General features: G+C 37.6%; 89 protein-coding genes and 1 tRNA gene (1 of these 90 running past the window's edge). 51 read left to right on the plus strand and 39 right to left on the minus strand.

What is annotated here, in order from left to right; all coding sequences use genetic code 11:
* From ABIL69_00780 to nuoE, 6 genes are all read right to left on the minus strand, one after another.
* The coding region (locus ABIL69_00780) for a TolC family protein (protein ID MEO0122525.1) at positions 1-503 on the minus strand (503 nt) is incomplete at its 3' end.
* 176 nt (positions 504-679) lie between these two features.
* On the minus strand, positions 680-2,080 hold the full coding sequence (gene gltA, locus ABIL69_00785) for an NADPH-dependent glutamate synthase (GenBank protein ID MEO0122526.1): 1,401 nt from the start codon (positions 2,078-2,080) through the stop codon (positions 680-682).
* Positions 2,081-2,157: 77 nt separating this feature from the next.
* On the minus strand, positions 2,158-2,982 hold the full coding sequence (locus ABIL69_00790) for a sulfide/dihydroorotate dehydrogenase-like FAD/NAD-binding protein (GenBank protein ID MEO0122527.1): 825 nt from the start codon (positions 2,980-2,982) through the stop codon (positions 2,158-2,160).
* A gap of 131 nt (positions 2,983-3,113) precedes the next feature.
* Complete coding sequence (locus tag ABIL69_00795) at positions 3,114-5,303, minus strand: molybdopterin-dependent oxidoreductase (protein MEO0122528.1); 2,190 nt, start codon at positions 5,301-5,303, stop codon at positions 3,114-3,116.
* Between the two features lie 79 nt (positions 5,304-5,382).
* A complete protein-coding gene (nuoF, locus tag ABIL69_00800; GenBank protein MEO0122529.1) occupies positions 5,383-7,212 on the minus strand; it encodes an NADH-quinone oxidoreductase subunit NuoF in 1,830 nt (609 codons plus the stop codon).
* Entirely contained in the window at positions 7,190-7,651 is a 462-nt protein-coding gene (gene nuoE / locus ABIL69_00805; protein ID MEO0122530.1) for an NADH-quinone oxidoreductase subunit NuoE, read from the minus strand. Before nuoE ends, nuoF begins: the two co-directional genes overlap by 23 nt.
* A 95-nt stretch (positions 7,652-7,746) precedes the next feature.
* Between nuoE and ABIL69_00810 the strand changes: the two genes are divergently transcribed.
* The 3 genes from ABIL69_00810 to ABIL69_00820 are packed head-to-tail and all read left to right on the plus strand — an operon-like array spanning position 7,747 to position 11,590.
* The gene (locus tag ABIL69_00810) at positions 7,747-9,213 is read left to right on the plus strand and encodes a transglutaminase family protein (protein MEO0122531.1); all 1,467 of its coding nucleotides are present in this window, start codon (positions 7,747-7,749) and stop codon (positions 9,211-9,213) included.
* Positions 9,213-9,938, plus strand: coding sequence for an ABC transporter ATP-binding protein (locus ABIL69_00815; protein MEO0122532.1), 726 nt, complete (start codon positions 9,213-9,215; stop codon positions 9,936-9,938). The genes ABIL69_00810 and ABIL69_00815 overlap by 1 nt, the downstream gene beginning before the upstream one ends.
* Positions 9,935-11,590, plus strand: coding sequence for a hypothetical protein (locus tag ABIL69_00820; GenBank protein ID MEO0122533.1), 1,656 nt, complete (start codon positions 9,935-9,937; stop codon positions 11,588-11,590). Before ABIL69_00815 ends, ABIL69_00820 begins: the two co-directional genes overlap by 4 nt.
* A gap of 3 nt (positions 11,591-11,593) precedes the next feature.
* Here ABIL69_00820 and ispH read toward each other — a convergent pair whose 3' ends face one another.
* Positions 11,594-12,415: a 4-hydroxy-3-methylbut-2-enyl diphosphate reductase gene (ispH, locus tag ABIL69_00825; protein ID MEO0122534.1), complete on the minus strand. Its 822-nt coding sequence runs from the start codon at positions 12,413-12,415 to the stop codon at positions 11,594-11,596.
* A complete protein-coding gene (locus ABIL69_00830) occupies positions 12,412-12,990 on the minus strand; it encodes a lysophospholipid acyltransferase family protein (protein ID MEO0122535.1) in 579 nt (192 codons plus the stop codon). Before ABIL69_00830 ends, ispH begins: the two co-directional genes overlap by 4 nt.
* A gap of 92 nt (positions 12,991-13,082) precedes the next feature.
* Between ABIL69_00830 and ABIL69_00835 the strand changes: the two genes are divergently transcribed.
* A complete protein-coding gene (locus ABIL69_00835) occupies positions 13,083-13,931 on the plus strand; it encodes a patatin-like phospholipase family protein (GenBank protein ID MEO0122536.1) in 849 nt (282 codons plus the stop codon).
* Between the two features lie 45 nt (positions 13,932-13,976).
* Here ABIL69_00835 and ABIL69_00840 read toward each other — a convergent pair whose 3' ends face one another.
* On the minus strand, positions 13,977-15,221 hold the full coding sequence (locus tag ABIL69_00840; GenBank protein MEO0122537.1) for a T9SS type A sorting domain-containing protein: 1,245 nt from the start codon (positions 15,219-15,221) through the stop codon (positions 13,977-13,979).
* 1 nt (position 15,222) lies between these two features.
* Here ABIL69_00840 and ABIL69_00845 point away from each other — a divergent pair, with 1 nt between their 5' ends.
* Positions 15,223-15,357 carry a hypothetical protein gene (locus ABIL69_00845; GenBank protein MEO0122538.1) on the plus strand — a complete coding sequence of 45 codons (135 nt, stop codon included), beginning with the start codon at positions 15,223-15,225 and terminating at the stop codon, positions 15,355-15,357.
* Here the strand turns inward: ABIL69_00845 and ABIL69_00850 are convergent.
* The 4 genes from ABIL69_00850 to ABIL69_00865 form a co-directional block, all read right to left on the minus strand.
* Positions 15,345-15,899: a hypothetical protein gene (locus ABIL69_00850; protein MEO0122539.1), complete on the minus strand. Its 555-nt coding sequence runs from the start codon at positions 15,897-15,899 to the stop codon at positions 15,345-15,347. The two genes, ABIL69_00845 and ABIL69_00850, sit on opposite strands and share 13 nt — an antisense overlap.
* A 10-nt stretch (positions 15,900-15,909) precedes the next feature.
* Positions 15,910-17,418, minus strand: coding sequence for a DASS family sodium-coupled anion symporter (locus ABIL69_00855; GenBank protein MEO0122540.1), 1,509 nt, complete (start codon positions 17,416-17,418; stop codon positions 15,910-15,912).
* Positions 17,419-17,828: 410 nt separating this feature from the next.
* On the minus strand, positions 17,829-19,310 hold the full coding sequence (locus ABIL69_00860) for a T9SS type A sorting domain-containing protein (protein ID MEO0122541.1): 1,482 nt from the start codon (positions 19,308-19,310) through the stop codon (positions 17,829-17,831).
* The gene (locus ABIL69_00865) at positions 19,300-22,059 is read right to left on the minus strand and encodes a TonB-dependent receptor (GenBank protein ID MEO0122542.1); all 2,760 of its coding nucleotides are present in this window, start codon (positions 22,057-22,059) and stop codon (positions 19,300-19,302) included. The genes ABIL69_00860 and ABIL69_00865 overlap by 11 nt, the downstream gene beginning before the upstream one ends.
* Positions 22,060-22,615: 556 nt before the next feature.
* Here ABIL69_00865 and ABIL69_00870 point away from each other — a divergent pair.
* Positions 22,616-23,836 carry a hypothetical protein gene (locus ABIL69_00870; GenBank protein MEO0122543.1) on the plus strand — a complete coding sequence of 407 codons (1,221 nt, stop codon included), beginning with the start codon at positions 22,616-22,618 and terminating at the stop codon, positions 23,834-23,836.
* Between the two features lie 368 nt (positions 23,837-24,204).
* Here ABIL69_00870 and ABIL69_00875 read toward each other — a convergent pair whose 3' ends face one another.
* The 5 genes from ABIL69_00875 to ABIL69_00895 all read right to left on the minus strand — a co-directional run bounded on the left by ABIL69_00875 (position 24,205) and on the right by ABIL69_00895 (position 32,399).
* Positions 24,205-26,883 (minus strand): M1 family metallopeptidase, encoded by a 2,679-nt coding sequence (locus ABIL69_00875; protein MEO0122544.1) that lies wholly within the window; start codon positions 26,881-26,883, stop codon positions 24,205-24,207.
* 290 nt (positions 26,884-27,173) lie between these two features.
* Positions 27,174-28,187 carry a tRNA preQ1(34) S-adenosylmethionine ribosyltransferase-isomerase QueA gene (gene queA / locus ABIL69_00880; protein ID MEO0122545.1) on the minus strand — a complete coding sequence of 338 codons (1,014 nt, stop codon included), beginning with the start codon at positions 28,185-28,187 and terminating at the stop codon, positions 27,174-27,176.
* Positions 28,188-28,190: 3 nt separating this feature from the next.
* Complete coding sequence (locus ABIL69_00885; protein MEO0122546.1) at positions 28,191-29,012, minus strand: class I SAM-dependent methyltransferase; 822 nt, start codon at positions 29,010-29,012, stop codon at positions 28,191-28,193.
* Positions 29,012-31,720 carry a hypothetical protein gene (locus ABIL69_00890; protein MEO0122547.1) on the minus strand — a complete coding sequence of 903 codons (2,709 nt, stop codon included), beginning with the start codon at positions 31,718-31,720 and terminating at the stop codon, positions 29,012-29,014. The genes ABIL69_00885 and ABIL69_00890 overlap by 1 nt, the downstream gene beginning before the upstream one ends.
* Positions 31,680-32,399 (minus strand): hypothetical protein, encoded by a 720-nt coding sequence (locus tag ABIL69_00895; GenBank protein ID MEO0122548.1) that lies wholly within the window; start codon positions 32,397-32,399, stop codon positions 31,680-31,682. Before ABIL69_00895 ends, ABIL69_00890 begins: the two co-directional genes overlap by 41 nt.
* 140 nt (positions 32,400-32,539) lie before the next feature.
* On the opposite strand from ABIL69_00895, the gene ABIL69_00900 reads away from it, so the two are divergent.
* The 5 genes from ABIL69_00900 (at position 32,540) to ABIL69_00920 (ending at position 40,634) form a co-directional block, all read left to right on the plus strand.
* A complete protein-coding gene (locus tag ABIL69_00900) occupies positions 32,540-33,994 on the plus strand; it encodes an RtcB family protein (GenBank protein ID MEO0122549.1) in 1,455 nt (484 codons plus the stop codon).
* A 4-nt stretch (positions 33,995-33,998) separates the two neighbouring features.
* Positions 33,999-35,363: a TldD/PmbA family protein gene (locus ABIL69_00905; GenBank protein MEO0122550.1), complete on the plus strand. Its 1,365-nt coding sequence runs from the start codon at positions 33,999-34,001 to the stop codon at positions 35,361-35,363.
* Positions 35,363-36,676: a TldD/PmbA family protein gene (locus ABIL69_00910; GenBank protein ID MEO0122551.1), complete on the plus strand. Its 1,314-nt coding sequence runs from the start codon at positions 35,363-35,365 to the stop codon at positions 36,674-36,676. The genes ABIL69_00905 and ABIL69_00910 overlap by 1 nt, the downstream gene beginning before the upstream one ends.
* 74 nt (positions 36,677-36,750) lie before the next feature.
* Positions 36,751-38,523 (plus strand): excinuclease ABC subunit UvrC, encoded by a 1,773-nt coding sequence (gene uvrC, locus ABIL69_00915; protein MEO0122552.1) that lies wholly within the window; start codon positions 36,751-36,753, stop codon positions 38,521-38,523.
* A 230-nt stretch (positions 38,524-38,753) separates the two neighbouring features.
* On the plus strand, positions 38,754-40,634 hold the full coding sequence (locus tag ABIL69_00920) for a phosphoenolpyruvate carboxykinase (GTP) (GenBank protein MEO0122553.1): 1,881 nt from the start codon (positions 38,754-38,756) through the stop codon (positions 40,632-40,634).
* Between the two features lie 83 nt (positions 40,635-40,717).
* Here ABIL69_00920 and purH read toward each other — a convergent pair whose 3' ends face one another.
* On the minus strand, positions 40,718-42,160 hold the full coding sequence (gene purH / locus ABIL69_00925) for a bifunctional phosphoribosylaminoimidazolecarboxamide formyltransferase/IMP cyclohydrolase (GenBank protein ID MEO0122554.1): 1,443 nt from the start codon (positions 42,158-42,160) through the stop codon (positions 40,718-40,720).
* A gap of 1 nt (position 42,161) precedes the next feature.
* Positions 42,162-43,358 (minus strand): 2,3-bisphosphoglycerate-independent phosphoglycerate mutase, encoded by a 1,197-nt coding sequence (locus tag ABIL69_00930; GenBank protein MEO0122555.1) that lies wholly within the window; start codon positions 43,356-43,358, stop codon positions 42,162-42,164.
* Positions 43,359-43,464: 106 nt separating this feature from the next.
* Here ABIL69_00930 and ABIL69_00935 point away from each other — a divergent pair, with 106 nt between their 5' ends.
* On the plus strand, positions 43,465-44,010 hold the full coding sequence (locus ABIL69_00935) for an SEC-C metal-binding domain-containing protein (protein MEO0122556.1): 546 nt from the start codon (positions 43,465-43,467) through the stop codon (positions 44,008-44,010).
* A 506-nt stretch (positions 44,011-44,516) separates the two neighbouring features.
* Complete coding sequence (locus ABIL69_00940; GenBank protein ID MEO0122557.1) at positions 44,517-45,932, plus strand: T9SS type A sorting domain-containing protein; 1,416 nt, start codon at positions 44,517-44,519, stop codon at positions 45,930-45,932.
* A 12-nt stretch (positions 45,933-45,944) separates the two neighbouring features.
* Here ABIL69_00940 and ABIL69_00945 read toward each other — a convergent pair whose 3' ends face one another.
* The 3 genes from ABIL69_00945 to ABIL69_00955 all read right to left on the minus strand — a co-directional run bounded on the left by ABIL69_00945 (position 45,945) and on the right by ABIL69_00955 (position 51,245).
* A complete protein-coding gene (locus ABIL69_00945; GenBank protein MEO0122558.1) occupies positions 45,945-47,864 on the minus strand; it encodes a CocE/NonD family hydrolase in 1,920 nt (639 codons plus the stop codon).
* A 208-nt stretch (positions 47,865-48,072) separates the two neighbouring features.
* Positions 48,073-49,800 (minus strand): S8 family serine peptidase, encoded by a 1,728-nt coding sequence (locus tag ABIL69_00950; GenBank protein ID MEO0122559.1) that lies wholly within the window; start codon positions 49,798-49,800, stop codon positions 48,073-48,075.
* 98 nt (positions 49,801-49,898) lie between these two features.
* A complete protein-coding gene (locus tag ABIL69_00955; GenBank protein MEO0122560.1) occupies positions 49,899-51,245 on the minus strand; it encodes a YCF48-related protein in 1,347 nt (448 codons plus the stop codon).
* Between the two features lie 211 nt (positions 51,246-51,456).
* On the opposite strand from ABIL69_00955, the gene ABIL69_00960 reads away from it, so the two are divergent.
* The 18 genes from ABIL69_00960 (at position 51,457) to ABIL69_01045 (ending at position 73,257) form a co-directional block, all read left to right on the plus strand.
* Entirely contained in the window at positions 51,457-53,694 is a 2,238-nt protein-coding gene (locus tag ABIL69_00960; protein ID MEO0122561.1) for a helix-turn-helix domain-containing protein, read from the plus strand.
* A gap of 46 nt (positions 53,695-53,740) precedes the next feature.
* The gene (locus ABIL69_00965) at positions 53,741-54,610 is read left to right on the plus strand and encodes a polyprenyl synthetase family protein (protein MEO0122562.1); all 870 of its coding nucleotides are present in this window, start codon (positions 53,741-53,743) and stop codon (positions 54,608-54,610) included.
* A gap of 63 nt (positions 54,611-54,673) precedes the next feature.
* Entirely contained in the window at positions 54,674-56,533 is a 1,860-nt protein-coding gene (gene dxs / locus ABIL69_00970) for a 1-deoxy-D-xylulose-5-phosphate synthase (protein MEO0122563.1), read from the plus strand.
* The gene (locus tag ABIL69_00975) at positions 56,530-61,959 is read left to right on the plus strand and encodes a hypothetical protein (protein MEO0122564.1); all 5,430 of its coding nucleotides are present in this window, start codon (positions 56,530-56,532) and stop codon (positions 61,957-61,959) included. Before dxs ends, ABIL69_00975 begins: the two co-directional genes overlap by 4 nt.
* Complete coding sequence (locus ABIL69_00980) at positions 61,938-62,729, plus strand: M28 family peptidase (GenBank protein ID MEO0122565.1); 792 nt, start codon at positions 61,938-61,940, stop codon at positions 62,727-62,729. The genes ABIL69_00975 and ABIL69_00980 overlap by 22 nt, the downstream gene beginning before the upstream one ends.
* Positions 62,729-63,046, plus strand: coding sequence for a helix-hairpin-helix domain-containing protein (locus tag ABIL69_00985; protein MEO0122566.1), 318 nt, complete (start codon positions 62,729-62,731; stop codon positions 63,044-63,046). Before ABIL69_00980 ends, ABIL69_00985 begins: the two co-directional genes overlap by 1 nt.
* A 51-nt stretch (positions 63,047-63,097) precedes the next feature.
* A complete protein-coding gene (locus ABIL69_00990) occupies positions 63,098-64,030 on the plus strand; it encodes a sugar ABC transporter permease (GenBank protein MEO0122567.1) in 933 nt (310 codons plus the stop codon).
* Positions 64,023-64,832 (plus strand): carbohydrate ABC transporter permease, encoded by an 810-nt coding sequence (locus ABIL69_00995; protein ID MEO0122568.1) that lies wholly within the window; start codon positions 64,023-64,025, stop codon positions 64,830-64,832. Before ABIL69_00990 ends, ABIL69_00995 begins: the two co-directional genes overlap by 8 nt.
* 3 nt (positions 64,833-64,835) lie before the next feature.
* Positions 64,836-65,048 carry a hypothetical protein gene (locus ABIL69_01000; protein ID MEO0122569.1) on the plus strand — a complete coding sequence of 71 codons (213 nt, stop codon included), beginning with the start codon at positions 64,836-64,838 and terminating at the stop codon, positions 65,046-65,048.
* A gap of 43 nt (positions 65,049-65,091) precedes the next feature.
* Positions 65,092-65,167 (plus strand) — tRNA-Val (locus tag ABIL69_01005).
* Between the two features lie 100 nt (positions 65,168-65,267).
* On the plus strand, positions 65,268-65,972 hold the full coding sequence (locus ABIL69_01010) for a C4-type zinc ribbon domain-containing protein (GenBank protein ID MEO0122570.1): 705 nt from the start codon (positions 65,268-65,270) through the stop codon (positions 65,970-65,972).
* Positions 65,962-66,399 carry a ribonuclease HI family protein gene (locus tag ABIL69_01015; GenBank protein MEO0122571.1) on the plus strand — a complete coding sequence of 146 codons (438 nt, stop codon included), beginning with the start codon at positions 65,962-65,964 and terminating at the stop codon, positions 66,397-66,399. The genes ABIL69_01010 and ABIL69_01015 overlap by 11 nt, the downstream gene beginning before the upstream one ends.
* A gap of 2 nt (positions 66,400-66,401) precedes the next feature.
* Positions 66,402-67,751 (plus strand): TrkH family potassium uptake protein, encoded by a 1,350-nt coding sequence (locus ABIL69_01020; GenBank protein MEO0122572.1) that lies wholly within the window; start codon positions 66,402-66,404, stop codon positions 67,749-67,751.
* A gap of 151 nt (positions 67,752-67,902) precedes the next feature.
* Positions 67,903-68,589, plus strand: coding sequence for a TrkA family potassium uptake protein (locus tag ABIL69_01025; protein ID MEO0122573.1), 687 nt, complete (start codon positions 67,903-67,905; stop codon positions 68,587-68,589).
* Positions 68,586-68,843 (plus strand): tetratricopeptide repeat protein, encoded by a 258-nt coding sequence (locus tag ABIL69_01030; GenBank protein MEO0122574.1) that lies wholly within the window; start codon positions 68,586-68,588, stop codon positions 68,841-68,843. Before ABIL69_01025 ends, ABIL69_01030 begins: the two co-directional genes overlap by 4 nt.
* Entirely contained in the window at positions 68,844-70,349 is a 1,506-nt protein-coding gene (locus ABIL69_01035) for an amidohydrolase (protein MEO0122575.1), read from the plus strand.
* A gap of 24 nt (positions 70,350-70,373) precedes the next feature.
* Positions 70,374-71,192 (plus strand): YihY/virulence factor BrkB family protein, encoded by an 819-nt coding sequence (locus ABIL69_01040; protein ID MEO0122576.1) that lies wholly within the window; start codon positions 70,374-70,376, stop codon positions 71,190-71,192.
* Positions 71,193-71,211: 19 nt separating this feature from the next.
* Complete coding sequence (locus ABIL69_01045; GenBank protein ID MEO0122577.1) at positions 71,212-73,257, plus strand: glycosyltransferase; 2,046 nt, start codon at positions 71,212-71,214, stop codon at positions 73,255-73,257.
* A gap of 9 nt (positions 73,258-73,266) precedes the next feature.
* Here the strand turns inward: ABIL69_01045 and ABIL69_01050 are convergent, their stop codons facing one another.
* From ABIL69_01050 to ABIL69_01070, 5 genes are all read right to left on the minus strand, one after another.
* A complete protein-coding gene (locus ABIL69_01050; protein ID MEO0122578.1) occupies positions 73,267-73,734 on the minus strand; it encodes a Spy/CpxP family protein refolding chaperone in 468 nt (155 codons plus the stop codon).
* Positions 73,735-73,758: 24 nt separating this feature from the next.
* Positions 73,759-74,301, minus strand: coding sequence for a zf-HC2 domain-containing protein (locus ABIL69_01055; protein MEO0122579.1), 543 nt, complete (start codon positions 74,299-74,301; stop codon positions 73,759-73,761).
* The gene (locus ABIL69_01060) at positions 74,298-74,810 is read right to left on the minus strand and encodes a sigma-70 family RNA polymerase sigma factor (protein MEO0122580.1); all 513 of its coding nucleotides are present in this window, start codon (positions 74,808-74,810) and stop codon (positions 74,298-74,300) included. The genes ABIL69_01055 and ABIL69_01060 overlap by 4 nt, the downstream gene beginning before the upstream one ends.
* Positions 74,811-74,911: 101 nt before the next feature.
* Positions 74,912-75,085 (minus strand): rubredoxin, encoded by a 174-nt coding sequence (gene rd / locus ABIL69_01065; protein MEO0122581.1) that lies wholly within the window; start codon positions 75,083-75,085, stop codon positions 74,912-74,914.
* Between the two features lie 70 nt (positions 75,086-75,155).
* Positions 75,156-75,485 carry a type II secretion system protein GspG gene (locus ABIL69_01070; protein MEO0122582.1) on the minus strand — a complete coding sequence of 110 codons (330 nt, stop codon included), beginning with the start codon at positions 75,483-75,485 and terminating at the stop codon, positions 75,156-75,158.
* 186 nt (positions 75,486-75,671) lie between these two features.
* Here ABIL69_01070 and ABIL69_01075 point away from each other — a divergent pair, with 186 nt between their 5' ends.
* From ABIL69_01075 to ABIL69_01090, 4 genes are all read left to right on the plus strand, one after another.
* Positions 75,672-76,442, plus strand: coding sequence for a hypothetical protein (locus tag ABIL69_01075; protein MEO0122583.1), 771 nt, complete (start codon positions 75,672-75,674; stop codon positions 76,440-76,442).
* Between the two features lie 77 nt (positions 76,443-76,519).
* Positions 76,520-77,458 (plus strand): hypothetical protein, encoded by a 939-nt coding sequence (locus ABIL69_01080; protein ID MEO0122584.1) that lies wholly within the window; start codon positions 76,520-76,522, stop codon positions 77,456-77,458.
* A gap of 10 nt (positions 77,459-77,468) precedes the next feature.
* Entirely contained in the window at positions 77,469-78,104 is a 636-nt protein-coding gene (locus ABIL69_01085; GenBank protein MEO0122585.1) for a DUF4384 domain-containing protein, read from the plus strand.
* A gap of 45 nt (positions 78,105-78,149) precedes the next feature.
* Positions 78,150-78,485: a hypothetical protein gene (locus ABIL69_01090; GenBank protein MEO0122586.1), complete on the plus strand. Its 336-nt coding sequence runs from the start codon at positions 78,150-78,152 to the stop codon at positions 78,483-78,485.
* A gap of 5 nt (positions 78,486-78,490) precedes the next feature.
* On the opposite strand, the gene ABIL69_01095 is transcribed toward ABIL69_01090, so the two are convergent.
* The 7 genes from ABIL69_01095 to ABIL69_01125 are packed head-to-tail and all read right to left on the minus strand — an operon-like array spanning position 78,491 to position 86,549.
* Positions 78,491-79,132, minus strand: a complete 642-nt coding sequence (locus ABIL69_01095; protein ID MEO0122587.1) for a hypothetical protein — start codon at positions 79,130-79,132, stop codon at positions 78,491-78,493.
* A gap of 25 nt (positions 79,133-79,157) precedes the next feature.
* Complete coding sequence (locus tag ABIL69_01100; protein MEO0122588.1) at positions 79,158-79,853, minus strand: TIGR02253 family HAD-type hydrolase; 696 nt, start codon at positions 79,851-79,853, stop codon at positions 79,158-79,160.
* The gene (locus tag ABIL69_01105; protein ID MEO0122589.1) at positions 79,850-80,860 is read right to left on the minus strand and encodes an HIT domain-containing protein; all 1,011 of its coding nucleotides are present in this window, start codon (positions 80,858-80,860) and stop codon (positions 79,850-79,852) included. Before ABIL69_01105 ends, ABIL69_01100 begins: the two co-directional genes overlap by 4 nt.
* Positions 80,861-80,907: 47 nt before the next feature.
* Positions 80,908-81,564, minus strand: coding sequence for a deoxyribonuclease V (nfi, locus tag ABIL69_01110; protein ID MEO0122590.1), 657 nt, complete (start codon positions 81,562-81,564; stop codon positions 80,908-80,910).
* The gene (glmS, locus tag ABIL69_01115; GenBank protein ID MEO0122591.1) at positions 81,548-83,374 is read right to left on the minus strand and encodes a glutamine--fructose-6-phosphate transaminase (isomerizing); all 1,827 of its coding nucleotides are present in this window, start codon (positions 83,372-83,374) and stop codon (positions 81,548-81,550) included. The genes nfi and glmS overlap by 17 nt, the downstream gene beginning before the upstream one ends.
* Before the next feature lie 42 nt (positions 83,375-83,416).
* Positions 83,417-85,441 carry a DEAD/DEAH box helicase gene (locus ABIL69_01120; GenBank protein MEO0122592.1) on the minus strand — a complete coding sequence of 675 codons (2,025 nt, stop codon included), beginning with the start codon at positions 85,439-85,441 and terminating at the stop codon, positions 83,417-83,419.
* Positions 85,442-85,457: 16 nt separating this feature from the next.
* Positions 85,458-86,549: a T9SS type A sorting domain-containing protein gene (locus ABIL69_01125; GenBank protein ID MEO0122593.1), complete on the minus strand. Its 1,092-nt coding sequence runs from the start codon at positions 86,547-86,549 to the stop codon at positions 85,458-85,460.
* 857 nt (positions 86,550-87,406) lie between these two features.
* On the opposite strand from ABIL69_01125, the gene ABIL69_01130 reads away from it, so the two are divergent.
* The 11 genes from ABIL69_01130 to ABIL69_01180 all read left to right on the plus strand — a co-directional run bounded on the left by ABIL69_01130 (position 87,407) and on the right by ABIL69_01180 (position 104,601).
* On the plus strand, positions 87,407-89,029 hold the full coding sequence (locus tag ABIL69_01130) for a T9SS type A sorting domain-containing protein (protein ID MEO0122594.1): 1,623 nt from the start codon (positions 87,407-87,409) through the stop codon (positions 89,027-89,029).
* A 73-nt stretch (positions 89,030-89,102) separates the two neighbouring features.
* Positions 89,103-91,361, plus strand: a complete 2,259-nt coding sequence (locus tag ABIL69_01135) for a T9SS type A sorting domain-containing protein (GenBank protein MEO0122595.1) — start codon at positions 89,103-89,105, stop codon at positions 91,359-91,361.
* Entirely contained in the window at positions 91,361-93,625 is a 2,265-nt protein-coding gene (locus tag ABIL69_01140; GenBank protein MEO0122596.1) for a T9SS type A sorting domain-containing protein, read from the plus strand. Before ABIL69_01135 ends, ABIL69_01140 begins: the two co-directional genes overlap by 1 nt.
* Before the next feature lie 149 nt (positions 93,626-93,774).
* Positions 93,775-96,198, plus strand: coding sequence for a FlgD immunoglobulin-like domain containing protein (locus tag ABIL69_01145; protein ID MEO0122597.1), 2,424 nt, complete (start codon positions 93,775-93,777; stop codon positions 96,196-96,198).
* A 574-nt stretch (positions 96,199-96,772) separates the two neighbouring features.
* Positions 96,773-97,816: a DNA replication and repair protein RecF gene (gene recF / locus ABIL69_01150; protein MEO0122598.1), complete on the plus strand. Its 1,044-nt coding sequence runs from the start codon at positions 96,773-96,775 to the stop codon at positions 97,814-97,816.
* Positions 97,803-98,108, plus strand: a complete 306-nt coding sequence (locus ABIL69_01155; protein MEO0122599.1) for a DUF721 domain-containing protein — start codon at positions 97,803-97,805, stop codon at positions 98,106-98,108. The genes recF and ABIL69_01155 overlap by 14 nt, the downstream gene beginning before the upstream one ends.
* A gap of 2 nt (positions 98,109-98,110) precedes the next feature.
* The gene (gyrB, locus tag ABIL69_01160) at positions 98,111-100,027 is read left to right on the plus strand and encodes a DNA topoisomerase (ATP-hydrolyzing) subunit B (GenBank protein ID MEO0122600.1); all 1,917 of its coding nucleotides are present in this window, start codon (positions 98,111-98,113) and stop codon (positions 100,025-100,027) included.
* A gap of 9 nt (positions 100,028-100,036) precedes the next feature.
* The gene (locus ABIL69_01165; protein ID MEO0122601.1) at positions 100,037-101,104 is read left to right on the plus strand and encodes a M42 family metallopeptidase; all 1,068 of its coding nucleotides are present in this window, start codon (positions 100,037-100,039) and stop codon (positions 101,102-101,104) included.
* Positions 101,105-101,112: 8 nt separating this feature from the next.
* Positions 101,113-101,604: a transposase gene (locus ABIL69_01170; GenBank protein MEO0122602.1), complete on the plus strand. Its 492-nt coding sequence runs from the start codon at positions 101,113-101,115 to the stop codon at positions 101,602-101,604.
* Between the two features lie 47 nt (positions 101,605-101,651).
* A complete protein-coding gene (locus ABIL69_01175) occupies positions 101,652-103,196 on the plus strand; it encodes a YifB family Mg chelatase-like AAA ATPase (protein ID MEO0122603.1) in 1,545 nt (514 codons plus the stop codon).
* Entirely contained in the window at positions 103,177-104,601 is a 1,425-nt protein-coding gene (locus ABIL69_01180; protein ID MEO0122604.1) for an aminotransferase class V-fold PLP-dependent enzyme, read from the plus strand. The genes ABIL69_01175 and ABIL69_01180 overlap by 20 nt, the downstream gene beginning before the upstream one ends.
* Positions 104,602-104,662: 61 nt before the next feature.
* On the opposite strand, the gene ABIL69_01185 is transcribed toward ABIL69_01180, so the two are convergent.
* From ABIL69_01185 to ABIL69_01200, 4 genes are all read right to left on the minus strand, one after another.
* A complete protein-coding gene (locus ABIL69_01185; GenBank protein ID MEO0122605.1) occupies positions 104,663-106,981 on the minus strand; it encodes a S8 family serine peptidase in 2,319 nt (772 codons plus the stop codon).
* 171 nt (positions 106,982-107,152) lie between these two features.
* On the minus strand, positions 107,153-108,754 hold the full coding sequence (locus ABIL69_01190; protein MEO0122606.1) for an FG-GAP-like repeat-containing protein: 1,602 nt from the start codon (positions 108,752-108,754) through the stop codon (positions 107,153-107,155).
* 230 nt (positions 108,755-108,984) lie between these two features.
* Positions 108,985-110,274 carry an asparagine--tRNA ligase gene (asnS, locus tag ABIL69_01195; GenBank protein ID MEO0122607.1) on the minus strand — a complete coding sequence of 430 codons (1,290 nt, stop codon included), beginning with the start codon at positions 110,272-110,274 and terminating at the stop codon, positions 108,985-108,987.
* 197 nt (positions 110,275-110,471) lie between these two features.
* On the minus strand, positions 110,472-110,678 hold the full coding sequence (locus ABIL69_01200) for a cold shock domain-containing protein (protein ID MEO0122608.1): 207 nt from the start codon (positions 110,676-110,678) through the stop codon (positions 110,472-110,474).
* A gap of 220 nt (positions 110,679-110,898) precedes the next feature.
* On the opposite strand from ABIL69_01200, the gene ABIL69_01205 reads away from it, so the two are divergent.
* The 5 genes from ABIL69_01205 to ABIL69_01225 form a co-directional block, all read left to right on the plus strand.
* Positions 110,899-111,804 carry a glycosyltransferase family 2 protein gene (locus tag ABIL69_01205; protein ID MEO0122609.1) on the plus strand — a complete coding sequence of 302 codons (906 nt, stop codon included), beginning with the start codon at positions 110,899-110,901 and terminating at the stop codon, positions 111,802-111,804.
* Positions 111,804-112,787, plus strand: coding sequence for a lysylphosphatidylglycerol synthase transmembrane domain-containing protein (locus ABIL69_01210; GenBank protein MEO0122610.1), 984 nt, complete (start codon positions 111,804-111,806; stop codon positions 112,785-112,787). Before ABIL69_01205 ends, ABIL69_01210 begins: the two co-directional genes overlap by 1 nt.
* Before the next feature lie 42 nt (positions 112,788-112,829).
* Entirely contained in the window at positions 112,830-114,119 is a 1,290-nt protein-coding gene (locus ABIL69_01215; protein MEO0122611.1) for a UDP-glucose/GDP-mannose dehydrogenase family protein, read from the plus strand.
* Positions 114,116-115,045 (plus strand): UDP-glucuronic acid decarboxylase family protein, encoded by a 930-nt coding sequence (locus ABIL69_01220; protein ID MEO0122612.1) that lies wholly within the window; start codon positions 114,116-114,118, stop codon positions 115,043-115,045. The genes ABIL69_01215 and ABIL69_01220 overlap by 4 nt, the downstream gene beginning before the upstream one ends.
* 106 nt (positions 115,046-115,151) lie before the next feature.
* A protein-coding gene (locus tag ABIL69_01225) for a TonB family protein (protein ID MEO0122613.1) crosses the window boundary here: on the plus strand, positions 115,152-115,343 show its 5' end (the start). The gene runs 1,893 nt beyond the window's last position; only the first 192 of its 2,085 coding nucleotides appear in the window; it begins with the start codon at positions 115,152-115,154; its stop codon lies beyond the right edge, outside the window.

The raw sequence follows: 115,343 nt of genomic DNA on the forward strand, positions 1-115,343 counted from the left end.
ACATCAGCCTGGAGTAACTCAAGTCTTGATGCAGAACCGAGTTCATATTTCGTTTCAACAAGTTTTTTATTCTCCAGTGCACGCTCCAGTGCCTTCTGGGATGAATTCAGTAATTCATTTGCAGTGATAAGATTGTAATATGATTTCTTTATATTTAAGATAAGATTTGCAATATCCTGATTATGCTGTATTGAAGTGCCTTTTTCCTGTCCTTTGGCAACAACTATTGAACTTATCACATCAAGGTCAAATACGGGCATTGAAAGAGTGATTGAGCCTGTGTAACGCTCGGTAGTCATACTCTGATATTCACTCTTTGTCCAGGACCCGGTTGTTGAATTTGTAGGCAGGAGATAAGAGAGTGCCTTGAAAAATTGAACCCTGGACTTTGCCAGATTTTCTCTTGACTCAAGGTAAGTCGGACTTTGTCTCAATGCAATATCAATGGTTTCATTAAGGGATAATGTATCAATTTGTGACATTAAAGAAATTATTATCCACATATACTTTTATATTATACACACATCCAGCACAAAATCAAGTATCAGATTAAACATATGTGTCAATTATTACAGTAATGGTGTTTGTGATGTGATATCCCTTTTAAAAAGTTTCAAAAATGTGTCATTCTATCAGGCAAACTTTTTTAGTAGTAAAAAAATGAAAAAACAAAAATAACTTACCAGATACCGGTTCTTAAAAATTCGTCCATTGACCGTGCAGCAATGCGGGCATCACCCATTGCAAGAATTACGGTTGCCCCACCCCTCACCACATCACCACCTGCCCAGCAGCGGGGCTTTGATGTCTTCATCGTTGCCTTATCAACCTCAATATTCCCCCATTTCCCTGCCTTCAAATCTGGGGTAGTTTGTGGAATCAAAGGATTGGGTCCTTGACCAATGGCACATATCACAGTATCAACTGCGGAGATATAATTGGAACCTTCTATTGGCACGGGTTTTCTTCTTCCTGATGCATCGGGTTCACCAAGCTGCATTTTTATACACTCCATTTCTTTTACCCAGCCATTCTCATCACCAATATATTTTATTGGCAGCGTAAGCCAGTCAAATATAACACCTTCTTCTTCAGCGTGATGTATCTCTTCTGCCCGTGCTGGCATCTCCTGTTTACTTCTGCGATAAACAATATGTACTTCATCTGCACCGAGCCTTAATGCAGTCCTTGCACAATCCATTGCGACATTTCCACCACCAACAACTGCGACCCTCTTTCCTCTAACAATCGGTGTATCATATTCAGGGAATAGATATGCCTTCATTAAATTGGAACGGGTTAAATATTCATTTGCTGAATATACCCCATTCAAATTTTCTCCCGGAATATTCATAAACCAAGGCAATCCAGCGCCCGTACCGATATATACTGCATCAAATTCCTTTAGCAACTGGTCTATTGTTGCAGTCTTACCAACAATAAAATTCAGAACAAGTTTTACTCCACACCTGATTAAATAATCTACTTCACGATAGACAATCGCCTTGGGCAGACGAAATTCGGGAATACCATAGACAAGCACTCCACCAGGTTTATGTAATGCCTCAAATATTGTGACTGAATGCCCAAACCTGTTCAAATCGCCTGCCACGGTCAAACCGCCGGGACCCGAACCGATCACCGCCACTTTCTTTCCCGTTGGTGGGGGTAATTCTGGAATAGGTGCCTCACCCTGTGCAGCCTCGTAATCAGCCGCAAACCTCTCAAGCCTTCCAATCGCCACGGGTTCAAATTTTTTCGCAAGGGTACAAACCTGCTCACATTGTGTCTCCTGGGGACAGACCCTACCACATACTGCAGGCAGAACATTCTTTTCTTTTAGTTTTTTAATCGCTGCCTTAAAATCTCCTTCGGCAATAAACTTTATGAATCCCGGTATATCAATCTCTACTGGACAGCCTGAAATACAGGGTGCCTTTTTACACTGCAAACATCTTTTGGCTTCGGCAATTGCCTCTTCGGGGCTATATCCGTAAGGAACTTCATTGAAATTTTTTATCCGCTCTTTAGGCGGCTGCTCCCTCATTGGGGTTTTTTTAGGAACTATCTTTTCAGGCATAGTGCATCCTTCGGATTTGAGATTTGAGATTCAAATTTAGATATTTAGGCATTTTGGTATTTAGGTATTTTATTGCTTTATCCATATTTCTCACACTCATAAAAACTTAAAGACCTTCTTTCTTCAGTTATATATATGTGCCGGCGGGTAAGAAGATTCTGCCAGTCAACAGTGTGGCCATCAAATTCCGGACCATCAACACAGGCAAACTTTGTCTCGCCATTTATTATCACACGACAGACCCCACACATTCCTGTTGCATCAATCATAATTGGATTTAATCCCACAATCGTCTTTATCCCGAAAGGTTTGGTAGTTTGAGAAACAAGGTATGTAAGATATGTGCAACCCTGGGCGTAGACCATATCCACGCTATACTTTGAAAGATAATCATTCAAAAATTTATCAATATGTCCAGCATAACCCTTTGTCCCATCACGGGTTATCTCAAAAATTTCATCACTATATTCTTTCAACTTTTCCTGCCAGTAAAGCAGAAAACTGCTCCTTGCCTCAATCGCGGTAATGATTTTGTTATTATTATTTTTGAACGCCTTTATTACAGGATAAATAGCACCAATCCCATAACAACCACCAATCACAAGAATTTTTTTATCGCTAACCATTTCGGTTGGTTTACCCAGTGGTCCAGCAAGGTCAGCAATTGTCTCTCCTGTTTTCAAACAACCAAGTTTTCTTGTTGATGTTCCAACTTCCATAAATACAACACTTGCTGAACGTTCATCCCAGTCAACAAGATTCAATGGTATACGCTCACCAAATTCATCCGCACGGACAACAACAAACTCGCCAGCCTTTGCGTTCAAGTGGATAAAATCAGATTCAAGAATCATAAAATGGATATTAGGGACAAGCAATTCTTTTTTTAATATTTTAACCATAAATCACCTTGCAACCAATAATGCAACAGCATTTTGCAGAGTAAACTCTGCCACTACATTGCAATATTTATTCGTTCGACTAAAGATAGACGCCACATTTAGGTATTTAGGCATTTTGGAATTTAGGTATTTTATCTTATGCATTCTATCCTCACCCTCTGGCTCTCAATCAACCCATTTTCCCTGTTATAGTAAGCAAATACATAACCCATTGGGACCTTTTCTGTAACCAATATTTCCATTTCAATCTCCGAATCTTCTGTGACTACTTTTACCCTTTCACCATTTTTTATCCTCAATTTCTTGGTATCCTCAGGATTAATCCATAAAACTCTATCCTGATGCACTCTTCTAAATCCCGTCAGTATATCTGATAACCTTCTGTTTCTGAATCTAAACCCATTTTCCCGAATAATTAAATAAAATGGATAATCTTTAGTAAGACTCTCACCCTTTGTTTTATTCCTATCACTTTTGGATGTATCAGTCTCCGGAGCAACCTCACTTTTTATCCTTTCAAAATCTGTTCTTTCAACAATACTTTTTATTATCCACTCATCAGGTCGTGCATTTCCTCTTGGCTCAACGGCCTTATGCAATCTCTTCTCTTTTCCTTTGATATCAATAAAACTTCCATCAACCTCAATAAATGTTGCTGCAGGTAAAAATAGGTCAAAATCAAACTCAGGCAAAAAGCAATCCTGCACGATGACCTTTTTGTATTTCTTTGTCTTTGGTATTGCAGCACCGATAAGGTAAAGACATTCAATTGAATTATTATTTATGACATCAGTTGCCCTTAATATATTTGCCTTGCTTAAGAATGTGTGATTTAGATTACTCACAAGCGGGAAACATTTGAATTTATTTCCACACTTATATTCCATAATATTATTCGGATTGTATAGAACACAGATTTCTCTATTTTTAATTAAACGTCTCGCATCAATATATTCCTGCTTTTTAATACCGGCAAAATCACTCAATTTATCGGAAGATAATAAATGGTCAAGGGCCTCCCATTCCTTTGCGGGTTCGGGTCTTAACCATATATCAGCCATATCCGCTATTTTTGTCTGAATCGGGTCAATGACAATTATAACTGGCTTCTCATTCAAAAATTTCTTTAAATTTAATAAAAAGACTGAAAAATCATTTATGAGGTCAAGATTGAGCACAAAAAGTGCAATCTTTTTTTCGGGTCTATCAAGGCAGATTTCATCAAAACTGTTAGAAGTATTTATCTCGGCACCCAATTCTTCAACACCCATTATCTCAGAAAATGTATTCAGGGCAGTAATTGTTTCCATAGTCAAGTCTGGAGAGAAAATAACACCGGTCTTTCCTTGATATTCTTTTAAGATATTACCGGCAATTTCAATCGCCTCGTCCCAGGAAATTTCTATTAGTTGGCCATTCCTCTTTACCAGCGGGGTTGTAATTCTCCTTGGATGATTGACAATGGGTGCAATCCCGAAACGACCTCTGATACACAACGGTTCTTTATCGGGTCTTGTTTTGATTAATCCATTTCCATTCACCTCGGCAACTATTTCACAACCCATACTACAGAGCATACAATGAGTCTTGCTCTCTTTTTCACATTTACCAAGATATTTATTATACCTTTCACGCATCGCACCAGTTGGACAGGCATCAACACAGGCACCACAGAATTGACAATTTGCGTCAAGATGGGGAAGATTGAACGGCGTTCCGACAAGTGTCTTGGGACCGCGATGGTGAAAATCAATTACATAGGCATCTCTCAACTCTGCACAGGCGCGCACACATCTGCCACAGAGAACACAGAGATTGTAATCCCTTTCAAAAAATGGGTCATAATCTTCTACCGGGATATTTCTATATTTAAAGGAGAAAGGAATTTCTTTTATTTCAAATTCTTCAACAAGTTTCTGTAGTTCACAGGTTCCATTCGCAGAGCAGTATTTACATCCGAATGTTATTGGTTCCTTTTCAATACATTCCATATAGTTTGCACAATCCTTTGTCTTGTCACAAATCAAACAGGAGTACGGGTGTTCAGAAAGTATCAACTGGAGTATGAATTTGCGAATTTCTTTAAGAAGCGGGGTATCGGTCTTGATAACCATTCCATCCTGAACCGGTAACGTGCAGGCAGTCATAGGTCTATTATTACCTTCAACTTCAACAATACATAGCCTGCAACCACCATAAGGGGTTAAATTATCCTGATAGCAAAGTGTAGGTACGTAAATATTTTCGCGACGACAGACTTCCAATACCGTCTCACCCTTTTTGGCTGTGTATTTTTCACCATTGATTACGATATTCACCATATTAACAATTCACCTCATCGTCCAACTAAGGACGTAACGAGTTTCCAAACCGTATAACTCAAAACGATTGACATTCTTTTCATATTGCCGGTGTCACCTTCTTTACTGCATTGAATTTGGGTGGACATACAGAAAGACATATTCCGCACTTTATACATTTTGATTGATCAATCTTGTGAACCTTCTTTGGTTCACCCGAAATTGCCTTTGTCGGACAGTTCTTTGCACAGGCAACGCAACCAGTGCATAAATCCGGGTCAATCACATAAGAGATGAGTGCCTTGCAAACAAGTGCCGGGCACTTCTTTTCTTTAATATGGGCAATATATTCATTTTTAAAATATTTTATTGTGGTCAAGACTGGATTGGGCGCGGTCTGCCCAAGACCACATAGAGAACCGAGTTTTACATTCTTGCCTATTGCCTCAAGTAATTCAATATCATTCTCCTTACCCTGTCCTTCAACTATACGATTCAGGATCTCAACCATTTGTTTTGTTCCGAGTCGGCATGGAACACACTTTCCACATGATTCCTGCTGGGTAAAATTCAAAAAGTACCTTGCCACATCTACCATACAGGTATCTTCATCCATCACAATCATACCGCCTGAACCCATCATTGAACCGACGGCAGTGAGACTCTCGTAGTCAATAGGTAAGTCAAGATGTTCTTTTGGAATACAACCTCCGGATGGTCCACCGGTCTGAACTGCCTTGAATGCCTTATTATTAGGTATCCCGCCACCGATATCATAAATGATTTCGCGCAGGGTTATTCCCATTGGAACTTCAACCAATCCGGTATTGTTTATCTTGCCCACAAGGGAAAATATCTTCGTTCCCTTGCTATTCTCTGTTCCAATAGAAGCAAACCAATCAGCACCCCTAAGGATTATCACGGGCACATTTGCCCAGGTTTCTACATTATTAATATTCGTGGGTTTTCCCCACAATCCTTTTTCTACCGGATAAGGCGGCCTGGTCCTCGGTCTTCCCACCCTTCCTTCAATCGCCGCCATTAAAGCAGTCTCTTCGCCGCAGACAAATGCACCTGCTCCTTGAACAACATCAATATTAAAATTAAAACCAGTGCCTAAGATATCCTCACCAAGCAATCCATATTCAAGTGCCTGTTTAATAGCAATTTGAACCCTTTTTACCGCAAGGGGATATTCTTTTCGCACATAGATAAATCCTTTTTGGGCGCCAATTGCATAGGCACCAATAAGCATACCTTCAATCACCGAATGGGGGTCTGCCTCAAGAACACTTCTATCCATAAATGCACCGGGGTCACCTTCGTCTCCGTTACAAATGATATACTTTGGATGTCCTTCTGCAGCACGGCATAATTCCCATTTTTTACCAGTAGGAAATCCTGCACCCCCCCTACCCCTTAATCCTGATTTTTTAATTTCCTCAATAACTTGCTCTGGCTTCATTGACGATAAGACCTTCTGGAGTGCCTGATAACCATCAAATGCAATATATTCTTCAATATTTTCCGGGTCAAGCCTGCCCCGATTACGCAAGACAATGAGCCGCTGGTGTTTGAAAAATCCGATATCTGACATTTTTGGAACGGGTAGCGCCTCTTTTTCTGGCACATACATCAATTTCTTTGCCGGTCTGCCTTTTATAAGGTGTTCCTCAACGAGGTATGGCACATCCTTCTCAGTAACCCTTTGATAAAAAATTGAGTCAGGCTGGGCAATTACGATTGGGCCACGCTCACAAAATCCCTGACAGCCAGTCGCAATCACTCTAACCTCTTCCTGAAGCCCTCTTTTGGCAATCTCTTTTTCCAGTGCCTCTTTGACAACAAATGAACGGTTTGAAACGCAACCGGTACCGGCACAGACAAGCAGGTCTAATCTAAAACCTTTAACCTTTATCTTCTTTGGCATACTTCTCTAATAATTTATCAACCTTATTAACGGTTGTCTGTCCATGATATTCACCATCAATAACCACAATCGGAGCCAAGGCACAGGCACCGAGGCAATTGACGGTTTCAAGGGTAAATTGATTATCAGGCGTGGTCTCACCGGATTTTATATTCAATCGTTCTTCAATTCTGCTCAATACCGCGGGAGCACCACGCACATGACAGGCGGTTCCCATACAAACCGTGCAAAGATGTTTTCCCCTTGGAACAAGGCTGAAGGCGGCATAAAATGTTGCGATACTATAAATCTTGCTCAATGGAATATGCAATGCTCTTGAAACATACTCAAGCACTTCCCTGGGAAGATAATTATATTTATTTTGAATATTGTGCAAAACCTGAATAAGGTCAATTTCTTTCTCAATATACTGCTCTATGATACGGTTAATATCTTTCATAAGATAAAAATTATATTCAATTTCAAAAAAAAATCAAGTAGCCATTTAAAAACAGGATTGACTTGGGCTCTCAATTGGGTATAATAACTATATCTATGAAGAAAATTATCACTATTTTAATTATGGTTTTAATAGTAGGTATCACGATTTTTCTGTTTTCAATAATCCCCGACCGTCCACGAAGTAATGAGTTAAAAGAAAATAACCCCGGAACTGTCAAAGAAATATCTGAAGAATGGCTCGGTATTTTTATTCAAGGACAAAGGGTTGGATATACCTTTACAAAGATTAAAAAACTTGATAGAGGTTTAGAAATTGAAACCAACAGTCAAATGACTATAAATATGATGAATGAAATAACGACCCTTAAAACCCAGATATTTGCCACTGCCGATACTGATTATGCCCTTACGGATTTCTCGCTTTTTATAAATGCTAAAGGGCACGAATCAAAGATAGAAGGTAATATAAAAAATAATAAACTCATACTTACTACATATTCTCAAGGCATAAAACAAACCCAGGTCAAAGAAATTAAAGAGAAACCTTATATTCCTGATGTGATCGATTTAATTGTGCAAAAAAAGGATCTAAAGCCCGGCACCGAAATAACCCTTCCGTATTTTGATCCAACAAGTCAATCAACAGGAAAGGCAAAAATAAAGGTCTATCCCGAAGAAAAGGTAATGGTTTTAAATAAAGAAACCCGAGGCAAAAAGATCGAAATAAATTTTATGGGCGTGGTTTCATATGTATGGCTTGATGAAAACAATAAGATAATAAAAAATGAGACCCCTAATCTATTTATGGAAATGATCCCCATGACCAAAGATGAAGCACTTAAAGAAGTTAAACCCCAGGAGGCATTTGACCTGTTGAGTTTCTTCTCAATAAAACTATCCAAACCTTTACCAGAAGACAGGAAAATATCTTTTGTAAAACTCAAACTAACAGGTATTTCGGTTGAAGGGTTAGACCTTAATGATGATTTCCAAAAAGTAGTTTCTGAAGAACCTCTGATTATAGAAATATCACTCGCTGATATTAATTCTTTGAAAGATTTAACAGTGCCAATTGCCGAATATAAGGAATTTCTATCGCCTTCGGCATATATTCAGTGTGAGCATCAAGATATTATCAAAGCAGCAAAAGAAATAGCTGGAAAAGAAAAATCTGCGCTTAATATAATAAAAAAGGTCACCAACGGAGTCTATAGAATGCTGAAAAAAGTCCCTACGCCTTCAATGCCCTCAGCAATTGATGTACTTAAGACAAAAGAAGGCGACTGTAATGAACATTCAATTCTCTTTACTGCATTTTCAAGGGCTCTTGGGATACCAACGAAAGTTTATGTTGGGTTAGTAAATCTTCAGGGAGATGCTTATTTCTATCATGCATGGTGTGCGGTATGGCTTGGACAATGGGTGCCGGTTGACCCCACATTCAACCAATTTCCGGCTGATGTATATCATTTAAAATTAAAAGAAGGCGAGATATCAGACTGGGCTGAAGTAATGAGGGTCGTGGGCAAACTCAAAATTGATGTATTAGAGTATCATTGATGAAAAGTCTTATTATAAAGAATCTGTCTAAAAGTTTTGATGGTATCTGGGCAGTTAGAAACTTAAGTCTTGGATTGAATAAAGGCGAAATCTTTGTCTTACTCGGACCGAATGGCGCGGGGAAGACCACGACCTTGAAACTAATTGCTGGGCTCCTCCATCCTGATTCCGGCGAAATCACATTGAATGGTATTGATCTAAAAAAAGAGCCAATAAAATATAAATCCCTGCTCGGCTATGTTCCGGATGAACCATTTATCTACAATAAGTTAACTGGTAGAGAATTCATAAATTTTGTTGCCGGACTATTTGGTATTAAAAAAGAACTTTATGATGAGAAACTAAACGCGCTAATCAGACGATTTGAAATTGGTGATTGGATTGATGAACCTTCAGAAACCTATTCCCACGGGATGAAACAAAAGATAATAATGTGCCAGTTACTGATGCACGACCCCGAATTGATTTTGATTGACGAACCACTCGTTGGGCTCGACCCCAAAATGAGTAAGATAGTGAGGGAAACATTTATTGAACTTGCCCACATTGGAAAAACACTCCTTGTTTCAACACACACCCTTCCATTTGCCCAACAGATTGCAAATCGTATAGGTATTATAAACAAAGGTGAATTAAAATTTGTAGGAACAACTGAAGAGCTTGCTGAAGTCTCCGGCAGGAAAGATATTGAAGAAATATATTTGAAACTTACTGAAGAAATGTGAAGACCTTTTTCTCTTTATTCTGGGTTCGTCTGCGACTTTTATTCAAATATTTTACACCGCAGGAACATAAACTTCCCCGTATTACATTTTTTATTATTCTAATCGGATTTTTATCTGGTGGTTATTTTTTATTCTTCAGGATTTTCGCATACCTTGCTACAGTAGAAATTATCGGTCCTGCAATTATGGCACGAACAATTGAAATGATTCTATTTGTATTCTTTATAATGCTTCTTTTCAGTAATATTATAAGTTCATTTTCTACATTCTATAATAACCAAGAATTACATTTCCTTTTTTCACTTCCTGTCTTACCCACAACGATATACCTTGCTAAATTATTTGAAAATGCAATCTATGCTTCCTGGGCAACATTTGCAATAGCAATACCTTTGATACTCTCATACGGGGTCTCTAATAATGCTAATTTTATATTTTATCCTGTATCATTTTTTTGTTTTTTTGTTTTTCTAATCATTCCTTCAGCCCTATCTGCTGTAATAATATTCATATTTGTCATACTCTTCCCTAAATTTAAACCCAAGAATATAATATTTATTTCACTATCTTTCATTTTCATATTGATCCTGCTTTATATCAAGATTGGAAATCCGGAGTTGTTGAGAATTTTTGAAACTGAGAATGAGAGAGAATTGCTTATGTTTGCTGCCAATCTTACGACCGTAGGAGGTATTTATGTTCCTTCAACCTGGTTGAGTAATATCTTCAAAAATTTCGTATCACCGAACCCCGCAGGTTATATCTATATATTACTCTTGATATTTGTTGCATTGAGTTGCATTGCACTTTCATATATTATTGCCGAATCAATTTATCATAAATCATTCCTGCTCATTGCCGAACATGGTGGTAAGGAAAATAAGAGAAAATCACTCCTTGCGGGATTTCAGAAAAATCCGATTCACGCTTTTTTATTTAAAGATATAATACTATTTGTGCGTGAACCAACCCAATGGGTTCAACTCGCTATATTTGTAATACTGCTTGTTGTCTATATCTTCTCATTACGCAGAACACCGATCTATTTTGGCTTTTCATTATGGCGTACAATCGTTTCCTTTGCAAACTTTGCCTATGTGAGCTTTGTCATTGCAACATTAGGGGTAAGATTTATCTTTCCGGCGATGAGCCTGGAAAAAAAAGGAATTTGGATTATAAAAACTTCACCTTTCAGTCTGACTAAGGTTATTTTTACAAAATATGTCTTTTATGGTTTGCTCGGGATTATACTGATAGAATCTTTGCTTTTCTTCGCAAATTTTTTTATAAAAACCGAACCCATAATATTTTACTTCTCACTCTTTATAGGATTTTTCGTATCCCTGTCTTTGGTATCAATAAACCTTGGTATGGGTTGTATTTTTCCCCAATTCAACGAAGACAACCCATCAAAAATTGCCTCGGGTAGCGGAGGAATTATTTCTGCATTAACAAGCATTGCGTATATTGCAATAGTAATAATTATTTTCGCTGCTCCAGTGCACAACTATTTAACTAGTCACTATTTCGGAAGAGCACTAAATCTAAAAATAATCATCACTTCTTTTTTAACATTCGCCATTTTGAATTTCGCTACAATTTATCTACCAATAAGGTTGGGCATAACATCAATGAACAAAAGGGATTTTTGATTTTTATATCTTTTTTAAATAATTAATAACCCTTTCAATCTGCTCATCAGGTGTTGAGGCACCTGCGGTAACACCCACGCTCTTTACACCCTTAAACCATTTGGTTTTTATATCATTCACTGATTCTATGTGATATGACGGCTTTATACTCCTACATATCTGGTATAATCTTGTCGTATTAGCACTGTTCTTCCCACCGATCACAAGCATTATATCAACTTTTCTGGCAATTGAAAGTGCCTCCGCAATCCTCAGTATTGTCTCATCACATATTGTATTATAAATCTTCATTTCAATAACCTTTGGTAATAAATTTTTTACGGCATTGTAAAAATGTTCAAAATCAAGCGTGGTTTGTGGGACAACTCCAATCTTCTTATGTTTCAATACAATATTTTCCGAATATATCGCAGAGTTCTTCCCTGCATAACCGAGGAGCCCCCTGACTTCAGGATGGTCTTTTTCACCAACAATGATAACAAAATATCCTGCCTCAACAAGTTTTTGAACATAGTGTTGAGCACGACGCACTTTCGGACAGGTTGCATCAATAATGTCCACGCCCCGCTTTTTTAATTTCTTCAAAAGTGCAGGCCTTATTCCGTGCGAACGGATAATAACCGTGGGATTTTTTGCTTTGATTTCATCAACCTCTTCAGTTATCTTTATCCCCTTCTTCTCAAGTTCAGCAACAAAATCTCTATTGTGTATCAAAGGTCCTAACGAATACACACATTCTTTTTTCTGAACCGCATCCATCGCCATTTTTATTGCCCTCTTTACGCCAAAACAAAATCCGGAGTGTTTCGCACAATATATCTTCATTTTAAATTCTTAACCTCCTCTCTTATTTTATTTGAAAATTTTTCAAAATCCTCTTTTGTATTTTGATAACCATCAGGATAGATAGGCTTGCCATATATTATCTTCACATTATTCCAGCGTATCATCAAACTTATCCAGTTTTTATTTGAATTTATTATTTTAACCGGCACAACAGGGATATTATAATTTATTGCGAGAAAACCAACACCCGGATTAAAAGGTAAGAGCACACCCTTTCTTGAACGCGTTCCTTCAGGAAATATGACAACAGGCTTGCCGGATTTGAGCAATTTTATCGCGGGCCTTATTCCCTGCCCGCCCTCAAGATTTATTGCATTATAGGTTTTAATAAGCCAGGTAAAAAATTTAGACAATACAAACAACCCCGGCTTGGCAAGGAAGAAAACCTCTCTAAATGCGGTATAGCCTATCAATGGTGGGTCTAAGAAAGAAAGGTGATTGCTCGCAAGAATCACCGGACCCTTTTTGGGAATCCTGCCTTTAATTTTAACACCGGTGAGAAGAAGAAATAATGGGAATGTCAAAAGCCATGAGATAAGCCATTTCAATCCCATACAAAATTATATAACAAATCATTCAAAATGCAAGGGTGTTTTTTTTGCACCTGAATCCTTGAATTATAAAATATTTTCGGTATAATAAAACTATGCTTGGATTAGTTCTCGGTGGTGGTGCTGCAAAAGGTTATGCTCATATTGGGGTAATTAAATTTCTCGAAGAACTGAATATCAAACCTGATATTGTTGTTGGCGCAAGTATGGGTTCACTCATTGGTGGATTTTATGCCAAGGGATTTACTGCCCAAAAAATGGAAGAAATTGCGTTACAGATAGACAAAAAGAAAAAGAAAGAATTATTCAGATTCCAACTCTCTAAAAAAGGGTTTATCAATGGGAAAAACATTGTTAAATTTCTGAAACCATATCTTGGTGATACAAAGATTGAAGAACTGCCGATAAAATATGCTGCAGTAGCCACTGATATTGAAGAGAATGCAGAGATTGTGATTGACAGTGGTGATTTAATTCAGGCAATAAGGTCATCAATTGCAATACCGGTCGTCTTTACACCCAATAAATACGAAGGAAGAATTCTCATTGATGGTGGTTTTATCAGTCCTGTGCCGGTGGATGTAGCAATGATTCTTGGTGCGGGAAAAATCATTGCAGTGAATGTTCTTCACAGATTTGAATACCCACAAATTAAAATGTCAGCACATCAGGAATCGGGCAGAAAATATAATATAAAAGATATTTTTATAAAAACATTTGATTTGATAAGTTCAAGACTGATTGAATATGACATTAAACAACTCAAAAATGGCGTATGGATAGATATTGATACAAGGGGAATTGGCCTTAGCCAGTTTGAAAAAGCAAAAGAAGCGATTGAAAGGGGATATATTCAGGCAAGAAAATATAAAGAAAAACTATTACAACTTATTTCTGCTTACGAAGTTAATACAAACAAACAGACAAGGGTTATCACGGAATAAAGGACTCCTTTCGCCCCTCTTCCCCCTTATTCTCCCTTCTTCACCCTATCTTAATAGCACTACCTTCTCTACCTTATTGAAACCGCTCCCATCAAATTTGACAAAATACACACCCGCAGGAAGTTTGCGACCCTCATCATCATCACCAAACCAGATGATACTGGATTCATGATTCATGATACAGGATTCAAGATTAAAAGACTTAACCACCCGACCCGAAACATCATAGATTGACAAACTTACACTCTGATTTCTTAATCCAGTATCATGTATCGTGTATCTTATATCAAGTCTTTTCCTGAATGGATTGGGATAGACTTCTAATTTCGGATTTCGGATTGCGGATTGCGAATTTTTTAAATCTTCGATACCGACGAGATTAATTCCAAAGAAGTGCATAATGGAATCAAGCAAGTCTGCCTTTTTTGAAGAATCATTATCCACAAGTCCGGAAAGTTCAAATGATACACCAACTGATTTATAATTGTTTGTGATATTTGCCACACCACAATAATAATCATCATCTCGGTCATGGAAGATTCTAAAACCCGTCTCTGTTGAATCTATCACATCAAGATAGAAATTCTCACCATTGTATCTGAATTCCATACCCTGAGTAAATGTGTTATTTACCCCTTCAACTGGTCCCATATTTGTATAGCCATCGCTTATTGGTCTGATACCAAAATATGGGTTGAAATCAAAACCGAACATTACAAAAGGGTCAAATGCCCAGCATTCACCACCCTCAAGATATACATTACCAGCCTGATTTATGAAATCTATAACTTTTTTAACCTCATTGCAATCTTTAAATAATACATAATTTTCATAAGCTACACCTGTACAGATAAATAGCGACTTATAGTTTTTTAAGCATTCAAATGAGTAAAATTGTGTATTTATGTAATCGCCAACATAACCGAGATTTTGCAGAATTGAATGTATTATTGGTCCACTTGAATTGTTCCTATCCGGGTCCCAGACAAGATAATCTTTTTTGCCAATTATGACCTTTATCCTTATCGTATCAATATCACCTGAATTTTCACTCAATATCAAATCAATATCAGCAAATGTTCCTTGCGGTGCATTGGATACCGCCTGAATCCGGAAAGAAATTGAATTTCTCACCAACGAATCAATTAAAACACTACCGAAATATGCACTGCCATTTACAATGTTAAGATACGGTGATGAGCTCAAGATAATACCGGTTAAATTTTGGATATCAACCCCGCCGACATTCTTCAGCAGATAATAAAGTTCTACCTCTTCACCCGGGTCCAAAATGCCATTACCGTTTCCTGATGAATCATCAATAAAATATGAAACAAGGGTGCAATGGGCAGAATCGTCTGTGTATGAAAGGATTATGTCATCGGCGAAGACCTTCGCCTCTGCATGGAATGGTCAACATCCATAAGATTGGCCCAAAAGAGTTATTCTCAACTTATAAATTTCTGCAGGATTTACCCCTGGTAGATTTTGTAATTCTTCGGCAATATTGATTGTATCGGCAATCCAGTTTGTATCACTTAATTCTATTAAGTGAAGTTTAGGTGATGGTGTCCAGTAAAGTGTATCACAATAATTTAATAATCTTGTTTCACCAAGAATATTCTCATCAATATCAAGATAAGAGATAATGATTGACGCTACTGCTGGAGCAGGATGGGATGTATCAGCACATCGGGCAACCACTTTTGCTTTAAATGAAAGATTGAGGTTAAAATTCGGGATATAACAGGTCTGGGATATTGCGGTTATGAATCTATCAAGCCTTCCCACATAAACTTCTGAATCCGGGTCTTCTATTTCATACATTTTATCAGTATGAATCGTATAAGTCTCCCCTTGTGCATAACAATTCCAGTAATTTAGCGAATCTTCAAAATTTCCATTAAAAATAAAATTGCCGGCAAACACAAAATTCAATACAAAGACAGAAATAATAATTACTCTCATAAAAAGAACTCTACCCGAGTAATGGTAAGAGTAAAAATACACCCGCAAGAATTATCAGAAATCCTAAGAAATCAAAGATTATTCCAGTCCTGATCATTCTTGTAATTGGCACATAACCAGAGCCATAAATTATCGCATTCGGCGGTGTTGATACAGGAAGCATAAATCCATAACTTGCACCGAGACAGGCACCGAGTGCTGGCATCAGGGGGTTAACCCGGGCTACATTCGCAAGCGAAATCATAATCGGAATCACCATATTCGCTGAGGCTGTATTTGATGAAAGTTCACTGGTAATAATTGCAAGCATGATGGAAATTGCGGTTATTGCAAAAAGGCTCTTTGCACCAGTGAGGCTCAAAATGCCTTTTCCGATATTTTCTGCCAGACCGGTAGAAAACATCAGACTGCCCAAAGATAATCCACCTCCAAACAAAATAATCGTCCCCCAGTCTACATCTACTGCCTCTTTCCAGGTGATTGTTCCTTTTCTTTCTCTCCAGTTAAGTGGCAAAATAAATAAAATAATCGCACCAATGATTGCTGATAGCCCTTCTGGTATATGTGCCTCCCACCACTTACAGATTTGAGCGTCTGAACCAAAAATTATTGCTAATATGCCTGGGAAGACCCATAAAAAGACCGTTATCAAGAATCCAATCAAGACATTCCTCTCCCCGCGTGACATTTTACCCATTGCCTTCTTTTCTTTTTCTACATACTCTTCAATCCCTGAAAGTTTTTTAAACTCTGGTGGGAATAACAATCTTAGTAATAAAAATAGAACTGCATACATTATCGCCACCATCGGTATTGCAAATAGCATCCATCTGAAAAATGTAATATTTTTCCCTAAAAGTTCTTTAATCAATCCTATGCCGATAAGATTTGGTGGTGTTCCTACTGGTGTTCCAATGCCACCGACCGATGCGCCGTATGCAATGATGAGCATAAGACCCGTAGAATATTTCATTTTCTTAAGTTCTTTTGCTTGCAGTTGAGCAATTGTATTAAGAATTCCCAATCCTATTGGATAAAGCATTGCGGTTGTGGCAGTATTACTCACCCACATTGATATAACCACGGCAATAAGTCCGAGTGTAAAGAGAATAAGACTGCTACTCTTGCCAATTCCCGGAATGGATAGAATTTGAAATGCGAATCTGCGGTCAAGTCTGTGCACCATCATCGCCTTTGCAATAATAAAACTACCAATGAATAAAAAGATAATCGGGTCAGCAAAAGGCGCAAATATCTTCTTCATGGTATCAACGCCCATTATTACACAGAGTGTTGTACCCAATAACGCAGTTATCGGTATCGGAACTGGCTCAGTTATCCACCATACTACAACCCAGCCGAGTATTGCTGACAAAAAATGGGCATTTCTTGAAAGACTGGACATAGGGAGGAGCAAGAATACTACAAAAATAGTTGGTCCTAAAAAAAACCCTATTGTTGTTCTAAATCTCTCAAATCTCTCTTCACCCGGCGAAATCTTCTCTTCTACATCTTCCATTATTTTATCATATCTAATTTCTCATAGATGTCAAGTACACCGGTTGTGGTTGCTGAAAAAGTCTTTTATGTCACCCTGAACGTGTTTCAGGGTCTCAAAAGCTATCGATTTTCCAGACGCCGTCCTGATGAAAATCTGGATGCTGAAATAAATTCAGCATGACAATGGACGCTGAATCGCACTTTTTCAGCTACCTCCTGTTGTCCTGGCGTATTTAGTTTACTCTACTCGGATAATATCCTGCTCATACAATATTCATATGCAACTTTTCATCGTCTCTTATTCCAATCATCCATCCCGGGCTTGTGAATTTCCTCCATTCAACTATTGAATTATTCCATTATTTTATTATTATATAATAATGGAATGATAAAATCAAGGGTGATTATACAAAAATTTTATTAGAATATCTATTTTACGAGTATGATTTTTGAAACAAGTCTCCAGTCACTGAAATGTAGTACACAAAAATAGACACCATCATTTAGTTTTTCATTATTTTGATCCATGCCATTCCATTCTATACATTTGGAAAAAGGCAGAACTCGCACCAATCTTCCTGCAACATCATAGATATTTATGGCTTTTATTTCTGTAAGTTCCAGACCGTTGTAATTGAAAAGGCTAATAGCTACTTTATCGTGAAAAGGATTCGGAATAACTTTAAGAACTGGTCTCTGGTTTCCTTCATACACAATATCCTTCTCTTCTATTGCCAGTGTATCCTGTACTGTTTTTATAAGATAGATATCTCTGTTTTCAGTGGTGCCAAGTGTATCAATGTACCCACAAATCACATATCCATTATCGCTTGTCTTTTGAATTGCGTATGCTTCTTCGTCACCGCCGCCACCATAGGTCGTCTGCCACACGAGATTACCATTGGGATCTACTTTTATGAGATAGACATCAGTAGAACCAGCCCCATATGAATTTGTCCCGCCAGCAATCACAATATTCCCATTACGCGTTTCCATAACTGCACTCCCTACTTCATCGTTTTCGCCCCCATAAGTCTTAAACCATATTAAGTCTCCATCAGGAGTTACTCTTAAGAGACAGACATCCCAATTCCCCAAAGAATCTGTAAACCCCGTAGCAACATAATCACCGTTACTCGAGACCGTGACCGAGTAACCACTATCAAAACCGTTTCTCCCATAATTTCTTATCCAGATTGTATCGCCCTCAGGGTCTGTCTTAATGAGTAAAATATCAGCAGTTTCATTCATAGTGGTTTGCCCAGCAATTATGAATCCATTATCGTTAATTTGTTTAACAGAAAATACCACATCATCACCCGAACAGTCGTATTTTTTAAACCAGACTGAATTGCCCAAAGTGTCAACCTCCATAAGAAAGGCATCCCATGAATTACCGTAGGATGTAGTACTGCCGGCAACTATATAACCATCCGTTATTTCAATAACACACCGGCCTTCATCATAATCAGTGCCTCCATATGTCCTTGACCATTGTAAGTTACCATTTTTATCGACTTTTACTAGAAAAATTTCTGTATGGTTAATGCTGTCAAGCATAGTTATGCCACAGGCAATATATCCACTATCCCGACACTGAACAACACAGAAACCTCCGTCACAATATTGTCCTCCATACGTGCGCATCCAGATTGAGTCACCATTCGCATCAGTTTTTAGAAGAAAAAGGTCATATCCATCTGTAGTAGGTATATATTTCTCACCGGTAATGATATAACCACCATCAAATGTTTCTTTAACAGAATACCCCTCTTCCCAGCCAACATCTCCATAGAATTTTGTCCAGAGCGTATCAGGAGGCTGGCCAGAAAGTATATTTGACCATGAAGATAACATTAATACCAAAAGAGCAAATCTAAGATGAAAATGGAACAAGTTCTTAAAATTCAATTCCTACCCCCAATCTTATACGAAAAGGATTTTTGTAGAATGTCGGATCAGAATATAAGTCATTGAGAGCGGATATATATTCAGATTTCATCTCGGATGGAGTAATTAAGCCATCGTGATTGTAATCTGCCTGCGGCGAATAGTGTGTACCTGTGATTGGTATAAAATCAAATGCACCGAGTGTTGGCTCAGGTAAACCTGGGTCATCAGGGTTGCCGGTCGTAGGATAAACTTCGCTAATTTGCTTTGTGTTAAACAAGTTATTAATCAAACCAGTAAACACTAAAGAAAAATTCTTAACCCTTAATTTTTTACTCAGCTTCCAGTCGACATTCCAGTAACCGGGCATTCGTGAGGAATTAACATTTCCAGCCCTATCTCCCGAGAAATCAAGAGGCGTATATGGGTGTCCCGAGTGATAACAAAAAATTACCGAATTTGTAATATCGCGCAAGAATTTTATAGAAAAACTGCCGGGCACCTGAAAATCAATATTTGCCCTTATGCTATGTCGCTCATCATAATCAAGTGGATAATCTACTGCAGGAGGGATAACATCAGATTCATAATATAATTGATGTGCCCAGGCACCCGTTCCTTCAGCAAGTTGGAGCGTATAATTTAAGTTAAAACCCCACGCGTCTGCAAACGCCCTTATCAAAGCAATCTCAAGCCCTTTTACATAATATCTTCCATCATTGAAATATTGATAATATGGTTCAGGCAAAGCAATTACCTTCCTCAATTCCACAGCATTGAATATGTCTTTGTAGAAAATAGAAAAAGTAAATAGTAAAAATCTGCTTAACATATTCTCAAAACCAAATTCATAGGCAACAGTCTTCTCAGGTTTTAATGAAATATTGCTCAGGTTTGACCTATACCTCAGCATTATCAGTCTTATGACCGCAGTATCACTTGTGTTGTACAAATAATCAAAATTAGGAATGACATTATAATGCGAATAACTGAAACGGAATTTTTGCCATTCTGTTATGGGCAATGAAAAGCCAAGGCGCGGGGAGAGAGTGGTTATCTTATCTGCATAGGTCAAAGTATCATCCCCCAAATTATAAAGGTCTTTGAATGTCCACACTTGAGGGTCAAAATAATCAAATCTGATTCCTAAATTTGTAATCAAGATTGTAATGTCTATCTTATCTTGTAAAAAACCGGAGATTCTATATGGTGTCCGTTCGTAAAAATTAAAGTCGGGATAGTCTTCGGTAAGTGGTGGAAAAGTGCGATTGTAATATCTAATGTCATATTTAATAAAATCAATACCAGCCTTGAAATCGTGGTACTTGCCACATGCACATTCTATTTTTGCATGCATCTGCAGGTCGTTATTATACCAGTATCGCCAGACAGGATAATCGCCAATTGTGTAGAAAATTTCATCCACTCCGTAAGGGGATTTGCGAAGAACATCTGGCCCGGAATTTCTGCATCCAAGACGGATTCCTTCAATCAAGACTTCGCGTGGTGAAGCATAATGTGCTTTATATTCTTTAGTATTCAACAAATCAAGTAATTCTTCAAATTTTAGACGGTAATCATCATACCGTTTGTAGTTGTTTTTCAATTCCCACTCGTAGTCACGGGGACCAAAAACCCGGTCAAAGTGGGTGAAACCAATACCAACAGATGCTATTGTTTGCCAGCTAAGCATATAACTAAAACTACCTGCAAGAATCTGATATTTGCTTCTCATCATTGGTTTATTTTCAAGATATTTAAATGCTACGGCATTTTCTTCATACGGAATATAATATACAAACTGCTCTCTTACTCTGAGTCCTGAAATATCAAATTTTCCCCTCGCATTTGGTAAATAATAAGACAATTTTCCAAATAGCCGATAATCATTACCAGGAGAATAAATCCTGTATTTTGCAGGTTGATAAGCATCTGTGGAAAGCCATTCGCCAGATAAAAGATATCGTAATCTTCTCAACGGCAGCGGACCATTAATTAAAAATTTGTACTCATTATATCCGTAATCAAGTCTCTTGTTCTGTAGTATTCCATCAGAGAGCCAGCTGATATTTCCAGAATGTCGCGAACTATTTCCAGTTTTCGTGGCTATGTTGATAACTGCCGGGGCATCACCATTCTCTGCATATAATCCACCATTAATAATAGAAACTTCGTCTATGATTTCTTTGTTGATTTGAATTGGCAGTCTCCCAGTATTAGGGGCTCCAATTAAAATTCCATCAAGGTAATACTCTGTTTCATATACCTTTCCACCCCTGATATGAAAGCCCGAATTGGTCTCCGCAACACCTTGCTGGATTCTCAAAAAATCATCAAATGATATAATCGGCAATCTACGGACCTCTTTTGCCCTTTTGATAACAGCATTTAAACTTTGATTGACATAAATCATCCGCGGATAACATAATAGAAGAGGATGGATATCCCCAATGGGTGGTGATTTAAGTTTAAAATTTAAAAAGGTTGTTTGATCTGGTACAACCAGAACATTGTAAATAGTCACTGGGTTATAACCAATATGACTCGCTGTTACATTATACTCACCAGGTGGGACATTTAATATTAGGTAATTACCCTGTTCATCCGCAGCTGCACCAATTTCGCCTCCCATTATAAATACCTCGGCACTGATTAGTGGCTCACCAGATTCTGCATCAACCACTTTTCCTGCTATACTGCCATATTCTTCAGCGATAGCAAATCGGAATACAGTAATGGTATAGGTTATAAGTAAACAACAATACTTCATTCCAACCACCTCAACTAAATAAATTGTATTCCAAAAGGTTTCAATGTCAATATAGTATTTATCATCTCTAATTATTATCTGGTTTTAACAGGATTCAAGCATGCCCTGACTTGAATTAGATTCTATCCCAATTAGAAAACAAGACATTTGAACATATAAACAATTAAACAATTGTTTAATTGTTTAAAAGTCTGGTGCAAACCCGAAGATTTACTCTACATTATTTTAGAATTTTGAGGAATTAAAAATCCCTATTTTGTTTTTGATTGGTGTTTTCCGATAAAAGAAAGGACTTCAAGTTTTTCATAGGTAAGCCCCGGTCTTAAAATAGTGGGAACAATTACAATTTGATGATTTGACAATTGTACAATAGTCAAATGGATAAAATACAAATCCACTTCTCACCGGGTCAATGGAGCAATATTAAAGATGTGAATATATTTGAAGTTCAAACCCATATACAGGTTGACAAACCTTAGATTGTGAATACAATGTTTACATATTAAGATTCCAGAAGAGCCAGTATCTTCTGGAAAATTGGCAAAAAGGAGACAAAATGAACTGTAAAAAGGCATTGGCTATTTTATCGTTCGTTTTCTTTTTATTTCTAATTACCTGCAAGAAAAAAGAACCGGAACTGCCTGCTAAGGGTGTAGCATTCACCGATTCACTCTATGGAACAACAATAGTGCGCATTACCGATAAAGATATTGATAATTATTCGGGTAATGGTATAGAAAACGAGTATGCACGGGCAGATGCCTATAATATAGATGAAACCTATTTAATCCTCCGTGGCAATGATGGTGTCTTTTATCTATATAACGCCTCAAATTATCAACTTGTAAGAAGCCTTGACCATCTCAGTGGTGGTCAGGAACTGGAACCAAGATGGCACGCAACCGACCCCAATATCTTTTATTATTTTTCTGGTCCCAATCTCAATTCATATAATATTACAAGCAATGCACAGCAGATAATCCATAATTTTACCCAGGAATTTCCTAATTGCTCTTACATAACCACTGGGTCAGAAGGTGATGCATCTATGGATAGAAATTACTGGTGTCTTATGATTGTAGATTCGACATTTAACACAATTGCGGTCGTTGTCTATGAATTGAGCACAGATAGCATTATCGGTCAAAAGACGAGTTTTCCGGACGCTATAAATTGGGTGAGTATGGATATGTCAGGTAACCATGCAGTCATTGGATATGATAGCCATGTCTGCCAGGTCTTCAACAAGAATCTCACAAGTTATATTGACCTGCCTGCCGGTGCGAATGGGCATATGGATCTGGCACTCGATGCCTCAAATAATGATGTGATGGTCTATCAGAATAACGCCACGGACTGGATTGCAATGGCGGATTTGAATACTGGAACTGAGACCCAACTCGTCCAGATTCCCTTTGATGTCAATCCTGACATCGGGCTTCATTTTTCCGGCAATTGTGGTGCTACACCTGGCTGGGTTCTCGTTTCTACCTATGGAGCAAAAAATCCACCTAAAGGTAAAACTCATTCGTGGATGGATAATTTAATATTTATGGTTGAACTGAAGGCAAACCCAAGGATAATAAAACTGGCGCAGACCCACTCCTACACCGCTGAAGACCCAGAAGATGTAGAAAAAAATTATTTTGCTGAGGCATTTGCGAGTATAAATTATAATGGCACAAAGGTTGTCTTTGGTTCAAACTGGGGGATTCTGTCCCCGCTTGATTACACCGATGCGTATCAGGTTACAATGCCCACTGGCTGGAATCAATGAGCAAATTAGTAATAAATGCTGAGGTTAACGATTAATTAAACTGCGGTCAGAAACTACTCTTTCACTTTTGCGAAAAAGTGAAAAAAGGTAAACAAGTATTCACTCCACTTCGCAAGTAAATAGGAGACAAAAAATGAAGAGCAGTCTTTTCCCCTCACCTTTACCCCGAAACAAGCCTGTCCTGGCGCCAGACCAGGATTCGGGGTAAGCTCTCTCCCACAAGGGGAGAGGGGTTTGATGTATGGAGGGGGTAAATTGAAAATCCCCCTTTATCCCCCTTTAAGAAAGGGGGATATTAAACTTTTGAGATTGCCACGCCCCTCGCTATGCTCAGGGCTCGCAATGACACTATGTGTGAATAACGCTAGTTAAAAACCAATTCCAATAACAGAAAATTCTACTGACCAGTTCTTGGGCCAGAATTTGTCAATGTGATTATACAGGGGCAGGATGAAACCAATTGGTCCAACAATAATCTTTATACCTGTATCATAGGCATATTCCCATTTCAAACTATCTCCATTATAATAATAACCCAAATCACCGAAAATTCTTAATGGAAAACCTTCAGGAAATTGCGAATTTATACAAATAAGCCCATCAGTCTTTATATGATAACCCTGATAACCTGCCATATTCCCATCCTGTTTGATATGGATATGCTCCTGTGGAGACGCATATCCTTTATGACCGAAAAACAAATCAGAAACAAAAGTGTGCCTCAAGGCACCACTTAAAAATATCATTTCCTGATTTGGCGCAGTGCCAAGAATCTTTCCGGCAAAAAGGCGGAAATATAATGGCGATAAATACAACTTTGAATCTTTCTCAAATTCAAAAGTCAATTTTGAAAAACTCCAGTCAGTGTTAAAAAACTCATCAGTGCCGCAGAAATTTATCCCTGCTGACCAGTGATTTGTATGATAAGAAAATTGATTCTGTAGTAAATAATATTCAGTAATCGTCCAATCTATTGAATCAACCGAGATAAATGATTTTAGATTATTATAACTTAAAAAAGTTTTTATATTCATCTTGGGTTCTGGAGCAAATGGAATTCCAAAATCATTAGTAAATCCCATTTGATGTTTTATCTCATCACCACCGTTAGAACTTTTTAAGAATATGCGCGAACGATAACCTTTTTTAAATATTATCGGGGTCTGATAACTAAAATTGTAATAATGTTTTTTACTTTTGACTCCATAGATATAGCCAAGCAACCACTGATTTTTGCCCTTGATAAAATCCACATCAATGAATTGTGCACCGGCAAGATAAAGTCCGGGCGTAAAGCCGTCGTTTGTGTCATACCATAAATAAGGAAGAACAAAGACCTGATAGGTATCAAAAGAGGGCCAGTTTAAGAACGGCTTTAAGGCAAATTTTTTGGGGTGATAATTATTATATCTGTCTGCTTCAGGTGTATATCCGTATGGATCAATAATAACCTTCTTTATCTTTTTTGCCTCAGAAAAATGAAAAGTATCTGAATGTTGCTTTATTTTCAAGATTTGACCACCATTGTCAGTCTGAACCAGCAAATCGGTCGGTAGTAAAAACTTTCCTTTGTTTTCAACCACCAGCGAATTTCCTGATATCCTTTTTATATGCCAATCACAATATTTTGTAGTATGTAGAAAATCATTAAAGAACTCCTGCAAATCTTTACCACTTGTTTCTTCACATATCCTGATAAAATCTTCAGTATGCGGATGTTTGAATTTGAAATCTTCAAAGTATCTCTTGAGGATTATATCAAATGTATTTGCACCCAGATATGCTTCAAGGTAACGAAGAAAAAATGCAGGCTTTGAATAAACTGCATTCTGGTAGGCAATCGGGTTATCAATGAATTCACAGGACTTTGTTAAAACAGGTTTTTCTATCTGATTCGTTAATGTAATATAATATATTAACCGGTTGATATAATTATGAGGCATTTCAGGTAGGAAGGATGATTTAAAAAATGAATTATCAACACCGTATTTATCTATAAAATACCTTGCTTCAGCATACGAAGTAAATCCTTCGTCAAGCCAGGCTTCGTCCATTTCATTAGAACCGAGTATGCCATAAAACCACTGATGGGCAATTTCATGGATAATAACGAGCTCAAATTGCCTTGTAAGTTTATCTTCACTTCCGCCGACAATTACCAGATTTGGATACTCCATTCCACCACCAAAATATCCCTGGACCACACTCAATTTTTTATATGGATACATACCAAACCACTTATTATATCTCATTATCGCATCAACTGCATAATCTCCGGCATTCTCCCATTTTTTGCGGTATTTTTTTATATAATAAACCTCAATCTCTATTCCATCAACTATTCTCTTCTCAATCTCAAAATCTTTATCACAGACCCAGGCAAAGTCATGGACATTCTCGACAAGGAAGCGAACAATTTTTCTATTATTCTCTAATTTAGATGAATCTAAAACCACACCACTACCTGCCACTACATAATCGTTTGGCAATTCTATTGAAACATCAAAATTTCCAAATTCTCCGTAGAATTCACCGATTGCGTGATAACCCTGCTTGTGCCAGCCCTTTTCATCAAAGACACAGGGCTTTGGATACCACTGAACTATCTCATAATGTTTACCCCTGTATCCGAGACGGGAGAAAATCTTTGGAATTCTTAAAATTGCATCAATTTTTAGAACAGCTGAATCTCCGTTCAATAAAGGTTTATCAAGCACAACTGCCATAATCGTTTCATCTATTATAAAATTTAATTCCCTCTCCCCTATTTGCACCGAATTTATATCAATCCAGCCCCTTTCTGACTTCTTTGCCTTCAAGAATTTATAAGAACCCATTTTTTTTAATTCCTTTGCAAAAGTAGTGTTATTGTCACGATAAGCATTGGCATAGAGATGGAAATATAGAGTTTCAAGACTGACTGGTGAGTTGTTATGATAGGTCAAAACTTCAGTAATTTTTAATGTATTATTCTCATCATCAAGAATGCACGAGATTTTGTAATCCACCTTCTGCTGCCAGAAAAATAAAAATAATATAATCGCCATAGTCTCTCATTATATCCATCATTTTAAATAACGCAAGACTCAAATGCGAAAGAAGAAACTTTGCAAAAGTTATTGCAAACCTCAAGGTTTGCCCTACATTATTTATCGCGGCTGGAAGCCCTTCTACAGAATAATTATAGTAAGTTAGAATTAAATTAAAAATTTTTAAACTACGCATTAGCAAGCTAATGCACTCCAAAAAATTAGTTGCTATGATAACAGAAGTTTGGTGAGGAAGTGAGTTTGGAAGTTAGAAGTGAGAAGTTAAGAAAGGAAAAAGAATTAGGTTGTTAGATTATAAACATTGCATCACCATAGGATAAAAATCTATATCTTTTTTCAATCGCCTCTTTGTATGCCTTAAATATCAACTCCTTTCCCGCAAACGCACAGACGAGCAATAAAGGTGTTGAACAGGGAAGGTGAAAATTTGTGATAAGGCAATCAATCACCTTAAATTTATGACCCGGATATATAAATAGATCAGCATATCCAGAAAACGGCATAACCCTTTTTTTACCATCTTTATTTTTTGAGGCAATATATTCCAGGGTGCGCGTCACGGATGTGCCAACACCGATTACTTTTTTACCTATGTTTATCAGTTCCGCAGCCTCTTCAGATACTTCTACATATTCTGGATCCATATAATGCTCTTCAATATTTTCCGAACGAATCGGTTTGAATGTTCCGGGACCAATATGGAGTGTAATATAAGCAATTTTAACACCCTTGCTTTTAATTTCATAAAGAATTTCTTTTGTGAAATGTAATCCTGCGGTTGGTGCAGCAATTGAACCAGTCTTTTGGGCAAATACGGTTTGATATTCCTTTTCATCTAATTTCTCTGGTTCTCTCTTTATGTAATGGGGCAATGGGATTTTTCCTAAGTGCTCTATTATATTTTCAACTTCTTTGTTGAATTCAAGCTGATACCTTCCTTTCTCACGACTCTTTACCTGAGCAAATAGACCATTAGCAAAAAATATCTTTGTATTATCCCTGATACGACTGCCCGGATTGATTAGTGCGGTGCATTCATTATTATGGTAAGAAATTATAAGAATTTCAATTTGGGCACCGGTCTCCTTTCTTCCAAAAATCCGTGCCTTAAAAACCTTCGTATCATTCAAAACAAGAATGTCACCTTCAGAAAAATATTCTACTATTTCGTAAAAGTGGCGATGGATTATCTCGCCGGTATTCCTATTCAGAATTAGCAGCCGTGCCTCTGCCCTATTCTCAATCGGATACTGGGCAATCAATTCTTCGGGTAAATCATAATAAAATTCCTGGAGTTTCATATCCTATGGCTTCTCCGCCAGCACATAAGACCTTCTTCCTTCTTTAAAAAAAAGTTTTATTAATTTACCAAGACCGAGTGTATCAAGGATAAAGAATGTATCAATCTCAAGTCTGTTTAACATTTTAACAAATAAGATATTTAGCGCTGAATCGGGAAAGAATTTATCTGATATTGATTCAAAAATGCCAGTCAATGTAGTAAATGGCTTTACCCAGCCCCTGGATTCAAATTCAAAACTGCCTGATTCAATAATTTTAAAACCTTTTTTCTCAACGAGTATTTTTAACTCTTCTGGCTTATAAGCGGTATGTAGATAACCCGCACCTTCCACACCACTCTTTATACCAAAACTCTTTAGAACACCAAGTTTTGTTATAACTGGACGTTTTTTTGAATAAGAAGGGGTTGTGATCAATACCATACCCCCGGGTTTGAGGATATTGAATAATCCGATAAGAAAATCATCCACACGGTCAAGGTGCTCAATTACTTCAATCGCAATTGCATTATCTATTGAATCTTTCTTAAAGAATCCAATATTTCGCAAATCTCCCTGTATAAAATTTATGTGGGGAAAGAGTTTTCTGCCTTTTATCAGCAAAGAAAATGCAATATCAACACCAATCACGGTTCCTTTTTTCCATCCTGAAGAGAGCCGTCCGATATTACAACCACAATCAAGCAGGATACCTTTGGGTAATTGCTCTAATTTTTCAAGCACCCATTTCTTTCTCATTATGCCACTCAGACTTGAATATGTCAATTTATCTTCAGGATAGCATTTTCCGGCAAGTTCGTAAAATTCACGATATTTATCAGCCATTAGAATTTTATCCTTGTTTGAAATTTTAAATTCTGAATGGGTGCCTCATCAGGCGGGAGCTGGATACGATATATTAAACTGAAAATAGTATTATTACCTATCCCCATTGAACCACTCAAAGTAAATATCTTGGTCAATCCCGGTGGCTCATTTGCAGAGAATAAATATGGAACATTTTCAACATTGTATCTACGATAAATAAATTCGCTATTCAATTCAATCCGACCCTGATTTTTTATCGGTTTTCCTAATAGCAAACCTGCCGAAGGTGTCTGGAGAATCAAGGTCAGGTCTGGAAAGAAATCAGAAAAAATTTTACTGTATTTAAAACCGGTGAAAGGCTTTACCTGAGGATTTTCAACCATTTCCAGGTCCAGCGCAATACCATAATCAATCCTTTCTTCCCTTAAAAATCCACTCCATTTCTCATTATGATAATCTATTGAATGATAATTGTAAAATTTTCTGTATCCAGGATTCACAGATAAAAAATACTGAACATGTGAAACTGGCTCAAGTGCATAACGACCATCTCTTGAAAAACTTTCTTGAAGATTTATTTCAAGATGTTTATCTTCTTTTTCAAGATTTATAAAAACTTCTTCCCTCCGGTTGAGGAAATTTTCTTCATTTAAATAAAAGAGCCTTGCCTTCGCGTCAGATATACCATACGAAAAGGAGGGTTCAAGATTGTATCTCCTGCTTATGACCCTCTGAAAATCCTGCAATAGTATTGTCTGTTTAATATAATCCCCTCTTTCCTTTGGGATATAGGTCTGCGTTACCGGGTCATAAACATAATTTCCTGTTCCATCAGGAACTTTTACATAAATTTCATCTTTCTTCTGGGTATATCTCTGGGATTGTTCAAGTTCCCCGGTTAGTCTGAAATTATTAAAATACAAATTTAAGTTAGTATTTAAAAATATGAATATAGTGTCATTAAAAAGCCGAGCACCTACAGAAGCATTCAATGGTTTTGTTGAAAAATCAATTTTTGTCAGAATTGCCCTACCATTTTTGCTTCTCTCATAATTTCCTGATACACCTATTGACTTATCCTTTTGAAAGAGATAATTTGTCCCGTACTCTGTATAATGTTCTCCTTCTTGATTTAAATACTGCGTATAGAGAGAAACATTGTTTATCTGTTTCCTCAAACCAAGTATGTATTTATTAATCGTGTCGATATCTTCATAACCACAATAGAAAAAAAGTGGCTTCAGATATATAAGCCTTCTTTTATGCTGACGGTTCAAAATACCAAAACCCATATCAATCCCGAAATTTTCAAAAGGCTTTATTCCGGAATTAAATTGGAAAAGTTCATTCAGAAGTTCGGTAGTATTCCACTCATAATTATAGTTCAAATCCTGCCTTCCTTTAGGCTGATAAAGGTCTTTCTCATAATTTACATACTTGCTTGAAATTGAAAAAATACCAAATTTTCTTTCCAAATTCAATTCATAACCCTTCGCCATATTATCGTTATCATCATAAGGAGAAAACTTGTTCTTATCCACATTTGAACCATAAAACCTACCAGACAATCCAGAATTGTGTTTCAAACCAAATCCATAAAATTGATTATCCGCGGGAAGAGGAATATATTTTTCCGGAGTGTAATTACCGAGATTTTTCCCAACATAGACAAATCCCTTAATCGTCGGATCATAAACATAATCTCCCCTATTCTCGCCGGCATAGAAAAATGAAACCCGGTAATGTCCATTCCCTTCACCTACATATACAAATCTTCCGTCTATCAGATCATAATTTCCTGTTGATGAAGTATCAGCATATATGTGTCTGACCCTTAAACTATCACCGCTTGCCTTCAAACTTTCAATCTCTGCCTGATTTAGCTGAAATCCAAGCGGGCTATTATTATCATCATAAATGCGATGAAAAATGGAATTAAACTGGAAATTTTTTACCCGATATTGTGCGTCAAATTCCTGATAGATATTTGTATAATTCTCTATTGCTTCCAGATATTCTATAATTATGCGCGTATTTGCGGTGATTATATTTTTATTGGTAAAATTAATTACACCTTGTTCATAGTCTATGTTATAATCCACATCCACCATTAAAATTCTTGCAGGGTTCATAAGGTCAGAAAGATAAACCTTTTCTGAACCATAAACAATTTTACCTGAAAGAAAATATGGACCCTGCTTCCCCTCTTCTCCATCAAATTCAATCCTGCGGAACTGCCCGCGATTAAGTGCATAGGAAAGATTTAAATTATTTTCCTGCTGCGCAAGCCCCATTCTCACACCACTGATTTCATTGAATATCTCAAAAGGCAATACAAGGCTCAAATCACCGATACCACCATAAAAATTTTTTGACCAGACTTCAAGTTTCATTTTTTCAATGTCTGTAATCCTGCGCGTTGGCGCATCCGTTCCCTGGTCAGAAAGAGCACCTTTTATCTTTACTCCCTCTATCTCACCACCCACATAGAGTTTCAGTCCCTGGTCAAAACCTTCTTCAATGTCAAAAGAAAAATCCTTAATTCCACTTATCTTTAAACGATTTTGCTCATCTTCTTCAATCCTTTCTCTAACAGACATATATGCTGTATCTATTGTCATATCCGTATCAACCTCTATCAACCGGAAATTATAATAAACTGAATCAAGCCTAAAACTATCCGATTCAAAAATCTGATTTGTTGTAAATATAAATAGTATCACCATATTGGCTCAGGGTCACGATATTTTTTTCAGTGGCTTTTAAATCAATAATAGGATGACCGATTTCAATTTTCTTCCAATCCTGTCCTTTCACAAGAACATCTTTTTGTGCAGATGAAAAGAGATAAATTTTTTCATCAACCACAATTTTTTCTTTTTTTTCAGGAATTTCAATTTTTTCAATTATATTTCCATACTCATCAAGAACAAAAATTTCCTTTCTTGTCAAAAGATAAATCCGATTGCTAAAATAATCCATATCAACCACATTAAAATTCTTTTTTATCAGTCGGGTCTTATATCGGGAATCCAAAAATAAAATCTCTTTTTTCAATCGGTCCATCAGAATGATTTCTTCTGCATCGGTTATAACAAAAGAAGCAACATCGCCTTTATAAATATTCTCAATTAATCCAGAGTTGAGAGATAATTTAAAGATTCCACCCATCATATTTAAATAAATAGAGAAGGGTGCCATACGAAACCCATAAATGCGATTATTTATCCCCCCTTCAACAGCTATATTCTGCATATTATTTGAACTGTCAACCTTAAGTATTGCCCTATTATTCTCCTGGATTAAATAAACCCCCTCTTCGTAAAACTCAAGTTTTGTGCATTTCACAGGCAATTCAAGAATAGAGTGTGGATCAAGAAAGAATATTAAGAAGAGCAATGGCACAAATAAAGAATATATAAAAACCACGCTTTGTCAACCAAATTAAGTATATCACTGCTTGCTCGGTCTTATTGACAAACAACGATAATTAAAGTAAAATATAATGCGATTAAATAAATTTCCTTTTAGATAAGGAGGTCACCATGGCGTGGCAAGGCGAACTTATTAAAATTGATGAATATCGTTATAAAATTCCTAAATCCCATAAATCTGGTATGAGAACAGATGGGATTATTTATGCCTCATCAAAGATGCTGGAAAAAATAAAAGATGATGAGGCGCCGGAACAGGTAGCAAATGTCGCAACCCTGCCGGGCATAGTGGGCTATTCACTTGCAATGCCTGACATCCACTGGGGATATGGGTTTGCAATCGGTGGTGTTGCTGCGTTTGATGTAAAAGAAGGAATCATATCGCCCGGCGGTGTCGGCTATGATATTAATTGCGGGGTAAGACTTTTAAGAACCGATTTGAAATATACAGAAATAAAAAACAAACTCAAAGAACTTGTGCGTGCTATTTTTGAAAATGTCCCTTCAGGAGTTGGTTCCACCGGTAAAATTAGAATTGATGACCGGGAAGTAAAAGAAGTTATGCTTTATGGTGCACAGTGGGCATTGAAAAAAGGCTATGGTTGGAAAAGAGATATTGAAAAGATAGAAGAAAATGGAATGCTTAAAGGTGCTAATCCAGATAAAGTCTCAAGAAGGGCAATTGAAAGGGGAAGACCACAATTGGGCACACTCGGCGCTGGTAACCATTTTCTTGAGATACAGATTGTTGAAGATATCTATGACCCTGAAACTGCAAAATTGATGGGAATATTCGAAACAGGACAAATAACGGTTATGATCCACACTGGCTCAAGGGGACTTGGTTATCAAATCTGTGATGATAATGTAAAAACCCTTGGTAATGCAGTGAGAAAATACGGCATCAATATACCGGACCGCCAGCTTGCCTGTGCACCGATTGAATCACCTGAAGGTAAATCTTATTTTGAACAGATGGCTTGCGCGGCAAATTATGCCTGGGCAAATCGTCAGTGTATAATGCACTGGGTAAGAGAGGCATTTGAAAATGTCCTGGGCAAGAAGGCAGAAGACCTTGGGATGGAATTGATTTACGATGTTGCCCATAACATTGCCAAATTTGAAGAGCATAGAATCAATGGAGAAACAAAAAAAGTCTGTGTCCATCGTAAGGGTGCAACAAGGGCATTCTCAGCCGGGCATAAAGATATTCCAGAGGTCTACAAAAAGATTGGGCAGCCTGTCTTGATTCCTGGAGATATGGGTTCACATTCCTATTTATTAATCGGCACTGAGCAGGCAATGAAAGAAACCTTTGGTTCAACCTGTCATGGTGCGGGAAGACTTTTATCAAGAACCAAGGCACTTGATGTGACAAAAGGGAGAAGGATTGACAAAGAACTTGAGGCAAAAGGAATATATGTTCTATGTGCATCAAATGAAGTTTTAAGAGAAGAAGTCCCTGAAGCATATAAGGACATTGATACGGTGGTTGAAGCGGTCGTCGGTGCAGGGATATCAAAAAAGGTCGCCCGTATGAGACCACTGGGTGTTGTGAAAGGATAGAAAAATGATAGAAAAATTAAAATCTTTGCTTTCAAAAATAAATGCTGATTATGCAGATTTGAGATATGAGATTAAGACCGAAACAAAAATAATTTTTTCGGGCAGGGATATCACCGAAGTGAGTACCTGCCCTACCGATGGATTTGTGCTTCGGGTCATCAAAAATAAATCGCTTGCGACAATAACATTTACTAAAGGGGATGATTTTGAAAAGGCAGTAAATACCACCCTATCCAATGCAGAAATTATGTCACAAAATAATTGTATACCGGTTGAATTTAGTAAAGTCCCAATTATAAAAGACAAATTCACCCCCGAACTCAAAGAAGACCCTGAAAAAATTTCTATTGAAGAAAAGATAGAATTAACCCGCCATTATAATGAGATACCTTACAGAATACCGGGGATAATCCATACTGATATCGGTTACAGTGAAACAATAAGAGAAAAATGTTTTGTGAATACCGAAGGAACCGAGATAGTAGAAAAACTCGTTACAACCCGAATTGCCGGTTCAATCATAAGTAGCAATGGGCAGATTATACAGACCGTTCGTGTTGGTGTCGGTGGTAGTAGTGGATTTGCCATCCTGCGAAATCGTGAAGAGCAATTTATAAAGAAAGCGGAAATTGCCGGTAATTTGTTGAATGCCACACCGGTAAAGGCAGGAATTTATAATGTAATACTGAATCAAAACCTCGGTGGAGTATTTACCCATGAAGCATTTGGGCATTTCTCTGAGGCAGATTTGATTGAAAATAATCCTTCAATGCGGGAGAAGATGAAACTCGGTGCGAAACTTGGCACTGAAATTCTTAATATCATTGACGACCCGACAATTCCTGGGCAGTTAGGATTTTATAAATATGATGACGAAGGTGTTCCAGCACAACCAGTACAATTGTTGAAAAACGGCGTCCTTGTCGGTAGGCTTCATTCAAGGCGCACAGCGAGTGCATTCAATGAACCACCCAACGGTCATTGTGTCGCCGAGGATTATCGGTATCCACCAATAATTCGTATGGGAACGATCTTTATCCAACCTGGAGAAAAAACATTTGAAGAATTACTTGAAATACTCGGTGATGGACTTTATCTATGCGATGCAATGGGTGGGCAGACGAGTGGTGAAAATTTTACATTTGCTGCCCAGTATGGATATATTGTAAAAAACGGCAAAATTGCAGATATGGTTCGCGATATTAATATCTCAGGAAATCTCTATGCAACATTGAATAACATTCAGGCAATTGGCAATGATTTAAAACTTGGAGAGATCGGCGGATGTGGTAAAGGGCAGATGAATATACGCTCCTGTTATGGTGCGCCCCATATCATTATCAAAGATGCGGTGATCGGAGGTGTATAATGAAGAAATTTCTATCCGTTCTAAAAACAAGAGTTGACCAGGCTGAAATTTATTATTATGAATCTTTTTCTAATGGAATCGCTTTTCAGAATGGGAAATTAACGGAACTGGAAGGAACGATTCAATCTGGTTATTCATTAAGAATAATTAAAGACAATATCCTTGGTTTTGCATACACAAAGAATTTAAACAATCCTGAGTTGCTTTTGGAAGGTGCGATTAGTTCATTGAAGGCAGGCACAAAGACAAATCTAAAATTCCCGGAAAACAAAGTTAATCATAAATTAAATAATTATGACCGCGAAATTGAAAATGTTACGAATGAACTGGTGGTTGAGGAATGTAAAAAGGTGATTGATAAGTTGAAAGAAAAAATAGATGCAAAAATAGATGTCCGAGTTGTTTATGGAACTGAAAAGATACAGATAATGAACACAAACGGTGCCGAACTTTCAGAAAACTTTTCTACATATACACTTATATGCGGTGTGGTATTTCCGAATACTGCAAATGGTCTTTATTATTTGCTAAAAGAAAAAAAATTTACCCCGGCACCCGAGACTGAATTGGATAATATGATTGAAATGTATCAGAAGGCATTGACTGAAAAGAAATTGCCGAGTGGTAAAATGAAGGTATTATTTTTGCCCACGGTTCTCTACGCACTGCTCTGGCGTCTTCAGAGTGGAACAGCAGGCAGTAATGTATATTACAAAAAGTCGCCGTTGATAAATAAAATTAACGAAAAGATATTAAGCGAAAAATTAACCATATACGATGACCCACATAACGAAGAGTATCCGTTTGCGCGGGCATTTGATGATGAAGGAACACCCACAAAAAAGTTGATGATTGTTGAAAAAGGCGTACTGAAAAATTTCTATTACGACCTTTTCTATGCTGACAAAATGGGCGTTAGCCCCACGGGCAATGGATATAAAGGCGCAATGTGGGGTGGTGAATATGCAGCGTTAAAACCAATGCCAGGGCTTGAACATCTTGTTATTGAACCCGGAACAAAGAGTTTACAGGAAATGATTCGTTTAATAGATAAAGGTGTAATTGTTGTGGGTGCCCTTGGTGCACATAGCGGGAATATTCCTAATGGTGATTTTTCAATCGGCATTGACCCCTGTCTATATGTTGAAAATGGCGAAATAATTGGTCGGGTTAAAAATACTATGATTGCGGGCAATATCTATGATGTAATGAAAAATGTTGTTGAAGTTGAGAACAGACTCCATCCCACATATATGGCTGGAAAGGCACTGCCTGCAATCTTATTTGATGATATGATGGTAGTTAGTGGATAGGAATTATCTCGTTTATAAAGACCAATGCGCACCCTGAAGGGTGCGGCTACAAAAAGTTGTCTTACTGATTTGATATGGAAAGTGTTATAAAACAAAAAATTGACCAGTCACCAGCACTACCGGGCGTTTATATATTCAAAAATCAAAAAAACAAACCACTATATATCGGTAAGGCAGGTGATTTAAAAAATCGCCTCAGTTCATATCTGAAAAATCCTGACCCCCGGATAAATAGAATCATAACAAACTCTGCTGATATTGATATAATAATCACGAACTCCGATACTGAAGCCCTCAGCCTTGAAGAATCTTTGATAAAACTTCACAAACCAAAATATAATATTCGTCTGAAAGATGACAAAAAATTTCCCTATCTTAAAATAACTGTTCAGGAAGAATATCCAAGGATATTTTTCACAAGAAATTTGAAAAAAGATGGCTCGCTAATATTCGGTCCTTATACAAGTGCCCGTGCATTGCGTCAGACCAGGGATGCATTATGCAAAATATTCAAGATCGCTTCCTGCAATAAAGATTTTTCCAAACCTCTTCCCCGTCCCTGTCTTTCAGCCTACATCGGTAGATGCAGTGCACCCTGTGTGCGGAAAATATCAAAAGAAGAATATCAAAATCTTGTGAAGAAGGCGATAAAATTTTTAAAGGGCGAATCAGATGAACTTGCAAGGGCAATTGAAGAACGAATGTGGGAACATGCAAAAAAAGAGAATTTTGAGGCGGCAAAGATTTTAAGGGATGAATTGTTTGCCATAAGAAGAATAACCCAGCGCCAGCAAATCGTCACCAATGACGGGATAAATCGCGATGTGATAGGTTTTGCTCGCAGCGGTATTCATTGTACTGGTTGTCTTTTCAGAATTAGAGAAAATAGATTAATATCAAAAGAGATATACCATTTAAAGGTACCTAAAGACGAAAACACCCAAAATATTATTTCGGCATTTATAAGACTTATCTATACCCATATTTCATTTTTACCTGCAGAAATAATTGTAGCAAAGGAACCGAGTGACTGGGATATACAACAAAAATGGTTTAAGGAAAAAGGAATTTATATTGCTCTCGTAATTCCCTATAAGGCGGAACTAAAAAACCTTCTTGAGTGGGCAGAAAAGAACGCTGAAACCGAACTCGCGGGGGTTGTGATTGCAAAAAGGACGCCAACTCCAATCATTGAACTTCAGAATATTCTCCAGTTAGATAAACCACCAAGATGGATTGAGGCATTTGATATTTCAAATTTGAAAGAAAAATTTGCGGTTGGGTCATCCGTTGCATTTCATGATGGGAAGCCATACAAGAAATTATATCGTCATTATCGGATAAAAAGGGTTCAAGGACAGAATGACTTTGCAATGATCCAGGAGATAGTTTCAAGAAGACTTGATGATATAAAATCCTCCAATCAAATGCCAGATTTATTATTGATTGATGGAGGAAAGGCGCAACAGAATGCTGCACTAAAAGTCATAAAACAGATTGACCTGCCAATACCGGTATTTGCAATTGCCAAACGCAGTGACCAGTTATACTATCCTGATGGTAGAACCATATCAATACCAACTCTTTCAAGAAGCGTGGTTTTACTGAAAAGAATCCGCGATGAGGCACATAGATTTGCCATTACCTATCATAGAAAAGTAAGGATTAAACAGGTCACAGCCTCTGCCCTTGATAGAATTCCGGGCATTGGGGAAAAAAGAAAAGTCATTCTGCTTAAACATTTTGGCAGTGTTGATGCAATTAAAAAGGCAGGGGAAGAAGATATTTCAAAACTTCCCGGTATAGGTAAAAAGATTGCGCGTGTAATATACGAAGCCCTCCATTAATGAATAAATCCAAGACTTTTGTTTGCAATTTACAACAAACTCTAATTTTTACAATCCCGCTAAATCCTATATTGATAATTTAAAATGTCCTGATTATCTATATGTAGGCAAAAGCCCAAAACCCCTTGAATTAATGAAAAATTTGGATATACTTATAAAGTGGATTTCAATAGAAAACATTGCTCTAAAAATGGGTCAAAATTTATTTTTTAAGAGAGGAGGTTTAAAAAATGGCAAATGACCTGAAATTTTTGGAAGAAAAACTCGGGAAACAGGGTTTTGAGCGGTTAAAAAAGATAAATAATACTGCTTTATATGCGTTTCTTGCAAAATATTTACAGTTATGTAATCCTGATAAGGTATTTGTTTGTACCGACACGCCTGAAGATATAGATTACATCAGACAGACCGCTATAAAGAATGGTGAGGAGAGAAAACTCGCAACCCCAGGTCATACTATTCATTTTGACAATTACGGAGACCAGGGAAGAGACAAAAAGAATACAGGCATTTTATTACCAAAGGGTAAAAAACTTGATGAAGCTATAGAGACTAAAGACCGTGATACCGCCCTTGCAGATATCCATGAAGTATTGAAAGATATAATGAAGGGCAAAGAAGCCTTTGTCTGTTTTTTCTGTCTCGGACCAACAAATTCTGAATTCTCAATCCCTGCGGTCCAGTTGACCGATTCCAGTTATGTTGCACACAGTGAAACGATACTTTACCGCCCTGGTTATCAGGAATTTATCAAGCAGGGGCCAAATTTGCGATTTTTCAAATTTGTCCATTCCCAGGGTGAACTTGATGAAAGGAAGACCTGCAAAAATCTTGATAAAAGAAGAATTTTCATTGACCTTGAAGAAGATATTGTTTATAGCACCAATACCCAGTATGGCGGGAATACGATAGGATTAAAAAAACTTGCAATGCGTCTGGCAATAAATCGTGGTTCAAAAGAAGGGTGGTTGACCGAGCATATGCTCGTTATGCGTGTCAATGGTCCAAATAATAGAAAAACCTATTTCTTAGGTGCCTTCCCATCCCTTTGTGGGAAGACTTCAACCGCGATGCTTGAAGGTGAGAATATTGTCGGCGATGACATTGCATATCTCAGAAAGAAAGATGGCATTGTCAGGGCAGTGAATGTAGAAAAAGGTATGTTTGGTATCATTCAGGGTGTAAATTCAAAGGATGATAAGTATCAGTGGGAGGCACTCCATACCCCCGGCGAAATAATCTTTTCCAATGTTCTGGTTACACCCGAAGGCAAGGTGCACTGGATTGGAAAAGATGGCGAAATTCCTGAGAAAGGTGAGAATCATTCGGGTGAGTGGTTTAAGGGCAAAAAAGACGCCAATGGTAAAGAGATTCCGGTTTCCCATCCCAATGCACGATTTACAATTGACTTACAATTATTCCAGAATCTTGATAAAGAAGCATTACACAATCCAGAAGGTGTAGAGGTCGGTGCAATTGTCTATGGCGGAAGGGATTCTGATACCTGGGTTCCTGTGGAAGAGGCATTTGATTGGACACATGGTATCATTACCAAAGGTGCTTCGCTTGAATCAGAGACAACCGCAGCGACTTTAGGAAAGGAAGGTGTAAGAGAATTCAACCCTATGTCCAACATTGATTTTCTATCAATACCGATTGGCAAATACATTGAAGCAAATTTAAAATTCGCACAAGGGTTGAAAAAAGAACCAAAGATATTCGGAGTAAATTATTTCTTAAAAGACAAAGATGGAAAATTTCTGAATGAGAAAACGGATAAAAGGGTCTGGTATAAATGGATGGAATTAAGGGTCCACAATGATGTGAAGGCGATAAAGACACCCACGGGTTTGATTCCGGAATATGAAGATTTGAAAAAACTTTTTAAACAGGTTCTGAACAAGGATTATACATTTGAAGATTATTCAAAACAATTTACGGTGAGAATCCCTGAGCATCTTGCAAAGATTGACCGTATTGTAGATATCTACAAGACAAAGGTCATTGACCCACCACAGGTTCTATTTGATGTTCTTGAAGAACAGAGAAAGAGATTGCTTGAATATCAGAAGAAATTCGGCGACTACATAAAGCCAGAACAATTAAAATAAATCTTGAGAAAAATCAAAGCCCCCTTCAGAGAAGGGGGCTTTTTCATTTGTAGACTAAACTCTACCTCTACAAATGTTATTTTCTAATGGCGGAAATGGCGATAGCCAGTGAAGACCATTGCAATATCATATTCATTACATGCCTGGATTACCTCTTCATCCCTCTTTGAACCACCGGGTTGAATAACTGCTGTTACTTTTCCTTTTGCTGCTGCATCAATACCATCCCGGAAAGGAAAGAATGCATCTGAGGCAAGGACTGAACCTTCTGCCTGTGGACCTGCATTCTTTACCGCAATCTCAACTGCACTGACACGGGAGGTCTGGCCACCACCAATACCAACAGTTCTACCTTTGTTCGCAAGGACAATGGCATTTGACCTGACCCACTTCACAACCTTCCAGGCAAATTTCAATGCCTCTTCTTCGTATTTGCTCGGTGCCCTTTTTGTAACAACCTTCCACTCGGTAAAGTCTTTGTTATCTGCATCTTGAACGAGTATTCCCCCAAATACCGATTTGAAGGTAATCTTGGGCAGAAGTTCTGGAGAGACCTTTACGAGCCTGAGATTCTTTTTTGTACGGAGAATCTCAAGTGCCTTTGGTTCATAATCAGGGGCAATTATAACTTCATAAAAAATCTTTGCCATTGCCTCAGCGGTTGTGGCATCAATAGTTCTATTAAGTCCAACAATACCCCCGAATGCGGAAACCGAATCAGCCATATATGCTCTTTCATAGGCTTCATTTACTGTATCACCGATTGCAACACCACAGGGCGTTTGATGTTTTATTATTACACAGGCAGTCTCAGAAAAATCCATTGCGGCATTAAACGCTATTTCCGCATCAAGGATATTATTATATGAAAGTTCCTTTCCACCCAATATTTCAAAATGTTTTTTTAGTAATGGATTTAGATAAAATCCCGCATTCTGGTGGGGATTTTCTCCATACCGCATCGGAATAAATAATTCAGCACCTGCTGAAAAATAATTTCTCTTACTGAAGTCCTGATTGAAGTATTCGGCAATTACTGCATCATACCAGGCAATGTAATCAAGCGCCTTCCGTGCGAGATTCAATCTGTATTCTTCATTAAATTGGTTTTCCTTCAATGTTTTTATCAACTCGTCATATTGCGAAGGACAGAATACCACACCTACCTTTTTATAATTTTTGGCACCAGCGCGAATCAGGGTCACACCACCAATGTCAATAAACTCAATCATTTCATCCAGAGTTTTGTTCTCCTGGTTGAAAAATGGATATAGATTACACACAACAATGCTGATTTCTCCAGTTTCAAGAATTTCCTTTGCAATGCGCTGGCTCAATGTCTTAACGCGTTCACTCTCGGTGCCACCGGTATAATCAGATATTTTTATAGCCGGTATCCCATTTTCACTCAATAATTTCTGGGTACCACCCGTGGCAATTATTTCATAACCAAGTTCTTTTAAATTTTTTCCAAGTTCTACTATACCCTGTTTATCTGCTACTGAAATTAATGCTTTTTTGTTCATTTTATGCTCCATATTTTTTTAATTTCAAAGAATGGGCAAGGAGCAATGGCATAACCTCCATCGCCCGCATAACACCAAGACTGCCCTTTACACAATTTCTTTCTGTGAATCTCATATTATCAGGAAAAATGTATGGAGAATATAAAAGTAATGGATTGGGATGCCAGGAATGGGAGTGTAATTTTGTCGGTGTAGAATGGTCAGCGGTAATACATAACACATCAGGTTTTAAATCTACTATTTCGGGTAGGAATTTATCAAATTCTTCTATCGCCTTTATCTTCGCATCCTGATTGCCATCTTCGCCTGCCTTATCTGTTGGTTTGTAATGGAAATAGAAGAAATCAAATTTTGAATAATTTGTCTTTAGTGTTTCTATTTGATTCCTAATTGTATCACCGGTAGTTAGTATCTCCATACTCACAGTCTTTGCCAGACCACGATACATTGGATAATTGGCAATCGCGGCACTATTGATACCGTATTTATCATTCATCGGTGTGAGTGCAGGTAGTCTTGCAAATCCCCTTAATAAAACATAATTAGCCTTTGGCTCGTTTTTTAATATCTCCTGGCATTTTTTAATGAATATATTTATGACTTCAGCACTTCTTTTTGCTTCAGGAATTTTGGGTTCTGCATAGACTGGGGGTAGATTATCTTTTTGCGGGTCTGCATCAGTAAGGGCATCAGAAAGTCCACAATTTTTAAAGACAACAACAAAACGATGCTCTTTTGCCGGCTTGATTAAAACCTTAATTCCATCTATATCCTTTATACTCTCCTGTAGTATATTGCATATCCTTGCACACTCTTCACTTGATATCCTGCCTGCCCTTCTGTCAATAATTATCCCTGATTTATCTATCGTGGCAAAATTCGCCCGAACCGCAAGGTCATCTTTATCAAGTTCAAGCCCGATACCCAATGCCTCAAGCACTCCTCTACCGATTTGATTTCTGATTGGATCATAACCGAATAGAGCAAGATGTGCAGGACCGCTACCAGGGGTAATACCGGGGAAGATGGAAATGGTCAAACCAAGACTGCTCTTGCTGCTTACATTATCAAGATTTGGTGTCTTTGCTTTTTCCAGGGCAGTTTCATCAGGGTCAGGCAAATCACCAAGCCCATCAAGGACTATAAGCAAGATTCTCTTTTCGTTTTTATTGATTAACTCTTTTATGAGTTCTTCCATAGCAAAATATAGTCAGAAAATAACCAATGTCAATATGGGTCGCAGTGGGTCCCTGTTTTGTTCTTTTTATTTATTGACTTTCTCTTAAAAATAAATATAATCAATTATGGCAATTATAGATATTCAAGAAAAAAAGGCTGAAGAAAGAAAGAGGGAAAAAAGGCTTGTGCATTTTACCAATACCACGGTGCGGCAATTTGTTGAAACCACTAAATTTAAAACGAAAAATATAAAGACACTTACCGAATATATCACAAAGAGTCTTCTTGACTATGTTTTTTTTCAACAGCACAAAGAAATTGGAGAATTCAACGAAGAACATCTCCGCCATTTTTTGCTTGAATATGCACCACAAAAACTTGAAATAAATAAAGATACAGGCAAAGAAATTCCTAATATAATAACTAATTTCTTGGAATTTCTTGAAAATGAAGGGCACATAAAGAATAGTGTCCAACTTAAAAAGGTCTTGGACGAAAATACCAAGGATTTTATAAAGTTATTGCCATCCCAGAAACCTTCGGATAAAAAATCCCAGACAAAGACTACAAAGGAATCCGTAGTTTCAGAAGGAGCAAAGGTCGGCAGGAACGACCCCTGCCCCTGTGGCAGTGGAAAAAAATACAAAAAGTGCTGCGGAAAGAATAAATAGCCTTTAATAAATACATTTCAGGAGTGCATTAGCTTGCCAATGCGTTGTTCTTGTCTGGAGTGCATCAGCTTGCTGATGCGTCGTTATCGTGGAATACATTAGATTGATAATGCACATTTCATGTAGCCGCAACCTTCAGGTTGCGCAGGGTTAATATTATCCTCAACGCGACTGAAGTCGCTACTCCAGAGCGTAGGGCAAACACGCTGTAAATTGTTGGGCAAGCTCGACCACTATATTTAAATGCTAATGAAATGTGGATATGACTTAGAATACAACACCTTGACTTTTACAAAAAAATAGTAAAATTTATTAATACAGGGAGGAACTATGTTTAGTAAACTGTTCTGTGCATTGGTCTTGTTCACAAGCAGTATTCAGGCAACAGTTACGCTTGCGCACATTGATATAGCAAAAATTGATGGAGAAAACATCGTATCCGGTCCTCATTATCCATTTCTACCAATGCGTTTCATTCAAGTAGTAGATTCATCAACTGAATATACATGTGGACTCAACAGCAAGAATGCCTGGCAAATAATACCCAGGATGGATATATCCAGTTCGTCTGTAGAAATTTTGCAATCGGTGGCAATCTTGATGTCTGGCAAAGCGACTATTTTTTTATCACAACACTCTCGGACGAAAATGTCTATTCTGGACAATTAGGTTCAGCAAGGTATCCACATTCAATCCCATCCCCTAATGGCATGGGACCTCATATTTCAGCACCAGTTCTGATTACAGGTGCGTGGGGAGCCATGATGGGGCAATATGAAATTGGAGGTTGGTTCTCTTCTTTGTGGAATCAACCGGTTGATTTAGCAGGAAATGTATGGGCACATAAATGTATCGCCAAACAACTCTCCAATGGCAACATACTCTTTATCGGTATTACGAGCAATTATGAAATTTTATATCGGACCTACACCCCGAACCTTGATTCTCTGATTGCCTATGGTGTTGTTTCTCCAGCGACGAGTCATTATTTTGGATATGATATTAATTGCGGGATTGCCTATGTCTTCTGGTATAACGACCAACTGAATGTATATTACAAAACCACGACCGACGGTATAAACTGGAGTCAAACCCAGATCTACAATTTAGTCTGGCCACAGCCATTTACCCAGAATGTTTTTTACTGGGGACAGATGGCAGTTACTGATGCGGGTAATCCAATCCTTGTATTTGATATTATTGACGGTAGTGACTCGGAATATCCTTATATCGGTAAGGTCTACGTTTCAACTGCACCCGGTCAGCCGTGCATTGAGGTTGGTATTACAACTCAGGGCGCGGAAAATTTCTATCCTACAATTGCCACCGGTGGCAATTGTGTCGTTGTTCTTTTCGGCGAGACGAGGAGTGGCAGTGGCCAATATACATTCTGGGATATTTACTATAATTATTCTGCAGATAATGGATTAACCTGGCATACACCAATAAATCTTACCGCAAGTATCACTGACCACAACAATTGTCTCTGGCAGATTGCCAAGAGATTTTCATCATATGCGTTTTTTGTCTTTGGAAGTGCAATATCGGACCCGATGCTTGACTTATACTGGGACATAAATAATGGCGGGGCGCATTATGCCCGCTGGTATGTAGGCCGCTTTCCGGACCCGGGTATTAGTGAAAATAGTAGTACTCATTTTTCTAAATATGAAATTACCATTTCACCAAATCCAGCAAATACAAATATAACAGTCTCGTATTCTTTACCAATTCCAAATGATATTACGCTCAAGGTTTATAGTGCAGATGGCAGGTTGTGTCAAATACTATACAATGGTTATCAAAAAGATGGAAATTACAAAGTTAATCTGTTAACCAGAAATCTTGCCAATGGAACCTATTTCATAGTTCTTGATTCTGCAACCAGAAGACTTCAGAAGTCTATCGTGGTTACACACTAATAGAGCATTGGCTCACTTAATTATTACAATCTTTTTTACCTCCTGAACATCATCAATCTTTGAATGTACGAAATATACACCGCTCGGTAATGCAGGTAAAATCAGATTGTGTTCTCCTGGGGAGTGAGACTTCTTTATATGCCAGACCCTGCTACCTAAAGAATTAAAAACACATATTTCCACATCGCTTGTTTTATTCAGTTTTAGATTAATCTTGGGAATCCTTGTGATTGATTGCGCGGAGATTTCACCACCCCTAACACTCTGTTTCGCCAGTTCTTTAACCGAAACACTTGAAGGTAATACCGGTAATAAAAGGTGTGAAGCAAGCGTTGGTGTTCTATATATCTTTTGCGTAGCAACAAGGAAATTCGGGTCATCCCTTTGAAACGGGGCTCCAGTGTTAGGATTTTTTTCAAACCGAGGATAGTTTGAAGATGAAATGATTATCCTTAACCGATGTCCGGTATTGAACACCTGGGCAGTGCTCCATAAATCAATATTAAATGTATCAGGCACATTGGGAATTAAAGAATCTTCTCTATCAAATCCATGCCGGTGTCGGGCTTTTAAAATATTGTCGGTCACCAAAATTGACCTGCCATCAGGGTAAACATCAGTCACCCTTATCGCCCAATCAGTATCATATCTATCTGAAGCTGCATAGAGAACGAATTTTAATTTACCGATCACTGTTAAAGGTGTTGTCAAAGGCGGCGTTGAGAATATCAAAACATCAGGTCGGTTTTCAATCGGCCTCTGGTCAATCGGACCATATCCGTGAGTGAGACCGATGAATTCTCTTCCGCCATAGGTGGTGCAAGGATTTGCAGGATTGTAGATAAATGTATCTATTGCTGATATGGTTGGTGGTAAGGTGTCAAGCAAGTGATTCTCTCGTAAATAATACTTTTTATAAACAACCTGGGGCAGGGGCCAGGTGTCAGCTTCTACCCAGTGATTCCAGTTTGTGGTATCCTGTGTATCACAATCTCCCATAAGATAGAATTTTACTTTAGGTGCAGGAACCGGGCCACCACCCTGTTGAATCCAGTAATCATACCAGTCCAATAACATCTGAATAAAACTCAGTTCATCCATTTCGGCATTCGGTGGATAGACCAAGTCTCCCTGTTCCCTTGTTCCCCAGGCATCACCATGCCCCCAGGGTCCGATAAACAATTTTTGGTTATGAAATCTTTTCTGCAATTCGCTGAACGCCTCAAGCACACCATCAGTATACATATCATACCAGCCTTCAATATGAAACATTGGATAATTAGCAACATTATATTTTTGAGAAAGGTCAACTATTGACCACCGGCTGCAATATCGCGGATAATTACATACCGAATCAATGAGCCAGGGTGTATCAACACCTTGTAGCCAGGTCTCAACAAGTGCCTTCCTGAATTCGCCACCCGTAAATGCACAATCACGATAAAGATTTGGCGCAGCAACCGCTGGTGCACAGCATACAAGTTTAGGTGGTAATGCACCTGCGGCATAATATTGGGTCATACCATGGGCTGAAGCACCAATCATTCCCACCTTTCCATTGCACCAGTTCCTCGTTCCCACCCACTGGACTGCATCGTAACCATCCTGCAAATCACCCCAACCATCAGTCCAGAAAACCATCGGGTCCCCTTCTGAATCACCATAACCACGCAGGTTTTGAACCACCAGGGCATAACCCATTATATCACAGATAAGGGTGATATAAGTATTATCCCAGCCCCTTCCATAAGGGGTTCTCTGTAAAAGTGCCGGCGCCTTCAATATCGGATTGTTCCAGAAAGGACGATAGATATCAGTCCCTAATTTTACTCCATCCCTCATCGGCATACCGACGCTATCCCTTTGATAGCCAAACGCCGATATGCTAAAAAGCAAAAACACACATAAAAAGATTATGTTTTTATTTTTCATAAAGTCCTCCTTTTCTATTTGTCCATCTTTGTACGGCTTCGCCGCTCCTATCGCCTCTAACATTCCATCTGATTTATCATCACCTAAAAAATAGAAATCAGTTTTTTGGTGAAGAAGTGAGTATGGAAATGTGAAGTAAGAAGATAGTATTTTAATCTCCAGATTCCCACATCCAACCTCCTAACCCACTTCCTCACCTAACTTCACATCATCTCAAAAGAACCGCCTTCTCAATCTGCTTGTAATCTTCGGCCTCTAACCTCACAAAATAAACCCCCGCAGGCAATCTGCGACCAGAATCATCACAACCATCCCAGATGATACTTGATACCTGATTCAGGATACAGGATGCAAGATTGAAAGATTTAACCACCCGCCCCGTAACATCGTAAACCATTAATAGAATTTCGGATTGCGGATTGCGAATTGCGGATTGGGAAAAAGACATTTCGGATTGCGGATTGCGGAATGCGAAATTGTTTGGATTTTGGGATTTGGTGATTGGGATTTGAAATTTAATAACGCAGTGATTCTGGAATGGATTCGGTAATACATTGAGCGAGATTATCATATTTTTCGTCTTGCTTTGTTCATGGATACCGGTCGTTGCCTGTAATGCCTTCCAGACATTCAACCTTCCCCAACCATAATTATTATTCGGATATGGTGCACCAGCAGCGGGTCTATCCGCATTATTGAGCAGAATATTATAAATCTCAGTAACTGAAAGATTTGGATTTTTCTCAAAAAGTATTGCCACTGCACCAGTAGCATGGGCACAGGAGAATGAAGTTCCATGGATTGTTGTGTATTGCTGATTGAGCCAGGCAGTTCTTATGCTGTAACCAGGGGCGCTCAAGTCCGGTTTTGTTAAATTCCAGTCATTCCTATACCAGTATGTAGTATCATTCCAGGGGGTTGTATCAGGTGCCGGACCACGGGAAGAGAACGACACTATTGTATCATTTAGATTTGTGGCACCGATGCCCAGTACCGTTGGATAGTTGCCTGGAGTATTTGTAGTCATTGAACCAGGGCCAGCATTTCCAATTGAAAAGACTGGCAAAATTTCAAGTGATTTCAGGTTATTACAGATATCCCACCAAGTGAGGACAAATTGATTTGAACTCCCCCAGGCATTGTTAATTGCCCTGATATCAAAACCGGAATCCACTTTTAAAGTAGCGAACCACTGTAATGCAACAATTGGGCTAACATTACCTCCGATCATTGCAACACATAATTTTACATCTGGGGCTACACCGATATCATCGGTAAACGGACCCAATCCATCACCACCACATATAATACCAGCACAGGCTGTGCCATGACCATTGTCATCGTATGGATATGGGATACCATGCCAAAAATCCCGCCACTTTATTAACTTACCACCCCTTAGTGCCGGATGGGTCGTATCTATACCAGTATCAAGCATGCCGATTATAATACTATCACCGGTATATCCATAATACCAGCAGGAATCCGCCATTATGCGCTGAATATTCCATTCAGGTGTGCGCGATGCTGTTCCTGATTCTTCTATAATGGGAGTTGGCTTGACCTCAGGGATATGGGAAATCAATCTTACTGACGGATGACGGGCAAGTTCTTTTATAACTCGCACACTCGCCCTTAAATATATCCCATTCACAATCCAGAATTGCAAAACAGAATCTATTTCCCCGGAGAATCTTTGCAAAAATTCTATAATTGGTTTTTGGCTATTTCTGGCGATTGATTTGAATACTTCTGCCTTTTGTTTTATGGTCAGATCTCCAAGTGTATTGTTAGGATAAGGTTGATTGATAATAACTAAAACCTCAATTCTTGTATCGTCGCTAATCTTTATTAGTTGTTCTTGTAGTTGTGGTGAAATGTTTTCCTGTCCTGTTTCCAATCCAAATCCAACGAGTATTAATAAAACTAACCACATAGCAATCCTCCAGCAAAATCATATACCACAATAAATCCTTTGTCAAGATCCCATACTATCATTAACTTCCATTCAGCGCTGTCTGGTATTTCTCAATATTAAAATACTACAAATTTTTTCGTAAAACTTTCTCTTCTATCAGGATAAAATTTAATAAAATAGCATCCTTTCACAAATTTGGGTAATTCTATGACTGAAGAGCAAATATCACTTTTCTCAAAGACTTTTCTACCGAGGGCATCAAAGATTTCAATTTTATTATATCTCTCTCTGTTTCCAAGGTTAAATTGGATTCTTTTGCCTGACGGGAAGATAGTAGGTGAATTCTGATTATTCAATGCAATATCTCGGTTTTCTTCAACCGCTACATTCAATGGGGTGTATCTGAATGCGGATAATCTTGTGCCACCTGCATAACCCCATCTTGAATTGAACATATCCATTCCCAATGGTGAACAACCCCAGGGACTGTTATCAAATATCACAGTATCCACAAACCATTGATTTCCACCATTGGTCGTTTTTAAGAAGATACTAAAATGGCTTCCCTGCCAACCGGCACGATTACCGCCGCCAACGGCAAATCCATTCTGATTATCAACAAATTCAATCGCATATAAGCCATATTTACCAATGGATACCGATGGTCCCATTACTTCAACCCAATTGTTTCCGCCATCGGTTGTTCTGAAGAAAATTCCGGGTGATGCAGAATCCCTTAATCCGCAGACCCAGCCATTGAGGTTATCAATAAAATGGACACCAAAGAATTCATAAGGTGCATTTGAAATCTGGGCAGTCCAGTTCGTCCCGCCATTTGTTGTATGGAGAATCAGGCCATTTATTCCCTGCTGATTTATTGTGTCATAATCACCACCCACAATCCAGCCCTCATTTGGGTTTATAAAATATATGCTTTTCAACGACCCAGACACCGGGGCACCCTGGGTAGTCCAGGAAGAACCACCGTTGGTTGTTTTTCTAATATCGCTGTTTGCACCGGCAATCCACCCGGTGTTCGCGTCAAGGAAGAATACATCATCCCACATCTTACCGATGAATTCAAAAGTCAAACCATAGATATTCGTCCAGGAATTACCACCATCAGTAGTTTTGTAAACAACTGCTGCGGGAAAGAGATTAGCTATTATCCCCATTGCCGTGAGATAACCGGTACTGGTATTGACAAAATCCATTCCGAAGACAAACATACACTGGTTTATAGTCCAGGGACGAATTTCCTGCCAGGTATTACCACCATCTGTCGTTTTATAAATAATTCCCCCCACCTGGTCCCTTACACCGCAAAGAATTCCGATGAGTGAATCAGGTGTTGCAGTATCCAGAAATCCGTTATCCGTCGCCTCATAATGACGTGTTTCCCATCTTGATACCCCCAAAAGAAACCATACAGCAACACAATATACTATAATAACTCTCTTCACAGTTCCTCCTTTCTATACCTAAATTATTTTTCCCACCCTTATATTATTTTAATTATAATGCTATAACTTGTCAATTCTCAATTATTATATAATTAACTGTGTGTCACTTTTTTATCGCTATTGCTGAATAAAGTATTTAAATACCAGTAATTAACGATATCTGTAATTAATATTGACGCAATAAAAAATTTTTGTTATAATATTCCCGCAAATGGCTAACAGAAAGTTAGAATTTAAAAAAACCGTCATTGAGCATTATCTGAAAAATGGTTCTATAAGAAAGACCGCAAAAAATTTTGGAATTCACTATCAAACTCTTTACCGCTGGCTAAAAATTTATAAAAAATTAAAAGACCGATTCTTTATAACGACTTACAAAACGCCGTGGAACAGAACGACTAATGAATTGGAAAAAGATATTATATCTTTAAAAGAACAGAACCCAACTATTACAATAAAAAATGCCCAGGATATCTTGAGAAAGAAAGGGGTTAAAATCTCCCACCATACGATTTGGTCAATATGGAATAGATACGGTTACGCAGGGTCGACAAAACTGGATTTAGGAAGAGAATACGGAGAATCCCGCGGATGGACAAATGAAGCACAAAAAAAATTTGCATTAGCATCGAATTTATTTGACGATGGTAATATTAAAGAAGCAGCAAGGGTATTGAACACCATCCCATTTTTACCTAAAAATGAATTACTGACCAAAATCCCGGACAGATTTTTGAATCTCCACAGGCGCCTTGAAAAAAGTATTTACCTTTTTGGAAAGATTCCTATAGTAGAAAATTTAAAGAAATTAGATAAATACTATCACGAAGCAAAGAAAAGAAGGTTATCATATTTAGCAATACGTGCCGGTCTAGTAGAGATAGCGTTACTCTCCTGGAAAGGCGACCTGTTAACCCAGCAAAAAATTTTAAATGAATTAAAAGCCATTTTTAAGATTAAAAGAAAAAGATTTGCGATTACGGAATTCAATCTTTTCTTCACACTCCTAATCGCCGAAGGTAATTTTTATATAGATCTTTTCAAAATTGATCGGGCATATCATATCGCCAGAAACTGTCATTTAAGCCTTATGCGTCGGAAAAATCCAGACGCCAACTTAATATTACACCTTGCCAGACTCTATGTCCGCCTTGGTGAAATCAAAAAGGCTGAATACTGGTATCAAAAAGCCCTTATGCAGATGTCTGATGATATGAAGAGAGAGTTAAATGCCCAGTTAGCACTGAATATTTATTTTATGAAAGGTGAATATAAAAATGCAATGGAATTGTGTAAAGACATAAATCTGCCCGAATGGATTCGCACCGCTCTCCCTTTAAGGTTTAAAAGTCTTTACTATTTAATCAAAGGAAATCCCAATCTGGCAATAGAAACTGCGACCAAAAGTTTGAATCTGTCAAAAGAACAGGAATTACCCCGCGATATATTTAATGCATATTTGACAATTGCTGCAGCATTTAATACTATGAATGAAAAAAATAAAGCAATTATTATTTTAAGAAATTTAAAAAGATATATCAAAAAATTTAAGTTAAAGGTCCAGGAAAAAATGCTCCAGATAATTCTTGAAGGAGATCGGAATTGGGGCGAAGAGTATAAATTACCAATTTTGCGGATAGGAGTACTTTTAAGAAATAACCGATATCAGCAGGCACTAAATTTGGCGAAAAAAAAGGGATTAATTACAATCTTTTATCGTTATATACTTTTTATTCCTCAATCTGTATTAAGTCTACTGGCTAAAGGCAAAAATACCAGATTACCAAAATCAATCTTAAAACTTCCGATATTCAATCAGAATACAATAACCTTTTATATAAAATTTATTGGAAAGCTAACCATCACAAGAAATCAAAAATTTATTAAAACCAAATTGAAACCAAAGGATGCGGCGCTATTAATCCATCTGAGTCTTAAATTAAATAATCCCGAGAGTTTTATCCATCTTGACGATTTGTGCAAAAATTTCTGGCATAATCAAACTACCGCACACAGGAATTTATCCCATGCATTAAACAGATTAAAAAAGCAATTAAACATTCCTGGTCATTATCTTGAAATGGGCTATGATTCAGGAATTCCCTGCCTAAAAAACAGAAATTTATTCTTCACAACTGATTATCAGGATATATTACGGTCATTATCTCAGGCAAAAGCCCTGGAACGTGCAGGCGAGTGGGAATTTGCTAAAAACGAATACATAAAGGCTTTCTCATTATTCCGGGGTGAACCATTGAAAAAGAACTTTGACCAATGGTCGGTTGATTTAAGATATAAGATTTTATCCCAGCTGGAAGTTGAAGGTGTTAATTTTGCCCGCAATTGCCTCGCCTATGGTAATAAAATTGAGGCGCGTAGAATTCTTAAACGGGTCTTAAAAATTATCCCTGATTCTGCAGAAGCAAAAAAACTATTTGCAACTTTATAACTATTGACAAGTGGCTATTTTTACTTAAAATTATATACTTGCATTTATGAATATTAATGTTAATGATTATCTTGCCGAAAAGAAGAATCTGGTGGATACAGCGCTGAAGAAATATTTCAGTGATAATAATCCATTCTTTGATATTATGTACTATTCTCTTGATCAAGGAAAAAGGATAAGACCTATTCTTGCTATAGCGAGTTATGAATCAAATGGAGGCAGGGATATTGGTGTAATAATGCCCATTGCCTGTGGGCTTGAGTTGATTCACACATATTCGCTGATTCACGATGACCTTCCGGCAATGGATAATGATGATTATCGTCGTGGGAAAGAATCCGCGCATAAAAAATTTGGCGAAGCCCTCGCGGTGCTCTCTGGAGACGGTCTCTTTGCCTATGCCTTTGAGTTATTTACCGAATCCGAAGACTATCTGCCTCAAAGGGTAAGGATAATAAGAGAAATAAGCGAAGCGGTCGGACCAAAGGGTGTTGTTTATGGACAGGTACTTGATATTCAGAATCATAAAGACCTAAATCCAAAAATGCTACGCCAGATTCATTTAAACAAAACTGCCAAGTTTATTGCCCTATCAATCAAGGTTGGTGCGATAATGGCACAGGCACAGGAGAATATAATAAAAATACTGGAAAAGGCAGGTTTATTTCTTGGCATACTATTCCAGTATACTGATGACATACTTGATGTCACAGGCAAAAAAGAGAAATTGGGCAAAACACCACAAAAAGATATCCTGCAGGAAAAACTTACTGCACCAAGAGTTTATGGACTTTCTGGTGCACGATTTCGTGCCCAGCGATACGCAACACTCGCAAAAACTCTTTTCAATCAACTGGGCAGGAATTTTGAAATATTCAGTCAAATCACCGATTTTGTCCTCAATCGCTCATTCTAATATGCGGTATAATAATATAACCATAAAATATAAAATGCAATTCTAATTTATATTAAACGAAAAATGGCTTTACTTGAAAAGATAAACAAACCTGATGATTTAAAAAAATATTCAGTGGAACAACTCCAGATTCTTGCAAAAGAAATTAGAGAAGAAATTTTAAAAACTGTAGCCAACAACGGCGGGCATTTAGCCCCATCATTAGGAGTTGTTGAACTTACTCTTGCTATTTATCGGGTATTTGATGGTGAAAAAGATAAAATTATCTGGGATGTAGGACATCAAACATATGCTCAAAAATTGATAACAGGCCGGAGGGAACTATTCTCAACTTTACGAACTTACAAAGGGATAAGTGGATTTCCAAAAAGGGAAGAATCAAAATATGACCATTTCAATACCGGACATTCATCAACCTCTTTATCTGCTGCTGCAGGTTTTGCTATTGCAAGAGACTTTAGAAAGGAAAATTATCATATCATAAGCATAATCGGAGATGGTTCGCTTGGTGCAGGTATGGCATTTGAAGCACTGAATTACATCGGACAATTGAAAAAAGATGTCATTGTAATTCTGAACGATAATGAAAGGTCAATCGGCGAAAGTGTTGGAGCCTTATCGCAGTATCTCACCAAGATAATTACCACAAGAACATATAACAGATTCCGTGATGACTTATGGGTATTTTTAGGCAAATTTCCGCCGTATATCAGGGATCGCGCAAGGAATTTCGCAAAAAGAATACAGGAAGGTATGAAAGGTTTATACTCACCTTCAGTTATATTTGAAGAACTTGGTTTCAGGTATATCGGACCACTAAATGGGCATAAACTAAACGAACTCATTGATACATTCTCAAGGATAAAAGAGATGCGGGGACCACGATTAGTCCACGTAGTAACAAAAAAAGGAAAAGGGTATAAAATAGCGGAAGAATCGCCAGAAAGATTTCATGGTATAGCACCGTTTGACATAAATACTGGCATAGAGAAACATAAATCCAACTCATACACAAACGTTTTCGGTAACGCAATTGTAAAATTCGCTGAGGAAAATAAAAAAATTGTTGCCATTACGGCTGGTATGTGTCTGGGCACAGGTCTGAAGGATTTTTCATTAAAATTTCCCGAACGATTCTTTGATGTCGGAATTTGTGAACAACATGGAGTCACTATGGCAGCGGCACTTGCACTTGAAGGTTATATCCCAGTATGTGCAATATATTCAACTTTTCTCCAGCGGGCATATGACCAGATTATCCATGATGTCTGTCTGCAAAATGCACCGGTGATATTCGCAATTGACCGTGCCGGACTTGTTGGGGAAGATGGGCCAACCCATCATGGACCTTTTGATTTATCTTATCTTAATTGCATCCCCAATATCATAATAAGTGCACCCAAAAACGGCACAGAACTGGTTTCTCTTTTAAAAACTGCGATAGAATATCGTAAGGGACCCTTTGCAATCCGTTATCCTCGCGGCAATTGTGTTCAACCAGTAAATTATAACATTCCAACGGTAGAAATTGGTAAATGGGAAATTTTAAATCAGGGTAAGGATTTTGCAATAATTGCCTGCGGTTCAACTGTCCAAACGTGTAGTGAAGTATTATCTTTATTGCAAAAAAATAAAATGAATCCATTTTTAATAAATGCCCGATTCGTTAAACCACTTGATTACGAACTAATTGATAAACTCAGTAGAGATTTGAAAACAATATTTATCGTTGAAGAAAACACTTTTTTAGGTGGATTGGGAAGCACAATCGCAGTATATCTATCAAATAAAAATTCAAAAATAAAGATTTATACGATCTCCCTGCCCGACAAATTTATTCCCCACGGTGCACGAAATATTTTACTCAATGCGGTCGGTCTTGACACCCATTCCATTGCGGATAAAATTATCAAGTTGTTATGAATTTATTCTTAATTCTTTTAATAAACCAGTTTACCCTGCCCTATGAGATTAAAACATTTGTTACTTCAGATATTCAGTATATAATATACACAAGATTTTATCAGGGGGAGTTAATCAGTATTGACAGCATTGTGCCCTTGCCCACCTATCTTTCTGCAGGATTAAAAAAGAAAAATCAGAAATTGCTGTTGAAAGAGCTCCAGAGCGATTTGATTAAAAAAGGTGGATATGCAAACAAAGGTTTGTTTGGCACTTTTGAAGTACCGCTACCCAAGGGTGGATTCAGCGATTTTATGGGCGAAACTGGTAAACTTGATGTAGGAGGATACATAAAGATAACCCTGGGTGGAACCGAGACCTTTTATTCAAATCTACCAGCAGACCAGCAAAGAACCTCACTCCTACCTGAGTTAAAGATGGAACAGGAAATGGCAGTTAACCTTGATGGCGAAGTTGGCGACCGTATGAAGGTATTCATTGACCATAATTCAACAAGGGTGGATGAAAATGAGAATAAAATTCGCGTAACCTACAAAGGCAAAGAAGATGAAATACTCCAAGAACTTGAAGGGGGTGATACACAACTTTCCATTCCCGGAACGAGTTATACTGGTGATATTCCATCCCATCAGGGGCTGTTTGGGCTTAAATCAACAGCAAAATTAGGACCGGTTGATATTGTTGGAATTGCTTCAAGGGAACAGACCCAGTTCAGTGAACAGGAAATAACCGGCGGGGCAGAAAGTATGCCCGATACAATCTGGGCAAGGGATTACCAGAAAAGACAATTTTTCTGGCTTGGGACCAGTGATTCAATCATTGAACTCCGTGTTTATATTGATGACGGTAATCCAGCAAATAATAATAATGGAATCACGCGCTATGCCTACGCATATCTTGATTTAAATGATGATAATATTCCGGATGACAGCCTCGAAAAAGAGGAAGGATTTTTTACTTTAAAATACGAAGGGCCTGTCCAGGATTACCAATTTTTTGGAAGAAGAGTGAATATCATTGAATTGAAAAACAGTCTTTATAATAATATTGAGGCACTCGGCGTTTATTATCGTAAAGTCAATAGTCAAGGCAAGGAAGATACTGTTGGTTTTATTGGTTCTGATACATTTAGATTAAAACTCATATGTCCGAGAACCTTTAGACCGACATCACTCACCTGGAAATATTATGAATTAAAAAATTATTATCGTATTGGCGGTCCGGGTGGAATGGTTGATACAATCAGAATATATCACAATGTAGCCAATGGTATTGATGAAGATATTTATCAAAACAGAACTTTATTATCCATACTCGGGCTTGATAATGATAATAATAATGTAGTGGACCCATACAATGGATATGGTGGATTTGATTTTAATCGTGGGCTCCTGATCTTCCCCGAGCCAACACCATTTGTCAACAACAATCTTCCTGAACCTGATTCCGAGGTATATACCAATCCCTATTATTCAATTGGACCCGACAAATATTACATATATACAAAATCTGTTCAGGTAAAGCGTATCTTCAGCATTCCATTTAACACAAAAAGAGTAAGAGTCTATATAAATGATGTTTTGATAGATTCAACCCAATATGTTGTGGATTACGAGGGTGGTAAACTTGAGTTTTTAAGACCGCTTTCAGTAACCGATAGAATCCGTATCCAGGCAGAATATACAACATTATTCTCTGCTTCCCAGAAATCACTCATCGGGTTAAGGGCAAACTCAAAAATATTTGGAGAAGGAAATTTAGGTTCTTCTTTCTTCTATCGCACGGAATCTTATCAAACCGCACCCTATGAACATATAAGACTAAATGAAGAGCCATATAATCGCATGGTATGGGAGGCTGATTTTGCATTACCCGGCAAGATTCCTTACTTAACAGAACTCATTGATAATCTACCACTGATAAAGACTGAAGCCGAATCAAAATTCAACATTAATTTTGAAGGTGCATATTCATTCTCAAATATAAACTCACAAAATGCGGTATATCTGGATGATTTTGAAGCCACGACCATAAACCATTCTGTCGCTTTAACAAAAAATTACTGGCATCTTTGTTCAAAACCAGTAAATCAGGATACTGGAAATTTTGCCAAAAAAAGGATAATCTGGTATAATCCACCAAGCAGAAATGTATTTAAAATGGAAGACATTTACAATAATCCGACTGATCCAAAGGCAATTGCTGAAGTTCTGCAGATTCAATTCACCCCTGATAATCTCCAATCCTTTGCTGGATTAACTCAATATATCACAAACACCAACCTTGATGAATGCGAAAATATTGAGTTAATTGTAAACGGTACGGGTGGTAAAATTCACATAGAAATTGCTGAAGAAATCAGTGAAGATCAATTGCGCAGAAATAAAAAAGGCGAACTCGTTGGTCTCAACACATTTGAAGACGAAGATAATGCACCAAGGAACTTTTCCTGGGATGCAGTCAACGAAGACAGGGGGCTTGATAATGTTGCGGGTAAAGATAACCAGAGTGTCAGTGGAGATGATGGAAATGATGATTATGTAGACGAGGATTATTCGGGTGGAATAAATGGAACTGAAGGAAATGGAATATGGGACACAGAAGATATAGACCGAAATGGAATATTCAACTTAAGTTCAAATATATACCATAGTTTTTCCGTGCATCTCGATTCAACACGATTTCTTGTTGAAGGAGGTCTAAAGGATGGCTGGAAGATGTTCCGCATTCCATTGAAAGATTCGTTGGCGCGCGATACTTCCTTTGGCACAATAAACTGGCAAAACATTAAGTTCGTTCGTATATGGTTTGACAATTTTTCCAAAACAGAAGTGATCTATATTCATAAATTGAGTTTGACTGGAAGCAGATGGAAAAATTATGGGATTGTAGCCAATGATTCTTTATATCCTGTTGATACAACAGAAAAATTTGTTATTACACCGGTTAATACTGGAACCCATACTTACTATCGACCACCTTATCCACTTCCCATAGACCCTATCACAGGAAAGACAATAAATGAAGGTGGTTTAGAATTCAATTTACTGAATGTCAAAGAGAATCATACCTGCATTGCCTATCGCAGGGTAGAAACGCAGGAGGATTACCGCGGTTATGATACATTGGTATTTTATTTTAGGACGCTACACTCAAATCCAGAAATTGCCCTGCGCTTTGGCTCGGATTCAAATTATTATGAATATAAAACTGATTATGAAACAGGGATATTGGGATACAATAATTGGCGAAAATACACAGTAATATTGGCTAATTTTCCGGAATTGAAGAAAAAAACTGGTGGTATTGGTAAATTTACCGAAGGTTCTTATACTGTTTCTGGAAATCCGTCATTAGAAACAAATCGTTTTTTTGAAATCAGAATCACAAATAAATTTACTACCCCACTCACCGATACGATGTGGTTCAACGATATCAAACTTACATCTCCTAAATATGAAATTGGTAGAATCTTCAGATCAAATGGCTCCCTAAATATTGCTGATTTATCAAGCATAATATTTGCTTATTCTGAATCAAACGGCAAATTCAAAAGATTATCAGAATCTAAAAATATTTCAACATCCGGTCCAGGCAGAAATTATGGTATAAATTCTACGATTTCACTTGATAAAATTCTCCCCACAACCTGGGGCTTCAGTATTCCTTTGGGATTGAGTTATAATAAAAATATTCAGGAACCGAGATACTCATCTACGATCGCATCGGATATTGAATTAGATGATTCAAGCCGTACATTGGAAAAATCAATGAGCACGGTCCGCGGTTATAATATAAGTCTTTCAAAAACCGGTTCCAAAAACTGGTTGATGAAACAGACCCTGGATAACCTTAGATTTTCCAATGACCGCACGATTAGCATTTCAAACGGTCCAAAAAATGCCGATACATCTGATTTAAGGAATTATCGTGGTGAATATAGTCTTGGACCGAAGGCATCAATTAGATTCTTTAAGCAACAAATATCTCTTCTACCCCAGACAATCTCTTTTAGTTCACTATATACAGAAAATTTGATAAAATCATATCGTCGCGATAGTCTAAATCAACCATTTAATACGAGTCCTGGTTATCCCCAGCATCGCAAGACACTTACCCCATCGTTTTCCACAAGTTACTCGCCACACCAAATTCTATCAACATCGTATAACTTTGCCCAAACAAGAGATTCGGTATCAGAGAAATGGCGTTTGGGTGAAGAAGTAAACCGTACCCAGACATTCAATAGTCGCATTTCAAAAGACTTGATACTTCTCAATCCGTCCTTACAATTTTCTGCGAATTACAACGAAGACCATAGATTTGAATTGCGTAAACCTTATGACCGAAGGGGAATTAACAACGCTTCCAATATAAGCATCTCGACAATCGCTGATATCAAAAAAGTGGTAAAATTTTTAACCCACCTGCGCGATGAATCAAAAGACAGTCTGCAGATCCCCGGCTCGCCGTTATGGGTCGTAAAACAGATTGAAACATTCGTTGACCTCATCCAGAATCCCAGCATAAGTTTCTCACGACAAAAATCGTCGGGTTATTATAGCAAATTAAGACCGGATTTAAAGTATCAATTTGGTCTTGTTGATACAATTCCATCGGATCAAATTGATCCCAATAGTTACTCAAGCCGCAGTATAACCGATAATTTTAGTGCAGGTTCGGGTATCAATTATAAGATATTTAGTTTGAATGGTAGTTACTCAAAACAAATTAATAGAAGTTTTGGTTATAGCGGTGATGAAAACAGAAGTGTGACTGAATCTTACCCGGGTGCAAACCTACGAATTTCAAGCGTAGAAAAAATTCCGATGCTCAAAAAGTATGCATACACATCGTCAATAAATATAGGTTTAAACCAAAATTACATGAGACTCTACAGGGTCTCTCCCGACACAACTCCTGAATTAACATCGGATAGCAAAACCCTATCTTTCAACCCATTACTCGGTTGGCAGGTCAACTGGAAAAGAGGTATTACCACCAACGCAAATATTAATTACTCCGAAACTCAAAATCATCAATATTCAGATATGTTCATAAATCCTTCCAAATCTGTAAATTGGGGTGGCTCAATGTCTTTCGCTTATACATTTAGTGCACCAAAGGGAATATCCCTGCCGTTGCTTCGTGGTATAAGATTTACATCAAATCTTACAACAAACATAACATACAGTTACAACCGCAATACAAGTTACGCAGCATCAATAGAAAATCCAAACGACCTTGATATGGATAATCCAGTGGCTGATAATGAAAATAGTAATATTGATGTTTCATTTAGTTATAATTTTTCAACAAGCATTACCGGGGGAGCGAATCTGAATTATTCCCGTAATCAAGACCGGGTTTTTAATAATAGTTATCGAAGGGTAGGTCTAAATATATGGGCAAATATAAATTTTTAAGAATTAATTTCATATTTTTGTTTTTCGTAGGTTTCGTTAGCGCAAAAGAACCGTATGATTATCTTGTTGAATTCTGCAAATTTGGTAATCGGACAATTGGAACCGAAGGGCATAGAAATGCCTTCAATTATATAATAAAGAATCTTAAAAACCCTGAGATAGATTCTTTCTTTATTGATGGCGTCTGGCTTTACAATATTTATCAGAAATTTCCGGGGAATGAACCACTAATTGGTATTGGCACACACTGGGACTCAGACCGGAATTGCCCTGGTGCCAACGATGGAGGCTCAACTGTAGCACTACTCTTAAAACTTGCTGATACCCTCTCAAAAAATCCTGCTGATATGAATATACATATTCTATTTTTTGACGGTGAAGATGTAGAAAAGGCTGAACTTTATGGCTCAACCCATTTTGCTGCAAAATGTCTTGATCATTATTCTTTCATATTGATTGTTGATATGGTAGGGGATAAAAATTTACAGATTTATAAAGAAGGTAATTCTACAAAATTCTTTCCTGCACTTGTTGACTCAATCTGGGAGATAGGAATGATTGAGGCGCCAGGTGTTTTTATTCCGACAATTAAATATTTTATCATTGATGACCATATGCCTTTGATAAAATATGGTATAAGGGCAATTGATATCATAGATTTTGATTATCCCTACTGGGACACACCCTTTGATACAATTGACAAATGCAGTAAAGAAAGTTTAGATAAAATGTATAAATTTTTATTACGGATAGTTTATCCAGGATATTGATGAATCGTAAAGAAATCATCATTCTATCTGTTTTGATTTCTCTTCTTTTAATAATAAATATCTTAAATTATGCAGTATGGAAATTCAACAAAAAAAGTTATGCTTTAATCATAGAAGAAGAGATGCGACAAATTTCAATCAACCTCGCCAGCGAAGAACAACTTGTAATGTTGCCTGGAATTGGTCCGGCATTAGCCCAAAGAATAGTTGAATTTCGCGAAAATAATGGTGAATTCAAAAAAATTGAAGATATAAAAAAAGTAAAGGGAGTCGGAGAAAAATTATTTGAAAAAATTAAATCCTATATAAAACTATAAATAGGGTTTTTTCAATAATTGACAAATAATTTTATTGGATTATCATTACCTGTGAATAAAAGAAAAGATAAAGTGGCTTATCTATTTCTGCTACCTGCATTACTAATAATTTGTATTTTCAGGTTTTATCCGATAATCCAGGCTATCGGTATGAGCTTATATAACTGGTCTATCGCGGGGCCACTGAAGTTCATATGGTTCAAAAATTATTACAAACTTTTCATAGATCCAAAATTTTATCAATCACTCATAAATACCTTCTGGTATGTTTTAGGGGTGGTCCCGCTAACAATTATTCTCTCTATAGTTATTGCGTATCTTCTGAATCAAAAAATTAAAGGACAGGGAATATACAGGACGCTCTATTATCTACCGGTTGTTACATCCATCGTTGCAATAAGTGTGGTCTGGCGCTGGATATTTAATCCCGACCGTGGAATATTGAATGCATTATTCAACTTGCTCGGTATCGCAGGTGTAAAATGGCTGAATGATTCAAGGGGAATTTTTGAAATAATCTTACATACTGACATTTCTGGTTTTTTTGCGGGACCTTCTATCGCACTCTGCTCATTAATGATAATGGCTATATGGCATAATATTGGATATTGTATCATTATCTGCCTTGCCGGACTTCAGAACATTCCTGCCCAGTATTATGAAGCGGCAAAAATAGATGGGGCAAGAGGTTGGGAGTTATTCTGGAATATCACAATTCCAATACTTTCACCAACAATATTTTATCTGCTGTTAACGCAATCAATCATTGCTTTTAATACATTCACCCCGGTTTATGTAATGACACAACCACCGGGTGGACCACTGGGGACAACAAGCCTGGTTGTATATTATTTATATGAACAATCCTTCAGGTTATGGAATCTTGGATATGCAAACGCCATTGCCTTTGTTGTCTTCGTTATTATCTTCGCCCTGACAAAACTCCAGCAAAAATTTTTAGAACAAAAGGTTTATTATGAATAAAAAGTTCATTCATTTGTTATTAATATTGGGAACGATATGGATGATTTTGCCATTTTTCTGGATGGTCTCTACTTCTTTAAAAACTCAGGATGAGGCATTACAATTTCCACCTACACTCATTCCTGAAAAACTTATGTTCAGCAATTTCATTGAAGCGTTCAAACAGGTTGATTTTACAAGGTATTTTATAAATACGCTGATCATGACCACGGGTTCGGTTCTTCTTGTATATTTTACAACCATTCTCTCTGCCTATGCCTTTGCCCGATTAAATTTCTTGGGTAGAGAACTTCTCTTCACTCTGTTTCTTGCGATGATGATGGTCCCGATGCCTGTATATCTTGCCCCCTCCTATGTAATACTCAGTAAATTTCGATTCATCGATACATTCTGGGCGCTAATAATCCCATGGGGAGTAAATATATTTGCAATATTCCTTTTAAGACAACATTTTAAAACCCTGCCCCAGGAACTTTTTGATGCTGCAAAAATGGATGGATTGAATCACTGGCAGATCATAAAATATATTGTCATACCATTATCCAAACCAGTGCTTATAACTATAGGTATTTTTGAAATAATAACAAACTGGAATTCTTTCCTCTGGCCCCTTATTGTAACACATTCGGATTCTATGCGCACAATTCAAACTGGTCTCGCCTATTTTGCGCAGGCTGAATCAACAAACTATCCCCTACTCTGCGCGGCATCTACATTCACCACCATTCCCCTGATAATTCTTTATTTCTTTGTGCAACGTCAGATTATGGAATCTTATGCCCGAAGCGGATTAAAGGAATAAAAAATGAAAATAATAGGAGAAAATGATGTAGAGTGGTACTCAGGGAAAAATGCCCGAACTTTTCCCAGGCGTGTAAATGTAGATGGAACCTGGCGGGAAGTATTAAGTTTTGAGAAACAGATCTTAGAGGAATTCCCATCCCGTAATAGATACACAATATTTTTGTGCCATATTGGAGATAATGAAATAGTAAAAGTAAAAATCTTTGGCTGTTGACTTTTATTAAAATTTAGATAAAATATAACTTATGCAAAGCAAAGGGCGGTTAGCTCAGTCCTGGTTAGAGCGTCTGCTTGACATGCAGGAGGCCACCCGTTCAAGTCGGGTACCGCCCATATTTATGTTAAATGCCAAATTCCAAATGCCAAAAAACAAAGTAATGTTTAAAATTGACAGCAAGTGGAATTTGGAGCAAGGGAGCGTGAGGTAAGCCAGATGGAAGAGGTCCTGGAAAGACTTATTAAGATAAAGGACCTTGATGAGGACATTAAAAAGAATGAAATTTCTTTGAAAAATATCCCGGAAAAGATTGCCGCACTTCAGAAGGAAATTGAAAAGAAAAACAATCAGTTAAATCAGGCGAAGAACCGATTAATAGAAATAAAAAAATCTTACAAACTAAAAGAGGGGGATATCGCCGAGAATGAAACAAAAGTCAGTAAATTAAATCAGCAAATCCACACGGTAAAAACAAATGAAGAATACAGGGCGATTTTAAAAGAGATTGAATATCTTAAAAATGCTCGTATGTCAATAGAAGAAGAAATGATAAATCTCCTTGAAGAAGAAGAAAAAATAAAAAGTACAATCGGAAATCTTGAGAAAGAAACAAAAGAATTTGTGGAAAAAAAGAATCGGGAGATTCAAGAATTGGAAAAACAAAAAAATCAGATCATTGATGAACAGGATAAAAAGAAATTTATGTTTCAGGACGAAATAAAAAAATTGCCTGATGACATAAGAAAAATTTATGAAAGAATTAAAAAAGCAAGGGAAAAGGCAATTTGTGTCGTCACCGATGAGGGAATATGCACAGGGTGTTATTCAAATATCACACCCCAGACCCTCAATGAGTTGAAAAAAAAGGACAAATTCATTCTTTGCGATTCCTGCGGCAGAATACTTATTTATGAATCTTGATGGTGTGGTTGCCTACATTGATGGTGCATCCAGTGGGAATCCCGGACCTTCAGCTATTGGGATTGTAATATTTGATAAACACAATTCAGAAAAACCACTTGCAGAAATTTCTCGATATATTGGTATTACCACAAATAATGTAGCAGAATATGAAGCGCTTATACATGCATTAAAATGGCTATCGGATAATAAGTTTTTAAATGCTGAGATATACATGGACTCTGAACTCGTTTATAAACAACTTATGGGCAATTATCGGATAAAAACACCGCATATAAAAATCTTGGCAGACCGTGTGCGAAAATTGCTAAATAAGTTTGAAAAAATTGATTTAAAAATGATTCCCCGCGAAAGAAACCGTTTAGCCAATCGGCTTGCACAAAGCATTGTCAAAAATATAAAGAAGAAAAAAGAGAAAGATTCTTAAAAATGAATCAAAAAAAAGAAATAAATCCGGCAAGAATTTTGATTTTCGGATATGTCAGCATTATAATTATTGGTGCAATATTGCTCTCTTTACCTTTCTCAACGACTAACGGCATTTCTTTTATAGATGCAATATTTACATCAACCTCGGCTTTATGCGTTACTGGATTGATCGTTAAAAATACTGCAATGGATTTTACCCTGTTCGGTAAATGTATAATACTTCTCTTAATACAGATTGGTGGTTTGGGATATATGACTCTATCCACATCTTTTTTTTTCTTTTTGGGGAAAAAAATTTCTTTGCGCGATCGTATGTTATTCAAAGAATCAGTTAATATCCTCAGTTATGATAATTTAATGCGGTTTGCCTGGAGAATTTTTAGAATTACATTTGTTGTGGAAATGATTGGGGCTATATTGTTTTATTTCAGTTTTGTAAAAAAATTCAGCCCACCGATTGCAGCCGGACACGCAATTTTTCATTCAATATCAGCGTTCTGCAATGCGGGATTTTCTACATTTTCTGAGAATCTAACACTCTTCGCAAATTTCTGGAATGTCCCTTTGATCGCCTCAGTATTGATAATCACCGGGGGCATTGGATTCATTGTGATATCAGATATTTATTATGTTTTAATAAAGAAACAAAGAAAAGAACTCTCACTCCATTCTAAGATAGTTTTAAAAACAACCATAATCTTATTGGTTGTAGGAACTCTCTTTATATTGTTTTATGAAGGACAAAGAAGTCTCGTTAATTATTCCCTGCCTATGAAAATAATTCATTCTTTCTTCCAGTCTGTCACACCAAGGACCGCTGGTTTTAATACCGTAGATATCTCTTCATTCTCTACCGCAACAATATTTTTGTTAATCGTGCTTATGTTTATCGGCGCCTCACCGGGTGGAACCGGAGGAGGTGTAAAAACTTCAACCTTCGCCCTTATGTTAATCTGGATTAAAGAACTTCTTTTTGGTAGATATAAAAATGATGTTACAACAATGAAAAAAAGAATTCCCCAGGAGCAGGCAATGCGTTCTTTTTTACTCATATCCCTGTCAGTATTTTTGATTTTGATTTCATTCTTTCTAATCTTGTTATTTGACCGTGCCCAACCATTAAAATTATTATTTGAAATTTTCTCGGCTTTCGGAACAGTCGGGCTATCACTTGGCTCAAACCTAAATCCATATTGTAATTATGTAGGTGAATTCTCATTATTTAGTAAATTGATAATCATATTATTGATGTTGATTGGAAGGGTAGGAACTTTAACCCTGGGAAGTGCCTTAATTAGACCCCGTAATTTTGATTTTTCCTATCCTGAAGAATCAATCGTTGTAGGATAATTCTTTAACAACAATATTGACATTTAGCCCTAAATATATATAATATTATATGCTAAGCCGGATAAAAAATTTCTATGTAAAGCGGGTTTTTTTATTACTTATAAAAACCCGCAATTATCTTTTTTCAAAGTTTTCTAAATAAGGACAAATTATGAAACAATTCGTTGTTATAGGTCTTGGTAGATTTGGTTCAAGTATTGCCCGGGCACTCGCGGAAAAAAATTTTGAGGTCCTTGCAATGGACCGCAATGAAGAAAGGGTTAAAGAAATTGAGGGGACTGTTTCCCAGGCAGTAGTTGTTGATGCTACTGATGAGAAGGCATTAAAAGAATTAGGTATTAAAGAATTTGATACTGCAATTGTAAGCATCGGCGAAAATATTGAAGACAGCATTATGGTTACACTTTTATTAAAGGAATTCGGTGTGAAACAGGTGATTGTTAAGGCACATAATGAACTACACGCCAAGATTCTCGAAAAAGTCGGTGCCGACAGAATAATCTTTCCTGAAAAAGAAATGGGTGAAAAATTGGCAGAAAGTCTTGCCAGTCCCAAAATTTTTGATTATATTGAATTATCTACTGAATATGGCATACTTGAAATAATTGCACCAAAAAAATTTTGCGATAAAACCTTGAGTGAATTGAAGCTTAGAGAAAAATTTGGAATCAGTGTAATGGCTATAAAAAGAAAGATGCCTTATACCAAACCCGATGGTTCACCTGATTTTAAAGAAGAAATAATCATAGGTCCAGGGGGTTCAGATGAAGTACTACAGGGTGATATTCTTGTTTTGTTGGGAAAATACAAAGATTTAAATCGTATTGAAAAATTATGAACAACGATTTTCAGGACTTACTGGAACTTTCGGAATTCTATATATTAAGCCAGAAATATGAAGAGGCAATAAAAATTCTAAAAAAGGCACAAAAAATTAATAATCGTGAACCTAAACTTTATTATAATTTTGGCATCGCCTACGAGGCGCTGAATGACCGAGATAAAGCAATAAATTCTTTTCGTCAGGCACTTTCTTTGGACCCAGATTTTCAATCCGCCCAGGAACATCTTAACAAATTAATTAAAGGATGAATGTCTTTCATTCTCCTGAAAAATTGTAATTTTGTTAATTTAAAGAAAAATAAAGTTAATAAATGCGACATTCTGATCACTAATGGTCGCATTTCAAAAATAATTTCTAATCCAACTGATGCAGAAAAATTGGATAAATTCCTGCATCGCAATTTTGTTGACTTTAAAATTTTCGATATTAAAAATAATTATCTAATATCAGGATTCGCGGACTCACACACCCATCTTCTTGCCCATGGTATAGAACTCCAGCGGGTGGATTTGAGTAAATGTTTTTCGCTTGATGAGTGTATTGAAAAATTGAAAATGGAGAAAGAAAGGGAGATTATCTTTGGGGTTAACTGGGATGAATCACTCTGGAAAAAGGGTAAAAAGAATGAATTAAACCGGAAGATACTGGATAAGATTTCAAAAAATAAACCAGTGGTTATGCGGCGGGTTTGCGGGCATTTTGCAGTTTGCAACACAAGGGCGCTTGATTTCATTTCTAAAGAATGGAAAATCGTGGATAGAGAAAACGGCTGGCTCTATGAAGATGCTGCGCTATATCTCAACAGGATATTCAAACCCAATTTTGAAATGTATAAAAAGGGACTTGAGCTGGCAACACGGCATGCCCTCTCATTGGGAATTACATCAATCCATGAGATTACCGATATAAATGGATTCAAAATATATCAGTTGTTAAAAAAACAAATAAAATTGCGTGTTGCATTATATATTACAACTGACATTTTGCCACTAATTGGCATGGGCATTCAATCCAATTTCGGAAACGACTTTTTAAAATTTTCCGGGCTAAAGATATTTATGGATGGTTCAATTGGTGCCCAGACCGCAGCAATCAGAACACCTTATAAGAATTCAAGAAACCGAGGAAAAATTCTCGTTTCTGAGAAAAATTTATTAAACCTGGTCCGAATGGCAGAAAGTAATTCAATTCAGTTAATGATACATTCAATTGGTGACCGTTCAACAGATCTGGTTTTAAAAGTTTTCAAACAGATAGGGATTAGAAAAAATCAACTCCGTCATAGATTGGAACATATTGAGATACTTCACTCAAAACAGATAAAGGAAATAAGCAAATTAAATTTAATTGCCTCAATGCAACCAAATTTTTTACGCTGGCAATTTCCCGATAATATGTATGAAAAAGCTCTTGGTTTAAGGTTTAAAGGTATGAATTGCTTTAAAAAGATAAAAAAAGCAGGGATAAAATTGATTTTTGGTTCCGACTGTATGCCTTTAGGACCTCTATATGGTATCAAACTTGCGGTCAATCATCCATTTTATGAAAGCCGATTGTCACCCGCTGAGGCGATAACCCTGTATACTCAATCTCCGCCTTTTGCAACTTTTGATGAGAATAATAAAGGTATGATTGAAGAGGGAAAATTTGCTGACATTGTAGTGCTTAATAAAAATCCATTAATCAAAGAAAATCTTGATGATATAAAAATCTTAAAAGTTTTCGTTGATGGTTGTCTCGTTTATAAAAATTGATAATAAAAACTTCCGTAGCATTTTATGAGAAATTTTTTCTGGGTCTTCAAAGAAGCATATAATAAATTCAATATTGACCGCTGCCCATTGCTTGCTTCTGCACTTGTAAACGCATCCATATTCAGTCTCTTCCCTTTGATTCTCGGGATACTATCATTTTCATTCTTTATTCTTGGTTCATCCCAGGGGATCATTGAAAAAATTCTTCCAATTTTAAAACAAATAATACCCATAGGCCTTGATGAAATAATAAAAAACATTAAGGCAGTGAGGCAGACATCAATAATTGTTGCAATCATTGGTATGCTCGGCTTTTTATGGGGTTCAGCAAGTATATTCGGAGCGATTGAATCAAGTTTGAACCTCATCTGGAAGGCAAAGAAAGACCGGCCCTTCTTTAAAAAAAGTTTGATCACCATGGCATGGGCTTTTATTATTTGGATATTATTAATTGCTACGGTTGGTATTACATTCTGGGCGAGTGCTATTGGCTTAAGGGGAATCATTAAATTATTGCCACTTTTGAATATAATCATAAGCACAATAATTTTTGGACTCATTTATTGGTTTTTCCCAAATCGTAAAGTAAAATTTAAAGAAGCATATATCGGCGCAATATTTACAGGAATATCGTGGGAATTAGCCAAATTTCTATTTACCCTTTATATTACAAGGGTTGTGGACTATTCTAAAATATTCGGTTCACTTTCAGCAATAATATTACTGCTACTCTGGTTATATTATTCTGCCTTTATCTTTCTTTACGGCGCAGAAATAAGTTATGTATATGCCCGCCGAAAATTTTTAAGAAAAAGGGGCAAAATTCTTGACATTCGCAAATAAATCTCTATAATTCATCAGAATGGAAATTGAAGTTTCTATAGTCATCGTTAACTACAATGTCAAGCATTTCCTTGAACAGTGCCTTATGGCAGTAGAAAAGGCAAGGCATAATCTTAATATTGAAATTATTGTTGTGGACAACGCATCCGTTGATGGCAGCCAGTCAATGATAAAGAAAAAATTTCCAGGTGTAATACTTATTGAGAACCAGAAAAATTTAGGATTTGCAAAGGCGAATAATCAGGCATTAAAAATTGCCCGAGGTAAGTATATCCTTATATTAAATCCTGATACCCTTATTCAGGAAGATACCCTAATAAATTTAAAAAACTTTCTTGATGAACATCCTGAAGCAGGTGCAGTGGGTTGCAAATTGATAAATCCTGACGGTTCTTTTCAGGTAGCAAGTAGAAGAAGCATTCCCACACCCTGGGTTGCATTTACCAAGATTGTTGGTTTGAGCAAAATTTTCCCCAAGAGCAAAACCTTTGGTAGTTATAATCTAACATATATTTCGCCGGATATAGAATCTGAAGTGGATGTCCTTTCGGGTTCTTTAATGCTGGTGCGTAATGAAATACTAAGAAAAGTCGGGTATTTTGATGAAGATTATTTTATGTATGGCGAGGATATTGACCTTTGTTATAAAATTAAAAAAGCAGGAAGTAAAATTTACTACACACCGAAGACAAAAGCAATCCATTATAAAGGTGAAAGCACAAAGAAGGGCGAATTTTCTTATATCACAAATTTCTATTCCGCAATGTTAATCTTCATTGATAAGCACTTTAAAGACCATTATTCTCTGCTTGTCAAATCTATTTTAAAAACTGGGATTTACTTGAGAGCATATATCGCGTTTCTCACTTCCTTTTTTAGAAGTATTGCTTCACCATTGATTGATCTCCTCTTAATTATAGTAAGCATTTTTGTTGCAATCAAGATATGGCTTCCCCATTATGCACTGATTAGATTTCGCATCATATACCCGGTCTACACGTTTATCTGGTTCGCAAGTATTTATCTTTCAGGTGCATATCATACCAAGGGTAGATACCACATAAAACCAATCATTGGTGGTGCCCTCGTAGGTTTTTTATTAAATTCAACATTTACGTATTTTTTTAAACAATTTGCCTACTCAAGGGTTGTAATTCTCATTGCCTTTGTTCTTATTATTATAATCTTAAGCATATGGAGATTGGTCTATCGCTGGATTGGTCCGCATGCAATCAAACACCCCTTATCAAAACTCAGAAGGACAATCATTGTTGGTGCCGGAAAAGAAGGTTTGAGAATTTTAAAAAAATTGAGGGCAAGACCTGACATACCATACGAAATTTGTGGATTTGTTGACTTTGATGAAAAAAATGTAGGCAAAGAAATTGATGGCGCTGAGGTTCTCTCAACAATTGAACACATTAAGGAAGTAATTAAAATCCAGAAAATTGACGACGTAATCTTCTCCAGTGACCGTTTGAGCAATAAACAAATCCTTGAAACAATCTCTTATGCAAGTGGCACAGGAGTTAATTTCCGTATCGTTCCAAACGAACTTGAGTATATCATTGCAAAATCTTCTGTGGATGAAATAGATTCCCTGCCTTTATTGGATTTTGTAAGTTCATATGACCCGATAGATTTAATCGTCAAGCGCGGATTTGATTTAATCATTTCGGTTTTAGTCATTATCTTATCTTTGCCGTTTTTTTTAATTAACCTGCTTATTGGTGCCAGAATTAAAGAGAAAAAAATTTATACCGAAGGTGGTGGAATAGGAGTAATCTATATCTTTGAAAAGGGAATCCCATTTTTAAAATATCTTCCCAGCTATCTTTCTGTTTTAAAAGGAACAATAAGTCTTGTTGGTGCCGAGATAATGGAAATAGATAAAACAAAAGAAAAACCTGTATACAAACCTGGTCTCACAGGTTTTGTCCAGATTAAAATGCGTGAAAAAAATAAACAGTTAGGAGTACAGGAACGGGATTACTACAATCTGTATTATCTTAAAAACCGCTCTCTCGTCACCGACCTACAAATTCTTATCAGGTCAATTTTTTAATCTACTATATTATTTTTCCGGTGGCGGAGGATGTCTTCGCCATCTTATCTCTCTTATTAAATCCCTAATTTCTTTTTCAAATTCCTCCTGAAATATTATAAATTTTGCTTGCTGCTCCGGAGTCAATATTTGCTTTATTTCTTCTAATTCCTTCAACTGAGATTCAAATCTTTTTTTCTGTAATTCTTGAAGTCTATTAAGGGTTTTTACTATTTCCTGCTCTTTTGCCTTCTCGTCTAAAAGTTCTTTCAATTTTTGAATAATCTCCATTCTCTGTTTGTGGAATTCCTGTTCGTTTTTTCTCATTTCCTTTAATCTTGGGAAAAGTTTTGTTATTTGTTCTTCAGAAAGGTCAAGTTCTTCAGTCAATTTATATACCCTGACCTTCTCAATTATTTCCCTCGGATCTTTTTCTTCAGATTTTCCCTGGGCAAAAATGAAAAGCAATGGCAAAAAGAAAATAATAAATTTCTTCATATTACCCCCTTGTATAGATTCAACTTAAAGATATTGTTCGCCAAACTTATTATACAGAATTTTAATAAATTCTTCTTTCTCATTTTGGTCCATTTCCATCAACGCCTGCGTAGGTTCAATTCCCAGATATTCTTCAATAACATTAAATTGATTTATTAAATCATCATCAACAACCCTTTCCAGTAAAAGGCTGTTTAAATTTTCATCCTGAAACAGATTTGTAACAGATACAGGTATTTCAATTGATTGTTCTTTCTTTAAGTTGAACAGAATCAAGAAAATGACCAGACCAAATACCGGTGCCAGTATACCCAAAAACTTCCAGGCAGATCTCTTTAAAGTAATCTTCTCTCTACGAATATTTTCCTTTATCCTTTTAAAGAATTCATTTTCAGGCAAAGGGATTTCGTCTTTATCAATCAATTCATATAATTTTCTATATTCAGATAACTCCCGACGACATTCTTCACATCCACCAAGATGTTCCTCGAACAAAAGCCTCTGTTCCGGCGTCATCAATCCTTCTATATATTCCAGTATCAAAATTTTATTCTTACATTCCTTCATAAATAGTCCTTTAATAGAGACCTTAGTCTTTTAATTGCCTGAAAATGGTTTGCCTTTGCTGCACCTGTTGATATTTTCATGATCTCGCCAATTTCTTCAAAAGTATATCCTTCAAAGTGCCTGAGAATAAAAGCCGTTTTCTGCCTTTCGGGTAACCTTGCAATTGCATCTTCAATTGCCTTTTTCAAGATTAGATTCCTTTCAGCCGGATTGGATATTGAACCATCAAGTTCTGTTGTCTTATGTAATTTCCGTTTAAATGAGATACAGGTATTGACTGTAATACGATAAACCCAGGTGAAAAATTTGCATTTTTCATTAAATTCTTTAAGGTTGTTATAAATCTTGATAAATATTTCCTGGGTGAGTTCCTTTGCATCGTCTTCATTCCTAACAAACCGATAGCAGATTGAATATATCGGTTGTTGATATTTTTCAAATAGTGCATCAAAAGCAGTCTCATCTCCACTCTTATATCTTTTAACAAGTGATGAATCCTCATCATTCATTTTATTTTGACGCAGGTTTGTGGCTGATTGGTTTAATCAATAATTAGATTAACAGTAGCAATGATTGAATTTTTCTATAAAATCTAATTATTAGTCTTAAATTAATATTCCTCCTCGGTATAAGGTTCAAATTGCTCTTTCTCTGCACCACATTCAGGGCAGACCCAATCATCGGGCAATTGTTCAAAGAGCGTTCCGGGTTCAATCCCGTTATCGGGATCCCCGTATTCTGGGTCATAAATATAACCACAGATAGTGCATTGCCATTTGCCCATTATACCTCCTTTAAAAGCATTTTTATTATATTTAAGAATTCAATTCTGTCAATAAAAATAATAAATCTTTTTACTTGTGCTGAGGGCATATAATAGTTCCATTTTCGGAATTATATATATATCGCTGTCCGGTCACTGGACAATATGTTTCCTGTAAAGGAATATCTTGCAATTCATCAAGACTCTGTGGATATTTACCATTCTCTGCGTAATACAATTGGATTGCGTTTTCAATCTTTTTTATCTGTGTCTGACATTGTAAAATATGTGCCCGCTCAGGTGGTGATACAGCATGCTGTGTCTCTATGGTCCCGCGTGTATAAACTGTTCCTGCCTTATAAACCAATATCCCCACAATAAAAAGACCAATTACAAGACCAATCAGTGTATATGGCTTCATACTCTATTATAAATAATCCATATAGAATGTCAACCATTGAAAATAAATCCGCTAAGTATTCAGCAAAAGCATAACCAATCTTTGTGCATTATGAACAAATTTTGTGCACCATCATATAAAAACCCTTTAAATTTCATAAGTTTTTCCTGGCACAGAATTTGCATATTATATGGTTAGAGGTGCAAAATGAAAAGAATAAAAAATCTCTTCCAATTGATTTTAGTCTCAACCGGATTACTCTTATCGCCCTGCTGTTATGAAGAAGCCGACCATGAACCGCCCGCAGTCCCCAGGGGTTTGACATCGATAACCGGTGACGAAGAAGTTATGCTCACCTGGTATCAAAATAACGAACCAGACCTTGCCGGATATAGAATCTATCGTGGTCCAGCACCCGAAGGGCCATATTACCTTATTGGTGAAACGAATCTTGATTATTTCCTTGATTGTGGCCTAATAAATGGACAAACCTATTTTTATGCAATATCTGCCTTTGATATCCACAATAACGAGAGCGAACTCTCTTACGAACTTGTATTTGATACACCAAGACCCGAAGGTTTCAATCAGAAGTTATTTGATTTCACGGTCTATCCTGAATATGCGGGCTGGGATTTCAGCAATTACACGGTTGTGCCCTATAATCATCCGTATTGTGATTTTTACTTTGGCTATGATGAATATCTTGGCTCATATTATTTTTATATCCGGAGGCCTGGTGGACTTATCCAGGATATGGGGTATACTGCTTCATTTGATGAAATTGGGTATGCACCTGACGATGGCTGGTCTCCAACAGGAATTGTTGAAGCCATTGTAGGACATACCTATGTTATCTGGACCTGGGATAACCACTTTGCAAAAATAAGGGTTGCATCATTAAAACCTGGTTATGTGATATTTGACTGGGCATACCAGGTTGACCCTGGCAACCCTGAACTGGTGAGGAAAAAATGAAATTTATTCAGCGTGAGTCTGCTTTGCAATCCACGGTTATTCGCGGATTGCGAAGCGATAATAGAAAGGAGGTTAAAATGAAACGCTTGATTTTACTTACCCTTGCCACATTGCCGCTCTTTGCCTTCACCGTAAATTTTGTTTATTGCGACTATGATGATGACGATGGATACTGGTGTGATGAATACTGGGGGCCAGATCCTGAATGGTGTGATGGATACTGGGTATATTATCCACACGGTTATTACTGTGTGTATTATGTCTGGTACCATCCCTGGTGGTGGGATTGGTATTGGTGGCATTGTCACTGGTGCCATTACTTTGACTGGCATTTCTTCCGTGCCGGATTCTATGTGGTATGGTATGAGGACGGTTACTGGTGGTGGAGACCGAGATATGGAAGATGGGTAAGGTATAAACTACCTTATGGTTATGCTGAATTTAGACACAAGGCAAGGTCATACGGAGTAAATCTACCTGATAAACCACCAAGAGAAATTAATCTTCCTTATAATGAAAAAGAAGTCATAAGGTTGACAAAGGAAAAAGATCCGCAATTATATGCCCGTATAGAGAAAGAACATAAAACAGGAAATCTTGAAAAAATCAGGAAAGATTATGAGAACAAAGTGAAAAGAGAGATCGCAGTTAAGAACGAAGAATATAAAAAGACAAGAACTCAGTCCCCCTATGACCAAAATGAGAGATATAATAAAGACGAAACAGATAGAATTATCAATAGAAAAAGCGATGAAAGATACAATCAGCAAAAATCAGAAGAACGCGAACCGCGAATCATAAAAAAACCAAGAAGCATCTCTGATGAATCAAACATACCTGAAGAAAGAAATCAGAACAGAAATACAATAAAACCGCCTAAATCAAACAACATTGATCATAGAGACGAATATAATGATTCGAACCCGAAAAATCCAAAAACACCAATAAGGAATCTGCCACCAACAAACCCCGATAATGAGAAAAGAAATGTTAAAAAAATGGGATGGAAAAAGTAAGGAGATAAAAATGTTGACTGCGATCTTTTCTCTGATAATCACATTGGGAACACAATTTGATATTACAAATCAAATTAATATTGACATTTGGCTGGACAGAGATGATTACACATTTTATCCCGGTGATAGACTGAAAATATTTTTCAAGACGGATACGGACTGTTATGTAGCGGTCTATGATATTGATGTTGGGGGAAGGGAAAATCTTCTCTTCCCCCCGCAAGGGGAAAATGGACATGTCAAGAAAGAACGCATTTATGAATTACCACCGCCGGATGCTGATTTTGATTATGAAATAACCGGTCCTGAAGGGATTGAACGGATAATTATTCTCGCTTCAAAAAATAAATTACCAGTCTTAAGCGATACCCTTGAGGTATTCAAAAAAGAAATAGAATTATCAATTGAAGAACCTGAGCCGGCAAAATTGAGAATAATATCAACACCGCCAAAATGTAAGATATACATAAAAGAAGTGATGTCAGGTAAAAGGGTATATATCGGTAAGACTCCACGCACGATAGTCTTGAAACCCGGTGAATATATCGTGGAGATAAAAAAATTTGGTTATCAGACAATAAAAAGAAGGATCTTGCTTGAACCTGATGAAAAAAGAAGGGTCTATGTGCGTCTATTGCCCTGGTAAACTTGACAAACAATTTTATTTATATATAATTTAAGGAGTGAAAAAATGGATAAAATAATCTTAACAATATTATTATTCTTTGCTCTTACCTGGGCAGTCCAACCCGTTTCAAAAACGGATAAAGTTAATAAGGAACCTGTTAGTAACATCCAAATCCACGATAACGAAGAAAATCAAGAAGATACAAAGCCTATACAAATAAAAGATAGGGAACCAAAAGATTCAAAGAATGACCATTTTATTGATGTTGATTCAAACAATGTTAATGACCAGCGCGAAGATGACCTTTTGAAGATTAAACAATTGAAGACAAAATTTAAAGACTTATTCAAAAAAGATACAGAAAACCAGCCTAAAAAACCAAGCAGGCGAAAAAAATAAAACTTCTATCTATATTCTTTTAGAACTATACTATTTTTGCCGGATGAATCAGTGTACTTCACAAAACGATGTGGATATGATTTTTCAATATGAAAATAGAATTTCATCTTTGTAAACACAACTCTTGGTATCATCATAATCTTCCAGCAATCAAATGTGCCGGCAGGCACACTGACGATATCTTCACCGATAACTTCTAAATCAGCATTTATTATCATAAATTCCGGCACATTCAATCTTATCCTTTTTTTAAAATCCCTCTGATATTTAAAACCCCTCAATACAAAATCAAGGGTATGACGGTCATAAATCGGATTTTTTTCATCATAATGATTCTTTCTACCCTGATAGTTCACTTCAAAAAGATGGTTCTTTTTAACACTTAACTCCCATCTTCCTCTTATAATCTTATTCAAATAAAGTGTCTGGAGATTAATCGTATCAAGGATTGCCTCCACTATACGGTCTGACTTGTAAATTACATTATAACCAACAGTATCCTTTTTTAGTATAACTTCAATCATTCCAATCTTTCCTTTATCATTTGTTTCATAAACAATATACTCACTATCAGGCAATACGGATTGAGTGTGCGTTGAATCATAGAATGATAGAAAAATAAAGCTTACAATAATAGCAAGATTCACCATGCAATTAAATGGTAGTAAGTAGTTAACCCCTTTTATCTTTTTCGATTATATTTTCAATAATATCAAGCAATTGTATTATATCATCAATCTCATAATCCGCACCCGAATTCTTGGTGCCAAATGTATCACCATACCTGGCAAAGACTGTTTTCATTCCAAGAACCTTTGCACCGACAATATCTCTTTCTGCCCAGTCTCCCACCATTATCGCTTCGTCAGGTTTTAAATTTAATCTTTCAAGGGCTATTTTGAATGGCGCGGGGTCGGGCTTTCTTTTATAAGTATCTTCAAAGGTCACAACGAGGTCAAAAAGATGGTGCAAATTTAATTGACATAATCTAAGCCAGGCTTGCAATTTAGGCGCATCGGTAACGACGGCAAGTCTCAGTCCCCTTTTTATCAATTCAATGAGCGTAATATAGACATGGGGATAAAGGACGAGCGTTGCTTCCCTTGCCCGACGATAACCAACAATCCCGGCGGCATGAATCCTCGGTTCAATATAGCCAAACTCACGGGTCAGAAATTTATCAAATACGGTCTGGTCTTCGATACCGACCTCTTTATATATCTCAAATATTTTTTGTTTGGCGATATTTTTATCCATCTTCAATCCTGCATCAATCATCGCGCTTACTGCAGAATCAACCGCTGCTTCCTTCATCGCAATAAAATCAACAAGGGTATTATCAAGGTCAAAAATAACACCTTTTATCATAGACACGACCTTATAACCCGCGCGGATTTTTCAGGGCTATACCGATTGATATAAAAACCCGTACCCAGTTCAAAGCCAGTAGTTCTGAATATCCGTGGAATTATTTCTATATGCCAGTGATAATCCTGTTCTATCGTCTTCCAGTAATCAGGCCTGGGCAGGAGATTTGGACTATCCATAAGAACAAGATTATATGGTGGATCGTTAAACCCATTACGAATTGCTGTAAATATCTTCTTCACAACATAAGCCAGTTCACTCAATTCTGATTTGTCTATTAACTTGAATGAAAATTTATGATTCTTTGGTATAACCATAACCTCACCCGGAAACCTTGAGGCATAAGGTGTAAAGACAGCGAATTTCTCAGTCTGGAATATTAGCCTCTCACCCATTTCTATTTCCTGCTGTATAATATCACAGAATAGACAGCGTTCTTTATAACGATAATATTCGTATGCACCGTTTAGTTTCTGTTTCACACGATTAGGTGTCGCAGGCAGGGCAATCAGGTCTGAATGGATGTGGCTGATAGTGGTTGAACCCGCGAGCCGTCCATAATTTTTAAAAATCAAGACATATCTTATTCTTTTATCTTTATGAAGGTCATCAATGCGAAAACGATATGTATCAAGGATTAATGCAATCTGTCCTTCCTCAAGGTCGGCAATATTTGTGACATGCCTTGGAGATTCAATAATCACTTCGTTTGCACCAGTTCCCGTCACCATATCATAAACACCGACACCAAATTTTTCCAGTTCACCTTCAACCCTTAAAATGGGATTGATATTGGGAACTACCCTGACCTTCCATCCCGGTGAATTAGGCTGTGAGCCATCTCTTATTGCATATATTTCCTTGGGTGTATTCAACTCGTTACCTTCGCAGAATGGGCATGGACCGTCAGGGAATGGAATATCGGCTGAAACCGCTGGAATTTCATTGTTTTCTGTATCAATAATTACCCAGGTGTCGGTCACGATATCCCTTCTTACCTCAGACATCAAACCTCCTTTGCTTATGTCAAAAATTCATATCTAAACTGAAGAATTCACCATATGTTTCTTTTAATCTTGTTTGCAAACATATGCGCGTATCTTATCGGCTCAGGTATTCGGAATCGCGTAGTATGAATTACATACTTAATACAATCTGAGAAATTAACTTTATTACCAGGAGAAACGAAAATTGGTTTTACATAGTCACGGGTTCTCAAAACAGCACCAATCTTTTTTCCTTCAAACTTGATTGGTTTCCATGCCCCTCTTTTCTTTTCCGGCATCTCAAATTCACCACATAAGTATGACTTTGCGCAGCCGATTGTAGGCTTATCTAAAATCACCCCCAGGTGTGTTGCAATGCCACATTTTCGTGGATGGGCAATTCCCTGACCATCCACAAATATTAAATCTGGTTCTTTATTCAATTTTTTATAAGCCTTTAATATCACCGGCAACTCCCTGAAGGCAAGAAAAGTCGGAAGATATGGAAAAGTTTCTTTTTTTATCGCCCATGCTACATTGATAAGTTCTAATGAAGAATAAGAAAATAAAGCTATTGCAGCGATCAGTACTTGTTCCTTCACTCCAACGTCAACACCGGCGACCGTATCTGGCTTTTTGCATTTAATCAATCTCACCTTATTGCTGATCTCGTTCTGAATATTTATCAATTTATCAAGTCTGAATTGATTACTCAACCGTAACACTCTTGGCGAGATTTCTCGGACGGTCAACATCAAGACCTTTAAAGGTGGCGATAAAATAAGCAAGGAGTTGTAATGGTATTACTGATAGAATCGGTGAGACAAATTCAATGCACTCAGGAATTTCAATAATGTATTTGCTTATCGGACCTGTTGATTGATCTCCCTGGGTCACAACACTTATAACCTGCCCTTTACGGGCAATAACTTCTTGGATATTGCTTAACATTTTTTCATAAACACTTGATTTAGGATTTATACAAACAACCGGCATATGTTCATCAATCAAGGCAATCGGTCCATGTTTCATCTCACCCGCTGCATATCCGGTAGCGTGAATATAGGAAATTTCTTTTAATTTAAGTGCACCTTCAAGTGCCGTTGGATAATTAATCCCCCGGCCTAAAAATAAAAAGTCACGAGCATTATAATAATTCAATGCAATCTTTCTTATCTGCTCCTGTTTTGCCAATATCTCTTCAATCTGCTGTGGTATTTTTTTTATCTCGTTTATGTGATAAATAACATCGCTATCGTTCAAAAATCCTCTAAGTCTTCCCAGATAAAGACTGAATAGATATAAATTCAACAATTGGGCAGTATATGCCTTTGTTGAAGCAACACCAATCTCGGGTCCCGCCATAATCGCTATATTTCCATCCGACTCTTTATAAATACTTGAATGGGCAACATTGACAAGTGAAAGCACCTTTAAAAATCTTGCCTTTGCCTCTCTCAAACCAGCGATTGTATCGGCAGTCTCACCGGACTGACTTATTGCCATTACCATTGTATCACCATCAAGGACCATATCGCGATAGCGGAATTCACTGGAAATATCAACCTCGGTGCTGATGCGGGCGAATCTCTCAATCAGGTATTTCCCCACTACGCCGGCATGCCAGGATGTTCCGCAAGCCTGGATATAAATTCGGGAGATATTTAAAAAATCCTTATCAGTAAAATTAATTTCTTTTCCGAGATTAATACGGTTATCTACGATACGCTCTTTGATAATATTTGAAAGAACCCAAGGCTGTTCAAATATTTCTTTGAGCATAAAATGCGGATAATTGCCTTTTTCAATATCTTTAACCCTGATTGTAATCTTCCTGGGTTGAATTGCGATCTCTTCCCCATTGAAAGTTTTTATCTTATAATTCTTTGACGATACCATTGCTATTGTATCATTGGGAAGATCGATTATTTTATCAAATATTGCTATGACACCTGAAACATCACTTGCCAGTGCTGCTTCGTTTTCATTGATACTCAAAACAAGCGGTGCATCATGCCTTGCACACACGATATGATCTGGCTCCCTTGTGTAAATTACCGCAAAGGCAAAATTCCCTTTTAATTTTGGCACTGTCTGAAAGACAGCGTCAAATAAATTTGTTTTTAAATTTTCTTCAATGAGATGGACTATCACCTCAGAGTCTGTATAGGAACGGAATATATGACCTTTCTTTTCAAGTTCCTCTTTTAATAAAAGGTAGTTTTCTATTATTCCATTGACAACAAGGGCAATCTCTTCATTGCAATCGACCAAAGGATGGGTATTCTCCTCATGGGGGCTTCCATGCGTTGCCCAGCGTGTATGTCCGATTCCAATGCTACCGCTAATCGGTGTTCTTTTTAATAACTCCTGCAATTCACTCAATTTCCCAGGGACCTTGCGAATTAGCAATTCGTCATTATTTATGACGGCAATACCACTTGAATCATAACCCCGATATTCAAGACGCCAGAGGCCACCCAGAAGCACGCTGGTAATATCTCGGGGACCAATATATCCTACAATTCCACACATTATACTTGATTATATAAAAATTTTCTAAGATGTCAAGGAGTTCTAATCTTTTTCTTCGACACTGATCAATCTTAAAGTCCCAGTAAAATCTCTTGCATCAATTTCTCTAAGTTTTAGACATCCTATAAATTCAAGAAATCCTGGAATATCAAGATTCAAAATATGGTCTTCAATTTGCAATTCATTTGGCAGATCATAAAAGAATGCCCCGCTACCCAGCGCATCTTCAAACCTTGCAATATTATTAGCAATAACCTTTTTTATGGAAACCAGCGTAGGCATCGGGAATCTATCATCAGGCATCTGAAAATTTTGCAGGGTGAGTATCTTCCCTTCTATATCAACCGCATCAATGCCCTCTTCATATAAAGATTCAGCAATGATGAAACCATAAAGTGAACCAAAAAGATGGAAGATATGCGTATTCTTACCATCATAAAAAAAAGGAATCTCTTCTGGCAGCAGTGTGGGGAAAAACCTGTTTTTCAATATTGTGGATAAAAGATAATTATAATTCCCTGCGCCCTTGCCTTCAAAGATCTTTGAAAACTCCGGACCTTCACCAATACAACGCGCATAAACCTTCTTTTCTTTTTCCAATACCTGGACCTTTTGCCAACATTTTCCCCCGAGAATAAATTTTTCAAGGAGATAAAAAATTCTTCCGATTAAAACACCTGAACTAATCTCATAAACATCATATTCACCAAATGATTTCTCCGCGATATTTGAATGTATCTTCCCATAGGCAATCTTATTCTCAATCTTATCAGTCAGATAATATATACCCGGTCTCATTTCTTTTATTATCCCTTCGCTCAACAATTTTTTAAATACATCCTTTATAATCGCTTCAGGATATAGCGATTGGAAAATTTGATAAATACTTTTTAAAGTAGTCCCTATCCTTCGTCTTTGATAAAGATATGAGTAGATTTGCTGTGGAATTACCGACAATGATGCTTGATATCTCTTTTCATATAATTCACCGATTCTGGCACAATCAAAAAATGTTTCAAATAGAATTTTCTCCCAGTTGTTTGCATATACGCCAATGGCAAATAGTTTATCGGTCCTCCGATTTCCCCTGCCGATTCTCTGCAGTAGTGAAGAAATATTATAAGGTGGACGGTAAAGAATTATTGCGTCAACATCTCCAATATCAATGCCCAATTCAAGTGTTGATGTAGCAAGGAGTATTGCCCGGTCCGATTGATTCATAAATTTCTCTACCTCTTCCCTTTTTGAACGGGGAAGACTGGCATGGTGAACAAATACCCGGTCTTCAAATGGTGGGATTCTGAATTTTTGAGAAAAACTCTCAGCAAAACTACGGGCATTGAAGAATGCAAGGATTTTTTTTATCTGTCTCACCTGTGCTATTTTAAAAATCTCCTTTATAAAATTCTTTGCCGGTATCAAAATATATTCAATCTCCCGCGGTGATTTTAAAAAACATACTTTTGAATTGTCAAAATATCTATCACCAATATTTAAATCATCAATCGTTGCCGAAAGCGCGCAATACTGAAGATTACTGTTGATTTTCTGGAGAATCTTTCGCAATCTATTCAAAAGAATTCTCAACTGGTCACCACGCGGGGTATTATCAAGCAAATGGATCTCATCAAGAACTGCAGCAAAAAGATTCATAAATATCATGGGTTCCCTTGACAAAAGTGAATCAAAGGATTCAGGTGTTGTCAAAAGTACATTGGGTAAATGTTTTTTTTCAATAACCGGATGGTCTCCAGTCTTTCTGCCGATTGTAAGATTCAAAGAAGTTATCGGCTCTTCAAGCCGACGGAATAAATCATTGACAAGTGCCCGGGTCGGTGTAATGTATAAAACTTTGAGTCCTTTAAGTTCGCCTTTGAGTAAATTTTCAATAATCGGGGCAATGACAGCCTCGGTCTTACCTGTTGCAGCAGGTGAAATCACAACAACATTTTCTTTATTTAATATATAGGGAATTGTAATCTCCTGAATTTGCGTAAAACAACCAAATCTGCTAAAAAAAGGACCCCAGGTACGTTTCAGTTCCTGTTTTATCTCCATGGATTCCATTAATCTTTGTAAAATTTTACTTTATAAGAATAAATTTCATCAATTTCTTTTCACCAGGGAGTTTCAAAAAATAAACACCATTCTTTAAATCCGACACATCAATTTCATTTTCTGTGTTTTCTCCTATCTTTACCAATCTTCCCATTATATTGTAAATCAATATCTTATCTGGATTTTTTTTGAAAAAAATATTCAATCTGCCTTTTGTAATCAAGGATTGAACTTTTGCTTTTAATGAATTATCTACAATCTTTTCTTCAACAACGACGAGTGGACCAAAAAAAACTGTTCCTGTAGAACCATTTTCCCCATTACCATATCCACCATAGCCACCTGCGCCCCCGCTTACCGAAAGGCTCAAATGATTTGTATCAAGGATTGCAAAAAACCCCTTGATCCTGCCACCACCGCCACCTCCGCCGCCACCACCATCAGCATTACCTCCAGCACCACCACTTGCCAGCACTGAAGAGTATCTGATTCTCAACGTATCTGCCTGCATTTTAATACCGCCACCAGAACCACCACCACCTGCCTCATAGCCTCCATCATAGCCATATAGCCCAAGGGATAAAATCTGTGAACTATCAATGATCATCCTTTGTCCTTTAAGATAGATTAATGCACCACCATTACCACCAAATCCATCAACCAGACCAAGCCTTCCCGCCCCACCTCCGGAACCCATATTGATTACTGTATCACTCAGATTACCATAAGGAGACCCGCCTGCACCTGGGTCAAGATCACCACCATCTCCTCCTGCACCACCATAAGCACCGCCGCCTCCTCCGCCACCTGTTCCGGCATATCCACATCCCGGTCCATAACCATCAGGATGGGTATTCGTGCCACCAGAATATCCCTTGCCCGAACCATCAATCATTGAATTATGGATGTAAATAAACGGAGCCTGCAAAATTACCCTGCCGGTTGAATCAATACCATTCCACTGCTGGACCTTTAGTTTTGCATTATTTACAAGATGAACCTTCCGATTATATTGATGATAACCACAAATTACCAGACTGTCATTCACAACAAGTAAGCTGTCGGAATCCTCGTATATATAACTGAAAAACAAAAACACATTTATAAATATCAACATTTTTACCTCCAAGAAATTATATAGAAAAAGCAATCAATGTCAATAATTTTATTCTCTCTATGTATAACTCAATCTGCATTCCAAATGGTCAAAATAGTTTGCGACAACACAAAATTGTGTAAAAATTTTGGACACATAATTTTTATAAAGTCTCGTAATTTCATAAGATTTAAGGAATTCTGAAAAGTGTAAAACATTTGGACACTTTTGCATACATCACTGGCTAAAAATCTTTGAAATTGCAAAACATTTTTCTGGCACGAAATTTGCATATATATAAACTGGGTAGCTATATGAAGTGCTGGGCAAATAATACCCTTGACTACAACAAAATCCAGATTATAATTTATTATAGGCTGGGTGTAAGAATCTTATCTTATCTTATCTTATCTTATCTTATCTTACAACCCGGTGTAATAAAAGCTTTCTAAAAGATTTTAATCTTGATTTTAACAAAGATTCTTTTGGCTTCTTCTTTGCGGAGTTTGCGAGATTTGTTTAAAATTGCTCCGCAACCGGAACTGTAGGGCAAGGCTTTCTTCAAGAACCGATGGTTCTTTCAGAACCAGAGGTTAGCCTTGCGAGGAGCCTGGTGGCACCGGAGCAGAAAAACATAGTGCCGAGAAAATTTCTGGTAGCCGCAGGCTTCAGCCTGCGCATGGTCTTTTCCATAGGAATGAAATAATTGTAGGGCAAACCTTTAGGTTTGCGCTTTAAATTGTCGAGCAAGCTCGACCACTACAAATGTTTGAAATGTAGTGGCAGAGTTTACTTTGCAAAATCCGCGGAAACCTGTATCACTATCCGCGTGATTCTGTGTTGTTTCAGCCTTCGGGCTGAATAAAATGGAGGAAAAAATGAAAATAATAATAACTACTTTTTTAATAGTAGTCAGTTTGGCATTTACAGGGCCTTTGTGGTACGCAAAATATAATGGTCCTTCAGGTGGATATGCCTCCATATTGGATATAGTCATTGACAATGATCGCAATGTCTACGTCACGGGAATTGCAAATTCCAACAATGATGATGGTGATATCATAACAATAAAATACAATGCACAGGGTGACGCACTCTGGAGTAGACTAACGGATTGCTATTATAAAGATATTGCCTACTCCATCTGCATAGATGAATACGGCTACAGTTATGTTGCAGGATTCACATATGATGGCACATACTACCGTTTAGCTGTGATAAAGTATAATCCTGACGGAACGATTAATTGCATCAACGCAGACAATGTTCAAAATGCATTCTATATGAACAGTTACACAATTAAACTGGATAGTCAGAGAAACGTTTATGTCGCAACTATGTATGGAACCGATGCCTGGTTAGTGACCTTTGATAATAACCTTAACTACCGAGGCAGTCTTTTAATTGATTATGGTGATCTGGATTGCTTTAATGATATGGTAATTACCTCTGATGATAAAATAATCGTAACGGGCAGGGTCGAAACACCCCTTGGTTCTCCAGAACAGACTGATAAGGATATGTTTATTGGCAAATATATATTCAATGAGGGAACTGGACTTTTTGAAGAAATATGGCATTATGTCTCATTTCCTCAGGCTGAATATTCAATTGAAAAGGGGCACAAAGTAAAATTGGATAATGCGGGTAATGTTTATGTCGCTGGAACTACACAAACGGGTAGTTCTCAAGGATATCAACATTACTGTCTGTGGAAATTTAATGCTGATGGTAATCTACAATGGATGTTCAATTACAATGACCCCCAGGGCAATAGTTCCTCGCCTTGCGATTTAGCAGTCCATCCAGTGACAGGCATCTCATATATGACTGGATGGCGTGCACTCAACACCAATGATGTGGAAATTATGACAATGGCTATAGACGCGGATATGAATTTGCTCTGGCGGGATAACTGGAACTACGGTTCATTATACGATGAGGGACACGCGATAGCCATATCTAACTATAGCGTCTATGTAAGCGGTATGGTAAGTTCTCCCGGAAACAATGATATGGTAACAATGTGTTACAGACTAAGTACTGGCGAGCGAAAATGGATTGAAATCTATCGGTATTCAACCTCAAGCAAAGAAATTGCCTGGTGTAATGCTGTGAAACAGAACGGTAATTATGCTTATATCGTATCAGCCGGGCAACTTCAGAATCCTGATTATGCACTGACTGTAATGTATAAGGTGCTTGATAATAACAGTGATAATCCAGCAGGTCATGAAGAGCCGATGTTTTACACCCAGATATATCCCCAGCCGTGCCACGACATAATGAAAATCACATTGAGTTCTCCAGCGGAACAATGGGCATCTGTAAGTCTTTATGATGCAACTGGTAGAAAAATCACTGACCTTTACAACGATTTTGCCAAAACCGGTCTGAATAAAATAGTTTACAATCCAGATAATTTGTGCAATGGTGTCTACTTCGTGCGGTTTGATGTTGGCGGTATAACTAAGACGGAAAAGGTGGTTCTGCAGCGATAATTAAAGATGGGCAGAGGATAAATTTCTCCTCTGCCCATTGACAGCTGTGTAAATATTTTTATAATTTAAGAAAATGAAAAGACGGCAAAGATACGGTCATTCCGAAAAACGACTACAGTTTCTGTTCACTGTAGTATTTATCGTATTAATACTATCAAGTCCTTCTTATGCCCAGGATTCATTAAATGTCAGGTGGATAAATGCTTGTTTTGGCAATAGTGCCCGTGATGTGACATACAGCGAAATCGAAAATAATAAATACACGTTTGTGTCTTTACATGGTAGTATACTTATTCTAAATGTGAATGATCCTTCTCATCCCCAAAAAATTAAAGAAATTGGACATCCGGGAGAAGGATGGCTAAATCCACTCCAAGGATGCGGGATAGCGGTATATGATACGCTCTTTCTAATTGCGTGTGGTCATTATGGATTATGGATATACAATATTGCGGTTCCATCTAATCCAGTAAGACTTTCAACCTGCAAAACACCCCGCGCCAGTAATGTTGCGGTTTCCGGGAATTACGCTTATGTGGCAGACGCCGAGAGTGGTTTGATTATTATTGACATTTCAGATCTGACATCTCCTCAGATAATAAGCAATTTTTATATACCGCCCCCTGGAGGTGTTGATGTTGTAGTTTCAGATACAATTGCTTATGTTGCTGGTGATGAAGTATGGATAATCAATATCTCCAATCCGTACCAGCCAGCACTTATAAGTATATGGAATCCCCATAATCTTTTGGAGGCAGTAACACAGATTGATAAGGAAGGTAATTTCCTTTATGTTACCGAAACAGGTATTTCGGTCTGTGGTTTCTGGATAATTGATGTGAGCAATCCCAGCAATCCAATTTCAGCGGACAGTATTCGTGTAGGCTGGGCAAGATATATAGATGCAAGCGGACAATATGCCTATTGCACAGCAGGTGTCGGCCTTATGATATTAAACATTTCCAACCCCTACAATTCATATCCAATTGTGACTCTTAACATCGGCGAAGACGGCCAGGGTCTTTGCAGTGCAGGAAATTATGTATATGTTGCCGCTATGGATAGCACATTAATCGTTGATGCCTCAAACCCTGCAAATCCAACTATTATAGGTGTATATTCCCATTTTAAAAATTGTCCAAGATATATTGTTGTTGCTAATAATTATGGGTATGTAAGTATGGGTGTAGATGGTTTAAGAATAATAGATATTTCCGATCCTTATCATCTAACCGAAATCGGTTACTGTGATACCCCGGGTGCAGCAGCAGGTATTGCATTGTCAGACAGTTATGCGTATATCGCTGATGGTGATTCTGGTCTAAGAGTTATTGACATTACAAACCCCTATTCACCTTACGAAATAGGAAACTTAATTTTACCTAACTATTCTTTTAAAAATATTGTAATAGACGGCACTTACGCATATATTGCTTCAGGAATTAAAGGATTGACTATTGTGGATATTTCAAATCCATCATCACCGTTTTTCGTAAGTTCATTATCACCTTCTGGTGGTTATATTAATGCAACTAATATAGTCAAGTATAGAAATTACATTTATCTGCTATGCGCGGCGGGTGGTGTTAGGATAATTGATGTCTCAAATCCATACCATCCTTTTGGAATAGGACGATTCAAGGATGGTTGTAGTGGTGGTACTGGATTTAACGGTGATTACGCACTTGTAACAGGATGTGGCCCAATCTATTCGGTTGATATTGATGACCCATCATCACTGGTTCCAGTAGATTCATTGAGCACGTACTACAATATAGGTATGGGGGATGTAAAATTAATGTTGCATTATGCGGTTGCCGGTGGTGACGGTATTCCATTGTACATAGTGGACTTTGCCGACCCCTTCAATATAGTACTTTCAGGTTATTACTACTGGAATCATCACATCTCTGAGGCATCATTCATTAGCATTGCACTTAAAGACAATTCCATTTTCATAACTACTGATTACGGTTTGCAGATATTCCAATTTTATGGTGCGACAGGGATTGCGGAATCTTTAAAAATTCCCAAAACAAATACATCTTTCACTCTAAATGCCGAACCAAATCCTTTTATAAATAATGTTAAAATAAACTGGCAAATCCCATCAGATATGCATTTCGGAGACCGCTTTGCTCAAATTATGATTTTTGATGTTCTTGGCAGGGTCGTTAAGACATACTCCATTGATAAAATAAACCATAATGAAAATTATGTTATCTGGGATAGTTCAGATAACAGTAATCATAGGCTGCCGCCGGGTGTCTATTTCTGTTGTTTTAGCATGAATAATCATTCTGTAACTAAAAAAATAATTTTACTGAAGTAATGATTAATATTGTATTTGCCTTTTTCATCTTCAACCCCGATAATTTCGGAAATAATAAAATTCAAAGCTATTGTGATACAGTAATTCTTCAATCTTTTCAATCTTATTACCATTGTCTCTCGGACTCTCTTTTCTGGGATTTTGAGAGTTCTAATGGTGGATTTATTGCTCATGGTTTCAGCCCTTACCCCGGTGGATGGGTCTGGGATAGTTTTATGCCCTGGACACAACCCCATTCTGGACATAAGGCATGGTTTATGACTTCTGATTGGTTCTGGGGGTTATATGAAGATAATTGCAGTTGGATATTGGAATCGCCAGTCATTGTCCTTAACTCAGCAGGTGCCTGCACCCTTTCATTCTATCACTGGTATAATATTGAATGGTGGTTTGATGGAGGTAATCTTAAAATTTCAACTGATTATGGTGCAACCTGGGCAATAATTTATCCGCTTGAGCCAGATAGTTATCCCTGTCCTTCTGCACACAACGGCAATTTTGGCATTCCCAACGAACCCTGCTTCAGTGGCGATTCATCAAATTTAGGGTGGCATCTGGCAAAGTTTTTATTAGATAATTATGCAGGAAAAATTGTCATTTTGCGCTGGCATTTTGGTTCAGACCCTGCTGATGTCCGTCCAGGTTGGTATATTGATGATGTAAAAATCACGAATGCCACAGGTATAACAAGAGATGTGGGAACTTCAAGTATTTTAAGACCTGTGATTAATGTCATACCAAATGTCATCTTATATCCTTTAGCCTCTTATCAAAACTACGGAATAGATAATGCGAATTTTAAAGCCTTTTTCCAGATCGACTCGCTCAACACAACTATTTATATTGACAGCATCAACATCTCGCTACCACCACAGGCTGAAACTATTTTAACCTTCAATCCCTGGCGTACTGGTAATAATTCAGGTATAACTTATGGGGTTTCTGCGTATGTAAAATTTTTTGGTGACCAGTATCCCTTAAATGATACAGTAAAAATGTTTACACAGACTTCACAACAATTCTGGGAAGTACTTTTAAAGCCCTTCCCCCTACCCAGTTCCGGACATTCACTTGCGGCACACAGTGATACATCATTTATGGTATTTGGCATCCATATCCCCGGACAATACCTGGATACTACTTTGGTATATATCACCAGCAGAGAAACATGGCATGGCGGACCCAAAAATCCTTTTGGTCCAGGTTCCTACGGGACGGTGAATTTTGTAAATGGGAAATTCTATCGCATCGGTGGCACCAATGATTTTCCCAATCCTTTAAATCGGGTTGATATTTATGACCCGGTATCAAATCTCTGGACTTCGGGGTCTCCTGCACCGGTTGGTCTAATTGACCAGACAAGCGGGGTATATAAAGATTCTCTAATCTATATTTTTGGTAACGGCAACTGGGGTTATCCGACGAGCAACGAGGTTTTTATATATGATACCTATCATGACATTTGGTTATCAGCAAATCCATTCCCGGGTACAGGGCGTGGTACTTGTGCGGGTGGAATTATTGATTCGTTTATTATCATTGCTGGCGGTTTCAAGACTGGCGGTGTATTCTGTAGTGATTATATAGTGGGCAAGATAAGTAGCACAAATCCGACTTTAATTACCTGGGGACAGTGGCAAGCAATTCCGGGTATGGATAGTGGTAGATGCCGCATTCCCTATACAATTGATAATTTAAATAAAGAATTGTGGCTTCTGGGTGGGAAATTGGCAAATGCTCTGGAAACTGGAGAAGTCTGGTCATACAATCCTTATACAAATATCTGGACAAATTGGCAGATGCAGAAACCAAACCCTGTTTGTAATGTAGGTTCAGTTGTCGTGGCGAAAACATGTTATGGAAATCGTGGTATTTTTATTCCCAGTGGTTATCATACGAATACCTACGTCAGAGAACATGAACTTTTACACTTAAGAAACCAAGGAGCAGAGGAACAAAAGTCCTTCGAGATGTATACAAAATGTGCGTATTTACAATGTCTGCCCAACCCTGCACGTAAATTTCTTAAAGTAAAATACCAGACTACAAACAAACAGGATATTCAGATAAAAGTGTTTGATGCCAGTGGCAGATTTGTAAAAATGATTGTTAACCGTAAAGGTGAAATTCCCGGAGAAAAAATAGCATATTGGAATTTATGCGACGAAAACGGAAAAACCATTCCAGCAGGTGTATATTTCATCCATTTAGAAACATCTGATGGAAATATGCTCTTGAGAAAAAAGGTTATAAAACTAAAATAAAAATCATGAGCAATGGTATTTCTGATGGCGTTTACTTTATTCGCATGAAGACTGATGATTATCAAGCAGTGGAGAAATTGATTGTAAGGAGGTAGAGAGCGCAGCGGGGGTGGCCAAAAATTGACCATCCCCGCAAAGAAAATGTGATTATGCAGAATAAACTAAAATTACCCTTAATCCATCGTTTACAAAGAAACAGGCGCTTTTCTCTTACTTCTTATATAATCCCCCTTTATCCGCTTTTTGTAATCCCCCTATTTCCCCATTTAGAAAAGGGGGATGAAGGGAGATTTGATAGAATTTTTAACAAAGTCAAAATTATATTGTTTTCTCTACTCATATCTGCCCTCTGCTTTGGCACAAGATTCCAGACGATATGGGAGAAGATGGAGTTCCCTGCGGATACTACATTGCCGCCGTTTGTCTATGGTATGAGATGTTGTGGAGTCGGGGATGTAAATGGTGATGGATATGACGATTTTTTGGTAAATAGGTCATCAGGAAACTATTATTATGAGCAAGATACTACGCTTGGTGAACATGTATTTCTACATTATGGCAGAAAATTTTTGAGTAGTGAACCCGATTTAATATTTTTTCATCATCATATAAACGGGGGAATCTACTATTATTCCGACGGTTTCGGCAATTTGGTAATCAACGGCCTTGGCGATGTGAATGGTGATGGATTTGATGATTTTGCTATTGTCGCCTGGAATGCTATTACCGATACGATGCCCTGGGGCGATATTGCGCAAGGCGGGAAGATTTATATTTATTTCGGTTCTCCATCTCCAGACACTATTCCCGAAATGATTGTAACAGGACATCTCATTTATAACCCACCCTTCTGGGTAGGTGACAGAAATCCGTCGGCAGTTTGTGGCTCTGATGTAAACGGAGATGGCTACAAAGATATTGTTATCGGATTTGCTGAATATTCGTCCTCCTGGAACTGGTATGACCGGTGTCGGGGACGGGTGTATATCTATTATGGCGGACCGCTATTGGACACAATCCCGGATGTCATTATCAATGGTGGTAATTACTGGATGCCTTTTCCTGCCCGCTATGAGCAACTTGGCTTTGCCATTGATAACCTTGGTGATGTCAATGGCGATGGTTATGAAGATATAATCGTGGGTGCACCGAATAATATGGAGCATGGGCAGGTGTTGGGCGCTGCAGGCAAGGCTTATGTATTCCTTGGTGGTAATCCGATGGATACGCTGCCGGACTGGTGGTATTATGGCACACGGGACTTGCAGAACTTTGGTATGGTCGTCTCCAACGCCGGTGATTTCAATGGTGATGGGTATAACGATTTTATGGTCGGTGATTTCTTCTATCCTGAACCTGGTAGTTCCATTGGCAGGGTTTTACTCTTTTATGGTGGCCCAGAACTGGACACCTTTCCTGACTGGCACATAGAAGGAATCCCATTCATTACCCATGATTTAGGCAATTCGCTTGATTGTATTGGTGATTATAATGGCGATGGATATGATGACATTGTTGTGGGTAATTATTCCTATGAAGGGGCAATGAACGATTGTTTCACAGGACGGATATTATTATATCTTGGTGGTCCATCACCTGATACGATTCCTGATGCAGTTTATGTCGGTAAGGTATATTATGAGGATGGGGTTGGTGGGGTTTGCAATGCTGGGGATGTGAATGGGGATGGCATTAACGAAGTCATCTATCGTCTTGATTATGCAGGTGCCTGGGGTTGTGTCAGGGTAGCCAAAATCACCGAAGCCGGACTGCCTGATTCTATCACCTGCAAAGGTGGTGATAAATATATTCTAATTAAATGGCACGGCAAATTTGAAGAAAATACCAGTCATTATCAGATACTAAAAAATACCCAACCCGATACCACAGGCTGGCATCAATTACAGACTATTAATCCCAAAAACCCACCGTTTTATAATATCCTTGATACCGCAGTTGAATTTTCTAATACCTATTATTACTGGGTCAGGGTTTATGATAACTGGGGCAAGTTTGACCATCATGGACCATTTTCTGCCCAACCTTCACCGATAACAATTGCACAATTCAGTGGTTATCAGGACTTTGGTGGCTTTGTAAACTTAAAATGGCAGATTTCAGGTGGTGATATTACGGGCTTCAATCTCTATCGTGAGGTAAATAACACAAAAGAAAAGATTGCGACATTAGGTCCTGAGAGAAATAGTTATAGCGATGTAACAAACGAAAAAGATATTCAATATTATCTTGGGATTGTGCAGAGTTCAAAAGAGGAAAGAATGATTGGACCGTTAGTGCCATCAGGGATAATTACGATTATGCCCAATCCATTTCGTAATAGTGTTAAACTTGGGCTTCGTGCGGGTAAGTATGGTAGATATAGTCTGGAAGTTTATAATGTATTAGGGCAGAGAGTCAGGACTATTTTCAATGAAGAGAAGCAGGCAGGATATTATGAGGTTATCTGGGATGGTAAGGATGATTTGAATCGTCGGTTGCCTGCAGGTGTGTATTTCATAACCTACCAGATGGGCACCTCAAAGGCAACTGTTAAGGTGGTGATGTTGAGATAAGGAGTAAATTTGACCTAAAATGTTTACGCCTTAACTCAAAGGCGGACATTTTTTGTGGAGTTAATCTGTAAGGATTTTATACCGGTAAATCCAGGTTGGATAAATTTTAAGTTCTCTTCTAAACTGATAACAAGGTGTGTTAACGCTTGCTGAAAACCCTTTACAAGTGGTGTGTATTTTGTAAAATTGTTTGTTAATGAAAAGCTGATAACGAAGAAATGTGTTATTTTAAGGGATTAAAGAGCACTAAATCCCCCTCCATAGGAATGGAATAGTCGTAGGGCAAACCTTTAGGTTTGCGCTTTAAATTGTCGAGCAAGCTCGACCACTACAAATGTTTGAAATGTGGTGGCAGATTTTACTCTGCAGGACTGTAGAGCAAACCCTCAGAGCCTGCCCTGAATTTATTTTAAGGTTTGTGACATTGTTGTTGCGACTGAAAGTCGCTCCGTGGCGCCGATGTTTTAACTAAGGCTGCAGCGGTGCGATTAAAGGTGGGCGCAAAGGAATAAAATTTTGACCGCCAAACACATTTTTTCCTTGACTTTCGTATTAATATGTATATAATATTGTAATGGTACTACAGACAATTATATACGAAGGATTTCGCAACTTGAAGGATGGTGAAATATCGTTTTGTGAAGACTTAAATATCATCACCGGTGAGAATGGTGCGGGTAAGACAAATCTTCTTGAAGCAATCTTTTTTTCAGCCTATGGCACTTCATTTAGAACAAATGATGATAGGAATATGGTGAAGTTTAATGAATCATATATGAGAGTAACGAGCGTCTCCAATGAAATGAACGCAAGTATTTTTTATAATGGAACAAAAAAATTCACTGTAAACGGTAACGAAAAGGAACGCCTGAGTGATTATGTTGGCTGGCTGCCGGTAGTTATTATGTCTTTAAATGATATCTGGATAATAAAGGGATCGCCAGCCAAGAGAAGAAGTTTTTTAGACTGGTTATTGATAAAATTGCACCCGGTATATGGTGCAAATCTTAATGAATATAAAAAGATCTTGCGCCAGCGCAATCTCATTCTTCAACAGGGTAATCTTGATATATCGCTTTTGGATGTGTATAATGAACGATTTATCCACTGGGCAAATTTGATATATGCAGAACGAAAAAAAATCCTGCCTGTTTTTAAAGAGGTCCTTGAAATAAAGGCTAAAGAAATTGGACTTAATAATATTTCATTTGAATACCTCAGCCCCTGCCCTGATATGGAGTTGACCCTTGAAGCATTAAAAAAGGTTGAATCAATGGAATTTAATAGAGCAGAGACACTTTTGGGACCTCATCGTGATGATTTTACGATAAAAATAAATGGGTATCCGGTGAAAGAATTTTCATCAGAAGGGGAAACAAGAATCATTGCATTACTTCTGAAACTGATTGAAAGGGAAATCATAAAACAAAAGATAAACGAGGAACCGATATTACTCCTTGACGAAGTAATGATTGAACTTGACCGGTTCCATAGAAAACAATTTTTTGAAATGCTGAAGGGACAGATCTTTTATGCAACGGTCAATGGACTGGAAGACATAAATAAACATAATAAAAAGGTATTAATTATTAAGCGGGGCTATATTGCGTTATCCTGAGAAAATAAATAAAATATTGCCCAGGGTGATAAAATCAATGAATTTAGAAGAAAAATTTAAAGAAATAGAAATGGTCAAACACTGGGAAAATATCGTCGGTGAAAAGATTGCCCAGCATGCAAGGGCGATAAACATAAATGAATCAAACCTCTATGTTGTCGTTGATAATCCTGTATGGCAGGCACAACTGTTTCTTTTAAAAAACAAAATTTTAAAGAAGTTTAATGAGTTAGGCGCAAATCTTAAAGATATTAAATTTATTATTAGAAAAGGAGGCTCTTTTAAGGAGTAATTATGGATGAAGAAAAAATGAAGAATAAAGTTGAAGATAGATATGATGCATCGCAGATTCAGATATTAAAAGGTCTTGAGGCAGTCCGTCGCAGGCCAGCAATGTATATCGGTGATGTAGGTATCAGAGGTCTGCATCACCTTATATTTGAAGTCGTTGACAATAGTGTTGATGAGGCACTTGCCGGACATTGTGACCATATCAGGGTGACGATTGATAAAGATATTGTTGAGGTTGAAGATAATGGCAGGGGTATTCCCACTGATATGCATCCAACACAGAAAAAATCTGCGCTTGAGGTCGTTATGACAATGCTCCATGCCGGAGGAAAATTTGACGATAAAGTCTACCGGATAAGCGGTGGTTTGCACGGAGTTGGTGTTTCCGCGGTGAATGCACTCTGCGAATTTCTTGAAGCAGAGGTATATCGTGATGGTAAGATATATTTTCAAAGATATAAAAAAGGTGAACCTGAAGAGCCAGTAAAAGTAATAGGAAAGGCAAAGAAAAGAGGTACCAAGATAAGATTTAAACCGGATAAAGACATATTCCGAAAAGTTGAATTTAACAAAGAAATTGTAGCACAACGACTAAGAGAAATTGCATTTTTAAATAAAGGACTAAAGATTGACTTTGAAGATTTAAAATCAGGCACAAAAGAAAGATTCTATTCAACCGAAGGTGTGCTTGACCTTGTCAAATATCTTGATTCGGGCAGGCAAAGACTACACAAACCATTCTATGTCCACGATACCCAGAATGGCATTGAGATTGAAATCGCAATGGAATATAATGATTCATATCTTGAAAATATATTCACATTTGCCAACACAATAAATACCCATGAGGGCGGAACACATCTTATAGGATTCAAATCAGCATTAACGAGAACCCTCAATGAATACGCAAGAAAACACAATCAACTGAAAGAGGACCTTGCTTTTACCGGAGAAGATACCCGGGAAGGGCTCACTGCCGTTGTATCTATAAAGATAAAAGAACCGCAATTTGAAGGACAGACCAAAACAAAATTAGGTAACCCTGAAGCAAAGGGTGCTGTTGAATCCTTGATGAACGAAAAATTTTATGCCTTCCTTGAAGAAAACCCAAGGATTGCAAATGTGATTGTTAATAAAGTCCTGACCGCAGCCAAATCCCGTGAAGCAGCAAGAAAGGCAAGAGAACTAACCCGAAGAAAATCGCTGATTGATAGCGAATTCCTGCCGGGCAAGCTCGCGGATTGCTCCAGTGAGAATCCGGATGAGGCTGAAATATTTGTTGTTGAGGGAGATTCCGCAGGAGGTAGTGCCAAGCAAGGAAGGGATAGAAGATTCCAGGCGATACTACCTTTAAGGGGTAAAATTATCAATGTGGAGAAAAGCGGGTTAAACAAAATTCTCAGCAACGAAGAGATAAGGACATTGATTTCTGCGATTGGCTGTGGTATCGGTGAGGATGACTTTGATATTTCTAAATTGCGATATAAAAAGATTGTGATTATGACCGATGCCGATGTTGATGGCGCGCATATAAGAACTCTTCTTCTTACCTTCTTTTTCAGATTTATGAGGGAATTGATTGATGCCGGAGTTATCTATATTGCCCAACCACCACTATATCGCATCCGTTACGATAAAAAAGAGGAATATTTGTACTCTGACGAAGAACTACAAAAATTCTTAAAAAAACACTCTGGGGAAAAATATGACATTCAGCGTTATAAAGGTCTTGGCGAAATGAATCCTGAGCAGCTCTGGAAGACAACGATGGACCCCGAGAAAAGAATTTTAAAAAAGGTAACGATGGAGGATGCAGCAGAGGCAGATAGGTTATTTTCAATACTTATGGGCGACGAAGTAGAACCCAGAAGAAAATTCATTGAAGAAAATGCAAAATTTGTTGAAAATCTTGATATTTAAGGAGGATTAATGAATCACTTACAGAATCTGAAAGAACTTTCAGAGGCATTTGGTATCTCAGGTTATGAAGATGATATTGTTGAGATACTGAAGGGAAAATTTGCAAAGTATGCAAGGGTTTTAAGAGACCGCATTGGTAGTGTAATTGCTCAGAAGAACGGAACGAATGATAGTCCAAAGATTATGTTCGCAGCACATATGGATGAAATTGGATTTATGGTTAAAGAAATCACAAAAGAAGGTTTCATAAAATTCTTGCCGATTGGTGGCTGGTGGGACGGCAATCTTCCTGGAATGCGCGTACGGGTTAAAAACAAAAAGGGTGAGCTCATTCCCGGGGTTATTGGATTGAAGCCTATCCACGAACTTTCTCCTGAAGAGAGAAAAAAACTTCCTGAAATAGACCATATGTATATTGATGTGGGGGCAACTAAAAATTTTCAAGTTACAGAAAAACTCGGAATAAAACCGGGAGACCCCATTATGCCTGTAGGTCCCTTTGAACAGATGGCGAACGGGGACCTATTGCTTGCCAAGGCATGGGACGACAGGGTCGGTTGTGCATTGCTGGTTGATATGCTACAGGAATTATCCGCAATTGAACATCCCAATACTGCCTATCTCGTGGGTACTGTCCAGGAAGAAGTTGGATTGAGGGGTGCCAAAACATCTGCTTCCTTAATACAGCCCGATTTTGCATTTGCACTTGATGTTAGTATCTGCCGCGATACCCCTGGGAATGGTGCTGATGCAAATGAAAAACTTGGCGCTGGTGTAGCAATTCTTATTTATGATCGGACAATGATACCACACAAAAATTTAAGGGATTTTGTAATAGAACTTGCAGAAACCAATAACATTCCGTATCATCTAACATCAATCAAGGGGGGATATGATACGGGCGCTATTCACCTCACAAATTTTGGCGTACCCAGTCTGGCATTGGGTATTCCAACGAGGTATGTCCACTCCGCCTCAAGTATCATATCTTATGAAGATTACGAGAATCTTTTGAAGTTAACGATACTCATTGTTAAAAATTTAAACCGTGAGGTGATGGAACAAATTTTAAAATAGGAGGAACAATGTCAAAACGTGTAATAAAACCCGGAGCAATCTACTACATCTGGACCACAACCAAGGACTGTATTGAAATATTCAATGACCCTCACTGGGCAAGATTCCTTTTATTATCCATTGGCTACCATCGCTATATGCTGAATTACAAAATCTATGGCTATCTAATAATGCCCGAATCGTTTTATGTTATAATACAACCCGGGAAAATGTTTACTGTTTCAAAAATAATGAAATTGATTAAGGGAAACTTCGCAAGAAAATATAATGAAGTAAAAAAAAGAGAAGGTACGGTCTGGTCACAAAGTTTTGATGCGGAGCTTGTTGAAAATATGGCACAGTTAAAGGAACATCTTGATTACATCCACATGCAGCCGGTCAACCGCGGGCTTGCCAAAGATCCCGGGGAATATGAATTTTCAAGTTACAACAACTATTCTCGTGCCCGTCGAACCACTATTCAACTGGTGATAGACTCATTACCCGAAGATTTTAAATGAACTGACACAAATAATTGACACAATTTGCTTTTTAATTATAATCAATTATGCTTTCCCGAGTTCTATCCTGTGCTACTTTTGGCATTGAAGGATATTTAGTAAATGTAGAAGTAGACCTTTCGGGTGGTCTTCCGGCATTTACTACAGTGGGGCTTCCGGACAATGCGGTAAAGGAATCTAAAGACCGTGTATATGCTGCGATAAAGAATGCAGGTTTCCGTTTTCCCTCAAAAAGAATCACAGTAAATTTAGCACCTGCTGATATAAAAAAAGAAGGTTCAAGTTTTGACTTACCAATTGCCATAGGTATTCTTGCAGCATCACAAACTGTTCGCACGGGCAGTCTTGATCGCTATGCGATTCTTGGTGAATTATCGCTTGACGGTTCATTAAGGCCGATAAAGGGTGCAATATCAATCTCGCTCGCTGCCCGGGCAAACAAACTTGATGGTTTGATTCTACCATCAGCAAATGCAAAAGAGGCTGCGATAGTTGAAGACATAAATGTCTATGGTTTTGATAACCTGATTGAAGTTGTAGCATTTTTGAATGGTGAAATACAGGTAAATCCCGTAAGCGTTGACCGAGAAGGCATATTCAAATCAGCCTCTAAATACCCTATTGACTTTGCCGAAGTAAAAGGGCAGTATCATGCAAAGAGGGCATTGGAAATTGCTGCGGCTGGTGGTCATAATATATTGATGATCGGACCACCCGGCACAGGAAAAACGATGCTCGCACGCAGGCTTGTTACAATACTTCCACCAATGACCCTGCAGGAAGCACTTGAAACAACAAAGATTCATTCAGTTGCCGGAATCCTTCCGCCGGGCGAATCACTTATTGGCACAAGGCCATTTCGCTCACCCCACCACACAATCTCTGACGCCGGGATAATTGGTGGTGGCCATATCCCAAAACCCGGCGAGGTTTCGCTGGCGCACAATGGGGTATTATTCCTTGACGAGTTGCCCGAATTTCATAAAAATGTCCTTGAAGTCTTACGCCAGCCCCTTGAGGATGGTTCGGTTACGATCGGCAGGGCAAAAGTTACCCTCACTTATCCTGCCCGTTTTATGCTCGCCGCGGCAATGAATCCATGCCCCTGTGGGTATTTTACTGACCCATATCATGAATGCAGATGCACACCAGTTCAAATCCAGCATTATCGGGCAAAGATCTCAGGACCACTACTTGACCGCATTGATATACATATTGAGGTTCCCGGGCTTAAATACGATGAGCTCAAATCAGCCCAACCCGGAGAATCGTCCGAAGAGATAAAGAAAAGGGTAACAAGGGCAAGAGAAATTCAATTAAATAGATTCAAAGATACAAAAAGAAAGATATTCTGCAACGCCCATATGGAAACAAAGGACATAAGAAAATACTGTACAATAGACGAAGAATCGCAAAATCTCCTTAAAACTGCGATAGAAAAATTTGGACTCTCTGCCCGTGCCTATGATAAAATATTAAAGGTCGCAAGAACCATAGCCGACCTGGAATCGAGTGATGTTATAAAAGTTCAGCATATTGCTGAAGCAATACAATACAGGAGTCTTGATAAAGATGTCTGGCAAAAATTATAAATTAACATTAAAAAAATTGGCGAAACAAATAATTGGTCTTAATGAAGAGGTTGTGCTTCTGGATGGCTCAAAAAGAAGATATATAAATTTTGATAATGCCGCGAGCACACCTGCACTACTACCCGTTCAGAAAAAAATCGGCGAATTTTTAAAATGGTATTCAAATGTCCATCGTGGTACTGGATTCAAATCACAACTCTCTTCATGGGTCTTTGAAGAAGCAAGGAATATAATTGCAGATTTTGTCAAAGCCGATGACAATTGCTGTGTAATATTCTGTAAAAATACAACCGAGGCAATAAATAAACTTTCCAGCAGGTTCCAATGTCCTGCCTTGGATAAAGAAAAACCTATCGTCCTTACTACAATTATGGAGCACCACTCAAACGAATTGCCCTGGCGTAAAGTTGCACAGGTGGTTCACATTGAACTAAATCCTGATGGAACAATAAACAAAAATGATTTTTATGAAAAATTAAAAAAATATGCTGGTAGAATACAACTCGTTGCGATAAGTGGGGCATCAAATGTTACCGGCTATATAAATCCGATATATGAATTTGCCCGCCTGACACATGAAGTTGGTGCCCAGATTGCAGTTGATGCCGCACAACTTGCACCTCATAGGCCAATAGATATGAAACCTAAAAACGACCCTGAACATATTGATTATCTGTCTTTCTCCGCCCACAAAATGTATGCACCTTATGGGATAGGTGTCCTCGTCGGTGATAAATCCGCATTTCTGTATGGCACACCTGATGATGTAGGTGGAGGAACTGCGGATATTGTAGACTTGGAGAGTGCCTACTGGAAAGACTTGCCCGAAAGAGAAGAAGCTGGAACCCCTGATATAATCGGTGTCGTTGCCCTTGCCGAGGTTATCAGACTGATTAATAAGGTGGGGTTTGACGAGATAATTAAACACGAAACCAAACTCACTGCCTATGCCCTTAAAGAACTGAACAAAATTCCAGAAATAATCATTTATGGTGACCGAGACCCGAAAAATGCACATAACCGACTGGGGGTCATCTCTTTTAACATCAAGGGAATGCACCATGCACTCGTCTCTGCAATCTTAAGTTATGAAGGTGGCATTGGGGTTCGTAATGGTTGTTTCTGTGCCCACCCCTATGTAAAGTGCCTGCTCGGTGTTACACAGGAAGAAGCAAAAAAGATTGAAAAAATGATTATAAATAGGGACCGTTCTGAAATACCGGGTGCGGTGAGAATAAGCTTTGGAATTTATAATACGAAAAAAGAGATTGATTTTCTAATAGAAATGCTGCAAAAGATTGTAAGAAAAGAATACAGAGGCAAATATCTTTTGGACAAAGAACGGGGCGAATACTATCCCGAAAACTTCAAATTTAATTTCTCAGAATTTTTTGATTTTGATTAAAGATTGAAATAGAAAGGGGGGTTCTGATCCGAAATCAGAACCCCTTTATTTTTTATTCTTCTTATTTCACCAGAACAATCTTTTGCTTTTTTATACCGTCAGGCAAGTTAAAGAATAGATAATAGATCCCCTGGGGCATTTTTGCCATTGAAATTGACTCTCTATGTTCACCTTTTGCGTAGAATTTTTCATTGGTATAAACGCAGGCACCTAAAATATTATAGATTTTGATCTCTACCTTGCCTGATTTATTAAGATTTAGTGCATAATCAACACAATTATGTGTCAAAATAGACGTATTGAAGAGATTTTTCACCTTTATTTCCGAAGGTCCTGTATTCTCAGCAATTCCGATCTGGAGGTTTGAAACATCACCGGTAATCACAAGTGCGTAAGGTTGCCTTGCTCCAGTCGGCACATTTCTGCCCACAACCCAGGCAGTCCAGACACCGGTAGCGGGTGAATTAAGCCGGAAATTCTCTTCAACATTTAAGGTATCCCGGCTTCCGCCCGTTGCCGACTGGCCACCAGAATAGACATTGCCCCAGTAATATGTCCCTGAAGGACTTCTTACCCTGAGGTCAAGGTTATTTACAATGGCACGTGCGGCACTTGTGTTTCCGGCGCTATCAGTCCAGCACAGAGTTACTCTCAAAGGAACGGAAGAACTATTGACTTGCCATTGATAGACGACACTATCACCTGTATCAAGACCCCCTGATGCAGAATCATGGAGAAGCAATTTTTTTGATTCGCCAGTGAAGTATAATACGCTATCAAGGTCAATTCTACCCCAGCCGATATTGTAATTCGGAACTGTGTAACCGGAAATATTATTATCTGCTGATATTACCGCCATCGCCTTCAAGAGTGCAGCCGATGGATTGGCAATTGCATTACCAGGCACTTCGGAACCGGTTGGATAAAAACCACGGTTAAGATATTCTCTTATCAAACCGACCGCGCCACAGGCAGATGGTGATGCCATGCTCGTTCCTGACATCTGCCAGTAACTACTACTGGAACCTGATGTTCCACCACTTGCCGAATACAAACCAGGATCTCCTGTGGTATTCAATCCACCAGGTGCCATTACTGTTGGTTTATAACGATTATCATCTGTTGGTCCTCTTGAGGAATAAGATGCTATCGTCGTCGGAGAAACCCTGCCAACTGCGCCGATTGTCAATGCATTTTTAGCGTTCCCAGGGCTACCTGTGGTATTTGCACCCGAACCAGAATTTCCTGCTGAAATGACCAACAAACAGGTTTTTCTACGCCACATAAACTGATCTGCCTGTGCATCATAACTATAGTAAGCACCACCTGTAGAGGCACCCCAGGAATTAGATACAACCCGAGCACCATAGGCATAACTTGTATCCCAGAGTTGGTTTAAATCCGACCAGATGCTTAAGCCACCCGAATATCCAATATCGCAAAAAGAAAGTTTCGCGAGTTTAGCGATACCGTCATAGATGGATGTACCACCATTATATGAGTCATCTCCACATACTGTGCAGCCGGTGTGTGAACCATGCCAGTAGTTTGATGACTCATCGCCAAATGTCGCAGAACTTCCACCTCGACTGTAATTTACAATCTTTCTATGGCTTGGGTAGCTTCCCCAGGTTGTTATCGGATATGTTGAATGATAGAATGCCCAATGGGCAGTCGTAATACCGGAGTCGGTTGTACCAAGTATCTGCCCCTGTCCTTTGATACCCTTTGCCCAGATTGTCGTGTCTCCAACCGAACCACACTGAACAATACGTGTTGAATTATTGTTATGCAACTGAATCTCAGGCCGTGGTTCGATCCAGTAAACTCCTTTAATATTTGCTATAGTCTCTACCTGGTTAGCACCTATTTCAGCAACAATCAGTTTACTTACAACTTCCGATATATCAAGAATCCGTGCTCCAGTGTTATTAATTCTTGCGGCTATTTCGGTCAGGTCTTCGGTATCAAAGACCATAATTGTTACCTTCTGTAAACCAGTAATAACGCGCAAATCAGGATGTATCTTATAAGCAGGATGCCACAAACCTATCCAGTTGATAAATGACTTCTGATTTATCATTTGCTTCTGAATCTTATCCATACGCACAATATATGCATAATCAGGGAGATAACCTATTACCTGTGCACCGATATTTTTCAACTCTTGTTTCCATTCTTTTAAGATCGGACCTTTAAATTGAATAATATAGTAGTTCCAATCCTCTTCCTGTGCGATAAGATTATTGGCTATTATTGGTTCACCATTCCTCGGGTCAAACTGATATGTCTTCAAACAAATCATCTGACCCCGAACCAACACTACAGAAAACAAAACCATCAACACTATAAAGTGTTTATTGCTTTTTAATAACACCATTATATTCTCCTTTCGCTATTTTGAAACAACAAAAAAATATTTCGTTTTGGCACCTCCTTTCAAAGACTTGGGTCTTTGTTATTATGGGAAAAAATTTATGCTGACAAAGTATATCCATTTCTTTGCAACAAGTCAAGGACAAAAATGCAGTTCAGATTTCTTAGAATACTTTTATTTTATAATCACTAATTTTTCGGACTTAACCCTTTTTCCGCAGTGATAAATTTCTACGAAATAAATGCCTGGTGTATTTAGTTCAACATTCTTTTTAGTTTGCTGTAGTATTAATCTTCCGGAGATATCAAAAATCTTTATTTTAAAATTTAAAAGATTTGTTTTTATCGAAAAATTTCCTTTGCTCGGGTTTGGAAATTCAAAGAATATTGATTCATCATTGTTATTTTCAGCCACACATTGGCTCATTGTATTTAAGAACAGAAAATTTCCCCTGGTCTGGTGCCAGTTGGTAACAAGCAAATCAAGATTCTTTGAATATGTATAATCAACCCATATAGTTTCTGGTTGAGTAATGATATTTGCAATTGATACCCAGCCATCAGTATATGAAAAGCAATATTGGTTTCTGTTCAAATCACCACTTGCTCTTCTCACCCTTGTGATATTCTTTATCCATCGTTTATTGAGATAAAAAACCCGTTTTGCAGGTGTAACAATATGCGGTTCATTTGTGATTGATACAGGTTGTGTATTATCAACATCACCAAAAATAATATTTTCACAAACAAGTTGATAAGGATTTGATGGACTCCATTGCCAGGATGGAGTCTGGGGAAATGTTCCATTTGTATTTTCAAAGACCTTTACCGATTCCCACCAGCCACCAGCGGCAAGGTCTAAATCATTATCTTGATCAACATCACCTAATGCAACACAGGAATAATATGTGAGATTCTGGCTTGTCCAAGCAGGGGTAGTTGATAGGTTTGAACCATTGTTTAGGTATAGTTGAACATTGCTCTGACCCCCGAGTTGCCCATTATTGGCACAGACCATATCAAGGTCACCATCATTATCAACATCGCCGAATGCAAGTTTCAAAGTATTCAAGGAATTTGCTGACTGCCAGTAAGGTGTTGATTCCAGCATTCCATTGGTATTGCGGTATATCAAATTTGGTCCGAGCTCTGCCACAAGACCGAGGTCTAAATCACCGTCATTGTCAATATCAACCCAGGAAACATCATAAAAATAGGAAGCGATATTTGACTGCCAGACAGGGAGTGTATCTAAAATTCCATTATTATTTAAATACACCTTCGCCTTCTGGGCACTATCACCATAAGACTCACCACAGGCAACAGCAAGGTCTAAATCACCATCTCCATCCATATCTCCAAACGCACAGGAAAATGAATTATCAAGGTCATGGGGCCTCCAGGAAGAAATTGATTGAAAAGTTCCCGATTGATTATAATAGAATTTGTCATATTGCGGGGTATAAGGATCGCCATAATTTGCCACAACAAGATCAGGATAACCATCATAATTTATATCTCCCAAACTGATATGTGCATTATATCCCACATCTGAAGACTGCCATCCTGCAACATGCTGGAGTGTATCATTATAATTATAGTTCACTTTATTTCTATTCTGTGCCATATCATTACCATTGCCACTAACAAAATCAATATCACCATCAAGGTCAACATCAACCAATGCACCGCCCGTTGAATAGTCTGTATCCGTTGATTCCCAGTTTGGTTGATTTGGATAGGGAATGATTGATAGGATAAAAATCACAAAAAACATTTATACCTCCTTGAATGTATAAAATAAAAGGGTAGAATGGCTCAAAAAACTATAAAGGGATAAATTGTTTGTAGATTTTAGTTGAGAAATGAAATAGGATTTAGTTATTAGGTTTAGTGAACAACAAACGATAACCAATGGACCAATCCCATTTCCAAACCAAAACCCAAGCCATTTATCATATCTTGCCATCTTTGTCCTCTTATCCCCTTTCGCATCGCCAAAAATTTCTATGGATAAATCTTTTCCAGCATCCTTGGAAATGGAATTGTTTCCCTCACATGAGGAATCTTACAAATCCAGGCAACGGTTCTTTCCACACCAAGTCCAAACCCACTATGGGGACAGGTTCCGAATTTTCGTAAATCAAGATACCATTTATATGCCTCTTCTGGAAGATTATTTTCTTTTATACGCCTGAGCAGAGTTTCGTAATCATCCTCTCGTTGACCACCACCAATTATCTCACCATAGCCCTCAGGTGCAAGCATATCAACACTTAGAGAAAGTGACTCGTCTTTTGGGTCGCGTTTCATATAGAATGCCTTACACTGAGCAGGATAGTGATGGACGAGAACAGGTCTATCAAAACTTTCGCTGATCAAAGTCTCCTCTGGTGCACCAAAATCATCCCCATATTTAAAATTGGGGTCCTTTTTATGTATTAAATCAACTGCTTCTTTATAGGTAATCTTCGGAAAAGGCTTCTTTATATTTTCAAGTTTTGCCATATCCCTTTCTAAGATTCTTAGTTCTTCTTTTCGTGTCTCCAGAACACGCTCAACAATATATACTACAAAATCCTCTTCCAATTCCATCAAGCCATCAAGTTCCAAATATGCAACTTCTGGTTCAACCATCCAGAATTCAGTTAGATGTCTACGGGTCTTTGATTTTTCAGCGCGGAATGTGGGTCCGAAACAATAAACTTTGCCCAGTGATGCCGCAGTGGCTTCGTTATATAACTGACCACTCTGGGTTAAATAAACAGTCTCTCCATAATAATCAACCGGGAATAATGTTGTCGTTCCTTCCACAGATGCGGGCGTAAGTATTGGTGTATCCGCATTGATAAAACCACGATTATCTAAAAAATCTCTTATCGCCTTTATTACCGTATGCCTGATTCTTAAAATTGCATGTTGTTTCCTTGAACGTATCCAGAGATGGCGAATGGGCAATAAGAATTCTACGGAATGAGATTTCGGTGTGATAGGATAATCCTCTGCAAGTTGGATAATCTGTAAATCTGTTGCTACAATCTCGTATCCACCAGGTGCCCTTTTATCCTGACGCACAAGCCCCTTAATAATAACTGAAGATTCCTGGGTAATTTTATCTGCTACTTCAAAGATTTCAGGTTTTGCCTCATCCGCACTGATAACAGATTGGATGATCCCTGTGCCATCACGAATGAGCAAGAATCTTACCTTCCCTGAAGATCGCTTATTATATAACCATCCTTTTATTTCTACTTCCTTACCTTCGTATTTTCCAATTTGTTCAATATAGACCTGCATGAATTAATATATTCTATTTTTTGAGAAAGTCAATAATATTTTGTAAGGTGTATGTAAATGCCATTATTAACAAAAGTTGACACTTTTCTTTTTCTGACTCTGTTAATTTTGTTGACTTTTGAAAAAATTATTTTAGACAAAATAAAAATAGCCCCGACAAGCGTCGGGGCTATTTTGAACGTATCAACGATCACTCATTACACACGTTCTATCTTTGTGGCTTTTGGTCCTTTCGGTGTGCTGGTGATTTCAAACTTCACCCTGTCACCTTCGGATAATGTGCGATAGCCTTCGCCCACTATTTCCTGAAAATGGGCGAACACATCACCGGTTCCATCTTCTTTCTCAATGAAACCATAACCTTTACGGTTATCAAACCACTTTACTTTACCAAAGATAGGCATTTTTACTCCTTTCAAGCTTCCTTCTGTTTGATTGGAGATTAACTCAATGAGTAACCGGCCAAAACCTGAATTACCATTTGTAATCTAACGCCAACCAACATTCAGTATGCCTGATTATAATTATATGTAAAAACCATTCGTTGTCAACAGTATTGATTTCTCAATTAAATTTAACCAAAAACTATTTGACTTTTAGGAAGGGATATATATAATAAAATATATGAAAATTGGGATAATTGTTCCTGCCTATAACGAAGTTGAAAACATACCGCATCTCGTCTCAATGTTTGATGAATTCATCAAAAAACACAGAGATTATGAGGTCATTTTCATTGATGATGGCTCAACCGATTCTACCCAGAAAGTATTAGAAGAATACAAGAGAGATTATCTAAAAATAGCAAGGCATAAAAGAAATTTAGGTAAAACCCAAGCAATAATAACCGGGGCAAAAACAACCAATGCTGAGATTCTGGTGATTTATGATGCAGATATGCAGTTTGATATTTATGATGTGCCTAAATTGGTAGATCTGATTTTAAACCAGAATGCAGATGTGGCTACCGGTTGGAAACAGGGAAAATATGAAAAGAAATTTGTCTCAAGTGTTTATAACTGGTGTGGGAGAAAACTATTCCATTTAAAAGTCCATGATATGAATGCAATAAAGGCATTCAGACGCGAAGTCATAGAAACAATTCCTATGCGCAAAGACTGGCACCGTTATATAGTTCCCCTGGCGAGTGAATATGGATTCGTCATTAAAGAAATCCCTGTGTCCTTAAAACCAAGGTTATATGGTGCACCGAAATATCAGAAAAAGGTAAGAATTATTATTGGATTTTTTGACCTTCTTGCAGTGAAATTCCAGTTAACATTTCTCCAGAAGCCTTTATTATATTTTGGAACTGCCGGAATGTTTCAAATACTCTTGGGAATTATAGTCGGTATCATTGCAATAATCCTTAGACTCTTAGGACATGGATTCAGACCTTTATTATATCTCGTCATACTCCTCATTGTCTCGGGAGTCCTGTTCTTTTCGTTAGGACTGATTGGTGAGTCAATAAGAGCGATAATTGACCGTTTAGAAAAGTTTGATTCCCTGAATAGAAATAAGACTTAATGAAAAAAGACTCAATAATGGAAGAAAAAAAGAAAAGTAAATTTACATTTCTCTGGTCAGTCTTAAGGATTTTAATAGGCATTGGACTAATCACATTCTTGCTCATAAAACTTGATATTGAAAAAATTCTATTAAATTTAAAAAACCTTGAGATAAGATTTCTGGCTTATGCACTTATCCCCTACTTTTTTTTCATTGTTGTTTCTGCCTGGCGCTGGCAGGTTCTGCTTGATTATAAAAAAATGAATATTCCGTTCAAAGATTCTCTACTGATATATTTTATTGCCCTCTTTTTTAATAACTTTCTGCCCACCACTGTTGGTGGGGATGTTATGAGGGTTGTTTACTCAATGAGGGAGAAAAAGACCGATGCCTTTGCGATTGTGATTGCCGATAGAATCCTTGGATTTATCGGTCTTTTTATCTTCGGATTATTCGCTGTAGTCTATCTCTATATTTTCCAGAAAAGAAGCGAATTTGTATCACTGATGATAATCGGGCTCCTAACACTTCTATTTATCACATTTATACTCTTTTCGGAAAAGGTTTATTCGTTTATTCATCCAGTTATTGCTAAATTGAAATTTTTTCACATTGGTGAAAGGATAAACAATCTCCATAAAACAATGACCGAATTTGGTTCTGCCTGGGGTGTGATAATTCTTTGTATTATACAATCAATGATTATCCAGGCACTCCTTGCCGTATCTCCTTATCTTGTTTTAAAGAGCATGGGTAATTACCAGGTCTCCATACTCCCTTTCTTTATATATCTGCCCATAATAAATGTCATTTCAATGATACCGATATCATTCAATGCCCTGGGTGTTCGGGAAAATGCCTATGTGATATTATTTCAACGCACCGGATTGAGTGGTGAAGTTTCTCTTACCGTCTCACTTGTTTCATTCTTTTTGACATTTTTATGGTCTCTGGTGGGTGGAATATTTTTTATTTTTTACAAAAAACCCTCAAATGTTTAGGAATTTTGATATTTTAGATATTTGTTTTCAAAAAGGAGGAATATGAAGGTTTGTATGATTGGCACTGGTTATGTAGGTTTAGTCTCAGGAACCTGTTTTGCAGAGATTGGACATAATGTGGTCTGTGTTGATAATGACATAAAAAAGATTGAAATATTAAAGAATGGAAAGATCCCTATTTATGAGCCCGGACTTCTGGAGATGGTTAAAAAGAATGTCTCCGAAGGTAGATTAAAATTTACAACTTCAATTTCTGAAGGTGTTCGGGAGTCATTATTTATCTTTATTGCTGTGGGCACACCGCCAAAAGAGAATGGAGAACCAGACCTTTCAAGCGTTGAAAAAGTAGCGAGTGAGATTGGTGAAGCCATGGAAGATTACAAAATTGTCGTGGAAAAAAGCACGGTCCCGGTCCAGACTGGAAAATGGATAAGAACGATTGTTGAAAGATTCAACAAAAGAAAGGTTGCATTTGATGTTGCATCCAATCCTGAATTCTTAAGAGAAGGTTCTGCCATACAGGATTTTCTCAAGCCCGACAGGGTTGTTCTCGGTGTTGAAAGCGAAAAGGCAAAAGAGCTATTACTGGAACTATATAAGCCGATTGATGCACCAAAAATCATTACCGATTTGGCGAGTGCCGAATTAATAAAGCACGCCTCAAATTCCTTTTTATCAATGAAGATTTCATTCATCAATGCCCTTTCAATTATCTGTGAATATTCAGGTGCGGATATTTTAAAGGTTGCAGAAGGTATTGGACTTGATAAAAGAATTGGCAGGGATTTTCTCAATGCTGGGGTGGGATTTGGTGGTTTTTGTTTTCCAAAAGACCTCAAGGCTTTTATCGGCATATCCCAGAAATTGGGTTATGATTTTAGATTATTAAAAGAAGTGGAAAGGATAAACGAAGAGCAGATGAAGAGGGTTGTCAAAAAACTTGAAGATTTATTATGGAACCTGAGGGATAAAAGGATTGGAATTCTTGGACTTTCATTTAAACCCAACACGGATGATATGAGATTTGCACCATCAATTACAATAATAAATGAATTAAAGAAGGAAGGCGCGGTTGTAAAGGCTTACGATCCAGTCGCAATGGAGAGGGCAAAGGAATTAATGCCTGATATTGAATATTGTAAAGATGCATACGGCGTGGCTGAAAATGCAGATGGAGTGGTGCTGGTTACAGAATGGGACGAATTTAAGAATCTTGATTTAAAAAAATTGAAAGAAAAGATGCGTCAGCCGGTTTTCCTTGATGGCAGAAATATCTTTGACCCGCAGGAAATGAGAAAGATAGGTTTTATCTATGCAGGAATAGGCAGATGAGAGTAATAATTACTGGCGGTGCAGGTTTTATCGGTTCTCACCTTGTAGATTACTATTTAAATAAAGGAAACGAAGTAATCGCAGTTGATAATTTGATAACCGGCAAAGAAGAAAATATAAAACACAATTTCAAAAATAAAAAATTTCAGTTTCTAAAATGCGATATCTGCGATATGCCGAAGATAAATAAAGATATAGGACTTATACTCCACTTTGCCTCACCAGCAAGTCCATTTGACTATCTAAAATATCCAATAGAAACAATGAAAACGGCATCTGTTGGAACTATAAATATGCTTGAACTTGCTTTAAAGAAAAATGCCAAATTCTTCCTTGCCTCAACAAGTGAAGTCTATGGTGACCCATTAATCCATCCCCAGGTTGAAGAATACTGGGGAAATGTGAATCCCGTTGGAATAAGGTCTGTTTATGATGAAGGAAAGAGATTTGCTGAAGCGATAACTGTTGCCTATCATAGAAAGTTGAAATTAAAAATAAACATTGTGCGAATATTTAACACCTATGGAGAAAGAATGAGGCCTGGAGATGGCAGGGTGATTCCCACCTTTATTGAACAGGCTTTAAAGAACGAACCAATGACCATATTCGGAGATGGCAAACAGACGAGAAGTTTCTGCTACATAAGCGACCTCGTTAATGGAATTGTTAAACTTGCTGAGAGTGATTATCCAATGCCAGTCAATTTAGGTAATCCTAAGGAATTTACAATTTTGGAACTTGCTCAAAAAATAAAGAAATTGTGTAATAGTAAAAGTGAATTCATTTATAAACCACTACCAGAAGATGACCCTCATAGAAGAAATCCTGATATCACCAAAGCGAAAAAACTTCTAAATTGGAAACCAGTTGTGGAGCTTGATGAAGGGCTTAGAAGAGTAATAGAGTGGTTCAAAGAAAAGATATAAATTCTCACTTATAATGACAATATTGACAGGAATATTTTTTAGAATATAATGTATTTATATATGAGACCCTTAACTGGGTAAAAGATAAATTAAAAAAGGGGGTAAAATGAAAAAATTATGGTTAATATTAATCGTCATTGGTCTGATTGTTTATTGTGCAAAAAAAGAAGAACCATTAAAGGGTGAGAAGGGTGGGACACTCGTCATCGGGACAACAGACATCCCTTCTGTTATTTCACCTCTACAACCCTCTGTTTTAGGTTCAAACGACATTCTTGAACTATTATTTATGAGACTC

It is taken from the genome of candidate division WOR-3 bacterium, from assembly GCA_039802005.1.
GTDB lineage: Bacteria > Hydrothermota > Tepidihabitantia > SM23-42 > JAOAFX01 > JAOAFX01.

Coding starts and splice junctions, on each gene's coding strand:
- ABIL69_01035 (MEO0122575.1), top strand. CDS start 68,844: ATGTCTTTCATTCTCCTGAAAAATTGTAATTTTGTTAATTTAAAGAAA.
- ABIL69_00845 (MEO0122538.1), top strand. CDS start 15,223: ATGCCATTACCGTTTCCTGATGAATCATCAATAAAATATGAAACAAGG.
- ABIL69_00980 (MEO0122565.1), top strand. CDS start 61,938: ATGGGCAAATATAAATTTTTAAGAATTAATTTCATATTTTTGTTTTTC.
- ABIL69_01130 (MEO0122594.1), top strand. CDS start 87,407: ATGAAAATAATAATAACTACTTTTTTAATAGTAGTCAGTTTGGCATTT.
- ABIL69_01010 (MEO0122570.1), top strand. CDS start 65,268: ATGGAAGAGGTCCTGGAAAGACTTATTAAGATAAAGGACCTTGATGAG.
- ABIL69_00995 (MEO0122568.1), top strand. CDS start 64,023: ATGAATAAAAAGTTCATTCATTTGTTATTAATATTGGGAACGATATGG.
- ABIL69_01120 (MEO0122592.1), bottom strand. CDS start 85,441: ATGGAATCCATGGAGATAAAACAGGAACTGAAACGTACCTGGGGTCCT.
- ABIL69_00810 (MEO0122531.1), top strand. CDS start 7,747: ATGAAGAAAATTATCACTATTTTAATTATGGTTTTAATAGTAGGTATC.
- ABIL69_01030 (MEO0122574.1), top strand. CDS start 68,586: ATGAACAACGATTTTCAGGACTTACTGGAACTTTCGGAATTCTATATA.
- ABIL69_00830 (MEO0122535.1), bottom strand. CDS start 12,990: ATGGGATTGAAATGGCTTATCTCATGGCTTTTGACATTCCCATTATTT.
- ABIL69_00960 (MEO0122561.1), top strand. CDS start 51,457: ATGGCTAACAGAAAGTTAGAATTTAAAAAAACCGTCATTGAGCATTAT.
- ABIL69_01165 (MEO0122601.1), top strand. CDS start 100,037: ATGAATCACTTACAGAATCTGAAAGAACTTTCAGAGGCATTTGGTATC.
- ABIL69_01125 (MEO0122593.1), bottom strand. CDS start 86,549: ATGTTGATATTTATAAATGTGTTTTTGTTTTTCAGTTATATATACGAG.
- gyrB (MEO0122600.1), top strand. CDS start 98,111: ATGGATGAAGAAAAAATGAAGAATAAAGTTGAAGATAGATATGATGCA.
- ABIL69_01055 (MEO0122579.1), bottom strand. CDS start 74,301: ATGAAGGAATGTAAGAATAAAATTTTGATACTGGAATATATAGAAGGA.
- ABIL69_00835 (MEO0122536.1), top strand. CDS start 13,083: ATGCTTGGATTAGTTCTCGGTGGTGGTGCTGCAAAAGGTTATGCTCAT.
- ABIL69_01135 (MEO0122595.1), top strand. CDS start 89,103: ATGAAAAGACGGCAAAGATACGGTCATTCCGAAAAACGACTACAGTTT.
- rd (MEO0122581.1), bottom strand. CDS start 75,085: ATGGGCAAATGGCAATGCACTATCTGTGGTTATATTTATGACCCAGAA.
- queA (MEO0122545.1), bottom strand. CDS start 28,187: ATGAAACTCCAGGAATTTTATTATGATTTACCCGAAGAATTGATTGCC.
- ABIL69_01170 (MEO0122602.1), top strand. CDS start 101,113: ATGTCAAAACGTGTAATAAAACCCGGAGCAATCTACTACATCTGGACC.
- ABIL69_01020 (MEO0122572.1), top strand. CDS start 66,402: ATGAATCAAAAAAAAGAAATAAATCCGGCAAGAATTTTGATTTTCGGA.
- ABIL69_01025 (MEO0122573.1), top strand. CDS start 67,903: ATGAAACAATTCGTTGTTATAGGTCTTGGTAGATTTGGTTCAAGTATT.
- ABIL69_00985 (MEO0122566.1), top strand. CDS start 62,729: ATGAATCGTAAAGAAATCATCATTCTATCTGTTTTGATTTCTCTTCTT.
- nuoF (MEO0122529.1), bottom strand. CDS start 7,212: ATGCCAAAGAAGATAAAGGTTAAAGGTTTTAGATTAGACCTGCTTGTC.
- ABIL69_01215 (MEO0122611.1), top strand. CDS start 112,830: ATGAAGGTTTGTATGATTGGCACTGGTTATGTAGGTTTAGTCTCAGGA.
- ABIL69_00940 (MEO0122557.1), top strand. CDS start 44,517: ATGTGGACTCAACAGCAAGAATGCCTGGCAAATAATACCCAGGATGGA.
- ABIL69_00910 (MEO0122551.1), top strand. CDS start 35,363: ATGAAGAAATTTCTATCCGTTCTAAAAACAAGAGTTGACCAGGCTGAA.
- nuoE (MEO0122530.1), bottom strand. CDS start 7,651: ATGAAAGATATTAACCGTATCATAGAGCAGTATATTGAGAAAGAAATT.
- ABIL69_00850 (MEO0122539.1), bottom strand. CDS start 15,899: ATGAGAGTAATTATTATTTCTGTCTTTGTATTGAATTTTGTGTTTGCC.
- ABIL69_01175 (MEO0122603.1), top strand. CDS start 101,652: ATGCTTTCCCGAGTTCTATCCTGTGCTACTTTTGGCATTGAAGGATAT.
- ABIL69_01015 (MEO0122571.1), top strand. CDS start 65,962: ATGAATCTTGATGGTGTGGTTGCCTACATTGATGGTGCATCCAGTGGG.
- ABIL69_01090 (MEO0122586.1), top strand. CDS start 78,150: ATGGATAAAATAATCTTAACAATATTATTATTCTTTGCTCTTACCTGG.
- ABIL69_00935 (MEO0122556.1), top strand. CDS start 43,465: ATGGCAATTATAGATATTCAAGAAAAAAAGGCTGAAGAAAGAAAGAGG.
- ABIL69_00945 (MEO0122558.1), bottom strand. CDS start 47,864: ATGAAAAATAAAAACATAATCTTTTTATGTGTGTTTTTGCTTTTTAGC.
- ABIL69_00885 (MEO0122546.1), bottom strand. CDS start 29,012: ATGGCTGATAAATATCGTGAATTTTACGAACTTGCCGGAAAATGCTAT.
- ABIL69_00950 (MEO0122559.1), bottom strand. CDS start 49,800: ATGTGGTTAGTTTTATTAATACTCGTTGGATTTGGATTGGAAACAGGA.
- ABIL69_01145 (MEO0122597.1), top strand. CDS start 93,775: ATGCAGAATAAACTAAAATTACCCTTAATCCATCGTTTACAAAGAAAC.
- glmS (MEO0122591.1), bottom strand. CDS start 83,374: ATGTGTGGAATTGTAGGATATATTGGTCCCCGAGATATTACCAGCGTG.
- ABIL69_00875 (MEO0122544.1), bottom strand. CDS start 26,883: ATGGCGATTATATTATTTTTATTTTTCTGGCAGCAGAAGGTGGATTAC.
- ABIL69_01220 (MEO0122612.1), top strand. CDS start 114,116: ATGAGAGTAATAATTACTGGCGGTGCAGGTTTTATCGGTTCTCACCTT.
- ABIL69_00905 (MEO0122550.1), top strand. CDS start 33,999: ATGATAGAAAAATTAAAATCTTTGCTTTCAAAAATAAATGCTGATTAT.
- ABIL69_00900 (MEO0122549.1), top strand. CDS start 32,540: ATGGCGTGGCAAGGCGAACTTATTAAAATTGATGAATATCGTTATAAA.
- ABIL69_01205 (MEO0122609.1), top strand. CDS start 110,899: ATGAAAATTGGGATAATTGTTCCTGCCTATAACGAAGTTGAAAACATA.
- ABIL69_01210 (MEO0122610.1), top strand. CDS start 111,804: ATGAAAAAAGACTCAATAATGGAAGAAAAAAAGAAAAGTAAATTTACA.
- ABIL69_00890 (MEO0122547.1), bottom strand. CDS start 31,720: ATGGTGATACTATTTATATTTACAACAAATCAGATTTTTGAATCGGAT.
- ABIL69_01190 (MEO0122606.1), bottom strand. CDS start 108,754: ATGTTTTTTGTGATTTTTATCCTATCAATCATTCCCTATCCAAATCAA.
- ABIL69_01040 (MEO0122576.1), top strand. CDS start 70,374: ATGAGAAATTTTTTCTGGGTCTTCAAAGAAGCATATAATAAATTCAAT.
- uvrC (MEO0122552.1), top strand. CDS start 36,751: ATGGAAAGTGTTATAAAACAAAAAATTGACCAGTCACCAGCACTACCG.
- ABIL69_00815 (MEO0122532.1), top strand. CDS start 9,213: ATGAAAAGTCTTATTATAAAGAATCTGTCTAAAAGTTTTGATGGTATC.
- ABIL69_01080 (MEO0122584.1), top strand. CDS start 76,520: ATGAAACGCTTGATTTTACTTACCCTTGCCACATTGCCGCTCTTTGCC.
- ABIL69_01075 (MEO0122583.1), top strand. CDS start 75,672: ATGAAAAGAATAAAAAATCTCTTCCAATTGATTTTAGTCTCAACCGGA.
- ABIL69_00930 (MEO0122555.1), bottom strand. CDS start 43,358: ATGGAAGAACTCATAAAAGAGTTAATCAATAAAAACGAAAAGAGAATC.
- dxs (MEO0122563.1), top strand. CDS start 54,674: ATGGCTTTACTTGAAAAGATAAACAAACCTGATGATTTAAAAAAATAT.
- ABIL69_01070 (MEO0122582.1), bottom strand. CDS start 75,485: ATGAAGCCATATACACTGATTGGTCTTGTAATTGGTCTTTTTATTGTG.
- gltA (MEO0122526.1), bottom strand. CDS start 2,080: ATGCCTGAAAAGATAGTTCCTAAAAAAACCCCAATGAGGGAGCAGCCG.
- asnS (MEO0122607.1), bottom strand. CDS start 110,274: ATGCAGGTCTATATTGAACAAATTGGAAAATACGAAGGTAAGGAAGTA.
- ispH (MEO0122534.1), bottom strand. CDS start 12,415: ATGAAGATATATTGTGCGAAACACTCCGGATTTTGTTTTGGCGTAAAG.
- recF (MEO0122598.1), top strand. CDS start 96,773: ATGGTACTACAGACAATTATATACGAAGGATTTCGCAACTTGAAGGAT.
- ABIL69_00795 (MEO0122528.1), bottom strand. CDS start 5,303: ATGGTGAATATCGTAATCAATGGTGAAAAATACACAGCCAAAAAGGGT.
- ABIL69_00790 (MEO0122527.1), bottom strand. CDS start 2,982: ATGGTTAAAATATTAAAAAAAGAATTGCTTGTCCCTAATATCCATTTT.
- ABIL69_01105 (MEO0122589.1), bottom strand. CDS start 80,860: ATGTCTGAGGTAAGAAGGGATATCGTGACCGACACCTGGGTAATTATT.
- ABIL69_01000 (MEO0122569.1), top strand. CDS start 64,836: ATGAAAATAATAGGAGAAAATGATGTAGAGTGGTACTCAGGGAAAAAT.
- ABIL69_00855 (MEO0122540.1), bottom strand. CDS start 17,418: ATGGAAGATGTAGAAGAGAAGATTTCGCCGGGTGAAGAGAGATTTGAG.
- ABIL69_01200 (MEO0122608.1), bottom strand. CDS start 110,678: ATGCCTATCTTTGGTAAAGTAAAGTGGTTTGATAACCGTAAAGGTTAT.
- ABIL69_01060 (MEO0122580.1), bottom strand. CDS start 74,810: ATGAATGATGAGGATTCATCACTTGTTAAAAGATATAAGAGTGGAGAT.
- ABIL69_00975 (MEO0122564.1), top strand. CDS start 56,530: ATGAATTTATTCTTAATTCTTTTAATAAACCAGTTTACCCTGCCCTAT.
- ABIL69_01045 (MEO0122577.1), top strand. CDS start 71,212: ATGGAAATTGAAGTTTCTATAGTCATCGTTAACTACAATGTCAAGCAT.
- ABIL69_01185 (MEO0122605.1), bottom strand. CDS start 106,981: ATGGTGTTATTAAAAAGCAATAAACACTTTATAGTGTTGATGGTTTTG.
- ABIL69_01180 (MEO0122604.1), top strand. CDS start 103,177: ATGTCTGGCAAAAATTATAAATTAACATTAAAAAAATTGGCGAAACAA.
- ABIL69_00965 (MEO0122562.1), top strand. CDS start 53,741: ATGAATATTAATGTTAATGATTATCTTGCCGAAAAGAAGAATCTGGTG.
- ABIL69_00870 (MEO0122543.1), top strand. CDS start 22,616: ATGAACTGTAAAAAGGCATTGGCTATTTTATCGTTCGTTTTCTTTTTA.
- purH (MEO0122554.1), bottom strand. CDS start 42,160: ATGAACAAAAAAGCATTAATTTCAGTAGCAGATAAACAGGGTATAGTA.
- ABIL69_01100 (MEO0122588.1), bottom strand. CDS start 79,853: ATGATAAAAGGTGTTATTTTTGACCTTGATAATACCCTTGTTGATTTT.
- ABIL69_01140 (MEO0122596.1), top strand. CDS start 91,361: ATGATTAATATTGTATTTGCCTTTTTCATCTTCAACCCCGATAATTTC.
- ABIL69_00920 (MEO0122553.1), top strand. CDS start 38,754: ATGGCAAATGACCTGAAATTTTTGGAAGAAAAACTCGGGAAACAGGGT.
- ABIL69_01085 (MEO0122585.1), top strand. CDS start 77,469: ATGTTGACTGCGATCTTTTCTCTGATAATCACATTGGGAACACAATTT.
- ABIL69_01050 (MEO0122578.1), bottom strand. CDS start 73,734: ATGAAGAAATTTATTATTTTCTTTTTGCCATTGCTTTTCATTTTTGCC.
- ABIL69_00865 (MEO0122542.1), bottom strand. CDS start 22,059: ATGAAGTATTGTTGTTTACTTATAACCTATACCATTACTGTATTCCGA.